Raw genomic sequence first — 115,343 nt, forward strand, 5'->3', positions numbered from 1 at the left:
CTGCGAGCAATGGCAACCTTGTTGCGTCCAATGGCCTGAGTTATGTACGCGCGGTGCAATTTCGTTAACGAGTAACGTGCCATGTACATCAAAAAACTCAATAGCTAACACGCCAACGTAGTTAAGCTCATTTGCTATTTTTGTAAATGCATCGTTTGCTTGCGCTTCAACACTTTGATTATTTTTACCAGCAATAGAAAGCGTTAACACACCATTAGTGTGCTCGTTTTCTGTTAGCGGATATATAGCAACATTACCGTGTTTGTCGCGCGCACCAATGATAGATACTTCACGATCAAACGGGATCATTTTTTCAGCAATAATCGTATGTGGCGCAAGCTCGGTGCCTGATGCAATAAAATCAGCCATTTGTGACCAAATTTCGTCTATTTGATCATCCGATTTTAAACGCCATTGGCCTTTTCCGTCGTAACCCGCTTGGCATGTTTTAATTACAAGAGGTTTACCTAGAGTTTTAACGGCAAGTTCTAAATGCGCTTTTTCAGTAATTAATTGGTACGGCGCACAAGTTACGTTTGTTTTATCAAGCAATGCCTTTTCAAGCGAGCGATCGCCACCGGTTTTAATAGCGGCTTTTCCTGGGTAAAACTTATTACTGTTACAGCAAAGTGTTAGTACGTCATCAGGAATGTGTTCAAACTCGGCAGTAATGGCATCAGCGTTTGATATTGCTTGCTCAAGCGACGTGTTATAAATGTCACCAGTTAGCGGGTGCATAATTTGTTTACTGCCTACATCGTATGCAACAACGTTTAAATTAAGCGGCGCGCCTGCAAGGCTCATCATACGTGCAAGTTGCCCTGCACCTAATATTAAAATATTCATTATTACTCTGCAGGGTTTGGATTAGCTAATATAGTGTCGGTTTGAGCTTTACGAAACGCTTCAATTTTTGCAAAAATTTCTGGATTTTGACATCCTAAAATTTGTGCAGCTAATAAACCCGCGTTTGCTGCGCCCGGCTCACCAATTGCAAGCGTACCTACCGCAACGCCTTTAGGCATTTGGCAAATAGATAAAAGTGAATCAACACCATTTAATGCTTTTGATTTTACAGGTACGCCAAGTACAGGAAGCGACGTAAAAGCAGCTGCCATACCAGGTAAATGCGCTGCGCCGCCAGCACCAGCAATAATAACTTTAATACCACGTTCTGCGGCTGAACTTGCGTAATCAGCAAGTAATTGAGGAGTGCGGTGTGCAGACACGACTTTGGTTTCGTACTTAATGCCAAAATGCTCTAGCATAAGTGCTGCATGTTCCATGGTTGGCCAATCTGATTTAGAACCCATAATAATGCCAACAGTCATAAATACTCCTCAGTAATGTATTTTAAAAATAGCGGACTTATGTCCGGTTTTAGGCGGGTATTATACCCAAACCAAGTTTAATTGCGACTCACAAAAACAAAAAAAGCCATGTTTAAACATGGCTTTTTAGAGTTAACGGGTAAATAGCTAATTAAGCTTCTTTACTCGCTAGGTATTCTGCGTAGTTGCCTCTAAAGTCGATAACTTTACCGTCTTTAATTTCCCAAATTCGGGTTGCAACCGATGATACAAACTGACGGTCGTGGGAAACAAACATCAATGTGCCCTCGTAAGCTTCAAGGGCTAAGTTAAGCGCTTCAATTGATTCCATATCCATGTGGTTAGTTGGCTCATCCATTAACAATATGTTTGGCTTATGCATCATAATTTTACCAAACAACATGCGGCCTTGCTCACCACCTGAAATTACTTTAACTGATTTTTTAATATCGTTTTGAGAGAATAACATACGGCCTAAGAAGCTACGAACCACTTGCTCGTCGTCGCCTTCTTGTTGCCATTGCTCCATCCACTGAAACAAGTTCATGTCGGTTGCAAACTCATCAGCGTGATCTTGCGCGTAGTAACCAATATTCGCGTTTTCTGAGAACTTAAACTCACCAGCTTTAGGGGCTAAGCGCCCTGCTAATGTATTAAGTAATGTTGTTTTACCAACACCATTTTCACCAATAATAGCAATACGTTCGCCAACTTCTACTAAACCTTCAAGTCCAGAAAACAACGTATTGTCGTCAAAACCTTGTGTTAAGTTTGTCATTTCAAGTGCGTTTCTGAATAACTGCTTTTCTTGATCAAAACGGATAAACGGCGTTTGGCGTGAAGATGCTTTAACTTCGTCTAATTGGATTTTGTCGATACGTTTAGCGCGCGATGTTGCTTGCTTAGCTTTAGATGCGTTAGCAGAGAAACGAGATACAAACTGTTGAAGTTCAGCAATTTGGTTTTTCTTTTTCGCATTTTCGTTAAGTAATTGCTCACGTGCTTGCGTTGCTGCAAACATGTATTCGTCATAATTACCTGGGTAAATACGAAGCTCGCCGTAGTCAATGTCGGCCATGTGTGTACACACAGAGTTTAAAAAGTGACGGTCATGCGAGATGATTATCATGGTACAGTCGCGCTGATTTAACACGTCTTCTAACCACTTGATGGTGTAAATATCCAAGTTATTAGTAGGCTCATCAAGTAGCATAATGTCTGGGTCTGAAAACAATACCTGTGCAAGTAGCACGCGCAGCTTAAAACCCGGTGCAATTTCTGACATTGGGCCAAAGTGTTGGTCAGTGCCAATACCTACACCTAATAAAAGCTCACCTGCTTTAGATTCCGCAGAGTAACCATCCATTTCAGCAAATTCAGTTTCAAGATCGGCTACTTTCATACCGTCTTCTTCACTCATTTCAGGTAAAGAGTAAATACGGTCACGTTCTTGTTTGATTTCCCACAGCTCTTTGTGGCCCATAATTACGGTATCGATTACTGAGTATTCTTCGTAGGCAAACTGATCTTGATTAAGTTTAGCAACGCGTTCGTTAGGATCAGTACTTACATTACCTGAAGACGCTTCAAGCTCACCACTTAAAATTTTCATAAATGTTGATTTACCACAACCATTTGCACCGATTAAACCGTAACGGTTACCATCGCCAAATTTTGCTGAGATATTTTCAAATAATGGTTTAGCACCAAATTGCATGGTGACATTAGCTGTACTAATAATAGCGCTACCCTCCAAAGGAGTAATGATGTATTTAAATTGCGCGCAGTTTAAACCAAAATGGCCTGTTTTTCTATGAAAGTTTAAAAGCAAACCACTGCGTTTTAGCCATTTATTATGGCTATGTAGTTAGTAGTAAAAATAACGGATTAGATTTAATGGTTTCGTTAATTTTTATTCAACTTATTCTAATTAAAATCCATAAAGTATGTTTTATAAACAGGCATAAGAGATTAGAAATTACGATACAAATTAGAGTAAAAACACTTTTAACGTGTTTGTGTGTCTACTTAACTCATTTTTGTTCACCCTGTAATAATAAAAAGTTATATTTATAAAAATAAAGTACTTTTAGGGCTTTTACACTAGTTACTACTTTTTAACCAAGATGAAATTAATTCAAATTACAATTTTTATACATCGCTAATTTCTCATCCTATTTACCTATCAAATCATTAAAAACATAAACTTTTGCAACACCTGAAAAACAAAATTAACCTTTAGTGAATATCCGTTAAGTTTAACGGTTAATTTTATTGAGTATTTTTCACTTTTGAGCCGTTTATTGCTTTGTTAGTCTTCGAATCTGAATTTTTACCTACGTAAAAAATTGACCAATTTACACAGGGCAACACACAAGATGAGCAAAAAATTAGCGACGCTTATTAGCGCAAGTATTGTATTCGCACCCGCTGTTTCGGCAGTAGAATTATACAAAGATGACAAAAATACTGTTGAAGTTGGTGGATATCTTGATGTGCGTGTTATTAATACACAAAACGAAACCGAAGTTGTTAATGGTACTTCGCGCATTAACTTTGGATTTACCCGAAAGCTTAAGAAAGACTGGACCGCACTCGCACTCGTAGAATGGGGTGTAAAACCTGTTGGCAGCAGCGATATTATTTATAACAATCGTTTTGAGTCTATCCAGGATGAGTTTTTGTATAACCGTTTAGGTTACGCAGGGCTTTCGCACGAAAAGTACGGGCAACTAACTATTGGTAAACAATGGGGTGCATGGTACGACGTAGTTTACGGCACAAATAATAGCTTTGTATGGGATGGTAATGCGGCTGGTGTTTACACCTATAACAAAGACGATGGCGCTGTTAATGGCACTGGCCGTGGAGATAAATTAGTGCAGTACCGCAATAGCTATAACGATTTTAGTTTTGCAGTACAAGCGCAGCTTAAAAACAGCGAATTTTATACCTGTGACGTCACCGACATTTCAGAAGAAGAATGTGAAGCACTTTGGAACTCTGGCGATAGTGCAGCCCAAGAAGTTGAATTTAATTACACATTTGGGGCGTCTGTAACTTATACCCCAACTGACATGCTAACACTTACAGCAGGTGTTAACCGTGGTGAGTTTGATTTAACGTTTGGCGATGGTTCTACTCGCAATGTTGAAGATTTAATTTATGGTGCAGGTATTATGTGGGGCAACATTGATGAGCCCGGCCTATACGTTGCAGCCAACGTAAATAAAAACAAAAACCACGACACAGATAACATCGGTCGCTTAATTAAAGACGCAATCGGTGTAGAAACATTTGCATCTTACCGCTTTGATAACGATTTTCGCCCTTTTATTGCCTACAACGTGTTTGATGCCGGTGATGATTACGTAATTCAGCCAAACTTTAACGCCGACCCAGACGATATATTTAAACGTCAGTTTGCTGTTATTGGCCTTCACTACTTAATTGACGAAGACACTATTGCCTACGTAGAAGCACGTAAAGACTTTAGCGACTTTGAAAGCGATAACGACGATCAACAAGCACAAATGGAACAGTCGGAAGATGACGGTATAGCATTTGGTTTTAGATATAAGTTTTAAATATAAGTTTATAAAACGACTACAACTTCCCTAAGCACAACCCTTTTAGCCCTTTTAACTTTTTTAACTGGGCTTTTTTTTATTCCGCCATACTTTTTTCAATACTCAATTTTGCATTTAAGGCTATTTCAAAAAAGGCATTAACAGCCGCATTGGTATCTGCTTTTTTAATTTGTAATAGCACCATTCACGATGCCCCTATTTTTTTACGTTTACCGTTTTTCTGCTCATTACAATGAGCGGGGAAAACTTTAATTAAGCACTCATAGTCCACACTCGGCATTTATATTTTTAGTGGATGTAGTTATCGCAGGCTTTATTATTTTGATTACTTTTTTCTAATTTGACTCTATTGCTAAGTTTAGCGTTATAGTAATATTTAGTATGATGTGTTCTTTTGCTGTAAAGCCACCAGCCAATTTATATTAACTGCATTAAGAGTATATAAGATGGTGAAACTATATTGAACTTGCAAAGTACTGACACTGCTTTTTACTGATCACAAAGGCGAAAGGCTGATTAAAAGCAGTAACAAATAGATGTGTATATGCTCATGGGTACTGACGGTATTCTAATTTAATAGTTGTGAACTGTATATAAAAACAGTATGTGTAATTACTGTGCAAAAATAATTTAAACCAACCTTTCTTTGTAAGTCGTTAATAATAAAGCTGATTCGTTGTCATAAATAGATAAAACAACGATAACTGTATATGTATACAGTTATCACTTAAACCTATCTAACCTACTTTTTAATAAACGTACTATAACCAGCTAATGCCTTAGCCACACTAATTGATGGATTATCTGAATGCTCAGCACCTTTGTTTCTAGCACTTTGCCACACAAGGTTATTGTTAGGGTTGGCTGTTAAAGCGGCCTCTAAATTACTAAACGCTTTTAACATTAGCGGATGCTCTGCCCCGCCCACCGAGAGATATAAATAAGTAGACGACTTAACTTTGTTATTTTGAGCACTTAAAAACGCTTCTAAATTATTAACTACGGTCATATCGTCATACCAAGCCGCTGGGCTAAAAGCAAAATAGCCATTAAACAATTCAGGCTTTGTATGCAGTGTATAAAGTACAAAGCTACCACCTGCCGAAAAACCACTTAATACACGGTTATTACTAAGCTTATATTTTACCGATAAATACGGAAGTAACTCAGTTTCAATAAACGCTAAAAACTTGTCGGCTTCACCATTTGGTTCAATAAGTGTTTCATGCTCTGGACGCGCTTGTGTATTTACATCTTGGCGGGCATAAGGAGGTACTAAATCGCGATTACGTGTATCAGTAAAAAATAAATTAGGAATAGACACCAATATAGCCTTATCCCCTTTTTCGCTTTTAGCTTGTTTTGTAAGTGCTTTATCCCATGTATCTAAATTAAAGTTACCATCGGTTTTAATAATTAACGGATACGCTTTTTTAGGATTGTAATTAGTCGGTAATCTTATAAACACTTTGCGCGACTCATTAAGCACGCTTGAGTTAATTGTTACATCTGTATAGGCCGATACATAATGGTTGTAATAACGTATCGCTAAAATACCAATAGCAAAAATGACTACGGCCAAACTTAAATTAATAATATAGTGTTTTGTTATTTTTATTGCCATACGGCATTCCTTTCAATGTTTAGGAGTTATTTAACCAAGCTTAACCCATTGTTTTATTTCAAGTGCGGTCATAATAAGCTCAACCGAAAACGCGGCTAAAATCATCCCCATCACACGCGTTAAAATAGACGCGCCGCCAATACCAATTAACTTAATTATTTTACCCGAAAGCAGCAACAGTATTAATGTAATACCCAACACACCAATTGTAACAAGCGCTGTGCCTATTTGAGTAGTAATTGGGTGTATATGGTTATCGGTAAGTAGTATTACCGCCAAAATAGCGCCAGGAGTCGCCGTTGCAGGTATAGCAAGCGGAAACACGGCTATATCGTGATCGGGGTCTTGTTTGGCTTTATTAGAATCGTTTCCAAAAATCATTTGTAGGCCAAACAAAAACAATATAATTCCGCCCCCTAACTGAAACGATACCAACCTAATTCCCATCTCATTAAGTATTAGTTGCCCTATTAAAATAGACCCTAATAATACGCCCCCAGCATAAAGCACCGTTTTAAATGCAGTTTTACGACGTTGTTGATCAGTTAAATGAGAAGTAAGCGCAGCAAACAGCGCCATTGTGCCTATAGGGTCAATGGTCGCCCAAATTACAAGCGCATCTTGAGAGAGTTTTTCTAGCATATAAAATCCTTGTTAAGCGTAAATGTTTAATAAAACACGGGTAACAAATTCATTTGCTTACGCTTAACTATAATAGAAAGCCGCTATTTTTTGTATTTTATTTACTGAGCTTTAAGGATTGAGGATTGAAAAAAGGTAAGCACTTATAATTGCCGTCTTGAGTTAAAGTGATTTATGCCAAATAGAATTTTCTCTTAAACTAAACCCTAGTTTCATAAGTAAATTATGACAACGTGCATTATGTGCGCTCACCTCAGCCGACAAATGTTTAAGCGCAATATGCTTAACTAGAGTTTCAATAAAACCGGTCACCACTTCAAACATTACGCCCTTATCCCAAAAGTCAGGATGCAGCTCAAATCCTATAAACGCACTACTTTTACACGGGGTTACATTATAAAGCCCACAAGTACCCATTAACTTTCCAGATATATTATGTTCAATTGCAACTCGAATTACTTCACCTTCGTAATATGCACTAATATCATCTTGTATTAATTGCTTGATTTGCGTTTTGCTAAGTGGTGTTTCGTAGTCGTTAAATTCTGACACGTGCGGGTGATTTAAAATATTAAATAAACACGCTGCGTGTTTGTGGGTAACTAAACGCAGCGTAACGCGCTCAAGCTTTGTGGTGTTAAACATTTTATTTAAGTGGTTAGTTAAATTAGCTCTTTATGGGCACGCATTATTAACTTACCATACCCTATTAACAAGCATTATCTTTAAAGCAAAAAGAGTAAGAGAACGTAATGAGTGACGATTTTAAAGTAATACAACCCACTACCACAGTATATTGCCCAAAGCGCGGCGAAGGCTGGACCTTAACAGGCATTACTAATATTAACGAGTTTACCTCAGTAATGTTTGACGGCACACGCTATACGCTTCCAGCACGCGAAATAGTAGAAGAACTTCTTCCTAACCAATTAGCGCGTGAGCAAAATAGCTAACCAAACACATACACAGTAAAAAGGCTGCAATTTTGCAGCCTACTATCTAATTAACGAGTTAAAATGCATCGTCTTCGCTGTAAACATTAACGTTTAGCTCGTCATCATTTTCAAATACCACAAACGAAATAGGCTTACAGCACACTTGGCAGTCTTCTATGTATTGCTCATCAATATCTGCTGCATCAAGTAATACTTCTATACTTTCTCCACAATAAGGGCAGCTTATTGATGTTTCTGTTAACTGGTTCATTTATCACCTGCTAATTTATATCACGGATGTTGTCACTTTAATGAACACGTAAGCATAATTCAACACCCCATTAAATAACGCATACTTGGCTAACCCAATTAAACCGTGCTACTAACTTAAATAGTGATCTTGTTACTAGCCTTATCCCTATAAAACTTGTCAAAGTGCAATATTTTTCACCATAGATAAGTTGGCCAGCCCTCTACAATGAAATTGTATTAGCACTTAGCGGGTCTAACTTTATAAGTATTTATAAACTCACAGTACAGATGGATAATTTTATGAAAAAATCACTTACGCTTGCATTAACATCTGCCGTTATTTTGTTTAGTACATTTTCCCATGCAGCTAAAACCGAAAAAGCCGTTCTAGCTGGAGGTTGTTTTTGGTGTATGGAAAGTGACTTTGAAAAGCTAGAAGGCGTAACCGATGTAATATCGGGCTTTACTGGCGGTAAACTTAAAAACCCGACATACAATGGTAATCATAAAGGCCATTACGAGGCCGTAGAAATCACATACGATCCGTCCATAGTAAGCTATCAGGGCATACTTGATCATTACTGGGTAAATATTGATCCCTTTGATGCAAAAGGCCAATTTTGTGATAAAGGCCCTAGTTACTTAAGCGCTATATTTGTACAAAACGACGAACAACGTAAATTAGCCGAAAAAACAAAAGCTGCAGTCGTTGCCGAGTTCCCTAATCAAACTGTGGTTACACCTATACTAAATGCAAGCACCTTTTACCCTATAAAAGGGAGGGAAAGCTTTCATCAAGATTATTACAAAAACAATCCAATCCGATACAACACCTATCGTTGGCGTTGTGGTCGCGACAGCCGCCTAGAAGAAATTTGGGGCGACAGAGCAACCCATTAATCGCGTTTAATCAGGTAATCCACTGTAAAATATTAAAAGGCTGATTTAATTATCAGCTTTTTAATATTTTAGTTATTGCGAGATTCTTTAATAAATCGATATCTAAATTCAGATAAGTAACCAACAATGCTAACAAGCAAAGCTGAATTAAAATCACCTCTCACAAGCTGTGTCCAAACATTTCCCTCTCCATTAAAGCTAATGTAAATAACCATAATAAAAGCAACAAACGCTGAAACTTGATACATCCAAGAATATTCACCAAAAAATTTCTGTGTCACACTTTTTTCTTTTAATTTATCTTCCACAATTAATCTCCATTTTATATTGCTATTAAATCCTAGCTATAACATAGGCAAAATAAGGAATTTATAATAAAGGTTTATTTATACACCGTCTATTTCATAAAGCCTTTGTTATTAAGCTAAATGCTTGAATAGCAAATAGGATACATGTCACTTCGCTTTAAGTGGACAGCACTGCTTGACTTAAGATACTCAGTTTTAGGATTCATTATCAATAAATAGTATATTCTGTTTCCTAAAGCAGGCTGTTTATCTACTAAATCAAATACAATAAATTGCACTCCTAAATTGATATAAACAAAATTCAACAACTGGAGTTACACAAAATGTTTGCCAACCAATTACAACTAGCGCGTGCTCTAGAGTTACCAACACGACAAGCCATGCTTTACCGTGAACCAGCAGTACAAAACTTTTGGATAAACAACACTGACCTAATTACAAACGCGTGGAGCGAATGGGAAGCAACATCAATAGATAGCTCAACGTTTACGCTAGACGACACACTACTTGATAAAAACCTCCGTGAAGCAGTAAAGCAAGCATGGGAAGATCCATCAAAAGAGCTGGCCGTAAAAGCGTTATTACACGAAGTAGCGCCTGATGTGTTTCAATTTCAATTTTTTGATCCAGAGCGCCTAGCAGTATTACGCGGATATTTAGAACAAGTATGGAATTCGCAAATCCCTATGCGCCCGCCATACGGCATAGTGTTAAATCGCCGTGGTGCCATGCTTGATAGCCGATCAGAAGGTTATTTAGCCGCGCCAAGCTTTCAGGCATTTTATAACGAAATACTAAACACTTATATGCGCCCTATTTCACGTATGCTGTTCCCGGAAGTTATGGGGTTTGAAACACAAACATTTGGCTTTTCAATTTATTATGAGCCAAATACAGATTCGTCAATTCGCCCACATACCGACGCATCAGCTGTAACGCTTAACATTAACATAAATTTACCAGGCGAAGAGTTTACAGGATCACAAGTGGACTTTTATCACCCGTACACAGGTAACATTAAATCACTTACCTTTAAGCCTGGTACTGCCATGTTACATCGAGGCAATATTGCACACGCAGCCAAGCCTATTACCAGTGGCGAGCGAACTAACTTTGTATTGTGGTTGTATGGGGATCGCGGTCGATTACCAGCACAAGGCGCACCACGCATTCCTGTTGATGCTAAACAGCGCTGGACTAACCCAAACAAACCAAATGATGGCTATGCACCATTTTAAATAATCGCTTTAAAGTTTTAAATACATTAAATACAAATGGCTGCCTAATTTAAGCAGCCTTATAAAAATAAAGCTCATCCAGTAACCAACACGTTTTAAGTTTAGTAATATTAAAAAAACCGCCCTATTCATAATCTATATTGTCGCCACTTATAACAATAGATAACACAAATTTTCCGCCTTGCTTTTCTTATGTCCCAGTACTTCGCTTAACAAAGTACAAAATTTAGGGGGATGTCATGTTTTTTTGTATTTAATTGATAAGCCACTGTAATGCTTAAGTTGGTAATTTAATAAATTGTGCTATCTTTTTACTATCTACATTATAAAAATACGAGCTAACATGTTGTTCCGAGGTACAATTGCCATAGCAATATTGGCAATTTCTGCTGCTAGTAAAACCTATGCAAACGACATAGATGTACAATTTAGTGGTTTTGCATCCTTAACACTCAGCTACACGGACGATTCAGATATTGGCTTTGCATCGAGTTATTCCAATGTCAACGAATCTGGTTTTTCAGCAACGCGAGATTCAATTTTAGGTGGGCAGGCTAATATATCACTCTCAAAAAATTGGGACTCTGTGTTTCAAGTAGTTATTCAAGATCATGCCTTTAAAAGCTTTGATAATTTTTTAGAGCTCGCCTTTGTGCGCTATCGCCCTACCCGTCATTGGGCTATTCGTGCAGGCAGGTTAAATAGCGACCTTTACTTACTATCGGAATACCCTTACGTAGGATATGCCTATTTATGGGTGCGCCCGCCTCATTCGTACTACTCGTTTGCAAACATTGCAGGAAATTTCGATGGTGTAGATGTGGAATACAGCAAAGCAATTAACGACGGTTTTTTACGTTTAAAACTTGCTTATGGTAGTACAACAGCCAAGCTACAAGCCTATAATGACGACTTTTTTATTGATTTTGATAACTTAACAACCCTTAGTGCAACCTACTCTTTAGATGCATGGACAATGCGTTTTTCGTTATCAAGGTCAAACTTTGGCGATTATAAACTAACCGCGTTGGACGAATTTATAACCGCACTCGATTTAGTACCACAAAGTGTATGGCCGCAAGCACAAAGTATATCTAACAAATTTAACACCAAAGGCAACAGCATAGAATACGCAGCCTTTGGCGTTACTTACGATAATAATAATTGGCTTATTCAATCTGAGTTAGGTATTTCAGAATCCGATTGGATAATAGCTCCATCTGTATTTAGCACTTATATTAGTGCGGGCTACAGAGTAGATGATGCAATATTTTACACAGGCTTTACGGCAGCTAAAAATCGCCATGATGTAGTTGAAGTAAACAGCCCTATTTTCCCACCAGGTACTCCTGAGCAGTTTTCAGTACCCATACAACAACTCGCGGTTGCCACTCAATCTTCAGTTCAAATTACAAATGTTCACCAGCACTCTATTAACGTAGGCGTAAAATGGCACTTTTCGGATCGTTTAGTATTTAAAGCGCAGTTAGACCGCTTTGATATAAAGCCTCAAGGTGCGGGGCTATGGAGCCTTAGCAATCCTGCTGATGCAAATAAAAGCAACAAAGTACATATACTCAGTTTAAATGCTAGTATGGTGTTTTAGTTATGATAAGCGCTCGTAATCTAGGTCTTAATGTAATGATCCCCTTATGCCTGCTTTTTGTGAGCTTTTATGCTAAATCTACAGAGTTTGTTGTAGTGGTAAATAAAAGCAACGCAGTTAACGCATTATCAAAACGGGAAATAATTGATATTTACATGGGTAGGTATTTAACTTTTCCTGATGGTGAAACGTCAAAGCCACTCGATTTGCCCGCCCAATCAGCATTAAAAAACGATTTTTACTTAAAACTGGTCAATAAAGACGAGCAAAAAATAAATGCGTATTGGGCCAGGTTGTTATTTTCTGGCCGTGCAAAGCCCCCTACACCTTCGGCATCCGTTGAAGATGCAATAAATAAAATTGCAGCATCACAATTTGCTATTGGCTACATTCCGCTATCGCAAGTTACAGATGCAGTAAAAGTGGTATACACATTTGATTAAAATTATTAGCCAAAAACTCTACATACGCGTCGCTATATCAATTGCGTTAGTTGCTATTGTTGTGTCTTTAGTCTCATCTATGCTCTCTTATTACTCAGGCTTTAAAGAGAAAAAAAATACAAATTACCTACTTGTTCAACAGTTAGCGCAAACAATGGAAAAAACAGCCGCTATTGCCGCTTACTTAAATGACAAAGAATTAAGCCAAGAAATTATTAACGGCCTACTCAGTAACGACTTAGTGCAAGGTGCAAGCCTAGAAGGAGAAGTAAACCCTAAAGGAGAGATAGATTTATTTATAGCAAAAGGCTCTACTAACAAAAAAAATGAAGCTGTTTTAATTAAATTAGTTCACCCCTTTATAGAAGACACTTTTATAGGTGTACTTGCCATATACCCTGACGATAACTTTATTGAACAACAAGCACAGTCAGCGCTTATAAAAGAATTTATCTTAATGCTGATTCAATCCATTGTTATCGCATTTTTTGTATCGCTGGTAGTTCAGCGCTGGCTTACACAACCAATTCAAAACCTAACCGACAGCTTTGCTAAAATAAATCCAAGCGAGCCAGAAACCCTTAAAATGCTAACCTTCAAGCAAGGCAAGCGGGACGAAATAAGCCGTTTAACCCAAGGTATAAATGCCTTAATGCACGAGCTACATTTAACTATTAGTAATGAGCAAACACTGCGTAAAAAAACTCAAGAGCTAGAAGCTAAATTTAGACTTATTTTTGAACAAGCCAGCGCAGGTATTTGTTTACTAGATGACAAAAACATTATCACCACCTTTAACCCTGCATTTAAGCATTACTTTACCGTACCCGGCGAAGAAGAATTACCAACCTTGCATTTTCCTGAGTTACTTAGCAATGTAGACGAATTACAAAGCCTACTGGCAGATATTCGCTCTGCTAAAAACCCACCACAAACCACCTTAGATGTAGAGTGTAAAGTTGGCTATAAAACGGTATGGTTTCATTGTTTATTTGTAAGGTTAACAGACCAAAGAGATACCAAACGAAACCCCAAACAAGAGCAGCTAGTAGAAGTAATTTTACACGATGTGACCGAGCGCGCAGAACGCGAACAGCAAACCCGCTTTGAAGCCGATCACGACCCACTCACTGGCTTATTAAACCGACGCGCCGGTGAAAAACGCCTTAAAAAAGCACTACGTGAATGTATTAAACATAATGAACATTTAGTGCTTATGATGATTGATTTAGATAACTTTAAACCCATTAACGACACCTACGGACACGAAGCTGGTGACAAAGTGCTAATTGAAATAGCGCACAGATTTAAAACACTTTTTCACGAAAAAAACGACATGTGTATCCGCCTAGGTGGTGACGAATTTATTGTTGCGCAGCAAATTAAAACCTACGATAAAACGGCAACACAACAAAAAGCAATCGCCTTACTAAATGAGCTACAACAGCAGGTTAGTATTTCAAACACAAAAACATGCGCAGTAGGTGCAAGCATAGGAATTGCAATAGCCCCATATGATGGTAATGAACTACATCAATTAATGCACAACGGTGATAAAACTCTTTATCACGTAAAAGAAACAGGCCGAGGGAAAGTTGCCTTTTATGACGATATAAAAAATTAGATGGCGTGAATTAGTAACTACATAGTAAATGCTATAATGTTTTTATGGCTTTCAAATAGTCTTTATTATAAAAATAAGCCGCTAACCCAAAATAAGAAATAGCACCTAAATAAGCAATTGGAAAGTGTGAATATACACTGAGGTAAATAAGCAATAATATAAAAAACAGACTAATGCTAAAGCAAACCACTGCCAAAAGCCTGCCTAACCAACATATAGATTGGGCTGCAATATTTAAAACAAACAAGGTAATAGCACCAAGTATTACATACACTAAAGTGTTTAAATCTTCCCCATGCGCTAAACCATCTTCGGTATAGTACATCATGTAATGAGCAAGCGGAGTCAGTGCTAATAAAGCCCAGAAACCATAACTGCTCCAAGTTGATGAGACAAAATAGTTACTACCAATGTCAGGCGCAGGAAACGATGCTTTATATCTATTTTGGTTCATGTGGATTCCAGTTAAGCCGTTTTATATAAGTTGATAGCTAGGCTTTTATTTAAAACACAAAAGGCCAATAGACAATAAAAACTGTCCGTATTATTGATTTTTATAAAAAAATTACAACTTGATTGCTCTACTAACCACAAAACAGAATAACAATTGTACTATTAGTAATTAATCAAAGTAATAAAAAATCTAATTAAAAAGAATATTGAACAATAAACTTTTCAATTGATAGAATGCCCTACTTTTTCCCATAAAGAGATACAATGGCAAACTTCAATACTCATCTTAATACTGCCGTAATCATCACAGGCTTAGCCTCAGCCACCTTACTATCTGCAAGCCATATTGATTTAAAGGGCGCACTCTGGCTTTGGTTTTTAGGCTCAATTGGCGGCTTATTGCCCGACATAGATTCAGATAACTCAACATCACTCGATACTATTTTTAACTTATTCGCACTCAGCGCTGTATTACTGGTACTGCATTACATAACCACCGAGCTCATTATTGAAATTAGCTTTATCGAGTTAATCGTAGTGCCGTTATTGGTTTACGGATTTATGAAATACATTATTAGACCCATTTTTGAATGGATCACAGTACACAGAGGTAGTTGCCACTCTTTACTATTTATACTGTTATGCGCGCTATTAACAACTCAATTAACATGGAAACTGAATGACCAATCAACCACACAAGCAGCCGTCTTTGCCTGGTTAACGGGTGGGTTTATTTTACTCGGCGGATTAATTCATTTATTGCTGGATGAAATTTACAGTGTAGATTTAAGTAATGTCACAATTAAACGCTCTTTCGGAACCGCTTTAAAAATAGCTGACTTCGATAATAAACTAATTACGCTAGCTTCAATTATTGCCATTGCAGGTTTAATCTATGTTGCCCCTCCCACAGAACAAACTATTACAGCGTTAAGTGACTGGTCTCATTTTACGTTTTTATCTTAACGCCGTAAGTATTAAGCCGTTTAACCACATACTCAAAATTAATGCCCTCTTGATAATTAAGATAGTTAAACATTGATTTACTAAGAGGGTATGAGGCGCTGCGCTTTTAGAGGGCATAAATGGCTTGAACCTAAACGATTTCCCAATTTAAGTTTTGAATAAAACCAAAATTTGAGCCTATTTGTAATTAATTATTATTTTTATAGGTTTAAGTGAAATAATTAAATAGCTTTACCTGTCTTATAGGCTAAGTGTAAAAGCTAATTAGCTAAAAAGCTCCCTGTTTGACGTATTCAAACCTGTCGAATCTTTTTAAAGCATTAAATATAAAATTATAAGAGGTAAATAATGGAATTTACGAATAAACGCACCACTCTAATTACGGCATCTTTATTGTTGGTATTGGCGTTAACACAGGCTGTTTTTACTGCCCTTTACAGTGCAGAAATTAGTTTTTCAAGGCAGTATGCATGGGGACTAGAAGCCGTAGTTTTCACTCTACTTGTTGCCTTAGCGGGTTCTGCTATGGTGCAAGCACAAAACGCTCAGCTAGGATGGTCGGCTATAACATTTAGCGCAATTCTTAACATAGTACAGGTAAGCATTGGCCTTACTTTGTTTTCAACATTTGGAAAAGTAGCGGGTGCCGTAGAAGGCGCACAACCTTTAATTGGTGGCGTGGTTTCTTTGTCATTCATGATTTACTACGCAGCTAAATTATTATTGGGATTAGCAGCACTTGTTTTTGGCCTGTCTTTTATCGCTAAAGGTGGCAAAGCAATTGGCGGGCTTACTGCCTTAGCAGGCGGAGTTGCAATGCTTGCCAATGCTATATTAATCATCTTTGGCCGTGATGGATTCCTTCCATCAGCTGTTGCTGGCGCTTCAGGCATGATTGCAACGTTAATATTAGCAATATGTTTGATTAGTCTTAACCGTAAAGCAGACTAAGGTTTAATAGCTTACTAGTAATGTGCTTATTTAAATAAGTTATAAACATCGGCGTGTATTAGAGATCTAATTCGCCGATGTTTTACGTTTAAAGTGACGCCCACTTTCAACTTAAAGCGTTCGACTACAGCTTCCCAAGTTAATGCCCTCTTCGTAATCTAAAGGCTAATTCACAAAGAGGATATGAGGCGCTTCGCTTTTAGAGGACAAAATAGCTTAAAACAAAAAGTTTTGCTAATTTAAGTTTTGGTGATTGGAGCCAATAGCTGACTTTATTAGCTAAAAACCCCATCAGCATGTGTTAATCAAAAAAACCGAGTGAGTTTAGTAGTGCGAAAAAAGCCCCGAATAAACCTGAAAGAGTCAATGACCAATAGAAGATACAACCAAGTACCCTATCGAATATTGTTGTATTTTCGTATAAAGCAGAAGAGTTTGCATACATAAATGCAAACTTACTCTTTTCAACCTTGAGCATCCATTTCCTTGGTAGTGAGAATACTTTAGCAACATTTATGATATCCCAGCCACTTATATACTCCATACCAAGAAGCTCTTTGGTATTTGGATTTTTCCTTAATTTGCGTACAGTAACTTGCCCAAAAAAAACATATAAAACTGCACTAAGAAGGCAACCAACTAGAAAAATAACAAATAAGATTTTTTCAATATCCATTAAGAGTCAAACCACTTCATAATTTCGTCGTATAAACTACCGCTATTTTTCTTCGTATAATCATTAATTTCTATTGAGGCGGCCGCCGCAGTTCCTGCTACTGCCAATCCCCCAATAACAAGCCCAACCCAGCCGACGGGAGTTGCTACAACTAAAAAAGTTAGAGCAGCAGCCCCCGCGTTAACAACACCGATACCAGTAGCAGCACTTGCAATAAAACTATTTGATTCTACGAACATTTCGCGCTCCCAATTATCACCAGCTTTGTAGGTGTTATGTATGTTACCCACCCGACTACCAAAATCAATTACAGCTAAACCATTTCCTAAAAACTTAGAATACTTTGTAAATTTAACAACATTATCTGCATGAGTAGGGGTTATTAAGTCCAGCTTAGCAACATTACGGCTGCTCCTAGCTATATTTGCCCCCCTTGAAAAGTTTGTCATAGGTGTACCGCGTTTAGATTGGATTTGGTTTGTAACTGCTTTTACTTCCAATCTAAATTTATTTTGCATTTTATCAAAAGCAAGCTTTGCTTTTTGTTTAGCCGCAGCTTTATATGGTGATTTAGACTTGATGGCTTGACGAAATTCGAGCAGTGATTTCTGATAATCACTTACTGCATCGGCAAAATCACCAACTCTTTTAGAATAGACACTAGTCGAAGTGCCCATCAGCCCTATATTAAATTCATTTAATTTTGCAACCATACCAAACCAAACAGCCACCTTAATTGAACAAGCAGAACTATGCCAAAAAATTCGCTCTTCAGATTAAGAATTTATCTTTTATTGCTGGGTCACTTTTATTTCATCCGTTAAATAAGTCATTAGCCCTATTAAACCTAAATTACACACATGAAAATAACTGCATAATGCAGTTATGATTTATTACTGAATAGCTTTACTGAGTAGCTTAAGTTTTATGCGAGTAACTTTTCGCAATTACTAATATTTGATCGCCGTTTACGCTTTAAATTTTCACAGTAACTTGCTTGTGAATTGGGTCTTCCTACCGCACCATGGAATACGCGTGTAAATTGCGTAGTGAGTTTTAACCAGTTTTCTGGGGATATGTTTAGTCTTTCGAGTAAAGGAAGGGTCATATTATCAATATGCCCGCGTTTATCCTCTCGTATTATTCGCCCTGTTAGCTCAACGAGTTCAAGGTACGATTTAAGCTCAAACGGCAGTCCTTTAGGCATAATCTGACGTGGCATGCCTGCAAAACGTAGTAACTGCTTAGGTTGCTTACCTTCTGCCGCGCATGTTAAGCGATTCTGTACACTGGTATGGTCTGACTCTTCTGGGGTGTTAGCTATTTTAGCTCTAATGGGATTTAAATCAACATAGGCCATACAAGCTGCAAGTGCTGCTTCATCTAATAATGCTTGAGACGTAAAGCGCCCTTCCCAGAACCTCCCTGTGCAGTTATCTTCTTTATTTGCTCTTCGCGCAATGTCTTCATTTAACAACCGCATAAACCAGCTGATACTTGCTAGGCGTTCGCGGTATTGTTTAACCGTTTGATTGAAAAATATGAGCTCAACTTTACTTAACTTTTCACCTCGTACATATTTCTGCGTCAACAATGTTCCTTTACACAGTTTATGCCAGCGAATAACAATCGCTTTATCATTCAACCTATTTGCTCGGTTATCATCTACATACAGGACTAAGTGAGTGTGATTACTCATAACAGCATAAGCACACACATCAATACAAAATACCTTTGCTAATTCAAGCAGCTTATCTTCAACCCACCCTCGTCGATGCTCGTAAGATTGACCAGTAAAACGGTCTTCTCCACATAAAAATGCACGACGAACACAGCGTGAAATACAGTGATAATATTTTTGTATCAACCAAACTTATTTGACGCTTTCTTGCAATTGCCATAAGACACCCTGCTCGTTTTTTGCACTTCCAATTAGAATCTAGGCGTTTAAAGTGCAAAAAATTAAGATGTGTGTCTGCTTAATTGTAAAATTTAGAATGGATGTCACTGTTATCTTGCTAATGGGTGACCCCAACCATCTTCAAAATAGGCCTCTTCTACTAGGTGAATTTTCACCATGGAAGGTTTCAACGCTTATTTTATCGCTTTTTATATCTGGAACATCTATGTTCTCTATAATCACAAACTGAGCCATATGACTAATTTCACTTAAATAATTCAAGAAATAATAACTTAATTTTGTGCTTGCCAGCTCCTGCTCATCTTTTGATAATTCTCCATATTTACTTTCTGTAGGATCTCGATAAGTAACCAAAGGTGAATCTAAAATCAATAATTTAGGATGAAATAAACCTTTACGAGAACAATATAATAGCGTTGCTATCTTAAAAACCGAATGCAGAATTGCTCGAACGCCTTTACCATTAAGGTGTCTTGGATTCCCATCAATTAAAACATCATATTGTTTGAAATCAAAAGTCACTATTTTATTACCTGGGAACTTGATTTCAGTTAAAACATCGGAGTAAATTTCACAGAACTCATCTATTACTTCATTTTTAGGATGAAAATCTGGTGATTTATATTTTTGTGGGGGTTTTTCAGAGTTACATTGTTGAAGTCTTCGTTGCAAGTCTTCAATCATTTCGAGTTGCTTAATGTTTCTCTTATGATTTGAATATTGTTCCGTTAATAATGAATTATCAAAATCATACTTTTGCAAATCTGGTGTTCTAGCTGATATCTTTGCATCTAAGTCTTCAAGGGTTTTATTTAAATCAGATACTGCCAGAATAAGCTCTTTATTTTGTTTTTTAACTGAGTTAATAGTTAAGTCGAGCTCAATTTTGTTTAGTTTTATTTTTTCTATTTCGGCAAGGGAAGCACTTTTCAGTTGTTTTAATTCGGTTAAATCAGAGCATATATTATTAGATTTATTACCGCAGACCCCACAATGTCCATTATGGTTTACTGATAGTAAAAAAGCAGTCTCCTCCTGAGATTCAAGTCTTTTGATATCAGAATTATATATACCGACAAGATATTCAAAATTAACTAAATTGGCTTTTATACTATTAAGCCTTTCATTTTTTTCTATGAGCTCTTCTGAGGTTTGTTTTTTAAGATTTATAATTCCTGAAACATCCAGTTGTGCCTCGATTAGTGATGACTTGTTTTTTGAAATAGACATTTCTAATTTCATTTGATGTTCTTTTAAATTCTTTATGGATTCATTTTCATATTCAACATCAATATCGACTTTCAAATTATCTATTAACTCTATCAATAAGCTCTTTCTGCCTGATTTTTCACTATCAAATACTTCTTTTTTAATTAGCTCTTTAAATGAACTATAATCCACCCCTGTCAGTAAATAATTAAACAAATTACGATTAATTGTTTTTTCAAAGCTATCCCCACTTTCTATTGGTGATTTTTTATTGATAATCCTTTCTTCGTATGAACATATAATTACTGAAAGTAATCTGATTGTTAAACTAACTTTCTCTCCAGATAGATTTTTTGCAAGTTTAATATTGCTTTGTTGCCAAGGAGGGAGGAAAAACTCATTTAAATTCACTTCACCTTTTTTTAAGGTGCCAACTTTATAGTCAAGCAAATGTTGGTCAGATTTTTTATTCTTAATATGCCCATCATAGAGTTCAAGCTTCTGAGAGGGAAAACCTCTAAATAAAGTATATTTTTTTGAATTAACTGATAATTGTAGAGATATCTCCGAATAAGGTTTACTTTGTTCAATTTTATCTATCGATTCTTTGCCAAACATATAATCAATAGAGTCAACCAAAAAAGACTTACCTGTATTAGAAGCTCCATTAATTACTTTAACACGAGTTTTAAAGTCCACTGAAACGGTTTTAGCTGATTCTCCCGTGAATTGGATTGAATGAATTTCCATTTCTAATTTACTATCATCTTTCAAAGTCAAAACGCTACATCCATAAAAATTTTATTAAAATATTGAAAGCCACTATGATTCAACTGTCCTACGCACCACTTGGCATTATTTTTTAATGACATACTATATTCGCTCTTCATAAGCTTAATGAGCGGCTTAGCATCTCCCGTTACAGAGTAATAAATACCTTCTTTCTCACAAAGAACGTTTATCAATCCAAATCTCTTCATTAAGGCTAAACCATCCCTAACTAACTTCCGCCTTACGGCTAATTCACCTTTTCTATTTGGAATACATGGATGAAGACTCTTAGGTCCATTAAAATCTTTTGAGTAGACAAGTACGTAATCCAATTTAACGATTTCTTCGAATCCTATTGGTGTTGGGTAATATTCATTCAATAAAATTACACTTCGTAGACCAGCTTCCAACACAGTATTAAAAACATCTATTGTTTCTACTTGATCCATTTCAATTTACCTCCATTTACAAAATGATGGCAATATCCTTGTTTTACATCAACTTTGGCATGTACAGCTAATTTACCTGAAGGAACTACATTTGCAGCTTGGGACATCACTGAACACATACAGTCATACCCATTTGGGTAAGCTTGCTTAGCTGTATCATAGATCCCATTGAATACCTGTTTTTCTAGGGCACCTAATAAATTTCCAATAGTATTATCCCGATAGAAGCGTTTAAAAGCATCAGCACTAAAATACCTTTCTCTTTGAATTTCTAAATTAATTTCAAAATCACTATGTCCATCTAAATCTTTAAAGTGTGTATATTCAATTTGATCATACTCACTGTAAGCCATTAATATCTGTTGAATATATGTTGATTCTTCATTTTGAATCTCAGTGGGCACAACTCCATCTGGAGCAGGAAGCATCTCACCTCCAAACCACTCCACAAGAATATTTTTAAACTTTTTATCCAACACAATTGTGTCGATGTCTACAATGTATATTGAATTAAAGTCATATGATTGAATAAATTTTAGTAATTTATGGTCTAAGGGAACTAAGGATTTTTTACAATATTTATCCCAGTTTTTAATAAGCTCTTCTTTAAAAGTTTCAGGATTAAAGATATATGCTTCTAAATTACGATTTACTCCTTTGGGAGCAACAAAGTAATAATTTTTAGGTATTGAAAATTTTTTAAGAAAAGAAAAATATAAAATCTTGCCAATTTCTAACATTCCTTGTTCAGTAGGTAAGGCCTTATTATATTGTTTGCATTGGTAATTATCCCAATCCCCCTCGTGTTTCGACTCGGAGTAAAAACCCACCACGTCTCTTCCCATATCTCCTGCACCTGCAAAGCGTTTGGCCAAGTGATACTTTGTTTTTTGTTGTTCAGCCCATTCACGAACTAACTTCTCTAACTTCACATCATCTAAAGCTAGAATTTGCCTCTCATAATCAATCATTAGTTCCATTAGCCTTAAATTGTCCATTTTAAATTTTTAAAGATAAACTTAAATACAAAATTTAGAATGGGTGCCTTGTTAATTTTTGTTTTAACAAAAAACCTGACAGTCGATAACACTCTGATTAAATTTGCTTGTTAAAAATGTTCATGACCATTTACTAAATCAATTAATAATAAATCTAAAAGATTTGATAACCATATTATTTCATTTTCTTCTTTACTCAACGCTGTCAGCCTAAAACTAGAATCTATTTTTTCTGCATGTACAGACTTATTACGAACAAAGTACATGTACTTAATGCATAGCGTAGCGGCTAAATGCGAGTTATTAATTCTCTTTTTGCTAATTATTTCAACTAGGTGAGCTGTTACATCTTCGTAAAATCCTTTCTCTTTAAGAAAGTCTTCTCTGACGGTTAAAGTACTTTGATTAATCTCAGCCAACCGATAATCATCGTTACTTAAGATGAAGTTTTTATAATTATCAGTTTGCTTAATTGTAGAAAAATTGTTGTAAATAAATTTAATCCACCTGACTTTTGACCTGATCGTACCTGTTTTCAACTTGCTAACTTCATTTATTATTAATGGATAATACTCAGGGTTATCAACTAAATCCTTGCGGATAAAGCTAAGTCTTTTAAACTCATTTTCAAGCCCAGATACCTGCCTATAAATTGCATTGAAAGCTTTCCACTTCCTCTCAAACGCGTCATATGGACTTTCTGAACAATGTGATTTAACTAAGTGAGTCAAAGCAATCAAATACGAGTGCCCCTTTACCGTTTCTTCAAAAATAACATTAACGGCGTTATGATTGAGCTTTTTAAGATTAGATAATTGATCCGCTTTACTTACAATCTGGTTTACATGTGTATTTTCTATTTTATGGCTACTCTTAAACTCTAGGTTACGAATGTAATCTATGGATATTTCCGAGATTTGAATCGCCTCCCCTAAATTACAGTAGTAATAAACTAATGCTTTAACTATTTGCGTATAGATAGCACTTGTATAGTTTTCAAATATGCCAGAAATTTCAACTTTATTACTACGTTGAGCAACAATAATAATTTTATTCCCAAATACGCTTACAGTATCTGTATATGATTTAGAAAAAGGGTATGGAACTTCTCCCTTGTAAATTTCATTATTATCTTTCTTTGCGAAGTCGATTGTTATAACGTATTTATGTTTTCTAGTTGATACCACTTAAATCCTCCAAGAATAATTGTAATTTTTAAAAGGTTTTTTCGTGCTAGTTTGGTGGATTATGTTAACCCAAAACGACTTTCAATAATGTTATGGGACAAAACTTACATGGCTATATTTATACACAGCCATTAATTAGTTCTATTTTTACTTAACCTAACCTTTAACTAAACGGTTTATAAAATTACCACTCATTTTCAAACCTTGTATCGTTCTCACATGGGTCACCATCTCTATCGCCATCCATTTTTGTATTAGGGCAGTTGTTAATAAAAAACACCGCCTCAGCACGTGAAGTCATTTGGCTGCAGTGCTGCCTGCCGTCACAGGTAAAATTTTGCGTGCTTTTTGGAATCACGATTTTTGAGTATTGCTCATCAAATGTGGCTAAATCGGCGTTGGTAATAACGGGGGTGTGGTAATTAAATTGCTCGTTACTTTTATAATGGCTGTATTTATTAACTGCGACAAAACCAAGTACAGCGATAATACTAATTGAGGCTACTTTGCCTAAAAAGCTGTCGGTAAAATTAGATTTAGCAACACGATGATGGTTTGATTTTTTAGGCGTTACTTTAAGCGCAGCTACGCCTTCTATCCGGCAATTTACGGCTTTGGTTTTACCGTCGGGCTGTGTTGCCACTTCAAAATAAAGGGTGTCGCCCACTTTTGGCTTGCGGCTCATATGTTTGAGCGCTGAAATGTGTATAAAGGTGTCGTGCTCTAGGGTGTCTGATTTAATAAAACCAAAGCCCTTTTCGTCATTCCACGCTTTTAACAATCCTTTGTTCATGTATTTACCTGTGCTGATTAAGCTGCGATTACGCAAATTCCATTTAAGTTAACACTTGTTAGTATACGTTCCTAAATTGCTACCACGCAACCAAATATTCATATTATGTTAATTTAAATATTCTAATTAGTTGGCAAAACACTTAACCGTATAGGAAAAATATCGAGCTTTGAGCTTTAAAATCAGGAAAAAAAATCGCGTGTTTTATTTTATAAATTACGGCCATTTGTCCTTTATTCTACGACTGCTAACTTTTGCAAAGCGATTAGCTTAACAGCATGTTTACACTCGATTTTGTCATTAATTATTTCTATCTCAATTAACCGTTTTTAGTACGATTTTTCATTCGTTATTTACTTAATTTACCTATACAATCCACACCTTATTTTTACGCACGTATTTTAAGTGATTATCTCATGTTACTAACCGTTGTTTATATTATTGGTATTACCGCAGAAGCCATGACCGGCGCACTTAGCGCAGGACGGATGAAAATGGATTGGTTTGGCGTAGTGCTGGTAGCCAGCGCCACGGCAATTGGTGGTGGTAGCGTTCGAGATATATTACTAGGCAATTACCCGCTTACGTGGGTACAACACCCAGAGTATTTATTAATTACCTGTATTGCCGGCATTGTAACTACATGGCTGGCTAAATGGGTGGTTAAATTTAAAGGTATATTTATGCGCTTGGATGCCCTTGGTTTAGCTGCCTTTAGTATTATTGGCTGCCAAGTGGGACTAAATATGGGATTACATTACGGTATTTGTGTAGTGGCCGCCGTTGTTACTGGCGTATTTGGTGGGTTACTGCGCGATTTAATATGTCGCCAAGCACCGTTAGTATTACACAATGAGCTATATGCAAGCGTATCGCTAATTGTAGCGTGCTTATACTTAGCATTACACCATTACAATATTGACGACAACATAAGCATTATTGTGAGCTTGGTTGCGGGGTACTTAATACGTATGGCATCAATACGCTTTAAATGGCGCTTACCTACCTTTAGTTTATTAGAGCAGCACGCTAAATAAAAATAACCTTCAATACAAAATAAGGCAGGTAGTATACCTGCCTTAGTTAATATAACTATTAGCGTATTAATTTAACGCCCGCTTACATCGCTTAACGCGGTTTTTAACCCGCTGTTATTTTGCTTAAGTACGCTAAAACTGCCATCGGTTTCTAGCACTACGGCGGCTACATCTTCTATGGCTAATATACCAGCGCCACGTATAGCTGCGCGAATTTCTGATTTTGTTACGCGCTGCGATTTAAGTGCAGCCGTGCAGTATTCACCATCACTCATTAAAAGCGTGGGTTCTGCTTTTATAAGCGCTGCAAATTTTGACGAGCGCACACTAAGCCATGTAATAACATATTGCAGCCCAATTAATACTACAAAGGCAAGTATGCCCTCAGCTAAAGGGACACTTTTTGAAATAATAACAGACGCTAATATAGAGCCCAGCGCAATGGTGACTATAAAGTCGAACACATTCCATTTTGAAAGCGTACGTTTACCCGATATACGCAGCCAAAAAACCAGTGCGATATAACCTAGTACGCCAATAATAAGTACGCGTATTAAACCCTGCATATCATCAAAAAACATAGTCACTCCTTTATGTGCGTTATTTTTTATATAAGTAATTGCCCGCAGTAGTTATTTAAACTCTACATGGCACTTAGTTAAATAACGATGAATAAAGTGCCCTATTTTATTTTGTTAAATGTTTTACAAACTTAATTTTGCTTTGCTCTGTACTTTGATTACGTGGTTACCCATGTTTAAAAACGAACATACATCCTACAAATAAACATAAGGGCTAAACGCTATGGCGTTATAAGTTTACTTTTTTATAGGATAGTATGATTATCAATTTAGGTACAAGTTAGCAGTTTTCTTTGCTCAATAACGTTATAAAGGGATTTATCTTGAAATTAATTAAAAAAGCGATAGTTATCGGTGCATTAATACTGGCACAAGGATGTGTTTCTTACGATTTAGTGCACGTTAAAACATATACTTCAGGGCAAAAGCCAGTCAAAGGTACAGCCGTTAAACAAATTAAGTATGGGGATGGCTTTAAATGGGTGGGTGTTATAATTTCGCCAATTATTCCTATTCCTCTTATATTACCTTATGGTCGTGAACGCACCACTACTTGGTTATCTGATAATGGTGCTAGTGTTTACACCGAAATTCAAAAAACAGAAGCCAAAGGTTATGGGTGTCTGTTTATTAGCTCAGAAATAAATGGCTGCAGCGATGAAACGACTTGGGGCGCATTAATGATAAATGATATTAAGCTTCACTAACTATTTTATACCACTCTTTTATGCTCAGGGCAGTTTAAATTTAAACTACGGTTGATTATGATAACTTAAGCATTATATCTCTATTTTCGCTTTTTAATTATTAGAAAGGATCACCATGTCTAGCTATAACGAATCTCCAGAACAAATTGAACAAGCCACACAAGGCTATGTGATGCAGCAAACTATGTTGCGTATTAAAGATCCAAAGCCGTCTTTAGAATTTTATCAAAATGTATTGGGTATGAAGCTTTTAGGTAAGTATGACTTTCCTGGTATGAAATTTACGCTTTACTTTTTAGGCTACGAACAAGAGTTGCCAGAAGGCGATGATAAGGCAAAAGCTGAATGGGTGTTTCGTCGCCCTGCGTTGATTGAGCTTACTCATAATTGGGGCACTGAAAACGACGACAGTTTTGAGGGATACCACAGTGGTAACCAAGAGCCTAAAGGCTTTGGCCATATTGGTATTAGCGTACCGGATGTTTACGAAGCCTGTGAGCGCTTTGCAAAATACGATGTTGAGTTTGTTAAAAAACCAGATGATGGTTCAATGAAAGGCTTAGCCTTTATTAAAGATCCTGACGGCTACTGGATTGAAATACTCTCTGCTGAGGGAATTACCGAGATTATCCTTTCTCAGTAATAATTATTTCTCTATACAAAAAATATTACACATAAAAAGCCTGCATTAGCAGGCTTTTTTATGTGTAATATTTATGCGTTATTTACGTAGTGCGTCGATTCGTGCATCAAGCGGTGGGTGCGATGACAACAGTTCAGCCATCCCTTTGCCACTTGCAATACCAAAGGCCATCATTGAACCTTCTAATTGCGACGGATGATTTTGCTTTAATCGCTCAAGGGCTGATCGCATTTTATCGGCACCAACTAGTTTTGCTGCGCCGCTGTCGGCTGCAAACTCACGTTTACGGCTGTAACTTGCAACCACTATGCTTGCTAGTACACCAAATAATACTTGGAATAACATATCGAATAAAAAGTATGTCCAGCTACTGCCGCCCTCTTCTTCATCGCTATTAATAAAGTTATCTACAATGCCTGCCAGTACTTTTGCGGCAAATATTACAAAGGTATTTACCACGCCTTGTATTAGCGTAAGCGTTACCATGTCGCCGTTAGCCACGTGCGATACTTCGTGGGCAAGTACGGCTTCGGCCTGATCTTTGGTCATGTTGTGCATTAAGCCTGTGCTTACTGCCACTAACGAGTTGTTTTTACTTGGGCCCGTTGCAAACGCGTTCATTTCTGGGCTGTCGTAAATAGCCACTTCTGGCATTTTGATACCTGCTTTTTGTGCTTGCGCAGATACCGTTTGTACAAGCCAATGTTCGGTTTCGTTTCGAGGCTGCGTAATTACGTGCGCGCCTGTTGATTTTTTAGCGATCCATTTCGACATAAATAACGAAATAAACGATCCACCAAAACCAAATACTGTGGCTATAAGTAAAATTCCGCCAAGGCTACGATGGCTTAAGCCCAGCGCACTCATTATTATTGAAAGCACTACACCTAATACCAACATAACCGCTAGGTTAGTTAATAAAAACAAAAATATACGTTTCATATTGTCCTCACAAAAATAGGTTTGATCACCGAACATAAAATTAAATTAGGTTAAAGCAACCACTGCGTTATGACACACTATGTCATAACGTTAGCGCTATTCTGTGACAAACTATGTCATAACACAAGTGTTATTTATGTGTTTATTGATAATTTTTTTGAGAGGCATTTTATAGCAAATTTAAGACTAAAGTTTCTTTATAAGTCAGCTTATTACAAGCTGTTATTAAGCTCTGCCATATCAATTGGAAAACCACGCTCGTGTGCCAATATGCGTGCAACTTCGTCAATTTTGTCGCCGCTATTATGTTTAAGGTACGACCATTGGTGGGTACTGCGGTGATGATTTACAGCAGGATCGCTACTTATTATTCCTAATTTTATAAACTCACCCACTATTTGATCTGCCGCTATTAACGTTGACGATGCTTTAACATTTTCGGCCCGTGCGTAACTAATATGCGAATATAAACTTACATCGGCTACGCGCAAAGTGTCGTCATCCCCTGGGATTTGTTGCCCGCCATACAAGGCATTATTTTGTGTGCTAGCAGTTTTAAATGCAGGTACAAACTCGGCTACATAATCTATTGCTGTTTGGTTACGTGTTTGCAATGCTGTTTTGTCCCACCCATCTTTAATATAGTGCAGGTATTTATCAGGGAGTTTAGGTTGAGCACTCATTGGTGTTGCATCAGCTAAGCCATCATTAAATAGCGTAATGTCGTTGGTCATGCCGTGTATTTGAAAATACCCGTTAGGGTAAGGCGTTAGCTGCGCCATGCCCTCTGGTGTGCCACGGTTACCGTAAATAATAATTTCGGGTATTTGCCCACCAGCACCTTGCCAATGAGTTATATAAGAGGCTTTAAATTCGACCATGCGTTTTACATCTACCCCAACGAGGTCGTCAATAATACCGGTTTGAAAACCACACGCATTAATTAGGTAATCTACCTCAATGGTTTGCGTATCGGCTTGTGTATTGGTTGAAGTATCAGGTTGTTCATCAAGGCTTGGCTCTGATTGGTATTCAATACGCCACTTAAGTGTTTGCTTATCATTATTGGTATTTATAACTGGCGATACATTTTTAACACTGGTGCTTGTTAAAACGTGAGCGTGTTTGTACTGTGCAAGGGCGAGTTGTGCACTGGCCGATAAACGAAAAATATTCCAGCCATATTCTTGTGCAACAATTAGCGGAAACTTTAGCTTATCTAAATCTAAATGCTTAGCCACGGGTATCATCCACTCATCTAACGACGTGGGCTTGGCTACTTGTTTTTGCTTAGCAAGCTTTAGCATTTGCTCATAACTATATAACTGATAATAATGCTCTGGCTCGCCTAACACTTTATTAGCGCTATCTTGCTCTACAAGCTCGCTGTAGGCTTTTACTAATTTATTTAAACGCGGAAATAAGTCCTCCGGTGAGTCGTCATCGCGTTTAGGCACTGCAAATACTGTGGGGCGAACATCGATGGTGTAAGGATAAAGGCGCGCAATATCTATACATTGCTTGAGTAAATCTATGCAGTCTTCGTCGGGTATTTCACGATATAAGTTGCCACCCGCATGCAAATGGCACATTGGAGGGCCATCAATTAACGACTTTTTCTTTTCAAGCACATAAGTTTCTAGCCCTAACGCAGCAAGTCTAATGGCTATAGTGGCGCCAGCTGTGCCTCCACCTATTATACCTACGCGTTTTTTAGGTAAGCCATAGTTTAGTGCCTTTGGCTCAGCGCTTACGTGCGCATCTGGGGCGTAGTTTTCAATAAATGGGTGCGTCATATAGTCGTTATGTCCTTAGTAACATTGTCTTTAAGCAAGCTATGTATTTATAAACGTTTATATGTGTACTAAGGCTGACTATTTCAAGATTTACCTAAAAAAGTAACTTTTTTAAAACCACTTAAGTGTTTATAGATAACGCACTAAGCAAGCTTTTGTATATTTGTAACTTAGGAGTTTGCTCGCTGTATGGGCTTATAGCAAGTATTGGAAACGGTAAACGTGCTTTAAGTGAATCAAGGTTCGCTTGGTATTCGTCCATGTTTTTATCGACTTGGTTTGCAATCCAGCCAACGCAGTTTATACCCATACTTTGCATATGCGCAGCGGTTAGTAACGCATGATTTAAGCAACCTAGCTTCATGCCAACAACAAGTATTACCGGCAGTTGCTCTGCTTTAACCCAGTCGTATAAATAATCGTTTTTATTAATAGGTAATGCCCAACCACCAGCACCTTCTGTAAGTATAATGTCAGCGCCCTGTTGTTTTACGTTTTTATAAGCATCACTAAGTTTATCAACAGTAATACTAACCCCAACTTGCTCCGCTGCTATGTGCGGCGCAATAGGTGGTGCAAACGCAAACGGATTTACTACGTCGTATTTAGCGCTCACTGTTGCGCTTTCCATTAGTATTAGGGCATCGGCGTTTACTAGTTGATCGAACGCCATTTCGCAGCCAGCAGCAAGGGGTTTAAAGCCAATGGCTTGTTTTTTATGTTGGGCAAGTAACTTTAGTAGCAAACTGGTAACGTGGGTTTTTCCGGCATCGGTGTCGGTGCCTGTTATAAAAAATTCTTTCATGCGTTGCCTTTAATGTCTTTGGACTTATTTAGTGTTTTTGTAATGATAACAGCACCACATGATAAGACACACATGCTTTGTTATTTATAAGCGGATACGCACTGCATACTTTTTGTAGCGCCGATTTAGTAAGTAACCCTTGGCGCGTATTGGTATGATTTTGCGTAGTAGCGCCAATAGCCTTAATTGAGGCAATAGCTTTTAAAGGTGTTGTGTATTCATCGGTGTAAATACGTTTTTTAGCGCTATTAATAGTAAACCCTGCATTTTGGACTGATTGGTTTATATGCAGCTCACTATTAAAGGTATTTATATGGCTGTTAGAATCAAGCGCGGCAAAGGCTGTTTTTATTTCGTTTAGTGAACCCTCTACCACAGTGCTTATGTACGCCTGCCCGCCTGGTTTTAATATGCTGTAAAGTGATTGCATTAAAGCCGAAAAATTAGCAGACCACTGCACTGCAAAATTACTGTAAATAACATCAACACTGTTTGCTTGTAGCGGTAAGTTATCCATATCGGCGCATATTTTTGGTGTGGTTAAATCACTACTTTGCAACATGTTTAAGCTCAAATCCATTGCCACAACGCTTGCAAATACGCTTTGTAATGTGTGTGTATTAACAAGCGGGCCTGCGCCTAAATCAACACAAAGCTTATTTTTATTAATGCCTGGTTTTATTAGCGCAAATAGATCGCTCGCAGCATGTTTTTGTACATTTGCATGGGTGTTATAACTCGCCGCCGCCTTTGAAAACTTACTTTGTGTAGACTTTTTAAGCTCCTTGTTTAGCTCTCGATTTGGCTCCTTATTTAATTCTTTATTTGAATCGCTACTCACTAGGCACGGTTTTACAAGTTGTGTTTGCACTAGATCTGTTTTTAATACTGGCTGAGCAGTCATGCTATTGCACCTACTAAATGCTTAACTAAGTGCGTTATGTCTTGCTCGGTATGTGCGGCGGTTAAAGTAATGCGTAAACGTGAGGTGTTATGTGCAACCGTGGGCGGTCTAATTGCAGTGAGCCAAATACCCTGTTGTTTAAGTTTATCTGCCGCTTGTAACGTTTGCTCAGCACAACCTAATACAATGGGCTGTATGGCTGTATTTGATTCCATTACTGCAATATTATGGGTTTTAGTGAGTTGCTTAAATAATGCAATATTGGCATTTAGCTTATCGCGTTTATCATTGGCTGTTTTTATGTTTTTAATACGCGCGAGAGTGTGACTTGCCATAAGCGGCGACATGGCGGTTGAATACGTGTAATCGCGATTAAACTGCAGCATGTAATCAATAAACTGTTTACTTCCTAATACACACGCGCCACTACTAGCCACTGCTTTACCAAAAGTAATGACTAATATATCTGGCAGCGTTTGAGTAATAAACGCTTCGCAACTGCCTAAGCCTGTTTTACCTAATGCACCAAAGCCGTGTGCGTCGTCAATCATTAGCCATGCGTTGTGCTGTTTTGCTAAGACGAGTAATTCTTTAAGAGGCGCGGTATCGCCATCCATCGAAAACACACCTTCGCTTATAATTAGCTTGTTTTGCGCTTTTGATTTTTCGAGCTGTGAACGTAAGTGATTCATGTCGTTGTGATTAAAACGCACTAATGCCGCGTTTGAGTGCATAGCCCCGTCAATCAAACTTGCATGATTTAACTTATCTTGAAAAATAGCGCTGTTTTGTGCAGCCGCTTTATCTTGAAACAGCGCTTTAATTACGCTGCTATTAGCGCTAAACCCTGAGTTAAATAGCATTCCTGCGCCATAACCAAATTGCTCACATAAGTATTGTTCAAGCGCTTTTTGCTGCGCCTGATAACCGGTAACCAATGCAGAGCTGTGACTGCCTAATGCGTAGGAGTCATTAAGGTTTACAGCCTCATCCCCAAAGCCTAAGTAGTCATTACTGGCAAAGTTAAGATAGGTTTTATTATTAACCGTTATGGTGCGCGCTGTAGCGTGCTCTACTACATTGCGTTTACGAAGCAGCGCATCTTGCTGGCGAGCCTCAAGATGCGTATTTATAAAATCAAAAGGCATAGATATAAAAGCCTACGCTTCGTAAAACAATTCAGACGTTGCTTTGTCGGCTACTTGCGATGAAAGCGAGGCTTCTACTGCTTCGTCTGAATAGTCGTGACGTTTTTCTGGGTTCATGCCTAGTTTTTTAATTAGGTTCATATCGGCATCAGCGTCGGGATTCTCGGTGGTAAGTAGTTTATCACCATAAAATATTGAGTTAGCGCCTGCAAAAAAGCACATCGATTGCATTTGCTCGTTCATGGCGTTACGCCCTGCCGATAAACGTACATAGCTGTGTGGCATCATAATGCGCGCTGTTGCTATGGTACGTACAAATTCAAAGTGATCTAAATCGTCTACGTTTTCAAGCGGTGTGCCTTTAACTTTAACCAGCATATTAATAGGCACGCTTTCTGGCTGTTGTGGCAAATTAGCTAGTTGCATAAGTAGTCCAAAGCGGTCGCTTGCTTGCTCGCCCATGCCGACTATTCCGCCCGAGCATACTTTCATACCGGCGTCGCGTACGTGGTCAATGGTATTTAATCTATCTTGAAAAGTACGGGTTGATATAATTTGCTCGTAATACTCAGGTGACGTGTCAAGGTTGTGATTGTAGTAATCAAGCCCTGCGTCTCTAAGTTCATGGGCTTTTTCGTTAGTGAGTTTGCCTAGCGTCATACAGGTTTCTAACCCTAGCTCTTTTACTTCTTTAACCATTTGCGAAATGTATGGCATGTCTCTGTCTTTTGGATCTGACCATGCAGCGCCCATACAAAAACGGGTCGCGCCTTTTTGTTTAGCAAGGCGTGCTTGCTCTACTACTTTTTCTACTTCTATTAAGCGTTCGCGTTCTAAATCAGTTCGGTAATGCCCCGACTGCGGGCAATACTTACAATCTTCTGGGCAAGCGCCTGTTTTAATTGATAACAACGTAGAAATTTGCACTTCATTTGGGTTGAAGTTAGCACGGTGAACCGATGCGGCTTTAAAAAGTAAATCGTTAAATGGCATTTCAAATAATGCTTTAACTTCAGCGTGGGTCCAATCGTGACGAACAGGTGCAAGTTCCATAATACTCTCTTATTTTTTTCTCAGCGGTGATATTGGCTTAGTCTACGAGTTGAAGTACCATTGTCAACGAAGCCCACCAAGTTAAAGTTTACATATGATTAAAAAGAACACTATTGACCTTGATTTTGATCGTGAGCACATTTGGCACCCATATACATCGATGACTAAGCCAATTCCGGTATACCCCGTTACACATGCAAATCACAACATTATTTATCTCGAAACTGGCGAGCAATTAATCGATGGCATGGCCTCGTGGTGGAGCGCAATACATGGCTATAACCACCCTGTTATAAATAACGCCATGATTGAGCAAATTAATAATATGAGCCACATTATGTTTGGCGGTATTACACATAACAGCGCGGTAGAGCTGTGCAAAAAAATAGTAAATATAACGCCGCCTAGTTTAACTAAAGTGTTTTTAGCCGACAGCGGCTCGGTAAGTGTTGAAGTGGCAATAAAAATGGCGCTGCAATATTGGTTAAGCCAAGGTATTACTACAAAACAAAAATTAATGACGCCTTACAAGGGCTACCATGGCGACACGTTTGCAGCCATGAGCGTATGCGACCCCGTTAACTCAATGCATAGTTTATATTCAGGCTTTTTACCTGAACACGTTTTTGTGCCTGCACCGGTTAGTCAATTTGGGTTCGAGTTTAACCAAACTGAAGCCCAAGAGCTTGAAGAATACTTTAAAGCAAACCACAGCCAAGTAGCCGCCTTTATCATTGAGCCTATTGTACAAAACGCAGGTGGCATGAACTTTTATCATCCTGATTATTTAGCCTGCGTCCGTAAATTATGCACCCACTATAACGTACTACTAATTTGCGACGAAATTGCCACAGGCTTTGGCCGTACAGGTAAATTATTTGCTGTAGAGCACGCCAATATAGAGCCCGATATAATGTGTATTGGTAAAGCATTAACTGGCGGCTCAATGACGTTATCGGCCACTATAACTAGCGATAAAATAGCGATTGGCATAAGCGAAGGTGAAGCAGGTGTTTTAATGCACGGCCCTACGTTTATGGGTAACCCACTTGCCTGTGCAGCGGCCTGCGCAAGTATTGATTTATTACTTAAGCAAAACTGGCAACAACGAATAAAGCAAATTAACACCCAACTACAACAACTTCATAAATGCAGTGAACTTAATGCAGTTGCTAATGTGCGTACCTTAGGTGCAATAGGTGTTGTTGAACTAAACGAGGCTGCTGGCAATGTTGATGTTGCTAAAATTCAGGCCTATTTTGTAGAGCAAGGTGTATGGATACGCCCATTCGGTAAACTAATTTACCTTATGCCACCGTATATAAGTGACGACACAAGTATAAAAACACTGTGTGATGCCATTTATAATGCCATTAAAGGCAAGCATTACGCTTAATAGTCGGTCTCAATAACTAATCCTAATACAGGTTATAGCGCTATTTGCTGTAACCTACCGCTACATTTAGTGTTTTTATCTATTAAGCGAGTTTGTAGTTATTGATCTCGTTAACCATTAGCTATATGATAATGTCTATCATTTACAATTACCTTTTTGGACTTCTTTGCTATGAAATTACTATTTAAACCAGCCAAAACTTTAGGTGCAAGCCTTTTACTAGCCTCGGCGTTTATGGCTCAACCAGTATTAGCTAACGGCCCTATTGGCGAGCATGTTAATCATCTTCAAGCTAACCTCAAAAGTTACGCAGAAGAAGTAGAATGGATGGTAGGCAAAGTTGATACCATGGTAAGCGACTACGATACTAAAGGCGCAAAATCTGTAAAAACTGATGATTTAATTGAATATTGGGAATCAGTTAAGTTTCACAGCGCAATAGAAACTAACTTTGTACCAGTATACGCTTCTATTTGGCAGGGTCTTTATGGCGTAAAAATGGCCATTGATAATAAAGAGCCTGCTGAGGAAGTTCGTAAACAGCAAAAAGCGATGAACATAGCCTTGTGGCAAGGCCTTGGGGCTGTTAAGCTTGCTGCAAAATTCCAGCAAAAAGGCTTGTTAGACACTGTAAAAGCAACCGCTACAACTCAAATGACACAAAGTGCCACAATTGATGAAATTAAGCACAAATTAGACCGTGTAGTAGCAAAATTTGCTGAGCGTTTACGAGACGAAGCAACTGAAATTGTTCACGATACTTATCTGCACCTGTTTGAAGGCGTTGAAGGTACACTTATTGAACAAGATGCAAAACTAGTTGAAGTGCTGGAAAAAGACTTTAACGTAACACTGCCACAAGCCATTAAAAACAGCAAAAGCGTAGACGAAGTACGCGACGTGATCAGTGATATGCAAACAAAATTAGACCGCGCTAAGGTTTTAATAGAAAAAGCCGAAAAAGCACGTAAGGATGTATTTTAAGTGAAGCGTAGGACCTTTATTCAAGGCCTAGCTGCGTTAGGGGTGGTTGGCTCATTGCCACTGCCTCTTTCTCGTGCGCTAGCCGCTGATATAGCAAACCCTGTTTCTGTTGACGATTTACCAAAGCTCAAAGGCGAGTTAACGCTTTATTTAGGCCGAGGCGAAGGTGGTTTGTATGAAAACGTATTACAAGCAATCCAGAAAAAAAATCCAGACTTTAAACTCGGTATACGCCGAGGTCCTACTGCTGCTTTAGCAAATACCATTGTTGCAGAAGCTAAAGCTGGCGTTCGCCGCGCTGATTTATTTTGGGCAGTTGATTCAGGCGCAATTGGTTTAGTAACTGATGCTGGCCTTGCACAACCTATCCCAGGTGATTTATCTGCTCAGTTACAACCACAATTTAGATATAAAGAGTGGGCACCTGTAACTGGCCGTATTCGTACATTGCCATATAACACGTCGCGTTTGACTAAAGATCAAATTCCAACAAGTATTATGGAAATTGCCGACAGCGATTTAAGTATTGGCTGGGCGCCCGCCTACGCTTCTTTTCAATCGTTTGTAACCGCAATGCGAATTTTAGAAGGCGATGACAAAACCGCTAAGTGGCTTAAAAAGATTCAAAAACGTGCTAAAACATACGCCGGCGAGCTAGGTGTTGTTATGGGCGTTGAACGCGGTGAAGTTGATATTGGTTTTGCAAATCACTATTACACTTTACGTTTAAAATCAGGTAAGCCTGATGCCAAGCTAGATTTAGCATTTACACAAAATGATGCGGGCTGTTTAGTTAATGCATCGGGTGTATTAGCGCTTAACGACGATCCGCTTGCAACTAACTTTATGCGTTACTTACTAAGTAAAGAAGTACAAGGTTACTTAGCCAGTGAAGCGTACGAAATTCCGTTAGTAAATGGTATTACCCAACCTGAGGGTTTACCGTCACTTGCTAATATTTCTCCACCTAAAGTAGATTTAACACAGCTAGCTGATTTACGTCCTACTATAGATTTGATGCGAAGCAGCGGCGTATTGTAATGAAAATACCTGCCTCTTATCCAATGGCGCTGCTTGCAGCGCTTGTTGCGCTTACCCCTGTTTATGTATTAATTGTGCTTGCAAGCGATGCGAGCTCAGTGTTTGACACCCACAATCTTCAAATTTTAGGTAACACGTTATCGTTAATGGGTTTAACGGTACTTGGATCTATTTTAATTGGTGTGCCACTGGCGTTTATTAGCGCGTATGTGCATTTACCATTTAAAAAGCTCTGGCTGGTTGTATTTGCAGCCCCACTGGCAATTCCCAGTTATATTGGCGCATTTACACTTTATGCTGCTTTTGGCCCCGGTGGCGAAATAAATACCTTAACAGGAATAGAAACACCATCAATGTATGGCCTAACAGGTGCCGCCATTGTAATGACGCTTTATACCTTCCCGTTTGTAATGATGACAACTCGCTCATCCCTACTGAGCCTTGACGCAAGCATGGTTAATGCCGCACGAACGCTGGGCATGTCGATGACGCAAAGTATATTTAAAGTTATATTACCGCGCGTAGTTAACGGTATTGCAGCAGGCTCATTGTTAGTCGCGCTTTATACGTTATCAGACTTTGGCACGCCGGCAATGATGCGCTTAGATACTTTTACCCGCGTAATTTACGTTGAATACAATGCCTTTGCGTTAGGACGCGCTGCAATGCTTTCACTTCAACTGATGGTTATTGTCGGTTTTTTACTTTTAGTTGAATCACAAATAAAAACAGCGCCTGAGCGCCATGGTCGCCCGTTAATTTTATTTCCAAGTAAAGTACAATTAAGTGCCATGTTTGTTACGTTTGCACCTGTTTTACTGCTTGCTATTGGCTTGCCTTTGGCTATATTTTCGCTTTGGTTAGCTCGCGATGGTTTTAGCTCATTTGATTTTAATATTGCATGGAACTCTACGTATGCATCGGGTATTGCGGCAATTGTAGCCGTTATCGTTGCGATCCCCGTTGCACATGCTGCACTGAGTGGAAAAGCGGGTCGTATAATGGAGCGTGTTACTTACTTTGGTTTTGGTATTCCGGGTATAGTAATGGGCACAGCGCTTGTTTACGGTGGTTTGCAGTTGCCGTTTTTATATCAAACACTGGGATTGCTTATTATTGCTTACATGCTGCGATTTTTACCACTTGCTGTAGGCTCTGTTAGAACAAGCACCGAACACTTAGATCCAAGCTTAGTGAAGTCTGCGCGCGTATTAGGTGCAAGCCCACGTGAAGTATTTACTCGCATAACACTGCCTTTAACTATGCGCGGTATTATTGCCGGTGCAGCACTGGTGTTTTTAGAGTCAATGCGTGAACTCGAAGCCACGCTATTACTTGGTCCTACAGGGTTTGAAACCCTCTCTACTTATTTATGGCGTGTATACGAAGCGGGCTATTTTGGTCGCGCCGCGATTCCAGGGTTATTGTTAGTAGTGATATCTGCCTGCGGGTTAGCTATTATGATGTCTGGCGAAAAACGCAACCAGTTTGAACATTAAGGATTTAAGAAACAATGCTATCTGTAAGTCAGTTGTCTATAGATTATGGCAGTAACCGCGTAGTAAGCGATTTAAACTTTTCGCTGGGTGAAAACGAAATCCTTATGCTTGTAGGGCCAACAGGTTGTGGTAAAAGTACAATTTTACAAGCCCTTGCTGGCCTTATACCTATTAGCGAAGGCGAAATAAACACAGGTAAATGGCGCGCTACACCCAAATTAACAATACCTCCTGAAAAACGCAGTGTAGGCATGGTATTTCAAGATTTTGCGTTATTTCCGCACTTAACCGTACAGCAAAACATTTGCTTTAGATTAAAAGATACAGCCCCTGCTGAGTATTGGATAAACCTACTTGGGTTGAGCGATTTTAGAGACAAAAAACCAGCAACGCTTTCTGGCGGACAAAAGCAGCGCGTTGCACTTGCGCGTACCCTTGCCCACCAACCTGACTTTGTATTACTTGATGAGCCGCTTTCAAACTTAGATGCCGCTCTTAAAGACATGCTTCGTTGGGATATTAGAAACGCACTTAAAGCCGCTGGCGTACCGGCGATTTGGGTAACACACGACCAAGAAGAAGCACTCTCCGTTGGCGACCGCGTTGGTGTGCTTAAAGGCGGCGAAATTCAGCAAATCGATACACCCGAGCGCTGTTTTAGTACCCCAAACAATCGCTTTGTGGCACGCTTTTTAGGTGAAGCCAGCTTTATTAGCGGCCAATTTAGCCAAGGACAAGCCACTACCTCAATTGGTAATGCGCCCGCTCATGGCGTTGACTGTGAAAGTGGCGACGTTGATGTACTACTTCGACCAGACGATGTGTTACTTGTACAAAGCAGTGTTGGCAATAACGGCGAAGTAATTTGGGTACGATTTGAAGGTGGCAGCCGCTTGTGCGCTGTAAAACTTGCGTGCTCTACGGTTGTAACTAGCAGAGTAAGCCATGAAGTTGTGGTAAACCCAGGCGACGAAGTGCATGTATCACTAAGTACCTCGCACCCATTAGCGGTTTATAAACAAAAAGCTTAACTACCTTGTAACTTACATAAACCAAAAAAGCCCATATATGGGCTTTTCAATAGGTATTGCTATGTAGGTTACTAACTAAAGTCGAAGCACTACCACTCAAACATGTAGGCCATTTTACTTATTGTTTTTAGCGGCACATTATGTGAGTTTCGTTTAGCGTATAGGTGCTGCATAGCTTTGTCTTTTACTTCACCCACTATCACTTCTTTTACTTGATAACCTAAAGCAACGGCAGCTTGAGAGTAAGCTATAAATTCCCACTTTTTAATATTGGTGTTATCTACAATCACCAATGGAATGCCTTGAGCAAGTGCATTTATAAAGCGCGCCAAATTTAAATTATGAAATTGTGGTAACTTAAATTTATCGAAATGATATTCGCCCTGCTCATTATTAAAGTAATCATCAGTTGAGCAAATTAGATACTGACTTTCGTCGGCTCCACCTAATTCGTCAGCAAGGCTTTGCGCGTAGTAAGACTTACCACTTCCTGGTAGTCCTCGTAAAATAAAAACTTGTTTCATAGCATCGATTTTTTAAGGGTGAATAAATATTAATTTAGTTTGGATGTTAATAATGCCACAAAATCATTAAATTTCAGAGCAACAAATCATAATAGTGGCAATTAAACTCTAAAAACTGTTTAAAAATAAACCGCATGCATAAAAACTTTTAAAGAGTTGCCCACAATAGTTTTTTTATTTAACTTTACTAGGTAAGATACAGGGTTCAAGTGCAGCGCCGTTTATGTGCAATTTATGCCCGAGTGTTGCGCACAGTTAAAATAAAATAGTTAGGCAACTTATATCATTGGAGTGAAGATGAGCCATTTAGCGATTTCAGAGCTATTAAAAGGCAATGTTGCGGTAGACAGCCAAGTAACAATTAAAGGCTGGATCCGTACTCGCCGCGATTCAAAAGCAGGAATTTCATTTTTAGCCGTTCATGACGGTTCGTGTTTTGATCCTATTCAAGCGGTAGTTCCTAATTCACTGAATAATTATGATGAAGTTACTAGCTTAACAGCCGGTTGTTCTGTGTCGGTTACTGGTGTTTTAGTTCAATCTGCTGGCCAAGGTCAATCTTACGAAATTCAAGCTAACTCAGTGACTGTATTAGGTTGGGTAGAGAACCCAGATTCATACCCAATGTCGGCAAAACGCCACAGCATTGAGTACTTACGTGAGCACGCTCACCTTCGCCCTCGTACAAATATGATTGGCGCGGTAACTCGTGTACGTAACTGTTTAGCACAAGCTATTCACCGTTTTTACCACGAGCAAGGCTTTTACTGGATCAGCACGCCAATCATTACGGCAAGTGACTGTGAAGGTGCTGGCGAAATGTTCCGTGTATCAACGCTTGATATGCAAAACTTACCACTTACAGACAAAGGCGAAGTTGATTACAGCGAAGATTTCTTCGGTAAAGAAGCATTCCTTACTGTATCTGGTCAGTTAAATGGCGAAACTTACGCGTCTGCAATGTCAAAAATTTATACATTTGGCCCTACATTCCGCGCAGAGAATTCAAATACATCTCGACACCTTGCAGAATTTTGGATGGTAGAGCCTGAAGTAGCGTTTGCTGATTTAGAAGATATAGCAAAACTTGCTGAAAACATGCTCAAGTATGTGTTTAAAGCCGTACTTGAAGAGCGCCGTGATGACATGGAATTTTTTGCACAACGTGTAGAAAAAACCGCAATTACGCGTTTAGAAGAATTTGTAGATAAAGACTTTGCACAAGTTGACTACACAGACGCTGTAGAAATCCTTAAAAACTGTGGCAAAAAGTTTGAGTACGCTGTTGAATGGGGCGTAGATTTACAGTCTGAGCACGAGCGTTACCTTGCAGAAGAGCACTTTAAAGCACCGGTAGTTATTAAAAACTACCCTCGTGACATTAAAGCATTCTACATGCGCCAAAACGAAGACGGTAAAACCGTTGCCGCAATGGACGTAGTAGCGCCTGGTATTGGCGAGATCATTGGTGGTTCACAACGTGAAGAACGCCTTGATGTGCTTGATGCACGTTTAGAAGAAATGGGCTTAAACAAAGAAGATTACAGCTGGTACCGCGATTTACGTAAATACGGTAGCGTGCCACATTCAGGCTTTGGTTTAGGCTTTGAACGCTTAGTTGCTTATGTAACAGGTATGGGCAACGTACGTGACGTTATTGCCTTCCCTCGTACTAAAGGCAGCGCAACTTACTAATACTAAGTTAGCCGTTTATAAATACTAAAAACCAGCCAATTGGCTGGTTTTTTTGTGTCTTTAATTTACCGAATAAAAAAGCCGCAGCACTCAAAGAGCACCACGGCTTTCAACCAGAATAAGTTTGTTTATTTAAAGGCTATAAAGCACTCTCTAACTGTGGCAGTACTTCAAACAAATCAGCCACTAAACCGTAATCTGCAACTTGAAAAATAGGTGCGTCAGGGTCTTTATTAATCGCGACGATTACTTTTGAGTCTTTCATCCCCGCTAAATGCTGAATAGCACCGCTAATACCTACTGCAATGTATAAATTAGGCGCTACAATTTTACCTGTTTGGCCTACTTGCATGTCGTTAGGTACAAAGCCTGCATCAACTGCTGCACGCGATGCACCAATAGCTGCACCTAGTTTATCGGCAATACCATTAAGTAATGCAAAGTTTTCGCCGTTTTGCATACCGCGACCACCCGATATGACCACACTAGCAGCTGTAAGCTCAGGGCGTTCTGATTCAGTTTGCTCTACACTTACAAAGCTGCTTAATTGCGAATCTGATACTGTATCAATACTTGTTATAGCAACAGCTGATTGCTCACCTTGTAAATCAAAGCTACTGGCACGCACGGTAATTACTTTTTTACTGTCGAGTGATTTAACCGTGGCGATTGCATTACCTGCATAAATCGGACGTTTAAATGTATCGGCGTCCACTACTGCGATAATTTCAGAAATTTGCGCAACATCTAATAGCGCAGCAACACGTGGCATAAAGTTTTTGCCCGTTGTAGTAGCACTTGCAACAATATGGCTGTAGTTGTCGCTAATTGATAAAACTAAATCGCTCATGCTCTCAGCTAACTGATGTTCATAAACGCTATTATCAGCAACTAAAACATTAGCTACGCCATCAATGCTGGCCACTTGTGAGCTCATTGCGCTTAAGTTGTTACCTGCAATTAGTACATCAATAGGAAAACCCATTTTTACTGCGGCGTTAATAGTTTTTGAGGTTTCTGGTTTTAAGGCACCGTTGTCGTGCTCTGCAATTACGAGTGTTTTCATTTAAATCACCTTTGCCTCTGTTTTTAATTTTTCTACAAGCTGCGCTACGTCTTCTACAATAATTCCTGCGGTGCGTTTAGCTGGCTCTTCTACACTTATTAATTGCATACGCGGTGTTAAATCAACACCAAGCGAATCTGCTGCTATTACTTCAAGCGGCTTACGTTTGGCTTTCATAATATTTGGCAGTGATGCATAGCGAGGCTCATTTAAGCGTAAATCAGTTGTAACAACTGCCGGTAAATTAAGTGCTACCGTTTGCAGCCCGCCATCAACTTCGCGTGTTACGTTTACTTTGCCATTTTCAATAACTACTTTTGATGCAAATGTACCCTGCCCGCGATTAGTTAATGCAGCAAGCATTTGACCTGTTTGATTATTATCTGAGTCAATTGACTGCTTACCTAAAATGACAAGTTCAGGCGTTTCTTGCTCTACAATTTTAGCGAGTAGTTTTGCAATATGAAGTGACTCGAGCTTTTCATCGGTTTCGATGTGAATAGCTTTGTCAGCACCCAATGCTAATGCTGTGCGTAATTGTTCTTGTGATGCTTTTGAACCAATAGTTACAGCAACCACTTCAGTGGCGGTACCGGCTTCTTTAAGACGAATTGCTTCTTCTATAGCAATCTCACAAAACGGGTTCATTGCCATTTTAACGTTGTTTAAATCAACGTCGCTGTTATCACTTTTAACGCGTGCTTTTACGTTGTAATCAATCACTCTTTTTATTGGTACGAGAACTTTCATAGGAACTCCATAATTATTTAAACCTACAAGGTAACGTGCACGTCAACCTATTTATTTTATGAAATTAGACTACTTACTGTTGACGTAAACGTCAACCTAAAATAACCTTTAACTATTCACAGTCTGTAACGTTTAATTTGCAAGGTTATAAATAGGCTGTACACCTTATTTAAATGCGTAGTAAACATTCAAATAAGTCCGTCATAGATAAAGAGGTTATTATGGTCGAACGTGAAACCATGGAATTTGATGTAGTAATTGTTGGTGCAGGCCCTGCTGGGCTTTCAAGTGCAATTAAACTCGCGCAATTAGCACAAGAAAAACAACAAGAGTGCATGATTTGCGTAGTCGAAAAAGGTTCTGAAGTAGGAGCACATGTACTCTCTGGTGCTGTTTTTGAAACCAAAGCTTTGGATGAACTACTACCTAATTGGCAAGATCTTGGCGCACCGGTTACAACCAAAGTAACTAATGATGAAATTTATTGGTTTAATAACGAGCAAAAAGCGACATCAATTCCCCACTTTGCTACACCAAAAACATTTCATAATGATGGTAACTACATTGTATCTATGGGCAATGTATGTCGATGGCTTGCAGAGCAAGCTGAGAGCTTAGGCGTAGAGATATTTCCAGGATTTAGCGCACACTCTTTAATAATTGAAGATGAAGCAGTAAAAGGCATTATTACTGGTGATATGGGTGTAGACAAAGATGGTAATGAAAAAGACGGTTACATGCCAGGCATGGAGCTTCGTGCAAAATACACTATTTTTGCTGAAGGTTGCCGTGGTCATTTAGGTAAACAACTAATCAATGAGTTTGCACTTGATGCAGATTCATCACCGCAGCATTATGGTTTAGGCTTTAAAGAAATCTGGCAAATAGATGAAAGTAAACATGAGCTTGGCAAGGTAGTTCATGGTACAGGTTGGCCACTTAGCGGCGATACTAATGGTGGTGCATTTATGTATCACAGTGAAAACAATCAAGTTGTTGTTGGTTTAATTGTTGATTTAAATTACTCAAACCCACATTTGAGCCCGTTTGATGAGTTTCAGCGAATGAAGCACCATCCTGTATTTAAAAACGTACTTGAAGGCGCTGAACGTATTGCTTACGGTGCGCGTGCTATTGCTAAAGGTGGCTTGCACTCATTACCAAAAATGCATTTTGCTGGTGGTTTACTTGTTGGGTGTGATGCAGGCACTCTTAATTTTGCAAAAATTAAAGGTAACCACACCGCAATGAAATCAGGAATGATGGCCGCTGAGGTTATTTTTGAAGCATTGCAAAATGAGTTAGCAAATACCGATTTAACTCATTATCAAACTGCGTTTGAGCAATCGTGGGCATATAAAGAGTTATATCAATCTCGTAACTTTGGCCCTGCTATGCACAAACTCGGTAAATTTTTAGGTGGTGCGTACAATACGCTTGATCAAAACATCTTTAATGGCGCTTTACCCTTTACGTTTAAAGATAATACGCCCGATCACTCTACCCTTGTTGATGCTAGCGCCGCTGACAAAATTGCATACCCAAAACCAGATGGACACCTTAGCTTTGATAAACTCTCAAGTGTGTTTTTATCAAATACTAACCACGAAGAATCACAGCCGTGTCATTTAAAGCTTAAAGATGCGTCAATTCCTATTAACGTAAATTTAGTTAAATTTGATGAACCCGCACAACGTTATTGCCCTGCAGGCGTTTACGAAGTACAAGAAATTGCAAGCAATAAAGAGTTTGTTATTAATGCCCAAAACTGTGTGCACTGTAAAACCTGCGATATTAAAGACCCAAGCCAAAACATTACATGGGTAACACCTGAAGGTGCGGGTGGGCCAAATTATCCTAATATGTAACTAAATTATGCGCTGTATAGCTATATAACTACGTTTTTTACATATAAATTATAAACATATCCTAAATTGCAGGGGCTTCGGCCCCTTTTTTACGTTATGCTAATAGTAGTTTTAATAATAAGAGTGTTATTTATGCCGTCGTCAAAAGTTATTTTTCGTTTTTTAGCAGAGCCTACTGATGTGAATTTTGGTGGTAAAGTTCATGGTGGGGCCGTCATGAAGTGGATTGACCAAGCAGGTTATGCGTGCGCTGCAGGTTGGAGTGGTCATTACTGCGTAACTGTTTCGGTTGCGGGTGTTAAATTTAGACGCCCTATTTTAGTGGGTCAAATAGTCGAAGTAGAAGCTAAAATTGCCCATACGGGTAGAAGTAGCATGCAAATATTTATTCAAGTTAGGTGTGGCGATCCAAAAACGCAAAATATGGTTGAAACAAACCATTGTGTTATCAGCTTTATTGCAATGGATGAAACGGGCTACCCAATAGAAGTGCCTTCGTTTAAAGCAGTGACCGATGAAGACATTAAATTAGAAAATTACGCTATAAAAATGAAAGAAATAGCAATTGAAACAGAAAACTTGCTTCATAAAGTCTAATTAGTAATTTGAATAAAGTAAGGCTATGTAAAAAACTCATTATACTTTGTAAAACATACAACTTATTTTAGAGTACACGATTACACAAAAGTTCACTTTGATTATAAAACACGCTAAACAATGTAAAAACCAATACAAAAGAACTAATTATGGCGTGTTTTTAATCCATTTTAATATTGGCACGCTCGCTGCAAGTAGATAATTGAAGTTTGATTAATGAAATCAAGCATTTGATTATTTTTTGTAAAGGAGCTATTCAATGATTAAAACACTTTCTCTTTCAGCTATTGCACTAGCAACACTGGGTTTTAACTCTGCAGCACACGCTGATATTTCTGATTTCGATTCTCCACGTATTTATACTGGTATCGGTTACGGTCAATATTCTTTTGAATTTGAAGACAGTGACAACGACACTGACTTTGACGACGATGCACAAATGCTTAAAGGCTATATCGGTACTCAGTTTAACGAATACCTAAGCTTAGAACTTGCTTATCAAAACTTTGATGAAGTAAGTGATATTGACAGCAAAGCTGAAATTGATGGCGTATCGCTTGCCGCACGTTTGGGCTACCCAATAACAGAGAGCTTTTCTGTATATGCAAAAGGCGGTTGGCTTGAGTGGGATGCAGATTACACACAAGATTTACCAGTAGGTGGTGTAACAGCGTCTACAGATGGTGGTGATGCATTTTACGGTGCGGGTATTGAATACGCACTTACAACAAATGTACAGTTTCGTTTAGAGTACGAACGCTACAAACTTGATGACGATATTGATCCAGACATGGATGTAGCATCTGTATCATTTCAATACATGTTTTAATTAATCTTTAACATGTTTGAAAGGGTAAGCTTAAGAGCTTGCCCTTTTTTGTTTTAGGTCCTTTTTAAATATATTAATACAAAATATAAACCACTCAGTCTAATAAGTGATTTTAAACCGCTTGGTCTATAAGCAATAAACTTACTTACACTAATGCCATAAATACTAAATGCAGGTAGAATAGCGCTCTATTTTATTTGTACCCGAGTACTATGAGCGATTATACCATTTCGGCTATTGGCCACATTGAATCTCCTTATAAACAAAAGTTTGCTATACCTAGGCAGCCTCGTTTAGTGCCACAAGCCAAGGCAAAACTTATTTTTGCACCTGATTTTAATCGCGAAGAGTTTGTACGTGGTTTAGATGAATTTACTCATATTTGGTTGTTATTTCGTTTTCATGAAACGGCCGATAAAGGTTATTCTGCTATGGTGCGCCCACCTCGTTTAGGTGGGAATGAGCGAAAAGGTGTATTTGCTACCCGCGCTACATTTAGACCAAACGCGATTGGTATGAGCGCAGTAAAACTTGAAGGTATTGAATATAAAAACGGACAACTTAGTTTATTACTCGCTGGCATTGATTTACTTGATGGCACCCCCATTATCGATATTAAACCGTACTTACCCTATTCAGATGCAATGCTTGACGCCAGTGCTGGCTTTGCAGATACACGCCCAGAAACACAAATGACGGTTGAATTTAGCCCTCAGGCAATTGAGTTTGTTAATGCGCAAACACAATACCCAGATTTACATGATTTTATAGCTAATGTTTTAAAACAAGATCCCCGCCCTGCCTATAAAAAACAAAAAGACGGCGAGCAAAGCTATGGTATGACTTTGTACAATTATAATATTCGCTGGCAAGTCAATGGCGAGCATAACGTAGTAACAATCATAGAAAAAAACTAAATAACTCACTTAGCGCTTTAGTGTAAAAGCATCCGCTGTTAAACTTAAGTTCTATTAAAAGAACATAATTACTCTATTTCGGAAAAAACATGCGTACAAGCCAATATATACTCGCAACACTTAAAGAAACGCCATCAGATGCTGAAATCGTATCGCATCAGTTAATGCTTAGAGCCGGTATGATCCGTCGCGTCGCTTCGGGTTTATACACTTGGTTACCCTCTGGTTTACGTGTGCTACGTAAAGTAGAAAACATTGTACGTGAAGAGATGGATAAAGCAGGTGCTATTGAAATGCTAATGCCTGTAATTCAACCCGCTGATTTGTGGGAAGAGTCTGGCCGTTGGAATGAATTTGGTCCTGAGCTTATGCGCTTCACAGACCGTCATAACCGTACGTTTGCACTTGGTCCAACACACGAAGAAGTAATAACTGATTTCGTACGTAAAGAAATAAGCAGCTACAAGCAGTTACCTGTTACTTTATATCAAGTACAAACTAAAGTACGCGACGAACGTCGCCCTCGCTTTGGTGTTATGCGAGCTCGTGAATTTACAATGAAAGATGCCTACTCTTTTCACTTAAGTGAAGAGTGTTTAGATGCGACTTATCAAGCGATGCACAAAGCATACTGTAACATTTTTGAGCGTTTAGGCCTTGATTACCGCCCTGTACTTGCTGATACTGGGTCTATTGGTGGTAGCTTATCGCACGAGTTTCATGTACTTGCTGAGTCGGGCGAAGATGCCATTGCATTTAGTGATGGCAGTGATTACGCAGCTAATATTGAAAAAGCAGAAGCACTAGCGCCAAACGATCCACGCCCAGAAGCAAGTAAAGAGTTAAAAGCATTCCCTACTCCTGACGCTAAAACAATTAATGAGCTTAAAAAGCACTACGGTGTAAAACCTCATCGCGGTGTTAAAACCTTAATTGTTTACGGTGCACCTGATGAAAACGATGTACGTGGTTTAGTGGCGCTTGTACTTCGTGGCGATCATGATTTAAATGAATTGAAAGCTGAAAAGCACCCATTAGTAGACTCTCCGCTTGAAATGGCAACAGAGGCAGATATTGTTGCTGCTATTGGTGCAAAACCTGGCTCATTAGGCCCTGTGGGCTTATCTATGCCTATTATTGTTGATAGAGCCGCTAATATCCTTGCTGATTTTGTTGCCGGTGCTAATAAAGACGACGAGCATTACAGCGGTATTAACTGGGATCGTGACGTAACTGATTACGAAGTTGCTGATATTCGTAATATTGTTGAAGGCGATATGAGTCCATGTGGCCAAGGCGTTTTACAAATAAAACGCGGTATTGAAGTAGGTCATATATTCCAACTTGGCACTAAATACTCAGAAGCAATGAAAGCGGGAGTATTAAACGAAGGTGGTAAAAACCAAACCATGACCATGGGTTGTTACGGTATTGGTGTTTCACGTATTGTTGCTGCTGCTATTGAGCAAAACAACGATCAATACGGGATCATTTGGCCACAATCAATCGCGCCATTCGATTTAGCGATTGTTCCAATGAACATGCACAAATCACATCGTATTCCTGATATTGCAAATAACCTTTACCAGGGTTTAAAAGATGCAGGTCTTGATGTGTTATTTGATGACCGTAAAGAACGCCCTGGTGTTATGTTTAATGACATGGAGCTAATTGGTGTACCTTACACGCTTGTAATTGGTGAGCGTAACCTTGACGAGAATAAAGTTGAGCTTAAAAACCGCCGCACCGGTGAAAAGCTAATGATTGATATTGATACAGCAATTGATGCAATTAAAGCGGCTGTTAAAGGTTAATAACACGCACGCTCAAAATAGACTAAAAGGCCGCATTTAAAATGCGGCCTTTTTTATGCGCGATTAATAGCAATACGTAATAATAGCTGCTCAATGACTCACCTTTCCTAGCTTTGTAGAAATCATTTAATTACGGCCTTGGTATAAATTGTCATGGAGGCTTCGCTAAAGTGTCTCATAAGTGTCATTAGATTTATCTACAGTGTTTAATTATTACACTATGGATGACGGGCATGACAAACAATCAACTGCGTAAAAAACAACATTATCCAGCCATTTGGATATCTGATGTTCATTTAGGTTACAAAGATTGTAAAGCTGATTACTTACTTGATTTTTTAAACTCGGTAGAATCTGACACACTTTATTTAGTGGGTGATATTATTGACTTATGGTCAATGAAGCGACAGTTTTATTGGCACCCTTCTCATTATGAAGTATTAAACTGCATACAAACAAAAGCAGCTAGCGGTACACGTGTCATTTATATTCCCGGTAATCATGATGAAGCGTTTAGAAACTATATAAATCAAACATTATTTGGTGTTGAAATCCACCAGCAGTTTATTCACACCACTAAAGCTAATAAACGGTTTTTACTTATACACGGCGACGACTTTGATTCAGCGACTCGTTATAACAAACTTGTTAGTATTGCGGGGGATGCAGGATACGACTTTTTATTATTTTTAAATCGCTGGACCAATCGTATACGTAAAATATTTGGTGGTAACTACTACTCGCTTGCATCGTGGATAAAAGCTCGGGTACACAAAGCTCGAGAAGCGATTAGTGCCTTTGAAGATGCCGCAGTTCATGAAGCTAAAAAACAAAACGTAGACGGTATTATTTGTGGACACATTCACCATCCCAAAATTAAAGTGGATGACGGTATTATGTACTGTAACGATGGTGATTGGATTGAGAGCTGTACTGCGCTTGTAGAGCAGCAAGATGGAAAGATAGAATTACTACATTGGTCAGATACACAATTTATACTCGATAGCGCAGACATAGCTATTCTTAACACGCCTTTAAATACGTCAACAAATACCAAACCAAAAAAATCAGCTGCTTAGCAGCTGATTTTCAAAACGATTAACTTAACCAAGTAATTAGCTTGTCTTTTAAAGTTTGTGGTTTAATTGGTTTAGTAATGTAGTCGTTCATTCCAGCAGCTAAACAACGCTCTCTATCACCTTCCATCGCACTCGCTGTCATAGCGATAATCGGTATGTGAGTATAATCTACCTCGGCCTTACTATTTCTGATTTCACTTGTTGTATCATAGCCATTTAAATTAGGCATTTGGCAATCCATTAAAATAACATCAAAAGCTTGCTCTTCGTTTTCTCTCAGTGCTTCTAAGGCTTCTATACCGTCTGACGCACAAGTGATTTTTACTTTAGTACGTTTTAATATTGCCTTAGCTACTTCAATGTTTATCATATTATCGTCAACTAATAATACATGATACGCAGATAGGTCAGGCTCTACTTGTTCCTCTTCCAAGCCTTTTGGTGGCGCTATAATGCAATCATTACTGGCACCAAATAAGCTGGCTAACTTATAGCTAAATTGATCTTGGGTAAGCGGTTTATTTAGAATGTGGCTACCCTCAGGTAATATCATTTTAGTCGGTTTATCGGTCACCATGTCGCGTAAAATTAAGACGTACTTTTTATTAAACTGTTTACAATAATCAATAAGGGCATCAATTTGAGGATGCTCATCGTCAATCAATAATAAGTCAGCTTCAAACTCTTTGTGCTCACTAAAGTAGTCAAGTCGTACAATGTTTTCTGCTTTTACTTTGCAGGTTAATAACAATAAGTCGCATACGTTTTTATAAACGTTATCGCGCGCTATTAATGCAGCTACGTTGATACTTGTAGCAAGCTCTATACCTGTGTTTAATTTTTTCTCTTGTGCAACGTGTAGCTCAACCGTTGCGGTAAAGGTACTACCCGCGCCCTTTTTACTTATAACCGTAATATTACCACCCATTAACTGAGCAAGTTTTTTACATATAGATAAGCCTAAGCCTGTACCACCAAAATGACGGGTTGTACTTGAATCTTCTTGTGTAAATACTTCAAATAGTTTGTCTATGTTTTCAGGCGCTATACCAATTCCGGTATCTTTTATTGTAAAGCTCATTAATAATTTTGAGTCAGTTATGTACTTAGAACCGACAGTTAAACTTACTTCACCTCGGTGGGTAAATTTAAATGCATTATTAACTAAGTTAATTAAAATTTGTTTAAGTCGATGGCTGTCGCCAATAACCATTCTGTCTACTACATCTTTAGTATCTAAAAATACTTCAAGACCTTTGCGTTGGCCCTGTAAAGCTAAAGAGCTAATCATATCGCTACATACTGTCACAACATCAAATGTATGGTTATCAATATCAAGCTTACCTGCTTCAATTTTAGAAAAATCAAGAATATCGTTAATCAGATTCATCAATGAATTAGCACTGCTATTTGCTAGTTTTAAATAATGGTATTGTTGATCGGTTAAGCCATCTTCTTTGAGCATTTCAAGCATCCCTAGTACGCCATTCATTGGTGTGCGTATTTCGTGAGAGATATTTGCTACAAAGTCACTTTTTGCTTGGCTTGCTGCTAATGCTTGGTCAATTGCACGTTCTAGTTCAATGGTCCTTTGTGAAACCTTTAGCTCCAGAGTACTGTTTAACGCTTCGAGCTCTGATTGCGTATTTTTTAATGAGCTAATATTTCTTAAAATAGCCGCTACCTGATAACGGTTATTATATACGTCAAAAATACTACTAAGCGTGATAGAAAAGTATTGTTTGTTGCCATAACCATCTGTGTAGATAGCTTCAAACGGCATTTTTGAACCGTTTGTAATAGTCTCTTGTATACAATTAGTGTCTGCGTCGTTTAAATTAAACAGCGAAACAAAATCAGGATTAGTGCCTGAAATTGAACTACCAAAAACCTCTTTAGCGGTATTATTAAAGTGAACAATTTCGCCGTTTTGCTCAATTGTAAAAATAGCATCCAAAGAATTTTCTATTACTTTATTGTTTTGCTCTTTTAGAGAATTAATTAATAGCTTACGGTTTATAAAGCGTTGGTATAAAAAAGCAATAACTAAAAATATGCTAAAAAATACCACTAACATTGCAATAAAGTTTTGACGTCTCTCATTCACCTTTGCAAACAATGTTTTTGTATCAACACTTACACCAAGCTCTAAAGGTAGCATGGCTATATCACCCTCAAACGAAATTCGTTTTTTTAAAGTGTAAGCCACTGGATAATTACTTATTGGTAAAGTGCCTTGCTCTGTCATGGTGGTTGCAGTAGAGAATTCTTCAGACCATGTTTTAGTTTTATTAAATTCAAAACGGAATCGAAGTTGAGGGTTTGGATGATATAAAAATTCACCTTCATTATTCATAAGGTAAATCTGCGTCCCTTGTGGAGATTCAACTGTTAAATCTTCAAGTAATTTATCCGCAAAGTAATTAGTAACTAATATTGCAAATATTTTATTATTTTCATCAAAAACAGGCTTAGCAACACGAAAAGTGCTTATATAAGGTTCTTGTATCTGTCCATTTTCACGGTTGTAGTTAATTGGAGAAATATAGACACTTTTCTTATCAAGCATGCTTGCTTTGATTATGTAATCGCGTTGACCTTTTTTTTGTAATTGCAGACCTTGTAGTCGACTAATCTCTCCAAGTTGATTTCGGTCAACTCTAACAATCTCTTGCCCACCATCTTCGAGCATAATATAGCGAGCTTGCAAAATACTGTCATCGGTCTGCATAAAACCAGTAAAAATACTTGCTAAGCGCTCTTGCCAAACATCTATTGGCGTACCGAGAACAGGATCAATTAGTTTATTTTCTTTAGCGCGGGTAATGCCTTGTATTGGTGGTGTAGCATCTAAAAAACGAATGGCGGTAACACTGTCTTTAAGATGTTTTTTTAATGAATAGCTCTTTGTTTCAAGTTCACGCTTTAATTCTATTTGAGCTGAATTATAAACATCACTTCTTACTTTTTGATCGAACAAATACAGAGATGGTAAAGCTATAAGAACAAATATTATTGTTGCAACAAGCATTAAGTTATTATTTTTTGTCACGTTCAAAAAAATATTCTTTTTTAACATTTACCTTCACCATAAGTTTTTATTGTTATTAGTATAGAGTATTAAAGAGAGAATTGGACCCTCTAACTAATCAGTTATCGTTATAATTTTTATAATAAAAAGACTAAATCATTAGTTTTATTTAGAGCACAACCCTTATGTGAATTTTAAATGAATGGGTTAAAAAATATTGGCTTACAAAATTAATAAATGAGCTATTTTAACTATTAATCGCTTCAAAGTATAAAAGGTAGCAATTGCTACCTTTTATATATTCTTAAAACCCTTTATGTACATTATCTAAATAGCACATCTTCTCTGTTAAACCACTTAACACAAAATGCCAATAGTCCAGCAGCAATGATTGCAGTGGCTAAAAATATTAAGCCTACAAATGTGTAATCAACAGTCCCTTTTACTATTTCTTTAATTGCTAATGCTACGTTTGTAACAGGAATGAATGCTGTTTTAGCAGTTAGTTCCATATTTGGCATTATTGAAATAATAATCGGGAAAAATACGCCCATACTAAGTGGTGCCATATAATTCTGCGCTTCTTTAAACGTGCGAGCATAGATAGATATAGCCAGAGCTAAGGCCGAAAATATAGCTGCAACAGGTAATAATAGTACAAATATCATAAGTAAATCGGTAACTGCTAATGTACTAAACGCGGCTTTAATAAAATCAAGATCGGCAAATGCGAGCGCCAATGCTATCCAACAGCCCATACTTAAGACGGTTATGGTTGTGGAGGCAATGGATGTAGTTAACAAGGTTATAAATTTACCAAGCACCAGCTCTGTACGCGTAATAGGTGTAAGTAGGAGTGTTTCTAGTGTGCCCCGTTCTTTTTCGCCAGCGCCTAAATCAATAGCGGGATAAGTTGCCCCCATCAATACTAATGGAATAAGTAGGTAAGGTAAAAAACCGCCAATTTTTTCGCCAAGGTTTTCACGTTTATCGGCGGTATCTACTTTTATGACTTCAATTGGATTAAGAATAGATTTTTGAACAGACTCTTCAATACCAAAACTGATTAGCTTTTGAGTTTGCAGCACGTCACTGTATTCTTTTGCGAGCTCTTTAACGCGTTCGAATAAAAAGTTGATAGATTTTGAATCGTTAAAAACAACCTGCCACTGGCTTTGTTTTCCATCGTTCAATGTTTGCACAGCATGACTTGGTAAATAAATACCCATATCAATATCGCCAGCGATTACACCTGCTTTAAGCTCATCAATATTGTTAAAGGTTTTATCCCCTTTATAAAGCTCAAAACTTTTGTGATAAAACACTTTATCTGTAAACTCTTGTGCGTATTCACCGTTGATTATCGCGTAAGTATTTACTTTTTGCTCAGCGTCCATTGCAGCTTGCGAGCTTATAAATGCCATTACGGCAAACAATAACGGAAATATAGCAACAGGAAGCGCGACAACAAATAATAGCGTTTTTTTATCGCGTAATAACTCTCTTAATTCCTTTTTAAATACCTCAAACATCATGTTTCTCCGTTAATATATTCATAAACGCTTGATTAAGCTCATCACTATTACCTGCTTGTTTAAACTCTTCTACTGTCCCGTCAAAACAGCTAATTCCTTCGTTAATTACAGCGACACGGTCACATAAAAGGGCTACTTCATCTAGATGATGGGTTGAGAAAATAACAGGCGTCCCTTGCGCCTTTAAACCTTTGATAAATTTAATAACGGTTTGTGTGGTCATAATATCTAGGCCCGTTGTTGGCTCATCAAGTACCACAACTGCTGGCCGATGAACAACTGCACGCGCTATATTTGCTTTTTGCTTCATCCCCGTTGAAAGGTTTTCTGCCCGTTTATCTACAAATTTGTGCATGTCTAGCAATGTAAATAGCTCATCACAACGCGATGCAATATCGCTTTTGTTCATGCCATGAAGCTTTGCAAAATACTCTATGTTTTCTTTTACAGTTAAGCGGCCATACAACCCCGTAGAGCCTGATAAAAATCCAATAGACTTACGGCCCAGTAGCGGTTTTTTTACAATATCGTTTCCGGCAATCGTTATTGAGCCTTCATCGGGCTTTAACGCGGTTGAAATCATTCTCAGTGTCGTCGTTTTACCCGCACCATTTGGGCCGAGCAATCCAAGTACCTCACCTTTAGCGCAACTAAAACTAACGTCTCGTACTGAGTGAAAGTAGTCTTTATCTTCACGAGGATCGATGTCGTCTATTTTATTTTTTTTGTGATCTTTAGTTAGCTTAAATTTCTTTTTAAGCCCAGCAACTTCTATCATGTTCGCATCCTTCGTTTCGCTCTAAAATAATCTGTATTGTTGTAAAAAGAGTCATCTTTGTTTTCGTCATGCCAGCCTGGCACACCTAATAAAGGCAGCGGTGAAAGCTTTTTGTTATCGGCTAAGCAGTTATCTGTATTAATCATCTCATAAAGGGCTTGGTCAAGGTACTGGTATTGAGTTACTAAATCTTTACAAAATATTTCATTCGGTACACAAACAAATAACGCTTTACCCGTTAAACCTATATAAGGCTTTGTTAGCATTTCATAATTAGCATGACCAAACATAAAAGGTTTTATTGTTTTACCCCACTCATGTTTGTGTTCAACGAATGCAGTTTTCCATTGGTGATCGCAAAGCCACTGCTGCCATTTACTCTCACTTATAGCTAATACAACACCACACTCATCAAAAAGCGTTAGTGCATTACGATGCTTAGTACGCTGTTGCAGTCCATGCTCAGCTATATCTTGCACATGTCTATGGTTTATTAACGCTTTGGTTTTTGGAAATAAACACCATATAAACCCACCAAATAAGTCATGCCAATTTTTACTTCGTGTAGGTACAACACCCGTTTCAAAAATTACTTGCTCGTAATACCGCTGGCCAAAGTCTACCTTTGCATCATCTTCAAAAGTAATAGGAATATTATTCTCATTAATAGCAGTTAAAAATGGAGAAAACCACTGCGGCGCCGGCCAATCTGTTAGTTCGTTAACTTTAAATAGCTCACGTAAATGCGCAAATGCACCTGTTTCTAAACTACTGATTTGCCACTGCTCGGGGGGAGTAAAACGCTTCATTTAAACCTTTAACAATTTATGCCTATAATTTACGAGAAGTTTACCGCAAAAACTGGTTCTGCTTAATAGAAGTTAATATACTAATCACAACTTAAAACAAAAAAAGAGCTGACATGAAACATTATTTCTCTCTCACACTCCTCGCTACTGCTGTTTTAGCAGGTTGCGCAACAACAAGTATTACCCCTACTGATGTAACAAATGGTTATAACAGTATTCAAGCTGATGAACTGGCTAAACATGTAAAAGTGCTCGCATCGGATGAGTTTGGTGGCCGTGCTCCTTCATCACCTGGCGAAAAGCTAACGCTTGATTATTTAACTGCGCAGTTTAAAGCCCTAGGTTTAGAGCCAGGTAATGGCGACAGCTACTTACAAGAAGTTCCACTTGTGTCGCTTGAGGCTGATGCAAACATGGTATTAAGTATTGGTGGTAAAGACTATCAATATAAAAAAGATATGGTTATGGGTAGCAGCCGCATTAGCGCACAAGAAGGCATAGAAAATTCTGAACTTGTTTTTGTGGGCTACGGCGTTAATGCACCTGAATACAATTGGAATGACTACGAAGGGTTAGACGTTAAGGGCAAAACGGTTGTAATGCTGGTTAACGATCCGGGCTTTGCAACAAAAGACCCTGCTTTATTTACTGGCGACGCAATGACTTATTACGGTCGTTGGACATACAAATATGAAGAAGCAAGTCGACAAGGTGCAGCTGGCGCAATTATTATTCATGAAACAGCACCTGCGTCATACCCATGGTCAGTAGTTGAAAACTCTTGGAGCGGTGAGCAGTTTGGTTTTCAAAAAGAAAACAACAATATGGACCGCGTAGCCGTTGAAGGCTGGGTTACAACTGACGTAGCAAAAGAGCTTTTTACTAAAGCAGGATTAGATTTCGATACTGCGAAAGAAAACGCAGCTAAAGGTGCTTACCATGTTGATATGGGCGATTTAACTGCTTCTGTTAATGTTAAAAACACGATTAAAAAATCAGTATCGTATAACTTTATCGCTACGTTACCAGGAAGCGAGCAACCAGATGAGCATGTTATTTACTCAGCGCATTGGGATCACTTAGGTACAGATAAAACACGTAAAGGCGATCAAATTTACAACGGTGCTCACGACAACGCAACGGGTACCGCTGGGCTTATTGAAGTAGCTGAAGCCTTTACTAAATTACCAAAGCACCCTAGCCGCTCAATGACATTTTTAGCAGTAACTGCTGAAGAGCAAGGCTTACTAGGTTCTAAATACTATGCAGCTAATCCAGTGATTGCAGCTAATAAAACAGTCGCTAACATAAACATGGATAGCTTAAATTTATTAGGCAAAGTAAAAGACATGAATGTGGTCGGTATTGGTAAGTCACAAATGGATGAGTTTTTAGCAACTGCAGCTAAAGAGCAAGGCAGAACAATATCAGGCGATCCTAAACCATCATCTGGTGGCTATTACCGCTCTGATCACTTTGCATTTGCTAATATGGGGATTCCAGCCATGTACGCAGGTGGCGGCACAGTCGCAGCTGACGAAGAGACAGCTAATTACCGTAAACGCATGAGTTTAGTACTTCGCGGTTGTTATCATCAACCGTGTGATCGTTACCGTGACGAATGGGATTTATCGGGTGCTGTTCAAGACTTACAATTGTTTTATAAAGTAGGTTTTGATATTTCGGAGCAAGAGCAATGGCCAACGTGGAATGCAAGCTCAGAATTTCAACGTAAGTAGCATTGGTTTAACATCGAAAAACTCAAAGAGAGTAATCGATTTAAATAGATGTAAATGATATTGATTATCATTTAATTAAAATATACAGTGTTACTAAGTTTATTTAATTGGTAACACTGTATGATTTTACTCTCTCAAATAGGATTTATTACGCCCGCTTCTAAACGCTTTGTTAGCCAAAATAAACGTTTATTATTACCACTTTTTTTACTGGTATGCTTAGCTGTGCCATCACTTCGTGAAATTACAATAACAGCACTAAGTGATGCTTTTTTTCAAGTTAGCGTATTTGTTGCTGCTACATTATTAATTTATTACTACGCCATAGAGCATTTACCTCAATTAGAGCTTAGTTATTTAAGTGCTAAATCGCCGGTATTAGAAATATTTTTTGCTGCCGTTTTAGGTGCCCTTCCTGGATGTGGTGGTGCAATAATAGTGGTTACCCAGTTTACAAAAGGCCAAGCAAGTTTTGGGGCTATTGTTGCTGTTTTAACAGCTACAATGGGAGATGCCGCATTTTTACTCCTTGCCACTCGCCCTACTGAAGGTTTAACCATAATGGCCATTGGCTTAGTAGTAGGCACGCTTTGTGGTGTTATAGTAAACGCCCTTCATGCAAAAGACTTTTTACGCCCAACAAAGCAAGAACAAAAACACCAAGTTAAAGTATTGCCAACTCGTATAATTAAAATAAGCAAACCCGTTTGGATGTTCGCTATTATTCCAAGCCTCATTATTGCTTTTTTAATTGCATTTAATGTCGACTTTGATCAATTTGGAAAATACACAGGGACAAGTATTAGTATTTTTGGTGCTGCAATGGCGTTATTTACTGTAACTATATGGGCGTATTCTTCTAAAGGTGAAAGCTATAAAGAAGTAACCTCAGAAGACGATGAATGTAATCCACCTTCTAAAATTATTAAAGTACTTCAAGACACACACTTTGTGACCGCATGGGTAGTGGCATCGTTTATGTTGTTTGAGATTTTAGTAAATATTGCAGGGCTTGATTTAAAAAACTGGTTTGCACATTATGCTTATTTAGCGCCACTTATTGCTGTAGTGATTGGTTTTTTACCCGGTTGTGGTCCGCAAATAATTGTTACTACGTTATATATTCAGGGGATCATTCCATTTAGTGCATTAACTGCTAATGCAATATCTAACGATGGTGATGCGTTATTTCCTGCAATTGCAATGGCACCTAAAGCGGCTGTAATTGCGACTGTGTATACATCTATTCCTGCTTTGGCCGTTGGCTATGGCCTTTACTTTTTAAGTTAAAATTGCCATAAACAAAAAAGCTCAGCTATTGCTGAGCTTTTAGGATGTTAACTTATTTTATTTATACGGCTGCTGGCTCTGCAGCTAGTTCTTTTGGATTTGGGCCATAATCGTTCTCACCTTCATGTGAGTTTTGTGCAAGAAAAACAATTAAAACAATCCAACCAATTACTGGCACTAACCAAAGTAACTGCCACCAGCCTGAACGACCAGTATCATGAAGGCGACGTGCACCAGCACTTAAGCCAGGAATTAATAGCGCTAAGCTATAAATAGAGCCAATGAACATTGTACCTAGTACACCATCAATCGCATTACAAACTACCGAAAAAATGAAGTTAAATAATACAAACATCCAATATGCTTTACGACGATTACGGCCTGAAAAATCCGCGTAGCTGCGAAGCGCGTTCATATAATGTTCCATGAAATTTCCTTAGTGTTATTTTTTTATATTCCCTAACGGGGTTAACTTTATTACTTTTTAGTAACACATGTATCTTAAATAAAAACAGACTCATTTAAAACAAAAAACCAGCAAATTGCTGGTTTTTTTATTAGGGCGTGTTGACCTTTGCGGATTGTAATTTGTTCAATCTAGGGGCGATTTAATCGCGGCGCGAGGTTTGTAACCTAGTGGGCTAAGTAAAAACCGAGCAACAAAGAGTTTATCGCCCCTAGGCAGAACCCGAAGGGCAGCGCATGTTTGGCTTTTATGCTGCGTTATCGCCTACTTATGGGGAGTAACCACACTTCATAGGCTCTGCCTTGCCTAAAAACCAAACATACTGCTGCAAATTCAATCATCAAAGATCAACACGCCCTAGGTTTAAACAATTATATTATTAACTCATTGCCATCATCATTGCCGATGGGTTTTCTAAGTACGATTTCCATAGGTTATTAAAGCGTGCAATAGTGCCGCCATCAATAACGCGATGATCGCCAGACCAACTCACTTGCATAATAGCTTTACTCACAACTTGGCCACTTTCATCAAAACGCGGTAAGTGCTGCAGTTTACCCAATGCAACAATAGCCACTTCTGGTTTATTAATGATGGGGGTTGCGATAGTGCCGCCAATTGCACCAATATTAGAGATGCTAATCGTCCCTCCTTTTAAATCATCCGGTGCAACACGCCCTTCTCGCGCAGAATGAGTTAAGCGGGTTAAATCACTTGCCACATCAACAATGCTCTTACTCTGGCACGACTTAATATTAGGCACTAACAAGCCAATTTTTGAATCAACTGCTATACCAATATTATGATCGTTATAATAGGTAAGCTCTGAGCAATCATCATTCACTTTTGAATTAAGTACAGGGTACTCTTTCATTGCTAGCGAGAGTGCTTTTACAAAAAATGGCATCATGGTGAGCTTTACGCCTTGTGCTTTGTACTGCTCTTTTAAGGAGCTGCGCAAAGCTATAAGCTGTGTTAAGTCTATTTCATCACTAAACGTAAAGTGCGGAATAGTTGAAACCGATGCCACCATTTGCTTGGCCATGGCCGCTTTAATGCCTTTAATTTGCTCTACTCGTACGCCACCGCTTTGATTCTGTGTTTGGTTTTGTACTGCACTTTGAGAAGCATCGCTATTAAGCGGTGAAGTATCAATAGTATTTGGCACTTCGCCTTTTACAAACTCTTCAATATCTTGCTTGTAAATACGTCCATTTTTTCCACTACCTGGTACGCACGTTAAATCAACATCTAGCTCACGTGCTTTACGACGAACTGCAGGCGACGCCACCGCTTTTTGATTGATAACCTTTGCAGCTTGCTGCGTTTTAACAGAGGCAACTTTTTCAGCGACGGCATTAGTTTGAGCCTTTACGACCGCTTGGTTTATATCAACATTTGGCTTTACTGCACTGCCTGCAATTGTCATTTGAAACAACGGGCTATGTACTTTTGCTATTTCACCTTTTTGATAATATAGTTTTTTTACTGTGCCTGTATATTTTGCCGGAATTTGTACTAATGCTTTATCGGTCATTACGTCACAAACCGCTTGGTCTTCTTCTATTTCATCGCCTTCTGCGACTAACCAATCAACAATCTCACATTCGACAATACCTTCACCAATATCAGGGAGTATAAAGTCTTCAACTACATCAGATGCATTGTTATTAGTTTGATTTTCAGCTTGAACAGGCTCTTCTACTACTTCATTACTCGTACTATCACCAGTTACATCCATAGCAAATAAAGGAGCATGTACTTTAGCAATTTCACCTTTTTGATAATATAGCTTTGAAATAATGCCATCATGCACTGCTGGAATTTGTACTAATGCTTTGTCTGTCATCACATCACAAATTGGCTGGTCCTCAGATACGGTATCGCCTTCTTGAACTAGCCACTCAACAACTTCGCATTCAACAATGCCTTCACCAATATCGGGTAATATAAAATCTTTCGCCATGGTAACCCCTAAAAATCCATTGATTGTTTAATTGCAGCCAACACTTTTAGTGCGTCCGGTACGTATTCTTTTTCAAGTGCCAACGGGTATGGTGTATCTAGACCACATACACGTAAAATTGGCGACTCTAAATGCAAGAAACACTCTTGTTGTATTGTTGCTGCTATCTCGGCACCAAAGCCATTAGTTATAGGCGCTTCATGGCTCACGATTAAACGGCCGGTTTTAATAACCGATTTAGCAATCGTTTCAACATCCCATGGTAAAATACTACGAAGATCTATTACTTCACAGCTTATACCTTGCTCGCTTGCTTGCTGTGCTGCCTCTTCAATAATCTCCATTTGAGCACCCCACGCTAAAAGCGTAATATCGGTACCCTCTTGTACTACTTCAGCCGTGCCTAATTCAATACTATAATCTTCTTCTGGCACTTCGCCTGTTGATGCACGATATAAACGCTTAGGCTCAAAAAATATGACAGGGTTATCATCTTTAATAGAGGCACGTAATAAGCCCTTAGCTTGATAAGGGTTACGCGGTACAACCACTTTTAAGCCCGGTGTATGTGCAAAATAAGCTTCGGGTGATTGCGAGTGATATAAGCCACCAGCAATACCACCGCCATAAGGCGTACGAATAGTTAAGTTACCAACATTAAATTCATTACCACTGCGATAACGAAATTTAGCGGCTTCATTTACTATTTGATCAAACGCTGGGAATATATAATCAGCAAATTGAATTTCAGCCAATGCAGGCGCACCAAAAGCCGCTAAGCCATTAGCGAAACCTAAAATACCTTGTTCGGTTAAAGGCGTATTAAAAACGCGATGCTTACCGTACTTTTCTTGCAAGCCTGATGTTGCTCTAAATACACCACCGAAGTAACCAACATCTTCGCCAAAAATACAGGCTTGAGGGTGTTCGTTCATCGTAATATCGAGGGCAGAGTTAATTGCGTGGAGCATGTTCATTTTAGCCATTACTTAATTCTCCCTGCAGTTACTGGGTAAGCATCTGGATGCTGTTTTATATGTTCTTTTAATTGCTCGTACTGACGTTGCAATAATGGAATTGGTGTATCGTAAACGTCAGATACCAATTCTTCTAAAGCCGGCTTGGCAACAACTTCAGCACGCTTAAGCGCTGCTAAAATTTCTTCACGAATCGACTCTTTTGCTTTTATGTCGTCTTCTTCGTTTAACCAATCTTGCTTGACCAACCATTTTCTAAATTTATCAATAGGACAGATTTGATTATTTGCCTCTTCATCTTTAGAGCGATAACCACTGGGATCGTCTGAGGTAGAATGCGCGCCTAATCGATAAGCAATCGATTCAATAAGTACAGGCTCACCTTGTGTTGAGGCTATTTCGCGTGCTTTTTTGGTCGCTGCATACACAGCAAGTGCATCTGTGCCATCAACACGAATTGTTTTAATACCATAACCTACACCACGCGACGCAATACCATCGCCTTTAAACTGTTCATCAGCAGGGGTAGATATGGCATAGCCGTTATTACGTGCAAAAAATATAACCGGCGCTTTGTGAACAGCCGCCATATTTAAGCCCGCATGAAAGTCACCTTCTGATGCAGCACCTTCACCAAAGTAACAAATAGTCACGTTATCAATTGTGCTTGCAAGCTCACCTGTTTTAGCGTCGATATGCTTTATTTTTTGACCATATGCATAACCTGTGGCCTGTGGTATTTGCGTACCCAGTGGCGATGAAATCGTCATGTAGTTTAGCGCTTTAGAGCCATAATGGATTGGCATTTGGCGACCTTTACCTAAATCCAATTCATTTGAGAACATTTGGTTCATAAATTGATCAAGCGTAAAACCACGATAATGTAGTGCAGCTTGTTCACGATATTGAGCCATGATCATATCGTCTTGATCAAGTGCAGCAGCAGAGGCTGTAACTGCGGCTTCTTCGCCTAGGCATTGCATATAAAAACTAACACGACCTTGGCGCTGCGCGCCTTGCATACGTTCATCTAACAAACGTATAAAACGCATTGTTTCATATAACTTAATAGCGGTATGTTTTGAAATATCAGGTGCGGTTGCACTAGGATGAATGTCGCCGTCCTCAGTTAAAATACTAAGGGTTGGAATATTAAGTGCTTGGCCATCAATAAATTCAAGCTCGTGGTTAATATTCAGCGATACGTTATTTGGATTACTCATAACCTACCTTCTTTTGTTGTCGGTAAAACAGTGCCCCTTTAAATTATTATTGTGGGTGATTGTTGCTGGTTAAACTTTGCAACATCTGCACTATCTTTAATTAAAGCTGCCAACACTTTACGTTAACGTAAAGTGTTATTCAACACATCTGGGACGAAACAAAAGCAAATACAAGTTAAATAAGTGGCAAGTTAACGATACGGTTACTTTAATTAATAGTAATCATATAGTTAACTTGAAGCTACCAGTGGTCTGATGAGTTTAATTAGACGAAATTGCTATCAATATCCATTGGAATAACAGTAAGCAGTGCTCTTTGACCTAATGCTACGCTCGAATTTGGAAATATAATAGCCTCACCTTCAACGTCAGCGTAAATCGCTGTATCACCGTCGGTTGCAAGTAGTTCACCTTTCGCAAAGCCAGTAAAGTTCTCAGCATCATCAGAAAAAGGGAAACTAAAATCATCCTGCGTTCTATTAATTGTGCGGTGCACTGCAAATAACTCAAACTCACTTGCATTAAAATCAGGGTATTTAACTACATTTTGGCTAATTAATGCAGTTAATGTTTGCTTTGTTTTTTCAAAGCGGGTCATATCATTTTGGCCAAATGGCTTAACCTGACCCAGCTCTACCGTAAACGAGTCTGCACCATGAACAAACGACGAATAATAGCTAAACGTCGTTGCGGGTGATTTCATCATAAGTACGGTATTTACACCACAGCTCAATAAAAATTGTAACTGTGACTTTTTCCATGGCTTACCATGTAAAAATGGATACACAGCAAATTTTTCGTTTTTAGAGCCTCTAATTGCAGTGTGTAAGTCGTAATGACATCGGCTACTGCCTTGCTGGCCACGGGCATAAAAGTCACTTACGTATTGCTCAAGCTTTGCAGCGCGGTTTCGTTCATTATTCATTGGTACACCTTCAACTGTATGGTGACCATTAAATAATCTATTTAAGTTTTCTTCTACAAAACGCAGGCCAATATTAATTGATTGTGGATTACCATAAATAAATAAAACACGCTGTTTAAGGACTAGCTCACCTTTTATAATTTGTTTAATGAGCGCATCACAAATTTCAATTGGCGCAGTTTCGTTACCGTGTACAGCGCTTGAATAAATTACATCTTTGCTTGTTTTAACAGCAGGTTGAAACTCAATTACACCGGTATCGTGTATATTTACACAAATTCCATTATCTAAAACAAATTCACCTGCATCTAAATGCCATTCGTTATTACGGCTAAGCGTTAAAAAATCGCCCGTTTGTTTTAATTCATTTAAGTAAGATGGATTGGCTGACATGTAATAAGCCCTTTAAAAATAATGTGAGAGTAAACTCTTATGCATATATATGCACAAGGTAAAGGTATAGAAACAAAAACGGCTGAATAAATCAGCCGTTTTAAAATAGTTTAAGCAGTGTTAGCTGATCACAGAATCGACTAACTTTTTAGCTTCTTTTTCAAGTAACGCTAAATGCTCTTCACCTTTAAATGATTCAAGGTATATTTTATAAATATCTTCAGTACCTGATGGACGCGCTGCAAACCAGCCATTTTCAGTGACCACTTTTAAACCACCAATTGCCGCATCGTTACCTGGTGCATGAGTCAGTTTTTGCAAAATAGGTTCGCCAGCAAGTGTATCTGCTTTAACATCAGAAGCACTCAATGCTTTTAAACGTGACTTTTGGCCGCTTGAGGCCGGTGCATCAAGGCGTTTATAAATTGGAGAACCAAACTCTTGTTCTAGTTCTTTATAAAGCGCTGATGGAGTTTTACCTGTTACTGCAAGTATTTCTGCAGCGAGTAGTCCCATAATAAAGCCGTCTTTATCTGTACACCATACAGAGCCATCAAAACGTAAGAATGCAGCACCTGCGCTTTCTTCGCCACCAAAAGCAAGCTTGCCTTTGCTTAAGCCTTCAACAAACCATTTAAAGCCTACGGGTACTTCTTTTACTTTACGATTATTGCGCGCTGCTACTTTATCGATCATAGAGCTAGAAACCAGTGTTTTACCAATCTCTACTGTTTCATTCCAATCACGGTGTTTAAGTAAGTAATCAATTGCCACTGCTAAAAAGTGGTTTGGATTCATTAAACCATCTGGCGTTACAATACCGTGACGATCGTAGTCAGGGTCGTTACCAATAGACACATCAAAATCATCTTTTAATGCAATAAGGTTCGCCATTGAATAAGGTGATGAACAATCCATACGAATTTTGCCATCTTTATCAAGTGGCATAAAAGCAAAACGTGGGTCAACAACATCATTAACGACGGTTAAATCTAAATTATATTTTTTAGCAATAACAGGCCAAAAATTAATACCTGAACCACCTAGTGGATCGATACCAATTTTGATACCTACATCGCTAACGGCTTTTAAATTAACGATATTTGCTAAATCATCAATATAAGGAGTCATTAAATCTTCGTAGCGAATAAAGCCTGAACGTGAAGCTTTAGCGAATGGGAATAACTCAACTTCAACCAAGTCTTCTAATAAAAGTTGATTTGCTCTGTCTTCAATCCACTTAGTGACGTCGGTATCAGCAGGTCCGCCATTAGGTGGATTGTATTTAAAGCCACCATCTTCAGGAGGGTTATGTGAAGGCGTAACAACAATCCCGTCTGCAAGCTCATTTGGGTGCAGCTTGTTATGGCTAACTATGGCGTGGCTGATAACTGGCGTTGGTGTAAAGTCACCGTTTTCTTGCGTTATCACTTGCACTTCGTTAGCAACTAAAACTTCAATAGCTGAATTAAATGCAGCCTCACTCAGTGCGTGTGTGTCTTTACCTAAAAATAACGGACCAAAAATATCATTTTGTTTTCTATAATCACAAATAGCCTGAGTAATCGCTAAAATGTGTGACTCGTTAAATTTAACATCGTAAGAACAACCACGGTGGCCTGATGTACCAAAAGCAACACAATGCTCTGGATTTTGTTCAAGATCAGGTTCGTTTAAGTAATACGCAGATACTAATTTAGGTACGTTAACCAGTGCTGATTGTGGAGCAGTTTTGCCTGCGCCTGAGTGAATAGCCATTATATTTCCTTACAGGTAATCGCGAATTTTTTCAGCTTGCTCTGCACTATATCCAAGGCAAAGAGCAACTTCATGAAGCATCATTTTTTTACGCGTTGTATTAGAATTTGTCATAACCCAATATTCACTATCAGTTATGTTTTTAGGGTTCATACTACTACCGCTATTTACTAAGGCTTCTTTACTAGTAGCAAAGTAAACACGGTCACGCCCTTTAATATCTAGTACAGCCGAAAAATCAGATTTATGTGTGCGGTAAAATGCACTTAAAATAAACAAAAAGCGCCCAACAACACCCTTCTGCATTGCCAGCTCTTCTTTATTTAATACATTAAAAACATTATCGCTTTTTTGCTTCACGGGTGCGTGAGCTACAGGCGTTTGTTTTTTTGCAGTCTCAGCAGCAGGTAGCTCTGAGCTTTTTAATGTGGCGGTAGACGTAGTCGCAGTTTGATTATTTTGAGTTAGTTCTACGTTTGCGGTTTGAATTTTTTCGCCGCTCAGATTTAATAAACGACGTAAAATAGTGGATGCACTTTCACCAATACTTTGCGTATTGCTTGCAATATACTGATATAACTCGTCGTCTATGTCGATTTGTTTCATGTTCTTCCTGTCATTACGGGTCACATTTTTTTCTCCCGTGTGATTATACCCAAACCAATCAGAAATGCGAGTTACAACAAGCACTCCCGTAAACATATTAATATTTACTAGATTGTTGTTGATTTAACAAACAAAAGCCCAATTTAATAAATAGTCGCTGTATTTTTTGCTTTTTAGAGCAATGCTCGGCAAACTATGGCGAAATTTTCAGGAGGCGTGTATGCAGTTAAATTACAAGCAACAAGGGCAAGGCCCTAATGTTATTTTGATCCACGGACTTTTTGGATCATTAGAAAACCTAAATGTAATCGCAAAACCATTAAGTGAACACTTTAATGTTATTAACGTTGATTTACGCAACCACGGGCTTTCTCCTCATAGTGATGAAATGAACTACCCTGCAATGGCTCAAGATATTGTCGAGTTATTAGCACATTTAAACATAGATAAAGCTCATTTAGTTGGTCACTCTATGGGTGGGAAAGTCGCAATGGAATTAGCACTAACACACCCTGAACTGGTAAATAAATTGGTTGTACTTGATATCGCACCTGTTAGTTACCCTGCTCGCCACACAAAAATATTACAAGCATTAAAAGCAGTTTCAACGCAGTCAATAGACGATAGAAAGCAAGCTGATGCAATTATGCAGCCTTATATTGAAGAGCTGGGGGTTCGACAGTTTTTACTTAAAAGCCTCGCTAAAAATGAAGAAGGTCATTTTGCATGGCGATTTAACCTAAATGTGCTTGACGAAAAATATTCGACAATTACGTCCAATGTTAATGAAAACAATTCTTGTTTATGCGATACTCTTTTCATCAAAGGTAATGATTCTGACTATATATTGCCCGAGCATCGTACTGCAATTACAGCACGCTTTAAAAACACCAAGGCTAAAATTATTCATGGCGCAGGTCATTGGCTTCATGCTCAAAAGCCTCTTGCTGTTAATAAAGCGATAAATGACTTTTTAACTGCGGTTTAAAGCAATTTTAATCGCGTGTTTTTAATTCAGCGCACTAAATATATGAATATTTATATGCTATAGTACGCGCCGTTTAATTTAAAGGTTATACGTTGATGGTCAGTCAGTTAATTAACGAATTTGATACCCTAGGGTTGTATTTTGGCTTAGCCGGTATTTTCATATTCATCGGCATGGCAATTAAAGACGTACTAAAAAGTGGCAATGTGCCAAAGTTCGGACAATACATTGTTTGGGGCGTGCTCTTTTTAGGTTGTTCAGGCTTTATTGCTAAAGGGCTTATTCAAGTATTTTGGCAAGGCGCAGGTGTAGGTTAAGCATGGCGAAGTCAGAAACAGATAGAACTACACTCGATTTATTTGAATACGAAAAACGCCCAGGCAGACCTAAGACCAATCCCCTTTCTCGGGATATGCAGTTAAAGGTAAATAAACGTAATCAAATAAAAAGAGATAAAGCACGTGGTTTAAAGCGTGTTGAATTTAAAGTTTCATCGCAGTTATATCAAGCATTGAGTGATATGGCAGATGCACAAAATATTAGCCGCAGTGCGCTGATTGAAACGATTTTACAAGAAAGATTGGCTATTGATACATAAAAGGTTTTAAATCCATGGCAAGTGTAGGCATTTTTTTCGGAAGTGACACAGGTAACACAGAACACGTAGCAAAAATGATCCAAAAAGAATTGGGTAAAAAGCTAGTGGCTGTTCATGATATTGCAAAAAGCTCTAAAGAAGAGATTGCTGAATTTGATTTAATCTTATTCGGTATCCCTACTTGGTACTACGGTGAAGCTCAATGTGACTGGGATGACTTTTTTCCAGAACTTGAGGAAGTAGACTTTGAAGGAAAACTTGTTGCTATTTTTGGTTGTGGTGACCAAGAAGATTACGCTGAGTACTTTTTAGATGCAATGGGCATGATCAACGATATTGTTACTGAACGTGGCGCTATTGTTGTGGGCCATTGGCCAAGTGAAAGCTATGACTTTGAAGCCTCTAAAGGAATGGCTGATGATAAGCACTTTGTAGGTTTGGGTATCGACGAAGACCGTCAACCAGAGCTTACAGAACAACGTGTTAAAGCATGGTCTGCTCAAGTATATGAAGAAATGTGTTTAAGTGAATTAGCAGACTAATTTACTGCATATATCGCTAGCTGTTTAAATAATTATCAAACAGTTAGCGTTTTAAGCTTTAGTGGCAATATATATCAATTGTTCTTTGCACTTAACGCTTAGGCACGTTATCCTGTTTGTTGCTAATGTGTCGTGTACATCTTTGCAAGATGTCTAGTATAACCAAATAAAATTGAGACAGATTTAATGACTGATCATAACTTGGAACTTAAAAAAGCCGGTTTAAAAGTAACTTTACCGCGTATTAAAATATTAGAGATTTTACAATCTCCAGATAACCAACACATCAGTGCTGAAGATGTTTACAAAATTCTTTTGGATCTAGGTGAAGAAATTGGTCTTGCAACTGTATACCGCGTACTTAACCAATTTGATGATGCGGGTATCGTAAGCCGTCATCACTTTGAAGGCGGAAAATCAGTATTTGAACTTTCTGGAAGCACTCACCACGATCATTTAGTATGTTTGAAATGTGGCAAAGTGGTAGAGTTTGAAGATGACATGATTGAGCGTCGTCAACTAGAAATTGCTGAAGAAAATGGTATTACTCTTACAAACCATTCTTTGTATTTATACGGTGAGTGTAATGATAAAGCAGCGTGTAAAGAATTTAGCGACGCTAACAGCTAATATCGCTTTTAAAAGCAATAAAAAAACCTGCTAAGTGCAGGTTTTTTTTGTGCCTAAAAGACAATAGTAATAAATATACCCAGTAAATCCTGGGTATATTTTAAGTATTATACCAATCCGCAATAATATTTAATCATTTTGCGGGGCTAAACGTGTCGCTACCTGCGTTAAAAAATGCTCATTTAGAACAACTAAATAGCGAATTTTTTGCCTAGCTATCAACACGTTTTTCCAGCCTCAAAATAGATCACTTAATCAAGCGAATTGGTATTACTTATTGAGTTTTAGACCATGAATCGCGAAGACCCACTGTTTGATTAAATACAACGTTCTCTGATTTAGAATCACGAGAAAAATAACCTGTACGCTCAAACTGAAAGCCCTGCTCTGCTTGTGAATTAGCAAGCGATGGTTCTAATTTAGCATTAGGTAAAACAACCAGTGACTCCGGGTTTAGCGTAGTTTCAAATTCCTCTGCAGCTGCTGGATTTGGTACGCTAAACAAGCGGTCGTATAAACGAACTTCTGCACTAATAGACTCTGGTGCTGAAACCCAATGAATAACACCTTTTACTTTACGACCATCACTTGGGTTTTTACCAAGTGTTTCGCTGTCGTAAGTACAGAAGATAGTTGTGATTTCGCCATTTTCGTCTTTTTCAACACGCTGCGCTTTAATAACATAAGCACCACGTAAGCGTACTTCTTTATCAAGTACTAAACGTTTGAATTTGTTATTCGCTTCTTCTTTAAAGTCTTCTCGTTCAATATAGATTTCACGAGTAAATGGAACATCACGACGCCCCATTTCTTCTTTATTTGGGTGATTAGCCACTGATAAAGTTTCAACTTTATCTGCATCGTAGTTTTCAATAACGATTTTAACAGGATCGAGTACAGCCATTGCACGTGGTGCATTTTCGTTTAAGTCTTCACGGATACAGGCTTCAAGCATGCCCATTTCAACCATATTCTCTTGTTTTGTTACACCAATACGCAAACAAAATTCACGGATTGAACCTGGTGTATAACCACGACGACGTAAACCTGCAATAGTAGGCATACGAGGGTCATCCCACCCTTCTACATAGTTATTTACTACTAGATCATTTAGCTTACGCTTTGACATAATAGTGTATTCAAGATTTAAGCGCGAAAACTCAATTTGCTGTGGGTGACACTCTAAACTAATGTTATCAAGTACCCAGTCGTATAAACGACGGTTATCTTGAAACTCTAATGTACATAATGAATGTGTAATACCTTCAAGCGCATCAGAAATACAATGAGTGAAGTCATACATTGGGTAAATGCACCACTTGTCAGCTGTTTGATGATGATGAGCAAAACGTACACGGTAAATAATTGGATCGCGAAGCACCATAAATGAGCTTGCCATATCTATTTTAGCACGCAGTACACATTCACCTTCTTTGAATTCGCCAGCGCGCATTTTCTCAAATAACGCTAGGTTTTCTTCAACTGAAGTATCTCTATAAGGACTGTTTTTACCTGGCTCTTTTAATGTACCACGGTACTGTCGTGCTTCGTCTGCAGTTAAAAAACAAACGTACGCTAAGCCTTTTTCAATAAGCTCTACTGCGTAACCATATAAAGTATCAAAATAGTTAGAAGAATACTTTATGTCGCCATCCCAATTAAAGCCTAACCACTGTACATCCTCTTTAATAGAGTTAACGTAGTTAATGTCTTCTTTTTCAGGGTTTGTATCGTCAAAACGTAGGTTACATAAACCGTTGTAGTCTTTTGCGATACCAAAATTCAAACAAATTGATTTGGCATGGCCAATATGTAAAAAACCATTTGGTTCAGGTGGAAAACGTGTATGCGTTGTCGCATGTTTGCCACTTGCTAAGTCTTCATCAATTCGGGTTCTAATAAAGTTACTTGGGCGATTCTCAATTTCCGCCATAGGAGTGTGATCCTCTAAATATTACGTAATAACAAAACTAATGCATTATTACAAAAACATACACTAACATACAGCAATAGATTAAGGTTTATTTTAGATATTGATTAACTTTAATCCACTTGTTCAATTGTTTATGAATAAAATTTGTTTTAACGCAACATTTAGGTCATCAAAGCCAATTATAGTAGCTAAATAACCTACTTTATAAGGATTCTAAGATGGCGACACTTAATCAACACCGTGTATATATTCCAACTAATGCACGCGCTAACCACTATTTATTGGCTGAAATAATACCTAATGAAGCATTTTATAATAGCTTTAGCACTATAAACTGTTGCTACGAGCGTATTGCACGTCAATTATTTGCATGTTGTGATGAGTATGAACTGCATAATGTACATTTATTAGCAAACGATAAACTACCGGTTGTACGCTTTCATGATGAGTCATATCAACTAGAAACCGACAAGCAGATGTTGTTTTTTTATAATCCTCGTTATCACGAAGCACATAAAATTTATTACTCATCAGATATAAAAAGTAAGAAAATACGTTTCTTGTTTTTAGCCACGGGTGAAGACTTACGTGCAAACTCAGCTTTGTTTCACAATAGAGTACAAAAAGTATTGACCCTTTTACAAGAACAGTTATTTATAAATCAGCCCCAATTTAAACTTCGCGATCACCAGCATCTAACTTACGATTTATTTGCTAAAGATAAGGGAAATAAAGAGAGTTATGGATATAAACTCAGAAGCCTCTACCCTCGCTATCAATCAAGGCAATGTAATATTCCTAGTGACTATGCTGAAATGACTTACGCAACATTTACCATTGCGGTTTCTCGGGCCATCAAAACACAGTTTCAAACAATGGTGAACAATAACGATGTGGAAAAGTTTTATGATTACTTTGCAGATAGTTTTAAACGCGCATGTGAACAAAACAAATTAACACACGGTGCAATGGTAGCTAATGGCGCAATACCCATTGTCCGAAACAGTAAAATAGATAAAAATGAAGGTAATGCAGAGTTACAAAAGTTGAGCTTTGATGTTGAATCAAATGAAAATCAAATTAAGTATTTTTATGAAGCAACAAAATTAGTAGAAACACTACATTTTGTTATTGTCGCAACGCAGCAGGATAAACATGAAATTGGTTATGGCCGCTTTATGAACCAAGTAGAGAAAACAATTCATGCATTATGTAACGAGCTGGCTATAAATAAACAACGACAGGATTTGTCTGTACGCTTTTTTCAGCATATTAGTTATCCGTTCTAAATTTACCTTAATAACAAAAAGGCCCGCATAAGCGGGCCTTTTCAGAGGAAACAAGCAATTACCAGCCTGTTTTCTCTTTAAGTGCTTTACCGATTTCAGCAAGTGAACGTACAGTTTTTACGCCCGCAGCTTCTAATGCAGCAAATTTCTCATCAGCAGTACCTTTACCGCCTGCGATGATTGCGCCAGCGTGACCCATACGCTTACCTTCTGGTGCAGTAACACCAGCAATGTAAGATACTACAGGTTTAGTTACGTTAGCTTTGATGTACTCTGCAGCTTCTTCTTCTGCAGTACCACCAATTTCACCAATCATTACGATTGCTTCAGTTTGTGGATCTTTTTCGAACATTTCTAAAACGTCGATAAAATTAGTACCTGGGATTGGATCACCACCAATACCAACACACGTAGACTGACCAAAACCAGCATCAGTAGTTTGCTTAACCGCTTCGTACGTTAAAGTACCAGAGCGAGAAACAATACCTACTTTACCAGGTTTGTGGATGTGACCAGGCATGATACCAATCTTAGTCTCACCAGGAGTAATAACACCTGGACAGTTAGGACCGATCATACGAGTACCTGTTTGATCTAGTTTAACTTTAACGTCAACCATATCAAGCGTAGGGATACCTTCAGTGATACAAACAATCAGCTCGATGCCAGCATCGATAGCTTCTAAGATTGCATCTTTACAGAAAGGAGCTGGTACGTAGATAACTGAAGCAGTTGCGCCAGTTTCTTGAACAGCATCACGAACTGTGTTGAATACAGGAAGACCAAGGTGCGTTTGACCGCCTTTACCTGGGCTTACACCACCAACCATTTGTGTGCCGTACTCAAGCGCTTGCTCTGAGTGGAAAGTACCTTGGCCACCAGTGAAACCTTGACAGATAACTTTTGTATCTTTATTGATTAATACAGACATTATTTGCCCTCCGCAGCAGCAACAACTTTCTCAGCAGCGTCTGTTAGTGATTCAGCAGCAATGATATCTAGACCTGAGTTCTTAAGAACTTCACGACCTAATTCAGCATTAGTACCTTCTAAACGTACAACTACAGGTACATTTACGCCAACTTCTTTAACTGCGCCAATGATACCTTCAGCAATCATGTCACAACGTACGATACCGCCAAAGATGTTTACTAAAACAGCTTTAACATTGTCGTCAGAAAGGATGATTTTGAATGCTTCAGAAACACGTTCTTTAGTCGCGCCGCCGCCAACATCTAGGAAGTTAGCCGGTTTGCCGCCGTGTAGGTTTACGATGTCCATAGTACCCATTGCTAGGCCTGCACCGTTAACCATACAACCAACATTGCCATCTAGAGCAACGTAGTTAAGCTCGAAGCTTGCTGCGTGTGCTTCACGTGCATCTTCTTGAGATGGATCGTGGAACTCACGGATTTTAGGTTGACGGTAAAGTGCATTACCATCAATACCGATTTTTCCGTCAAGACAGTGAAGGTTACCTTCGTCTGTAATTACTAACGGGTTGATTTCAAGTAGTGCGAAATCAAAATCAGTAAACATGTTACCAAGACCCATAAAGATCTTAACAAACTGCTTCATTTGTACTGGGTTAAGACCCAATTTGAAGCCTAGTTCACGTGCTTGGTAAGCTTGAGGACCCACTAATGGATCAATTTCAGCTTTGTGGATAAGCTCTGGTGTTTCTTCTGCAACAGTTTCAATTTCAACGCCGCCTTCAGTAGACGCCATGAAAACTACTTTGCGAGATGCACGGTCAACTACTGCACCTAGGTACAATTCGTTAGCAATGTCAGTACAGCTTTCAACTAAAATTTTAGCTACTGGCTGGCCTTTCTCGTCTGTTTGGTAAGTAACTAGGTTTTTACCCAACCAGTTAGCTGCAAACGCTTTTACTTCGTCGATAGTTTTTACTAGCTTTACACCGCCAGCTTTACCACGTCCACCTGCGTGAACCTGAGTTTTAACAACCCACATATCACCGCCGATTTTTTCAGCAGCTGCTGCAGCTTCTTCAGGTGTATCGCAAGCGAAACCCTGAGAAACTGGTAAACCATATTCGGCAAAAAGTTGTTTTGCCTGATACTCATGCAAATTCATGATGCTTTATCCAATTTTTTATACTAAAAGAGCTGAATATTTTTTCAAATAAACAACTATCCCAAATTGCGCACCTAGTATAGATCCCAAGGCTTAACATGAAAACCCCAGTAAGACCAAAGGCGCAAAAAAAAAGCTGTGAATGTTCATTCACAGCTTACATTTCATACAACTAGATTAAACATCTAGCAATAAGCGAGTTGGATCTTCAAGTAACTCTTTAATAGTCACTAAGAAACCAACTGATTCTTTACCATCAATGATACGGTGGTCATAAGAAAGAGCTAAATACATCATAGGAAGTATTTCTACTTTACCATTTACAGCCATCGGACGGTCTTGGATTTTATGCATACCCAAAATTGAAGACTGTGGCAAGTTAATGATAGGTGTAGATAGTAATGAACCAAATACGCCGCCATTAGTAATAGTGAAATTACCACCGGTCATATCTGCAAGCGTTAGCTTACCATCACGACCTTTAAGTGCTAATTCACGAATACCCTTTTCGATTTCAGCAACAGATAGTTTGTCACAATCTTTAAGTACTGGAGTAACTAGACCACGTGGAGTAGATACTGCAATGCTGATATCAAAATAGTTATGGTAAACAATATCGTCACCATCAATTGATGCATTAACATCTGGGAAGCGTTTAAGTGCTTCAGTTACCGCTTTCACGTAGAAAGACATGAAACCTAAACGAATACCATGACGCTTTTCAAATACTTCTTGGTACTGCTTACGAAGGCTCATGATTGGTTCCATGTTCACTTCGTTGAATGTTGTTAACATTGCAGTTGAATTTTTAGCTTCAAGAAGACGTGTAGCAATCGTTTTACGTAGGCGAGTCATAGGAACACGTTTTTGAGTACGATCGCCCATCGGTGCTGCAGGAGCAGAAGCTTCTGCTTTTTTAGCCGCTGGCGCTGGTGCTTTTAAGAACGTATCAACGTCTTCTTTAGTTACACGGCCATTTTTACCCGTGCCGTTAATTTTAGAAGCGTCTAAGCCTTTCTCAGCAATTAAACGACGAACTGATGGTGTTAACACATCTGAACTTTCGCTAGAATCTGCCGCTGGCGTTTCGTCTGCTTTTGCAGCTGGAGCCGCTGGTGCACCGCCTGCTTTAACCGAACCAATTACTTGCTCGCCTAGTACAGTATCGCCTTCGTTGTGAATGATATCACCCATGATGCCATCTTCTTGAGCTACTACTTCAAGAACAACTTTATCTGTTTCAATATCTACCAAGTTTTGGTCGCGTGTTACTGCGTCACCTGGTTGTACATGCCATGTAGCAATTGTTGCGTCTGCAACTGATTCTGGAAGTACAGGTACTTTAATGTCCACTTCTTTACCTTCTGATGCTGGTGCTGATTGCGCCGCTGGCGCGTCATCTGATTTAGCTGGTGCTGATTCTTCTTTAGATGAACCTTCACTTGCTGGCGCTGCATCAGCATCACCAAGTAAACCCATAACTTGATCGCCAAGTACGGTTGCACCTTCTTCTTGTGATATTTCTGTAATTACACCGTCATGCTGTGCAACAACTTCTAAAACCACTTTATCTGTTTCAATGTCTACTAAGTTTTGATCGCGAGTTACTTTGTCGCCAACACTTACATGCCATGTAGCAACGGTAGCATCTGCAACCGACTCAGGAAGAACAGGAACTTTAATTTCTGTGCTCATTGCTTATCCTTTATTTTCTATAGTAAGCGCGTCGGCAACGAGCGCTTGTTGTTCTTTAGTATGTACTGACATGTAACCACACGCTGGTGATGCAGACGCTTTACGTCCTGCATATTTTAATTTAGCACCTTGTGGGATTGCATCAATAAAGTGATGTTGTGAACAGTACCATGCACCTTGGTTTTGTGGCTCTTCTTGACACCATACAAAATCAGTTACGTGTTGGTAACGTTCCATAATTGTTTGCATTTCGTCATGTGGGAACGGATATAACTGCTCAACACGAACAATAGCAATATTATCTTGCTCAAGCTTACGACGCTCTTGTAATAGTTCGTAATAAACTTTACCACTACAAAATACAACGCGTTCGACTTTCTCAGGGTTAATATCATCAACTTCGTCGATCATATTATGGAAAACACCATGCGATAGCTCTTCAAGCGATGAAGTTGCAAGAGGATGACGAAGCAACGACTTAGGCGTCATAACAATCAACGGACGACGTAGTGGTCGAACTGATTGACGACGAAGCATAGCGTAAACTTGTGCAGGAGTAGATGGAACACATACTTGCATGTTGTGATCAGCACATAGTTGTAGGAAACGCTCTAAACGAGCTGAACTATGTTCTGGACCTTGTCCTTCGTAGCCATGTGGTAACAAAATTGTAAGACCACATAAACGGCCCCATTTTTGCTCACCAGAACTTAGGAATTGGTCAAATACAACCTGTGCACCGTTGGCGAAATCACCAAACTGTGCTTCCCAAAGCACTAATGAAGTAGGCTCTGCAGTTGCATAACCGTATTCAAAAGCAACAACAGCTTCTTCAGATAAAACAGAATCAAATACTTCAAAAGTACCTTGATCTTCGCTTAAGTGCTGTAGAGGTGTATAAGTAGCGCCGTCTGATTGACTGTGAACAACAGCATGACGATGGAAGAATGTGCCACGCCCTGAATCCTGACCAGTTAAACGAATGTCAGTGCCTTCAGTTGCGATTGTTGCATAAGCAAGTGTTTCTGCCATACCCCAATCTAGAGGTTTCTCACCAGAAGCCATTAATTTACGATCATCGTAAATCTTTTTAACGCGTGACTGTGCTTTATATTGCTCTGGGTAAGAAGCGATTTTCTCACCGAGTGCTTTGAGCTCTTCAACAGGTACGCTGGCATCGTAATCAACATCCCATTCATGGCCAACATACTTTGCCCAATCTGAAGAATGCGATGTCTCTGGTTGTATTTCTGAAACAACACAGTTGCCTTCGTCTAATGCATTACGGTACTCATCAGCAAGTGCTTTTATTTCTTGTTCAGAAAAAGAGCCTTCAGCTATAAGTTGATCTGCGTAAATTAAACGTGGAACTGGGTGCTTTTTAATTTTTTGGTACATAACAGGCTGAGTTGCATTAGGCTCATCAGCTTCATTGTGACCATGGCGACGGTAACATACTAAATCGATTACTACGTCACGTTTAAACTGGTTTCTGAAATCAAGTGCAATTTGAGTAACAAATGCAACTGCTTCAGGGTCATCAGAGTTAACATGGAAGATAGGTGACTGAACCATTTTAGCAATGTCAGTACAGTAATCTGTAGAGCGTACATCGTCTTGTTTAGATGTAGTAAAACCAACTTGGTTATTTACAACAATACGAATACTACCACCACAACTAAACGCGTTAGTTTGTGATAAGTTAAACGTTTCTTGTACAACACCTTGGCCTGTAACCGCAGAATCACCATGAATTGTAATTGGTAAAGCTTTAATACCAGAACTGTCACCTAAGCGGTCAAGACGAGCACGTACTGAGCCCATAACAACTGGGTTTACAATTTCAAGATGAGACGGGTTAAACGCAAGCGCCATATGAACATTGCCACCTTTAGTAGCAAAGTCAGATGAATAACCCATGTGGTATTTAACATCGCCAGAACTTAATGTTTCTTTATGTTTACCAGCAAACTCATCAAATAACTCTGATGGATTTTTACCAAGTACATTTACAAGAACATTTAAACGACCACGGTGAGCCATACCAATAACAGCTTCTTGTTGGCCGCTTTCACCAGCGCGGTGAATAAGCTCTTTTAACATTGGAACTAACGCATCGCCACCTTCAAGTGAGAAACGCTTAGCACCTGGGAACTTAGCCCCTAAATATTTTTCAAGTCCGTCAGCAGCAGTTAATCCTTTTAGGATACGCAGCTTTTCGTCTTTTTCGAATTTTGGCCTAGACTGGACAGATTCTAAACGCTGTTGTAACCAACGCTTTTCCTCTGTTGATGTGATGTGCATATACTCAGCGCCAATTGAACCACAATATGTAGTTTTTAGTGCTTGGTATAGTTCACCTAAAGGCATAGTATCGCGGCCTACGGCAAACGATCCTACGTTAAACTCGCGGTCAAAATCACTTGAAGATAAGTCGTGGTACTCTAGCTCTAAATCTCGTACACGCTCTCGTTGCCAAATACCTAATGGATCTAGGTTTGCATTTTGGTGTCCACGAAAACGGAAAGCATTAATAAGTTGTAGAACTTTAACCTGTTTAAGGTCACCGCCACTACCCTCTGCTACCACTACTTCTCTATGCTTGTTTTTTGCAAGCTGTGCAAACTGCGTTCGAACTTCTGAATGTTTTACTTCAACATCCACACCATCAACTTTAGGTAATTGTTCGAACACTTCTCGCCATTCATCTGGCACAGAAGTCGCATCGTCTAAATACGCTTCATAAAGCTCTTCTACATAAGCAACGTTGCCGCCGTTTAAATGTGAAGATTCTAGCCATGCCTTCATCACACCTTCGTGCATTTATAAGCCCTTTTCTTTAGCGCAGAAATTAATAGTTATCATAACAAGATGGCTAATAATCTGTATTAGCCATCTTACGTTTACTAAGTAATCAAACCGCTCGGTTTAATAACATAGATTTGATTTGCCCAATTGCTTTAGTCGGGTTAAGACCCTTAGGACAAACGCTAACACAGTTCATGATACTGTGGCAACGGAACACACTGAACGCATCGTCTAAATCCGCTAAACGTTCTTCAGTTGCTGTATCTCGGCTATCAGCTAAGAAACGGTAAGCGTGAAGAAGGCCTGCTGGACCAATGAACTTGTCTGGGTTCCACCAGAACGAAGGACACGATGTCGAACAACATGCACACAAAATACACTCATATAGCCCATCTAATTTATCACGTTCTTCAATAGATTGAAGACGCTCGCCTGCTGCAGGCTGATCATTAATTAAATAAGGTTTAACTTTTTCGTACTGAGTGTAGAACTGACTCATGTCAATAACAAGGTCACGAACCACAGGTAAGCCTGGTAACGGACGTACTACAATTTTACCTTTGCCATTTTTTTGTAGCGTAGATAAAGGAGTAATACATGCTAAACCATTTTTACCATTCATGTTAACACCATCAGACCCACACACACCTTCACGGCATGAACGACGAAAAGATAGTGTAGGATCTTGTTCTTTTAAAAGAATAAGTGCATCTAACACCATCATGTCGTGACCTTCCTCTGTTTGCAAGGTGTATTCTTGCATACGAGGAGCGTTGTCAACATCTGGATTATAACGATAAACTGAAAATTGTACTTGTGCCATCGTCTATCTCCTAGTAAACACGTGCTTTAGGTGGGAAAGCTTCACGCGTTTTAGGCGCATAGTTTACATCACGCTTACTCATTTCATCCGTTACAGGATTGAATACTGAGTGACATAACCAGTTTTCGTCATCACGATCTGGGTAGTCAAAGCGAGAATGTGCACCACGGCTTTCTGTACGGAAGTTTGCAGCTACTGCAGTTGAGTAAGCTGTTTCCATTAAGTTATCTAGTTCAAGACATTCGATACGCTGCGTATTGAAGTCTGATGATTTATCATCAAGACGAGCATGTTGCAGACGTTCACGAATTTCTTTAAGTTCTTTTAGACCTGAAGCCATTGAATCGCCTTCACGGAATACCGAGAAGTTAAGCTGCATACATTGCTGTAGGTCTTTTTTGATTTGAACTGGATCTTCACCTTGGCCAGCCGTTGAATTTTCCCAACGGTTGTAACGTGCAAGAGACGCTTCTAAATCTGACTCTGAAGCCGCTTTTGATACTTCAACATCTTTAAGGTATTTACCTAAGAAGTTACCAGCAGCGCGGCCAAATACAACTAAATCTAGTAATGAGTTACCACCTAGGCGGTTTGCACCGTGTACAGATACACATGCAATCTCACCAACAGCAAATAAACCTTCAACTACTTTTTCGTTGCCTTGAGCATCGATTTGTAGTGCTTGTCCATTTACGTTAGTAGGAACACCACCCATCATATAATGACAAGTAGGAATTACTGGAATTGGCTCTTTAGCTGGATCAACGTGAGCGAAAGTTTTAGCTAGGTCACATACGCCAGGAAGACGTAGGTTAAGCGTTTCTTCACCTAAATGGTCAAGTTTCAGCTTGATATGAGGACCCCAAGGACCATCACAACCACGACCTTCACGGATTTCAGTCATCATTGAACGCGCAACAACATCGCGAGACGCTAAGTCTTTTGCATTTGGTGCGTAACGTTCCATGAAGCGCTCGCCATCTTTATTTAAAAGATAACCGCCTTCACCACGACAACCTTCAGTTACTAGAGTACCAGCACCTGCAATACCCGTTGGGTGGAACTGCCACATTTCCATGTCTTGCATAGAAATACCAGCGCGTGTTGCCATACCAACACCGTCACCGGTGTTAATGTGAGCATTTGTTGTTGATGCGAATATACGACCTGCACCACCAGTGGCTAATACAACTGCTTTAGATTTGAAGAAAGTGATTTCACCTGTTTCAATCTCAATTGCTGTACACCCTACTACATCGCCATTGTCGTTTTTAACTAAGTCAAGTGCATACCACTCAGAGAATACATTTGTTTTGTTTTTAACGTTTTGTTGATATAGAAGATGAAGTAAAGCATGACCAGTACGGTCAGCTGCAGCAGCAGTACGTGCGGCTTGTTCACCACCAAAGTTTTTCGATTGACCACCGAAAGGACGTTGGTAAACACGGCCATTTTCAAAACGAGAAAATGGTAGTCCCATGTTTTCTAATTCAGTAATAGCTTCTGGGCCAGTTTGACACATGTATTCAATAGCGTCTTGGTCACCGATAAAATCGGAACCCTTAACGGTATCGTACATATGCCATTCCCAGTTGTCTTCGTGTGAATTACCAAGCGCTACTGTAATACCACCTTGAGCAGATACAGTGTGTGAGCGCGTTGGAAATACTTTAGATATTAATGCACACGTTTTGCCAGATTCTGTAATTGCTAAAGCAGCGCGCATACCAGCACCACCTGCACCAATTACTACGGCGTCAAATTCACGAACAGAATATTTCACTTAAACACCCCATAATACGATTAGACCAATAGCTACGTAAGCAACGGCCATTAGGTTTAAAACAAAACCTAAAACAGCACGCAACTTCGAACACTTAACATAGTCTGTAAGAACTTGCCAAAGGCCAATGCGGGTATGAACCATAATGCAAATAAGGGTAATTAAAGTAAACCCTTTCATTGCTAGGTTAGAGAAGAGGCCTGTCCAGGCTTCGAAAGTGACTTCTGGCGTCGCTAAAAAATAGCCGATAATAAAAATCGCGTACGCGCTGATTATTAATGCCGTGGTACGTAAAGATACGAAATCTTGTACACCATCACGTTTTAGAGTTGCTTGATTTAAAACCATATCCACACCCCTGCCAATACGGCAAACACAACACCAAGAGCCATTGATACTTTAGCGCTGAGGTTACCTGATTCAAGTTCTTCCCAATGTCCCATATCCATAATCATATGACGGATGCCACCAATAAGGTGATAACCTAATACAGAAACAGTGCCCCAAGCTATAAATTTGGCAATGAATCCGTTAAACAGACCCTTGACGAATTCAAAACCTTCAGCTGAAGAGAGAGACTCAGACCAAGCCCAAATGACAAACGTTAAAGCAAAAAACAATGCAACACCGGTGACGCGGTGAAAAATTGAAGCTTTAGCCGTTGCCGGCATAGATATAGTTGTTAGATCTAGATTTACAGGTCTTTGCTTTTTCACAGTTACTTGCCCATCTTTGCTCACAGTGGAGCTCATCTACTTGTTTTTCTAAAAACCCACCAAATATTACTGATGGAACTATCAGAATAAACGTATCAAAATAGTTAAAGTTCACAAAACAGTAAATTTTAAGCTGTTAAGAATATGTTTACCCAAATACAATACGGTTTAAAACCACCGTTAGTATATATACCCACAGGACTTTTTACAATTCTTGTTTATTTAGAGATGTTTGCGAATTAGCCAATAGTATTATATTTAATTAATACCGAATATTTATTATACATATATGCATAATGTTTATAAAAATTGACTTTAACCCCCTCTTTCACGTTAAAATGCGAAGATGTGCTTAAAACAGATTTCAGAACTTTAAAATCTAAAAATCAGAATAGATATCTTAATAGGAGATACATAGCGATGGCAGATAAAAAAGCCACAGTCCATATTGATGGACTAGATCCAATCGAACTTCCAATTTATCAAGGCACTGCTGGCCAAGATGTAATCGACGTACGTACGTTAGGTTCACATGGTCACTTTACTTATGACCCAGGTTTCATGTCGACTGGTTCTTGTGAATCTGCAATCACCTATATTGATGGTGGTAAAGGTGTACTACTTCACCGTGGTTATCCAATTGAGCAATTAGCTGAAGATTCTAACTATATTGAGCTTTGCTACTTACTTTTAAATGGTGAGTTACCTTCTAAAGAACAATACGAAGTTTTTAAGAATGAAATCACTACAAGCACTATGCTTGACGAGAAAATTGCTAACTTTTTCCAAGGTTTCCGCTTTGACGCTCACCCAATGGCAATGCTTTGTGGCGTAGTGGGTGCATTATCATCTTTTTATCATGAAGACCTTGATATTACTGATGCAGAACAACGTAAAACAAGTGCAGTTAAGCTAGTTGCTAAGTTACCAACTATTGCTGCAATGGCTTATAAAACAAACATCGGCCAACCGTTTGTATACCCACGTAACGATTTAAGCTACGCAGAAAACTTCTTACACATGATGTTCTCTGTACCTGCTGAAGAATATAAAGTTAATCCTGTAACTGCTAAAGCTATGGATAAAATCTTTATGCTTCATGCAGATCATGAGCAAAATGCATCGACTTCAACAGTTCGTCTTGCTGGTTCATCAGGTGCTAACCCGTATGCATGTATTGCAGCTGGTATTGCTTCTTTATGGGGACCTGCTCACGGCGGCGCTAACGAAGCATGTTTAAACATGTTAGAAGAGATTGGCTCTGTGGATCGTATTGATGAATACGTTGCTAAAGCTAAAGACAAAGCTGACCCATTCCGCCTTATGGGCTTTGGTCACCGCGTTTACAAAAACTTCGACCCACGTGCTACAGTAATGCGTCAAACGTGTCATGAAGTTTTAGCTGAGCTTAATATCCAAGATCCACTTCTTGATATTGCTATGAAGCTTGAGCAAATTGCCCTTGAAGACCCGTACTTTGTAGAGAAGAAACTATACCCTAACGTAGATTTCTACTCTGGTATTATCTTAAAAGCGATTGGTATTCCAACAAGCATGTTCACTGTAATTTTTGCAATGGCACGTACTGTTGGTTGGATCACTCACTGGGATGAGATGCTATCTCAACCTGGTCATAAGATCAGCCGTCCTCGCCAAATGTATACTGGTTACACTCAACGTGATTACGTATCAACTGACAAGCGTTAATTGACGCTGGTTAGTTTAAAAGGCCGCATTTTGCGGCCTTTTTTATTAACAGCACTTGAGAATTATCATAAACCGATTACAATCCCTGCCTTAAAAACACTATGTAGATGAGCTATGCCTACTTTAAAGTTTGATATAAATAAAATTAGAAAAGACTTCCCGACATTAAATCAAACAATAAACGGCTGCCCGCTTGTTTATTTAGACTCAGCAGCAACCTCACAAAAGCCTCAATCAGTTATAGATACAATTACTGAGTTTTATACGTCTCAAAATGCAAATGTACACCGTGGACGCCATACACTTAGCGAACAGGCCACTTATTCTTATGAACAAGTCCGGGATAAAACTGCAAGGTTTTTTAATGTCTTAAGTAAAGAGATTGTATGGACTAAAGGTGCTACAGAAGCCATAAATTTGGTCGCTAACGGCTTAAAAAAGCGTTTAGATGAAAGTCATACCATAATAATATCTCCGCTTGAGCATCACGCAAACATAGTGCCTTGGCAACTAGTAAGCCAACAGACGGGAGCTAAATTAGTCTCTCTGCCGCTAAATAATAACGGCACGCTAAACACCCAACAATGCTGTGAATTTATAAAAGAAACAAAACCTGCCTTATTAGCTATTACACAAGCATCGAACACACTGGGTAATATCACTGATTTAAAGCCACTAATTGTAGCTGCAAAAGAGGTGAATTCGCTTGTTTTAGTGGACGGAGCCCAAGGTGCACTGCATTTAAAACCCGATTTACGTGAATTAAACTGTGACTTTTATGTTTGCTCAAGCCATAAAATGCTCGGTCCAACAGGCTTAGGTGTACTTTATGGCCAATATGAAGAGCTAAATACGCTAGATATTTACCAATCCGGCGGTGAAATGATCGATAAAGTTTACTTAACTCATAGCACTTATCGCCCTGCGCCTGCAAAATTTGAAACTGGCACACCAAATATTTCTGGAGTTTTAGGCTTTGGTGCCGCACTAGACTATTTAAAAGAATTAGATCACGTGCAAATACAGCAATATGAACAAGAATTGTTTAGTTACGCGGCACAAAAATTGGTAAAGGTGGATGGCATTACCATATTCAGCAACCTATCTGACAATATTGGTACACTCTGTTTTAATTTTAAAGATGAACATCCATATGATTTGGCAACTTTACTTGACGGATATGGGGTTGCAGTCAGAAGTGGACACCATTGTACGCAACCATTAATGACACATTTAGGGCTTAATGGAACGTTAAGAGCGAGTTTTTCTTTTTATAATACCTACAAAGATGTAGATATATTCATTGATTCACTTAAAAAATGTATCGCTTTATTAGATTGAACGCCAGTTTAATAGAATTAATTAGGATAACTCATGACAAATACGTTTAAAAAAGTCACAGAATCTATAAAAAATGCGACCGCTTGGCAGCAAAAATATCGTGAGATAATGCTTTTAGGAAAAACGTTACCGGCTTTAGCTGATGTTTTGAAAACTGATGATGCACTTGTACCAGGCTGTGAAAGCAAAGTATGGATGTTCGTTGAATTTGACTTAACCGAAAATACACTTGTTGTAATAGGTGACTCTGATACTCGTATAGTAAAAGGATTATTAGCCATTATTTTAGCGCTTTACAACGGGCTTACACCAGAACAGGTAGTGAATAAAAATGCGTATGAAGAATTTGAAAAGCTCGGCCTTATAAGCCACTTAAGCGCATCACGTGGTAATGGTATTAAAGCCATGGTTGATAAGATACAAACCATGGCACAACACAAGCTTAGTTAACGAAAACTAAGCTTGTGAGCGTTGTTTTTTATCTAGATATTTACGCACCGCTTTTGCAGCAACAAAAAAACCAAAGCTTCCTGTGATCATAGTCACAGAGCCAAAACCATTATTACAGTCCATATTCATTGTGCCATCAGCACTTTGCTTAGCATGACATACGCTGCCATCGCTTCCTGGGTAAACCAATTGCTCTGTTGAGTAAACACAATCAATATTAAACTTACGTTTAGGATTATTACTAAAATTATATTGCTTGCGCAAAATATAGCGCACCTTTGCAAGTAATGGGTCTTGCGTAGTTTTAGCTACATCACCAAAAGTTATTTGGCTAGGATCTGTTTGCCCACCAGCACCACCAGTTGTAATTATAGGTAGTTTATTACGTTTACAGTGAGCAATTAATGCTGCTTTTTCTTTAACTGCATCAATACAATCAATTACATAATCAAAACCTTGAATATGCTCTTGAATATTATCAAGCGTAATAAAGTCATCTATTACACTAATTTGGCACTGTGGATTAATGAGCTCGCAGCGCGCTTTCATTGCATCGACTTTAGCTTGACCAATAGTGCCCGTTAACGCATGAATTTGCCTATTTACGTTAGTGGCGCAAATATCATCCAAATCTATAAGTGTTATTTTACCAACACCAGTACGCGCAAGTGCTTCTGCTGTCCAGCTTCCTACACCACCAATACCTACTACACAAAAATGTGCTTCTTGAAGCCAATCAAACTGTTGATGACCATATAAACGTTTAATACCACCAAAACGTATATCTGTAACTTTTTCGCTCATTTACCAATCCAGTTGCCATGGCGATTGCCATGCTTGAAAATCTTGATGTTTAATTAACGCCAAATACTCATCACCACTATCGGGTAATAAAGTTAGCTGTATTTGTTCACCTTGCCATAAAAAGCTTAACGCATATGCATGTAAATAGGTACGATTAGAAGGCGCGCCTGAATACATTGCATCGCCTAAAATAGCTGCGCCCACACTTTTTAGTGCCACTCTTAGTTGATGTGTTTTGCCAGAGTAAGGTTTTAAAATATACCCTCTAAATCCTGGCTTATAACTCAGAGAATAGAATCGGGTGATTGCAGGGTTAAGTGTACTCGTTAGTAACTTAAACGAGCCACGGCGAGACTTAGCCATATCGCCTTTTATCCACCCCTGCTTCTTTTTTGGTTTAGCATCACTAATCGCTAAATAAAATTTAGCAATCGCATGCTCAGTAAACATAACAGTAAAGGCGGCTGCAGCGGCTTTGTTTCTTGCTAAAATAATAAGCCCTGATGTCACTTTATCTAAACGATGAACGGCATAAAGCTTTTGCGATAATTGTTGTTCGGCTAAAACAACAAAGCCGGGTCCCTCTTCAGAATGAAAATTAAGACCCGCTGGCTTTTCTAAAATATAAAAGTCGTTATGTGTATAAACAACTTTTATTATCTTACTTAATTGCTCACTCACACGTTTTTACTTTTAATATGCGCTATCACTTTAGCTAAGTCATCAGGCGTATCTACACCTGCATGAGGGGCTATTTGAGCTTGTTCTATTTTAATTTTATAACCGTGATACAAAACACGTAACTGCTCAAGTGATTCAAGTAATTCTAATGGTGATACACTCAGCTCTATGTATTGTTTAATAAAACCCGCTCTGTACGCATAAATACCTACATGGCGTTGAAATGGTGCTAAATTAAGGGCAGTGCTATCATCCATCATCGTATTTCTATCAAACGGTATACTTGCACGAGAGAAATACAGGGCATTTTTATTTATATCGCTAACCACTTTAACGGCATTAGGATTAAATACTTCATCACGTTCTTCAATAGCAACACTTAACGTTGCCATTAGTGCTGTTGAATCACTTAATAGTGCAGCAACTTGAGATACGTTTTCTGGTGCAAGTAATGGCTCATCGCCTTGTACATTAACCACAATTGTATTGCTATCAAGTTTAAGAAAATCAACCACTTCAGCTAATCGTTCAGTACCCGACTGGTGATCTTCACGCGTCATTACTACATCATTAGTAAACATACTTACTGCATCAAATACTTTTTGATGATCGGTTGCTATAACTACTTTACTAGCACCTGATAAACATGCTTTTTCGTAAACGTGTTGAACCATTGGCTTGCCACAAATATCAGCAAGCGGTTTACCTGGTAGTCGGGTCGATGCAAAACGAGCAGGAATTACAACTACGAATTCCACTTTTCAACCTCTTCTAAAGATAACTCACGTGCTTCATTTTCAAGTAATACTGGAATATCATCTTGAACAGCATAAGCAAGCTTAGCTGCTGTGCTAATTAGTTCGTTGTTTTCTCTATCAAAGCGTAATTTTCCCTTACAAACAGGGCACGCAATTATCTCGAGTAATTTTGTATCAAAGGCCATTGAGTATTCCTTTTTCTTTTAATATTGAATTTAATGTGTTTATTACGCTATCGGTAGGTTGTGCATCTACTGGTAAATAATACCAATTAGGCTTTGCAAAGGACTTACATTTAACGGCATCTTTTTCGGTCATTATAATGCAATCATCACCAAATTGGGCAAAATCATCTACTGTATAAGCATAATGATCTCTAAAATGATGAGTCGATAATAACGTAATATCTTGTGCTTCTAATGAGTTTTCAAACCGTTTAGGGTTCCCAATTGCACTTATTGCATGTGCTTCACTTACGTTACTTTTTGCATAATCGCTTGAATTAACCAAGCGAAGATTACTTACTTGTAATGTGTAGCTATTATTAGCCTCACCACCATTTTCAATTACTATATCGACACTTTGCAAACGTTTAGTTGTTTCACGAAGTGGCCCTGCTGGCATAACAAAGCCATTACCAAAACGACGCTCATTATCAACAATACAACACTCAATGCTACGAGGCATTTTATAATGCTGCATTCCATCATCAGAAATAATAACATCGAGTGTATAATTATTTTCTAATAAATCGATATTGTGTTGTCTATTAGGCCCAACCGCTATTGGGCACTTTAAACGATGGTATAAAAGTACGGGCTCATCTCCAGCCTGCTGAGCATCTACAAGCTCAGTAACTAACAGCGGGTAATTTTTTGATTGCCCACCATATCCTCTACTAATAATTCCCACTGATAAACCTTGCTGTGTTAAATGACCATACAGCCACAAAACAAAAGGCGTTTTACCATTACCGCCAACACTTATATTGCCAACTACAATTACAGGCGTTTTGCACTCAAAAGGTTTAAGTATTTTAGCGCTGTATAAGTATTTTCGAAATGACGATACAACCCAAAACAAAGCACTTAATGGTAATAACAGTAAAGTAATTAGACCAAATGATTTATACCAGCTTTGTTCTATTTTACTCACGCCTGATCACCAAACTGCATTTTGCAAAGGGCTGAATAAGTACCGTCATTTGCTAATAAACTATTGTGATCGCCACTTTCTGTTACACGACCATTATCAATAACATAGATTCGGTCACTGTTTTCGATAGTAGATAAGCGATGCGCAATAACAATTGAGGTTTTATCTTTCATTAGCGTTTCTAATGCTTGCTGAATAAGCTTTTCAGATTCGGTATCAAGTGCTGATGTAGCCTCGTCTAAAATCAAAATAGGTGCGTCTTTTAATATTGCACGTGCTATCGCTATACGCTGGCGTTGACCGCCGGAGAGCATTACACCATTTTCACCTACCATGGTGTTTAATTGCTCTGGCAGGTCTTTAACAAACTCCCAAACATGCGCTTGTTTAGCAACTTGCTCTAATTCTTCCTCAGACACATCATGCTTTATGCCATAACAAATATTGTTAGCAATCGTATCGTTAAATAACACGACCTGCTGAGACACTAAAGCAAATTGGCGACGCAAATCTGTTAATTTATAATCCTGCAGGGCTATACCATCAAGTAATATTTCACTCGGTAACTCTAAGTCATAGTAGCGTGGTAATAAATTAGAAATTGTTGATTTACCCGAGCCTGAGCGCCCAACTAAGGCAATACTTTCACCCGCTTTAATCGTTAGCGACAAATCGTTTAATACGGCTTCATCTTTTGTTGGGTACTTAAAGGTTACATTTTTAACTTCAATTACCCCTTTAACTTTATCGACTGAAACGGTGCCAGTATCTTTTTCCATTTCTTCATCTAAAACTAAAAATATACTTTGAGCTGCAGAGATACCACGCTGCATATCGCTATTAACATTGGCGAGTTGTTTTAGCGGTCGCAATAGCATCATCATTGAGGCAATCAATGCCATGAAGTCACCTGAGGTAATCGTATCAATCATTGATGGAAGAGATACAGCCCATAAAATAACAGCCATAGCACTTGCTGCTAATATTTGAATAATTGATACACTTAAAGCTTTTGTCGCATCCATTTTAATGCGCTGCTGGCGGTTATGATTATTAATCTTTGAGAAATGGTTTATTTCTTGGTCTTGTCCGCCAAATCCATGAATAACTTTATGTCCGCTAAGCATCTGTTCAGAGCTACGTGTAACCTGCCCCATAGCTGATTGGATACTTTTAGAAATATGGCGAAAACGTTTCGATACAACCGCTACAATAATGGCAACGAGAGGGATGATGACTAAAAATATAAGTGAGAGCTTCCAACTGGTATAAAACATTACACCAAGTAAAAAGACAACAAAGGCTCCTTCACGTACAACAATAAGTAACGCTTTAGTAATTGCTTGTTGAACTTGCTCTGTGTCAAAAGTGATTTTTGAAATTAAATCGCCTGTTGAGTTTTTGTCATGAAAAGAAACGGGTAAATGCAATATGTGCTCAAATAACTCTTGGCGTAAAGAGCGTACAACTTGAGAGCCCACATAACTTAAACAGTACGAAGACATAAAGTTAAAAACACCACGCCCTAGTACTAACGCGATAACTACAAAAGGAGCGTACTTTAAAACTTCTGTATTTCGTTGGTTTAAACCTTGATCAATAAACGGCTTCATTAATTGAATGAATAAAGCATCCATTGCTGAATAGCCTATCATCCCAACAATTGCGATAAAAGCGACGCTTTTGTATGCGCCAACATACGAAACAAGACGTTTATAAATTTGTGCAGTACTTTGATCCATAACACTCTCTAAATACAGTAACTCCCTGTATTGTATCCTTCGATGAGATAAAACTAAACGTCAATCTTTGATAAACCAATAACTTTCCTGCCCTCTTGCTGTTTCTATGACCAAATTGTTTGAGTAGAATTTAATACTAATTTGTCCTTCAACGCCTGTTGTAAATTGCTCGGCGCTTATTGCTTTGTAACGCTCGACGACAACGGGCTTGGGAAATTCCCACTGTCCTTTATAAGCACTTGAATGAATCACAACTATAGGAGCTACATCACTAATAAAATTAACACTTGAGGATGTATCACTGCCATGATGCGGGCTTAACATGACTGTACTTTTCAACGATGTATTATTAGCTAATAATGAGGCTTCACGGGATTTTGATATATCACCTGTAAATAACACACTATAAGTATTACTCGATACTCTAACAACGCATGAATCGTCGTTTTCATTTCCATACCCTATAGTGCTAAAGCTTTCTACTCTTAAACCGACAAAATCAACACTTTGGACTTCACACACATTAAGTGTATTTTCAGGATGAAATTGCTTTAATGTTTCCCCAAATCCAGCTTCAATAAAATGCTGTATTCCTCCAGCGTGATCGCTGTCTTCATGACTTAGAATCGCTGTTTTTACTGTGAAATTATTTGCTTTTATATAAGGCAATAAAATACTTCGCGTACGGCTAAAACGATTAAAATAACTTGGACCAAAATCATAGATAAGCACTTGGTTATCTTTTTCAATTAATGCCATGAGACCATGCCCAACATCAAACACATGAAGTTGCCAGTTAGGCTTTTCTTTTAGAAGATTATTCAATAAAAGTACTGTTAAAGGAATGAAAGAGAACAATTTATAGGGGAGGAAGTAAATCATCAACATAGTAATATAGGTAAAAATGACGAATATTAACTCGATTCTTCCTGTTGTCAGCCATCTTAACGACTCGGGTATTTCATAAAGTAATTTAAATAACGCATATAACCCTGTATCAAACAAATGTATTAAATTACCTATATCTAAAAAAGTACTCAGTAATGTAAAAACAATCAAAAATGGCAAAATAATGATGGAAAGAAACGGTATCGCAATTAAGTTAATGACTAGGCCCGCAATACTTACGCCATTAAAAAAATAAAGTGAAAGTGGTAATAAACCGATAAACAATGCTACTTGAATAACAAATAACGCAATAATTTTGTTTTTGATTCGTGTATTTAATATTGGTAATTTATTAATAACAGTAAAAATTATAGCGACCGCTAAAAATGAAAAATACAGACCTGGATTAAGTAAATTAAATGGGTTAACAGCAAGCACTATTACCAAGGCAAATAAAATACTCCGCCATCGCAGCGGCTGCTTAGCAAGAAAATAAAGTAACAAATAACAACCCAGCATAATTAGTGCTCGCGTTGCTGATACTAAAAAGTCACTTAAATATACGTAAACTAATGCAGCTATAAAACCGAACGAACTGTAGTAAAGTGTAAGGTTAAATGATTGACCAATTGAAAAGTTTATTTTCGTACAGATAAATCGAATGAATAAATAACCAAAGCTAAAAATCAAACCAATATGTAAACCCGATATAGCCAGTAAATGACTTAACCCAAGTGATTGCATTAATTGTTTATCTGTATAGCTCATTAACGATTTATCACCACTGAGTAATGCATAATAGAGCCACTGCAATCTTGTATTTGTATAGGTATTTTTAATGAAGTTTTGATAATCTAGTACGATGCTTTGTTTATCGCTGTGTATTATATTAAGCTCTTTATTGAGAACTTTGCCTTTAAATAATATTCTATTTATAAATGCATAACGTTCAGTATCAAACACATTAAAATTTTTATTACTGCGAAAATATTTTAAATGGATTAATGCAGAGAATTCATCCCCGACTGTAAAAGGCTGTGCAGAATTAACACTGAGCATTGCTTTGGGTGCTCTAAAATTCGAAAAGCTACTCCCGTCTAATGCCACTATTTTGGCTTTGATATACTGAGGTTTTTTATCAGAAATAACCTCTTCAACAACTAATGTAGAATCAAGTGCATACTTTTCGTTCGATTTTGGTATTTCAAAACTATAAAAAAGGTAGAAATGCATACCAACAAAGCAAATTGCACAAATAAAGCCTAACAATACGTTTAAAAACGGCTTAAAATAAGCGCTCACTATTACAATGAAAATTGTGAAGACTGTAAATTCGAGAGTTTGATAATAAAACACGGTTGCTACACAGCCAATTACAAACCCAAGACTTATCCACACTGATGTAAATGGTTGCTTTAAATGGCTAAAAAAACGATCCAAAGATTTTTACCTGATCCAAATAAAATTAGACATCATAAATCACTAAAAATATTTGGACGACTTTTGCAAGACGCAAATCTTTGGCATTTAAATAGACGTTCAGCTCGAGGGGCCTTCGCGGTCGGGTTATTTTTTGCTTTCATCCCTGTTCCTTTTCAAATGGTTTTAGCCGCAGCAGGTGCTATATTATTTAGGGTTAATTTACCCATATCAGTTGCTTTAGTATGGCTTACGAATCCATTAACCATGCCACCTATCTTTTATGGCTCATACTTAGTGGGTACGTTAATACTTAATCAGCCAGAACAACACTTTGTATTTGAAGCAAGTTGGTCTTGGTTTTTAGAAAGTATAGAAACAATTGGTCCTGCATTTTTATTAGGTTCATTAGTATGTGCTTCTATTGCATCAATTATAGGATATTTTGGTATCGATATTATTTGGCGCCGCTCTGTGAAAAAAGCATGGTTATCACGAAATAATTAGTGGCGTTAAAGCTAAATAATCGCTGCAATCCTAATCTAATAAAATATTATAGACGAAAAAAAACCAACTTTATCAAGTTGGTTTTTTTATAATCAATAAACTTTAAAAGCGAAATACACGCCTTAAGCCAACCAGTGGTAATAACAATAATGTATACCAAGGGAAGCTAGCAGAGTTACGCTCATAAACTTCAGCTTCTACTGGAGCACAGCTTTCTACTTCACCATTTGCAATTGGCGTTAGTTTAACTGCTATTGCAATACTCTCATATTCAATTTCACCATTAATATCAGTTACTACACCGCCTAATGAATCTAGCTTTTCAACTGTTTTAGTCGCAGTACCAAATATTTCATTATTTTCGTTGATAGCAGTCGCTTCAACCATAGTATAAGCGTAATCAGTTTCACCGTCGGTGTCATAACAAGGCAGTAAATCGTTTAGATTAGTGATTTTGTCTTCACCAATTTTGTAAATAAAGGCCTCTTTGAGTCGCGAGCTATCAGAAACACCCACTTCCCCTTCACCTACAATATAACCTTGGTTGTTTATATCGTTACCGTAAGAACTTGAGCTTGAAAAGTAATCAGTAGGGAAAACCGTACTACCCGTTGCTATATCATGGTAAAAGAATTTATTACGAAGAGTGCCTTCAATACGCTTAGTTGCATAACCTGTAATTACATCGTTATCATTAATAGCAATTGATTTACCAGACTGCCAGTCATCTTCTTGATTAATAAAATCAACAACCGCACCGTCTTTAAAATAAACTGGCATTGTAAGAATTGTATCGTCATTTTTGTAATAACGTGTATTCGATGATCCTACAATTGTCCCGTTGTTGTTCACTGCTAAAGCAGTACTTGTAAATGCATCATCTTCCGCTTCACCTTCATCAGGTGTCAGTGCCATACCAAGCTCTTCAACAGACGTGATATTAAGTGATTCATCAAGTTCCCATTTAACAGCGCGCTTATTAAATAAGCCTCGTGTAATATTTGTATTTAACAAGTTGATACATACTGACGTAGGTTCGTCTTCATTATCACAGTTATCATCAATATTATCTTGTCTGTCATCTGGAATGCTTGTAGACATATTACCTACAACGGTATAACCACTGTTAGTTTTAATAATATCGTTGGCACGACTTGTACCACCGTATTCATTAAACTCAGGCTCTAACTCAACACTTACACTGCCATCAGCGCTTATTACAATCCCACGCTCTATAAATTCATGAGTAAACCATGTTTCTGCATCATCTTCACCATCAGGTGTAAAAGATACTTTATCGTATGGGGCACTACCCCAACCAACTGTAACGCCATCTTCACTTACTGCATTTAAAAGATTGACAGTAGAACGAGTTAATCCATCATAATCAACAGAAGCTATATCAAAAATCGGTTGTTCAGTAATCTCTGATTCGTTAAATTTAATCCCAACTAAAGAACTCATTTTTTGATATTCAAAGTTAGACGGAATTCCTAAATTCGAATTTGCCAAAAAACTAACCATAAAAGCATGAGCATCAGGATTAGTGCTTACGGCATCATTATTTTCAATGTCATCAAGTGTGAAAGTAATTTCTTTATCACTTAATTCATATGCTGCTTCTGTGCTGTCGTAAGCACTTTCAATAACATTTTCAGTAAAGTCTATATAGCTGGTATCAATAGGTAAATTGTATAAACCATTTGCGAAACCAATAATATGCCCGCTTTCGCTTACATCTGTTACATAAGAATATTTAGCGTCTTCAAGAGTCCCTAATTCACTTAACTGGTACGTCGCACTTGTGGCTGAAGTGCTTAATGTCGCTAAAATACTGGCAGCGAGTAATTTATATTTCATTTTAGTCCTTACTACTGATTCTGTAATTCTTCAAGTTCTTCCCAGCGCTCAAGGGCAGCTTCAAGGTCAGACTCAAGTTGTGCTAAATGGTTCAATGCTTTAGTTGTTACATCACTCTCTTGTTTAAAAAAGTTTGCGTCACTCACTACAGCTTGTTGAGCTTCAATTTCAGCTTCTAGTTTTTCCATTTTATTCGGTAGTTGCTCTAATTCAAGTTTTAATTTGTAAGAGAGTTTATTTGTCTTAGCTGCTGGTTTTGCAGCTGGAGCGGCTACTTTTTCAACTTTTTTTACTGGTTGTTGCTGAATTTTTTTTTCTTGTTCAGCTAAGTAACCTACATAAGCTTCATAGTCGCTATAACCACCGACGATATCTGTTACTTTACCATTGCCTTCAAATGCCCATACACTAGAACATGTATTATCAATAAATTCTCGGTCATGGCTTACAATCAGCACTGTACCTTGATATTGATTAATAATGTCCTCTAGTAACTCTAACGTTTCAATGTCCAAGTCATTCGTTGGCTCATCGAGAACAAGTATATTAGATGGTTTTAAAAACAGTTTAGCTAATAGCAGTCTATTTTTTTCACCACCAGAGAGTGCTTTAACCGGGGTTCGAGCGCGTGCTGGAGGGAATAAAAAGTCTTGCAGGTAACCTAAAACATGGCGTGAACGACCGCCCATCATCACTTCTTGTTTACCTTCGGCAACGTTATCTTGAACAGTTGCTTCTTCGTCAAGTTTTTCACGGTATTGGTCAAAGTAAGCAAACTCTAAATTAACACCTTGCTTAGTAATACCACTATCAGGTTTTAAATCACCAAACATTAGTTTTAATAGTGTTGTTTTACCAATACCATTTGGGCCTACTAGGCCAATTCTGTCGCCACGCATTACAAGTGTCGAAAAATCATCAGCAATAACTTTGTCTTTAAATGCATGGCAAAGGTTCTTAGCTTCAAATACCAACTTACCTGAGCGATCAGCTGTTTCAATATTAAAGTCAGTTTTTCCAACTTGATCAACACGTTGCTTGCGCTCATTACGTAGCTGTTTTAGCTCTCGAACGCGCCCTTCGTTACGCGTTCTTCGCGCTTTAACACCTTGGCGAATCCACGTTTCTTCTTCAGCTAAACGCTTATCAAACAATGCATTTTGCGCTTCTTCTACTTTTAAATCATGCGCTTTTTGCTCTAGATAAGTCGCGTAATCACCTGGGTACGAAATAAGTTTACCGCGATCTAAATCTAAAATACGCGTAGCAACAGCGCGAATAAACGCACGGTCATGCGATATAAATACAATGCCGCCTTTAAATTCTTTTAAAAACTGTTCAAGCCACATTACACTAGCCATATCTAAATGGTTTGTTGGCTCATCTAGTAATAATAAGTCAGGCTCACTTACAAGTGCACGCGCAAGTGCTACTTTACGTAACCAGCCACCAGAAAGGGACTCAAGTTTAGCCTCTGGTGTTAATTCTAATTGTGTCAAAACTAATTGAATTCGGCTATCAAAACGCCAACCATCAGCGGCTTCAAGTTGGTTTGATAAACGTTCAAGTTTATTTAATAACTTATCAGTACATTGTGTTTGCAGTTCGTTGCTAACATGATGAAAATCAATGAGTAGGTTAGCGATTTCCGGCATACCCTGCGCAACGTAATCAAATACTGTTCCGCTTGCACCTTTTGGTGGATCTTGCTCTAAACGAGAAATTCGAATGCCACCAAGCTGATTTATTTCACCGTCATCTAAAACAACTTGTCCATCAAGTACTTTTAATAACGTTGACTTACCCGCGCCATTTCGACCAACTACACACACTCTTTCGCCACTTTCTATAACGGCGTCTGCTTTGTTAAGCAAAGCATGTGTACCAAAAGCAAGTTGTGCTTTTAAAATTCTTATTAAATCCATAGTTCTTATTTGCTCTTATTCTGCTTGTGCTAAAAATTCGCGCACAGAGTGTAAAGTAAAAGGCCAATATAATTTCTCGCCTTTTTCACTTTTTAATACAGGAATAGTAATTTGATACTCAGCAATAAGCTGCTCATCAGTCATAATATCGATTAGTAATAACTCACTGTTGTCATTTAGTACATCAGTGATAAGTTGCTCAGCCTGTTCGCACAAGTGGCAACCATCAGTATGATATAAAATCCATTTAGCCATGCGTAATTAGCCAGCTATTATGGATTTTTTTATTACGTTTGAAGTCTGGTGATAGCGTTTTATCTGAGATATTAACGGCTTTTAAACCTAAACCAATCAGGCCAACTTCATCCATTACAAAACCACGTTTGTTATTAGAGAAAATCAAAGTACCTGATGGACTTAAGATCTTTTTAACCCACGTTAATAATTTAATGTGATCACTTTGCACATCAAACGCGTCTTTCATACGTTTTGAGTTTGAGAACGTTGGAGGGTCTAAAAATATCAAATCATATTGTGCTGTCGCATGCTCTAACCACTTTAAACAATCTGCTTGTTCAAAACGGTAACGTGTATTACTGATATTGTTTAAATCGAAGTTATCTTGGCCCCATTTTAAATAGGTTTTAGATAAATCAACTGTTGTAATTGCTTTAGCGCCACCAAGTGCAGCATGCACAGAGGCTGTACCTGTGTATGCAAACAAGTTTAAAAAGCGCTTATCTTTCGCATTTTCTTGAATATAACGACGCATTAAACGGTGATCTAAAAACAAACCTGTGTCTAAGTAGTCAAATAAATTAACTTTAAACTTAGCACCAAACTCTTCAACTACCATAGTGCGGTTTTGTTTAGACATGGCCGTATACTGCTCTTCGCCCTTTTGCTTTTTACGCACTTTTACAGCAATATTTTCAGGTGAGATATCAAGTTGTTGCGAAGTCAATGTTATTACGTCTTGCAGGCGTTTTTCTGATGTTTTTTCATCAATTTCTTTAGGCGCTGCATATTCAAAAATAACCGCAGAGTCACCGTAAATATCTACAGCAACATTGTACTCAGGGATATCCGCTTCATAAACTCGATAAGCGTCTACTTTATTTTGTTTAAGCCAGTTTTTTAAGCCTTGCTTATTCTTTTTCAATCTATTTGCGAATGACGTAGAGCATTCAAAATTAAGCGCTTTTTTATCATCGGTGGTCAAACTTACTTGCTTATCATCTAATTGATATAAGTTAAGTTCAACATCAAGTGGGCCATTTTTAAACTTATAACGCTTAAGACGCACAAGTTTTAAAAGTTTAAATAAGCTCTCGTCCATACCTAGTAAGGCAAGTTTCCAATGATTAAAGTGCTTTTTAAAGCCAACACCTAAATTACGGTGTAAATCAACAAGCTCAGCCATAGAACCAATACGCTCACCATAAGGTAAGTTTGAAATTACAACACCCGGTAATTTTGCAACAGCAGTAAGTTTAGTTGCATCACTTTGCTTAAACTTAATAACATCATCAAGCTCAGCACGTTTGGCATTATCAATCGCTTTATTTAAAACTTGTTCATCGTAATCGTGGCCAATTAACCACAATTTAGGATCGGTAATGTTAGCAAGTAACTCTTCTTTAAGTTCTTTAAACTTAGCGGCTCTAAAACTGGGTAAACGCTCAAAAGCAAAGCCTTCACGAAATAATCCCGGTGCTTCGTTTCGTGCCATGCCAGCCGCTTCGATTAAAATAGTACCCGCACCACAACATGGATCGAATAAAGGTTGTTTTACATTATCAAGCCAACCACTTCGTTTAATTAATGCAGCAGCTAAATGTTCTTTAATTGGTGCTTTACCTTGACCTTGACGGTAACCACGTTCAGACAAACGAGGGCCCGAATAATCAATATACATAGAAACGCCGTAACGATTTAATCGTGCAACAACACGCACATTTGCATCTTGCTTATCAACGTTAGGACGCTGCTCGTATAAATCATTAAAGTAGTCAACAATCGCATCTTTTATTACAAGACCCGAAAATTGTGTGTTTTTTAATGAGTCATTGGTACCGTTGAAGTCGACAGCGAATGTTTGAGTTGGTCCAAACCACTCTTGCCAAGGTTGCGAGCGAGCAAAATTATACAGGCTATTCTTATCATCTACGCCTTCTTTTTCTTCAATAAGCATAAGCACACGCGTTGCAAAACGACTTGATAAACAAACCTTTTGCGCCAGTAATGAGTCAGCCTCAAAACGAACAGAACCAACAGTTTGCTTAGACACAGTTGCGCCAAGTTCTGTTAGTTCATCAACCAATAAATTTTCGATTCCGATAGAAGTAAGTGCGATAAATTGCAAAGTAATAACCCTTAATAGCTAATTGCGCAGGATTATAACATAGGTTGGGCGACAAACACGCCATAAAGACACGCTTAAGACTTAAATTTGGTTAGGCGGTTTGACTTTGATATTGCTGATTTAGGATGGGGTGTACTCGATTATTCAAAATACGGATTACTTCAAATTGCGCTAAAGATAAATTTTCGTCTAATTTAAAGGTTTCGCTTAAATTTAAGCAAATAGATGCATCAGGGCAATGCTCTACAATTAAAAAATCGCCAGTCTGCGCTTTAGATATTAATTTAACTATTGCTTCTACACTTGGCTCTGTTCCAGTGTATTCTTCAAAAAACCAGCTTTTTGATAAAACGGGTTTTAAGTGATACTTAACAGCGGTTGCATTTAGCGATATTTGACAAATTTGAGCAGCAGACCACAATTCAAACCCATCTAAATAGTTATAAACTTGTTCATAAAATGCAGCATCTTCTAAACTAAAACGTGGATTTTTAAAAACAGAATCGGTGAGTTGTCTTAACTTATAGGGCGTACATAATTGCATGTCGTCATTTAAATCAAGTAATAAACGATTTTTATTAGGACAAGTAATCCACTGCCATTGCTTTGATGCTTGTAACATTTACTCCTCCTTGGGTATGTTGAATAATTATTGCTCACAGTATAACCGCTTTTGACCACTTTTAAAATGCTTGCTTAGAACATTTATCGAACGATCAAAAGCTTAGATAACTGATCCTTATAAGCCGTTAACGATCGACTTTACCAATTGTGGACCTTTGTAGATGAACCCAGTATAAACCTGGACTAAATTTGCGCCTGCATCGAACTTTTCTTTTGCAGATTGCGCATCATCTATTCCGCCAACTCCGATGATTGGTAATTTACCTTGTGTTAAGCGTTTCAATTCACTCACAACCTCTGTAGAACGCATTCTAACAGGGTGACCTGATAAACCGCCGGCTTCTTCTGCATATTGCTGGCCCATAACTGCAGCTCGCTCAAGCGTGGTGTTGGTGGCAATTACACCATCGATTTTATTATTTAAAAGTGATTCACTTACTTGTTGAATTTGAATTTGATCTAGATCCGGTGCAATTTTTACAAGCATAGGCACTTGTTTATTGTGCTTTGCAACTAAATCTAACTGTTCGTTTTTAAGACTCTGCAGTAAATCATCAAGTGCAGCGCCATATTGCAAATCACGCAAGCCAGGTGTATTTGGTGATGAAATATTTACCGTAATGTATGAGGCATGCTCAAACACTTTACGCATACAATGAATATAGTCATCTTTACCTTGTTCATTTGGCGTATCTTTATTTTTACCAATATTAATACCGAGTATGCCGCTGTATTTTGCTGCTTTTACATTTGAAACTAAGTTATCAACGCCTTTATTATTAAAACCCATACGGTTAATAATAGCGTTTGATTCTGGCAACCTAAAAATACGAGGTTTATCATTACCCGCTTGAGCACGCGGCGTAATAGTGCCAACTTCAATAAAACCAAAGCCCATTTGGCTGAATGCATCAATACATTCCGCATTTTTATCAAGGCCAGCTGCTAGCCCTACAGGGTTTTTAAATTTCAGACCCAAAAAATCGACTGGCTTATCAGAAATATTTTGCGACCAAGCTAAATTTAAAGGGGTATTGGTAAAACGACGAAGATTATTAAGTGCAAACTCATGCGCCCACTCCGCATCACGGGTAAACATAAAACGGCGAGCTAAATCATAAAACATCAATATAATCCTCTTTTTAAATTTTAGACAAAAAAATACCTCAGACAAGGCTGAGGTATTGTATAACAATTTTAACAATCAGTTATTTATTTACTAAACAATTAACTGATTAAAGCTAAATTATTTTCCCGATGTATCACAATTGTGGCTTAACAACATAAGTTCACGAAGTGCAACCGAGAACTTAGCAAAGTCGTGACTTTGTGATGTTTTAAACTCAGCCAGCATTTGTTTCCAGCGTTGCAGTAATAAATCTTGGCTATCCATCCACTCGTCTATTTGACTATCAACATCGCTCTCATCACCTTCAAAGCTATTTAATACAACTTCAGATAACGTACGTTGCTGCCAATCAAGCTCTTCTCGATAAGACGAGCGAGCAAGTGCTTGCCAATGATTTGCTACTGGTTGCTTAGTTATTTGCTCTAAGAACCAATGCAGACCCATTCTTGCACCTAGTTTAAAGTAAGTATTGGACACCATCGAAATACTCTTACCTGAACTATTCGCAACTTCTGCTAAATCCATCACAGAGAATAAGCTTGATAAAGAAACAATACGATTAGCTATATCTGTTGGAACGCCCGCGTCAATTAACTTATTGGCCTCAATTACAATACGATCATTTTCTTTTTCAATCATATACGTATTTAAGTTATCGCTTAAATCTTTAAAGGTTGGCGCAAAGAATTCAATTCCTTGTTCAATCGTTTGTGACTTATTACGATGACGTAAGAACCAACGCGTTGCTCGGCGCACAGTACGACGAAGTTGGTAAAGCATTTCAGTTTGAACTGCTGCTGGTATTTTATTATCAAGTGCACTAATAGAAGACCATGTTTCACGCATTTCAAATATTTCGCTAGCAATTGAGTAACACATTGCTATCTCAGCTTCATTAGCACCGGTTTCTTCATGCATACGTACCATGAAGTTTAAACCCATATCGTTAACGATACTGTTAGCAAGTTTAGTTGCAATAATTTCTTTACGAAGTGGGTGGTTGTTCATCGCATCGTTAAACTTCTCACGCAATGGACGTGGGAATGACTTAACAAGCAATTGGCGATAGTAAGGGTTTTCAGTAATTTCATCACTTACTAAAGACTCTTTTAATACCATTTTTGCGTAAGACACTAGCACTGAAAGCTCAGGACGAGTTAAGTCTTTACCTGCAGCGGCGCGTTCTGCCAATTCTTCATCACTTGGAATAAATTCGATAGCACGGTTTAACTTGCCTTCTTTTTCAAGCGCATGAATAAAGCGAATCTTTTCTTTGAGCGTTGAAGTTCCTTTAGACTGCGTAATTGAAATAGTATGTGTTTGACGGTAACAGTCTTTTAATACTAATTCAGAAACTTCATCTGTCATTGAGTAAAGTAGCTCATCACGTTGTTTACGTGTTAGGTCACCTTCAGCGACTAAGCCATTAAGTAAAATCTTAATGTTAACTTCGTTATCTGAACAGGCAACACCCCCTACGTTATCAATGAAGTCAGTATTAACACGACCACCTTTAGCTGCAAATTCAACACGACCTAATTGCGTTGCACCTAAGTTACCGCCCTCACCTATTATTTTAGCGCCTAAATCTCTACCATTGATACGTAGTGCATCGTTTGCACGATCCCCTACATCGGCATCAGTTTCTTTAGAGTGTTTAATGTATGTACCAATACCGCCATTCCACAGTAAATCAAACTCCATCATTAATGAGGCTTTCATTAACTCATTTGGTGTCATACTAGCTTTTTTAGTGCCCAACATTTTTTTCATTTCTGGGCTAAGCGTAATTGATTTAGCTGCACGAGAGAACACACCGCCACCGGCAGAAATTAGCTCTTTATTGTAATCTTCCCAAGAAGAACGCGGCATATTAAATAAACGTTCGCGCTCAGGGTAAGATGTAGCAGCATCTGGATTAGGGTCAACAAAAATGTGCATATGGTTAAAGGCGACTTGTAGACGAATATGCTTAGATAACAGCATACCATTACCAAATACATCGCCTGCCATATCGCCAATTGCTACTACTGTAAAGTCGGTAGTTTGACAATCAATATCCATTTCACGGAAATGTCGTTTAACTGACTCCCATGCGCCTTTTGCTGTGATACCCATTTTCTTATGGTCATAACCAACCGAGCCACCAGATGCAAATGCATCACCTAGCCAGAAATTGTATTCGTTAGCAATGCCATTTGCGATATCAGAGAAAGTAGCAGTTCCTTTATCCGCTGCAACTACTAGGTAAGCATCATCTTCATCGTGACGAACAACATCGCGCGCTGGTACTATTTCACCACGCTCAATATTATCAGTAATATCTAAAAGACCACGGATAAAGATTTTATAACACTCTTGGCCTTCTTTAATAAACGCTTCACGCTCAGTCGGTAGTTGTTTACATACAAAGCCACCTTTAGAACCTACAGGTACGATTACAGTATTTTTAACTTGTTGTGCTTTAACTAAGCCAAGTACTTCAGTACGGAAGTCTTCACGACGATCTGACCAACGCAGACCACCACGTGCTACTTTGCCGTAACGTAAATGCACACCTTCTACGCGCGGAGAATAAACAAAAATTTCAAACGCAGGTAAAGGAAGTGGTACATCAGGAATTAAGCTAGGTTGTATTTTAAACGACACATAAGACTTAAACTGTCCGGCATCGTCTTTTTGGAAATAGTTAGTACGCAGCGTCGCAACAATCATATCAACGTATAAACGTATAATACGGTCATCATCAAGGTTTGCTACATTTTCAAGCTCTAAATAAATTTGCGTGCTTAGCTTTTCAAGTGTTTTAGCACTTGCAGGGCTTTTAACTGAGAACTTTTTAGCAAACAAGTTAACAATTTGCGCTGCGATATTTGGATAATTTGCAAATGTACTTTCTATGTAACTTTGTGAGAACGTTACACCAATTTGACGCATGTATTTAGCGTACGCACGTAAAATAGAGGCTTCGCGGCCTGTTAGACCACCCATTAACACTAAACGGTTAAAACCATCGTTTTCAAGGCGGTTGCCCCAAACATTTGTTAATGCAGCACGAAAACGTGCTGAAATTTTATCAAAATCCGCCATCCCTTTGCTGTCAATAAGCATCGAGAAGTCCATGATCCAGTTGATACGACCATCGCTAGTTTTAACTGAGTATGGTGTTTCACCAACAACGCGAAGGCCAAAGTTTTCAAGCATTGGCATAACATCAGATAAGTGAATCGGCTCATCTTTATGGAATAAGCTTAATCGTACAATATTGCTGTTTGCTTCTTCTTGAGGACGGTAAAACAACATTTCTAGTTTGTTTTCATCGCTAAGTAGTTCTAACTTTTCAATATCAACAACCGCAGCACTTGGAAGCACTTCATCTTTGTATGAGCGTGCAAACGCATTACAGTATTTACGATTTAAATCGTTACCACGAGCTTCACCCGCAGACTCTAAAAGTGCAGATTGAAGTTTATCTTCCCACGTACGTGCAGCTTCTACTAAATTGTTTTCGATGTCTTTCACGTTATATTCGATCTTGTTGTCGGTCACACGAACGGTGTAATGAGTACGCGCCAGTGTTGACTCAGAGAAATAAGTAGTAAATTCAACTTTATCGTCAGAATTAAATGCATTAGCTAATATATCTTGCGTTTCACGACGAAGAGCCGTGTTATAACGCTCGCGAGGTACATAAACCATACAAGATAAAAAACGACCATACGCATCTTTACGTACAAACAAGCGACACATATCGCGCTCTTGTACTTGTAACACACCCATAGCAACTTCAAGTAGCTCACCTTCGCGCGCTTGAACTAGCTCATCACGTGGGTAGGTTTCTAAAATATTTAAAACAGCTTTGTAAGCGTGAGTACCTTTAGCAAAATCACACATTTCCATAATGCGATTAATTTTACTTTTTAACACAGGTACATCAGTAGCACTGTTATTGTAAAAGCTTGATGAAAATAAACCGATAAAGCGGTCTTCACCAATTACATTGCCTTCATCGTCAAAACGCTTAATGCCTACATAATCGATGTAAGCTGGACGATGAACACGAGAAACAGAGTTAGTTTTTGTTAAAATCAGTAGGTTGCTGCTACGAGCTTCTTGACGTGCAACTTCAGGTAATTCTGATAATAAGCGAGTGTGTTCTTCAGTCGAGTTTTTCATCAAGCCTAGGCTTGTATCCATTTTACCTTTTAGTTGGTAATCACCTTGAACTGGGCTTAACTCATATTCACGGTAACCCATTAGAGTAAAATTATCTTTAGCTAACCAATCTAAAAACTCAGTTGTTTCTGAAACTTCATCTTTACTTTTATTATGATGACGTTTAGGTAACTCTTTAGTCACTGCAATCAATTTTTTACGGATTGGTTGCCAATCATCAACAGCAACTGATACATCAACAAGCACAGACTCTAATTCTTTTTTGAAAGACTCAATCACAGAAGAATCTGTTTGACGGTCAATTTCAATAAAAAATACTGTTTTAGTAGATGAAGATTCTTGCTCTGCTTTTAAATTTGATAATCCAGAAATTTTAGCGTTTTCATCACGCTTAATTTTTAATGGGCAGTGAAGTAATAAGTGAGAGGCGATATTTTCACGAGTCATGGCCATACGAACAGAATCAACTAAGAACGGCATATCTTTAGTGATAATTTCAACGATTGTATGTGATGACTGCCAGCCATCTTTTGCCACTTCTGGATTGAAAACGCGGATAACAGCGTCGTCAGTAGTATTTTTTTCTAGCGAGTTCCAAAGGCTTAATGCTGCGCCATATAGGTCACTATCGTTGCGGTTTGCCAAATCCTCTTTAGACATATTGCTGTACAAGGCTTTGGCGAATTTCTCAACGAGTAACACATTATCAGCGCGAACTTTTTTCTGGATCAGCTTACAGACATTATCTAGGATAACCGAGGCTTGGCCTTCATTTCGTGTCATTGTATGTTCCTTAATCTATTACTGCTAAAAGCAGAATATTTGTACAGCGTATTATTAGCGTGGAGTCAGTTAAATTCTAACCCTTTTACAGCTAATAAACAGCCTTTTCGATGAAAACATTTTAAGCATTTCAGCTATTTGGTCATCTATTCACAAAATATAGATATAAATGGCCATTACTGGCCATTTAGGAGCAAAAGTATTCACATTATTTTTTCTGGTCAGTCCAGAGAAGGCTACCAATTGCGGGTAATAACAACACTGCACCTAACATATTCACTAAAAACATGAAGGTTAATAGTATACCCATATCAACTTGGAATTTAAGATCTGAGAATATCCAAGTGCTCACACCAATAGCTAATGTAATACCAGTAAATAGAACCGCGCTGCCACGCTCAACAAGCGCATTTCGATAAGCAACACTAAGCGGTACGTTTTGCTTAAGCTGCCCCATCATCGACGACAGTATATAAATACCGTAATCAACACCAATACCTACACCTAATGCAATTACAGGTAAAGTAGAAACTGTTAAGCCTATTTCCAGCTGTACCATAAGTGCTTGGGCAAGGGTTGATACAATATAAAGCGGTAATACCACGGCTACTGTTGCTTTTACGCTTCTAAAGCTCATTAAACATAAAATAATAACGGCACCATAAACGTAAAGCATCATGGGTATTTGTGCTTCTGATACAGACTCATTAGTAGCTGCCATTACGCCCACAGGTCCTGACGCTAATTTAAATGCTAGTTTTTCAGTGCCCTCTTCTTGGGCAAATTGCTTAACACTCTTAATTACGGTATCGATAGTTTGTGCTTTATGATCATCTAAGAATATAATCACTGGCATAACTGAACAATCACCGTTAAGTAAGCCTGTACTAGTTTCAACTCGAGACGTTGACTGTACTAAGCTTGCTGAATTTCGTGGCAAACTCTGCCATTTTAAATTGCCTTCGTTGTAGCCCGCGTTAACCGATTGAGCTACAGAGCTCAAACTTACAGCAGACTGCACACCGGCCACATTCTCAACTTTGTATTGAAAACGGCTTATACGCTCCATCACATCATGCTCAGTACATGCTGCAGGATACGCCTCTACAATTACTTTTAAAATATCAGACGAGATAGTGTACTTATCCGAAATTAAAAACGTGTCTTGGTTATAACGGGCATCTTGATGCAGAGATGGCGCGCCTGCGTGTAAGTCACCTATACGCATTTTATCTGCTTGCCAGTATCCTAGAGCAAATAAAACAAGGGTAAAACCGATAATCATTTTAGCGATTTTAGGATCGGTTGCTTTTACTAAAATGTCTCTGATCTTATCAAGTATATTAGGCTTCTCAGCATCACCAGATTGAATATGTACACTGTTTTCAAAGTTCATGTACGACGCCCAAACTGGCAGCAAAATTAAATTTGTAAATATAATTACTGCTACACCTAAACTCGCTGTAATAGCAAGTTCGCGAATAATACCAATATCAATAGTAAGTAATGTTAAAAAGCCTACGGTATCTGAAAGCAGTGCAATACCACCAGGTATTAATAAAGCCCTGAAACTTGACTGACAACAAATTCGCGTACTTTTTCCTTCACCTACTGTTTTGCCAATAGCATTAATCATCTGCACACCATGGCTTACACCTATAGCAAAGACTAAAAACGGCACCAAAATAGACATAGGGTCTAGTCCAAACCCTAAACTTGAAAGCAGGCCTAATTGCCAAATAACGGCAATAATAGAACACGCGATAGGCAAAATAGTTAGCTTTAAACTGCCACAAAATAGCCAAACCATAATAAAGGTAAAGGCGATAGCAATGGCAAAAAATACGACTACCCCTTTTGCGCCTTCAGCTATATCACCAGCCATTTTTGCAAAGCCAATAATATGAATACTTACTTTGTCTGTACTTAAAGGCTCTCTTAAATCACTTTCTAGTTTTTGTGCAAAAGCTAATGTGTCTAATTTTTGTTGTGTTTGGGGATCTGTTTCTAAAAGTTGAGCCGTTACCATTGCACACGAGTAATCGCTGGCAATCATACGCCCTACAACTTTTGCTTTTTCAATGTTTTCCTTTACTACACCTAATCCACGCGTATCAGCTTTAAAGTTTGCAGGAATAATTGGACCACCGGCAAAGCCATCTTCTACTACTTCTACAAAGCGAGCACTAGGTGAAAATATAGAATTCACTAAAGGACGATTTACACCAGGAATAAAATAAAGCTGATCGTGAACCGCTTTTAATTGAGTAAAAAATTCTGGATTAAATATATCTCCGCTGTCGTCACATACTGAAATTAAAATACTGTTTGCACCACCAAACTGTTTTTCATGTTTAGTGTATACCTTCATGTAATCGTGATTTAACGGGATATTTTTATTAAACGATGCATCAAGTTGAATTTGAGTCGCTTTAAATACAAGTAAACAGGTTATAAGTGCAAAACTTATAAGCATAATTAAGCGATGTCTAAAAATCGCCTTTTCAATAAAATCGAGTAACTTATGCATTAAGGGGTTAACTCCTTCACTTTAATGCCATCTTCTGTAGCCATGATCAATCTGTTATCTAAAATTACACCATCAAGAATCGCTTTACCGTCAGCAAGCTGCTCATGGGTGAGTAACCCATCTTGAAGATGAAAAATAACGCCACTATTAGCGAGCATGAGCCATTGTTTGTTATTATAATTAATGATGTTGTTAATCGTCGCTGTTTTAACATTTTCAAAATGCTGCCACTGCTTTTCGCCACTTTGCTTTGCAAAAACATTACCTCGTAGCCCCGCCACAATTTCTTGAATGCTATCAGAGGCAACTGCAAAGAATGAACCGGGATAAACTTCTTCTATTCTTTGCCAAGTTTGACCATCGTCAATGCTTCTGGCCATTAAACCCATTTCACCAACGAGCATTAATCCATTGTCTGTTTTTTCTATACGATTAAAGTGCGGTAAAATAGAAGCAGTTTCCGCTTCATATCCTTGTGGGTCATTTTCTTTTAAATCGTTTAAGTAATCACGATCATCACTAAAAAGTAGCGAATCTAAAAAGCGTTTTTGCCAATGTTGACCACCGTCTGCAGTTTGATAAAACATGCCATATGCGCCCACTGCAAAACCTTTTAAGTCATCTTCAAATAAAATATCTAAACATGGTTTGTCTAATTCAGGTAATGCTTGTTGTAGCTGCCAATTAACGCCACCGTCAGTAGTATTTATGATTGTTGCATCGTGGCCACACGCCCATCCATTATTTTCGTTACTAAAATCAACGGCAGTTAAGAGCACTTGAGTTGGAACTAGCTCAGCTTGTTGCCATGAATCACCCGATGTACTTTTAATAACAGTACCGTGTTTACCAACAGCAATTAAGCCATTACCCGTGTTAGTTATATCGGTGAGTAAGGTTTTAGCTGCATTTGTTGCACTGATTGCATAGTTAGGGGCTTCTTGTGCAACACTCGCACCGCTTATTATCAGGCTGGCATATACCAAATACTTCATAAATTTTAATCGCCTTGTACGAGAGAGTTGTTTGTCTTTTTACTAGGGATTGCGTTGCGCGCTGTAAGACAAACGCGATGAGAAAGGAAAAGGCACTTAACATATTGTTAAGTGCCTAGTTTAATACTATCTACCTGCGCGACGTAAAGCGCTTGAAGTAAATTCGTTATCGTTAAACGACTGTGAAAAATCGTACATTTTTTCTTGGTTATCTAAACCAATTGCTAAATAACGACGAGAATTCAAATCATGATAAACCTCAAGGGTACTCCACTGTGTAGGAACTTCGTAATAGTTAAGGCCATAAGCCATGGCTACACGGTAAAGTTGGTCGCGGTTATCATAAATATCAGTTACCTGTACTTGCCAGCTATCTTCATCAATGTAAAACACACGCTTTTTATAGATATGGCGTGTATCATCTTTTAAGTTAGCTTCAACAACCCAAACACGATGTTTTTCGTAACGTGTATGTTCTGGGTTAATATGGCCAGGCATTAAAATATCATCGTACTCTAGCTTGTCGCTATGAAGTTTATAGCTGTTGTAAGGTATGTATAACTCTTGCTTACCTTTTAGCGTCCAGTTGTAACGATTTGGTGAGCCATTAAACATATCAAAATCATCGGTAGTGCGCAGGCTATCTGCAGCTGTGCCTGGTGCATCATATGCAACATTAGGTGCACGACGAACACGACGTTGCCCCGAGTTATAAGTCCATGCTTGGCGCGGCGTTAATATTTGGTCCATTGTTTCATGAACTAATAATGCAGTACCCGCTAAACGTGCAGGCTCTGTAACGCTTTGTTTAAACTTAAACAAAATGTTTGAGTCTTGTAGCTCTGCTGGTGTAGCGCTTGGATCTGAGTATTTAACTAATAGCTGCTCATCAAAACCAACATAGTTGTAAGAGCCAGATGCAGTCGGTGCAGCTTGACCACCAAAGCGCTCAATAGACTGGCCACGGTAACGTAATAAGTGATTCCAAATTGCCTCTAAACCTGTTTTAGGAATAGGGAAAGGAATACCTATCGCGGTATTTTTAATACCGTTACCGCCTTCGATTAATTCAGCAGTCGGTGCAAACTTTTTAGTCGCGTCATAAACAAACTGAGGGTACGAAGCTGAGCGGCGTGTTTCATACACTGGCATTTTAAATGTGTCTGGGTATGCTTCAAATAAAGCAATTTGACCCGGACTTAAATTGGCTTTGTACTTTTCAATATTACTTTTATCGATAGTGAAAAGCACTTTATCAGCTGTAAATGGGTCAAGATGATGCATACCAGCTTCATAACCTGCAGGCGCTGTTGTAATTCCATTATTCCACGCTGGAATAGAACCATCAGCATTCGCAGCTTTTTCTGCACCCATTGGCGTTAAGTTTTGACCTAATTGAGCAACTTCATCAGCGTTTAATTTAGCCAAGGCTGCGCTGCTTGCAAACAAACTACAAAATGCTGTAGCGATGAGGGTAGGTTTTTTAATCATAGTAATGTTACCCCTAAATAGAATATTTTAAGTTAAAAGAAACGTAATCGCGGTCTGAGAATGTATTAACACCGCCACCGCCCCAAAACGAGTTATAGCTCACATCAAGTGACCACGCATTTTGGTAGTTAAAGTTCATCGTAGCACCTAAAGATTTACGATCTTCGATAAATAAGAACATAGGATCTGGTGTATTACCGTTTACGTCATGAGAAAATACAAAACGTGGTGAAAAGTTAATACCTTTGTAAAAGTTGAAGTAATCGCCTTTCGCAATTAGGCGGTAACCCCAAGACGATGCTGTAGCGAATGATTTCTCTTCAGCGCCATTTGAAAGACCAAGTTGCAATGTTGAATAATCAGTAGTACCTGGGCCTGTTATTGTGCCACTACGGCCAGTGCCTGATACATTTAAACGCATTTCGTCATAGCCAGGCATATCGTGAATTTTAACTACACCCACTTCACCAACTACAGCCCAGCTATCAGCACCTAATGAAGGACCAAATAAATGTGTTGCTGTAAATTGAATTTGTGATGTATCACGTTCAATGTAGCCTTTGGCAACTTCACCTGCACCAACTGAGCTTACCGCATCGCCTATACTCATTTGCGAAATACCCGCAAAATCAGGACGAATACCAGCAACCGCCAATTGCTCAGGCATAGCTGTGTAAAGTAACTCTACGTCATCAATTTGTAGCGGTTCATCTTGGCGAAAAGCAAATTCACCCGCGAAGGCTGTTTCGCCAATAGTCGTATTAAAACTTAAACCATATAACTTAATATCTTCAGGGTATTCGTTTTCAGCTTTAGAAAAAGCAGTTAAATCAGCAACATTATCTGACGTGATTTCTGTTGTCATGATCATCGCTAAATCTTGGGCAATTGCAGCTTGTGAAAAGTTTGATACGCGACCAGATATAAGCGGACGACGGCTATGATAATTCACGTGATAGAGTGCAATTTCAGTATCATTAAATTCAGGTAAAAATACACCTAAACGTAAACCATACTGACCGCCATCTTCAGGCTCTGTTTT

100 protein-coding genes and 1 pseudogene (2 of these 101 only partly in view) are annotated in these 115,343 nt (G+C 38.4%); 36 read left to right on the plus strand and 65 right to left on the minus strand.

The features are described from left to right. The 3 genes from GQR47_RS02210 to GQR47_RS02220 all read right to left on the minus strand — a co-directional run. On the minus strand, positions 1-846 hold the 5' portion of the coding sequence (locus GQR47_RS02210) for a 5-(carboxyamino)imidazole ribonucleotide synthase (RefSeq protein ID WP_024595103.1). It extends 306 nt beyond the left edge of the window; 846 of the gene's 1,152 nt are visible here — the first part of the coding sequence; its start codon is at positions 844-846; its stop codon lies off the left edge, out of view. 2 nt (positions 847-848) lie between these two features. Continuing rightward, positions 849-1,331, minus strand: coding sequence for a 5-(carboxyamino)imidazole ribonucleotide mutase (gene purE, locus GQR47_RS02215; protein WP_002962540.1), 483 nt, complete (start codon positions 1,329-1,331; stop codon positions 849-851). Positions 1,332-1,482: 151 nt separating this feature from the next. Further along, positions 1,483-3,072: an ABC-F family ATPase gene (locus tag GQR47_RS02220; protein ID WP_076914937.1), complete on the minus strand. Its 1,590-nt coding sequence runs from the start codon at positions 3,070-3,072 to the stop codon at positions 1,483-1,485. Between the two features lie 637 nt (positions 3,073-3,709). On the opposite strand from GQR47_RS02220, the gene GQR47_RS02225 reads away from it, so the two are divergent. Then, positions 3,710-4,918: a porin gene (locus tag GQR47_RS02225; protein ID WP_024595101.1), complete on the plus strand. Its 1,209-nt coding sequence runs from the start codon at positions 3,710-3,712 to the stop codon at positions 4,916-4,918. A 745-nt stretch (positions 4,919-5,663) separates the two neighbouring features. Here GQR47_RS02225 and GQR47_RS02235 read toward each other — a convergent pair. From GQR47_RS02235 to GQR47_RS02245, 3 genes are all read right to left on the minus strand, one after another. Next, positions 5,664-6,545, minus strand: a complete 882-nt coding sequence (locus GQR47_RS02235) for an alpha/beta hydrolase-fold protein (RefSeq protein ID WP_024603556.1) — start codon at positions 6,543-6,545, stop codon at positions 5,664-5,666. Between the two features lie 30 nt (positions 6,546-6,575). Beyond that, positions 6,576-7,187, minus strand: coding sequence for a MarC family protein (locus tag GQR47_RS02240; protein ID WP_024596818.1), 612 nt, complete (start codon positions 7,185-7,187; stop codon positions 6,576-6,578). A gap of 162 nt (positions 7,188-7,349) precedes the next feature. Continuing rightward, positions 7,350-7,832 carry a GNAT family N-acetyltransferase gene (locus tag GQR47_RS02245; protein ID WP_024596819.1) on the minus strand — a complete coding sequence of 161 codons (483 nt, stop codon included), beginning with the start codon at positions 7,830-7,832 and terminating at the stop codon, positions 7,350-7,352. A 107-nt stretch (positions 7,833-7,939) separates the two neighbouring features. Between GQR47_RS02245 and GQR47_RS02250 the strand changes: the two genes are divergently transcribed. Beyond that, positions 7,940-8,140: a hypothetical protein gene (locus tag GQR47_RS02250; protein WP_002962626.1), complete on the plus strand. Its 201-nt coding sequence runs from the start codon at positions 7,940-7,942 to the stop codon at positions 8,138-8,140. 58 nt (positions 8,141-8,198) lie between these two features. Here GQR47_RS02250 and GQR47_RS02255 read toward each other — a convergent pair whose 3' ends face one another. After that, positions 8,199-8,393: a CPXCG motif-containing cysteine-rich protein gene (locus tag GQR47_RS02255; RefSeq protein ID WP_002962627.1), complete on the minus strand. Its 195-nt coding sequence runs from the start codon at positions 8,391-8,393 to the stop codon at positions 8,199-8,201. A 281-nt stretch (positions 8,394-8,674) separates the two neighbouring features. Between GQR47_RS02255 and msrA the strand changes: the two genes are divergently transcribed. Next, positions 8,675-9,274, plus strand: coding sequence for a peptide-methionine (S)-S-oxide reductase MsrA (gene msrA, locus GQR47_RS02260; protein ID WP_154903088.1), 600 nt, complete (start codon positions 8,675-8,677; stop codon positions 9,272-9,274). Between the two features lie 68 nt (positions 9,275-9,342). Here msrA and GQR47_RS02265 read toward each other — a convergent pair whose 3' ends face one another. Then, positions 9,343-9,582, minus strand: coding sequence for a hypothetical protein (locus GQR47_RS02265; RefSeq protein ID WP_002962631.1), 240 nt, complete (start codon positions 9,580-9,582; stop codon positions 9,343-9,345). 323 nt (positions 9,583-9,905) lie between these two features. Between GQR47_RS02265 and GQR47_RS02270 the strand changes: the two genes are divergently transcribed. From GQR47_RS02270 to GQR47_RS02285, 4 genes are all read left to right on the plus strand, one after another. Continuing rightward, positions 9,906-10,820 carry a 2OG-Fe(II) oxygenase family protein gene (locus GQR47_RS02270; RefSeq protein WP_154903087.1) on the plus strand — a complete coding sequence of 305 codons (915 nt, stop codon included), beginning with the start codon at positions 9,906-9,908 and terminating at the stop codon, positions 10,818-10,820. Positions 10,821-11,163: 343 nt separating this feature from the next. Continuing rightward, entirely contained in the window at positions 11,164-12,426 is a 1,263-nt protein-coding gene (locus GQR47_RS02275; protein ID WP_029753094.1) for a hypothetical protein, read from the plus strand. A gap of 2 nt (positions 12,427-12,428) precedes the next feature. After that, positions 12,429-12,869: a hypothetical protein gene (locus GQR47_RS02280; protein WP_154903086.1), complete on the plus strand. Its 441-nt coding sequence runs from the start codon at positions 12,429-12,431 to the stop codon at positions 12,867-12,869. Continuing rightward, a complete protein-coding gene (locus GQR47_RS02285; protein WP_154903085.1) occupies positions 12,862-14,493 on the plus strand; it encodes a sensor domain-containing diguanylate cyclase in 1,632 nt (543 codons plus the stop codon). Before GQR47_RS02280 ends, GQR47_RS02285 begins: the two co-directional genes overlap by 8 nt. A gap of 31 nt (positions 14,494-14,524) precedes the next feature. On the opposite strand, the gene GQR47_RS02290 is transcribed toward GQR47_RS02285, so the two are convergent. Continuing rightward, a complete protein-coding gene (locus GQR47_RS02290; RefSeq protein ID WP_024594971.1) occupies positions 14,525-14,947 on the minus strand; it encodes a hypothetical protein in 423 nt (140 codons plus the stop codon). A 263-nt stretch (positions 14,948-15,210) separates the two neighbouring features. Here GQR47_RS02290 and GQR47_RS02295 point away from each other — a divergent pair, with 263 nt between their 5' ends. Next, positions 15,211-15,912, plus strand: a complete 702-nt coding sequence (locus GQR47_RS02295; protein ID WP_024603213.1) for a metal-dependent hydrolase — start codon at positions 15,211-15,213, stop codon at positions 15,910-15,912. Between the two features lie 348 nt (positions 15,913-16,260). Next, positions 16,261-16,863, plus strand: coding sequence for a hypothetical protein (locus GQR47_RS02300; RefSeq protein WP_024594624.1), 603 nt, complete (start codon positions 16,261-16,263; stop codon positions 16,861-16,863). Positions 16,864-17,164: 301 nt separating this feature from the next. Here the strand turns inward: GQR47_RS02300 and GQR47_RS02305 are convergent, their stop codons facing one another. The 8 genes and pseudogenes from GQR47_RS02305 to GQR47_RS02340 all read right to left on the minus strand — a co-directional run bounded on the left by GQR47_RS02305 (position 17,165) and on the right by GQR47_RS02340 (position 24,867). Beyond that, positions 17,165-17,539 (minus strand): hypothetical protein, encoded by a 375-nt coding sequence (locus tag GQR47_RS02305; protein ID WP_024594623.1) that lies wholly within the window; start codon positions 17,537-17,539, stop codon positions 17,165-17,167. Further along, on the minus strand, positions 17,539-18,252 hold the full coding sequence (locus GQR47_RS02310) for a hypothetical protein (protein WP_240915847.1): 714 nt from the start codon (positions 18,250-18,252) through the stop codon (positions 17,539-17,541). The genes GQR47_RS02305 and GQR47_RS02310 overlap by 1 nt, the downstream gene beginning before the upstream one ends. A gap of 212 nt (positions 18,253-18,464) precedes the next feature. Next, positions 18,465-19,440: pseudogene (locus GQR47_RS02315) on the minus strand (transposase). A gap of 140 nt (positions 19,441-19,580) precedes the next feature. Beyond that, positions 19,581-21,449 (minus strand): hypothetical protein, encoded by a 1,869-nt coding sequence (locus tag GQR47_RS02320; RefSeq protein WP_024596055.1) that lies wholly within the window; start codon positions 21,447-21,449, stop codon positions 19,581-19,583. Further along, the gene (locus tag GQR47_RS02325) at positions 21,446-21,889 is read right to left on the minus strand and encodes an ABC-three component system middle component 2 (protein ID WP_024596054.1); all 444 of its coding nucleotides are present in this window, start codon (positions 21,887-21,889) and stop codon (positions 21,446-21,448) included. The genes GQR47_RS02320 and GQR47_RS02325 overlap by 4 nt, the downstream gene beginning before the upstream one ends. After that, positions 21,877-22,860, minus strand: coding sequence for an ABC-three component system protein (locus GQR47_RS02330; protein WP_154903084.1), 984 nt, complete (start codon positions 22,858-22,860; stop codon positions 21,877-21,879). Before GQR47_RS02330 ends, GQR47_RS02325 begins: the two co-directional genes overlap by 13 nt. 137 nt (positions 22,861-22,997) lie before the next feature. After that, positions 22,998-24,074 (minus strand): hypothetical protein, encoded by a 1,077-nt coding sequence (locus tag GQR47_RS02335; protein ID WP_154903083.1) that lies wholly within the window; start codon positions 24,072-24,074, stop codon positions 22,998-23,000. Between the two features lie 184 nt (positions 24,075-24,258). Further along, complete coding sequence (locus GQR47_RS02340; protein WP_024597201.1) at positions 24,259-24,867, minus strand: cold shock domain-containing protein; 609 nt, start codon at positions 24,865-24,867, stop codon at positions 24,259-24,261. Between the two features lie 416 nt (positions 24,868-25,283). On the opposite strand from GQR47_RS02340, the gene GQR47_RS02345 reads away from it, so the two are divergent. After that, complete coding sequence (locus GQR47_RS02345; protein WP_154903082.1) at positions 25,284-25,904, plus strand: trimeric intracellular cation channel family protein; 621 nt, start codon at positions 25,284-25,286, stop codon at positions 25,902-25,904. A gap of 71 nt (positions 25,905-25,975) precedes the next feature. Here the strand turns inward: GQR47_RS02345 and GQR47_RS02350 are convergent, their stop codons facing one another. Next, positions 25,976-26,485: a YetF domain-containing protein gene (locus GQR47_RS02350; protein WP_154903081.1), complete on the minus strand. Its 510-nt coding sequence runs from the start codon at positions 26,483-26,485 to the stop codon at positions 25,976-25,978. Positions 26,486-26,808: 323 nt separating this feature from the next. On the opposite strand from GQR47_RS02350, the gene GQR47_RS02355 reads away from it, so the two are divergent. Then, entirely contained in the window at positions 26,809-27,192 is a 384-nt protein-coding gene (locus tag GQR47_RS02355; RefSeq protein WP_024594922.1) for a hypothetical protein, read from the plus strand. Positions 27,193-27,307: 115 nt separating this feature from the next. Then, entirely contained in the window at positions 27,308-27,835 is a 528-nt protein-coding gene (gene gloA, locus GQR47_RS02360; RefSeq protein WP_024594923.1) for a lactoylglutathione lyase, read from the plus strand. 78 nt (positions 27,836-27,913) lie between these two features. Here the strand turns inward: gloA and htpX are convergent, their stop codons facing one another. The 6 genes from htpX to bioB form a co-directional block, all read right to left on the minus strand. Next, on the minus strand, positions 27,914-28,777 hold the full coding sequence (gene htpX / locus GQR47_RS02365; protein ID WP_154903080.1) for a protease HtpX: 864 nt from the start codon (positions 28,775-28,777) through the stop codon (positions 27,914-27,916). A 212-nt stretch (positions 28,778-28,989) separates the two neighbouring features. Next, positions 28,990-30,573 carry an FAD-dependent oxidoreductase gene (locus GQR47_RS02370; protein WP_024603155.1) on the minus strand — a complete coding sequence of 528 codons (1,584 nt, stop codon included), beginning with the start codon at positions 30,571-30,573 and terminating at the stop codon, positions 28,990-28,992. 121 nt (positions 30,574-30,694) lie between these two features. Next, the gene (gene bioD, locus GQR47_RS02375) at positions 30,695-31,378 is read right to left on the minus strand and encodes a dethiobiotin synthase (protein ID WP_154903079.1); all 684 of its coding nucleotides are present in this window, start codon (positions 31,376-31,378) and stop codon (positions 30,695-30,697) included. A gap of 28 nt (positions 31,379-31,406) precedes the next feature. Then, entirely contained in the window at positions 31,407-32,282 is an 876-nt protein-coding gene (locus tag GQR47_RS02380; RefSeq protein ID WP_024594989.1) for a methyltransferase domain-containing protein, read from the minus strand. Next, positions 32,279-33,430, minus strand: a complete 1,152-nt coding sequence (locus GQR47_RS02385) for an 8-amino-7-oxononanoate synthase (protein WP_024594990.1) — start codon at positions 33,428-33,430, stop codon at positions 32,279-32,281. Before GQR47_RS02385 ends, GQR47_RS02380 begins: the two co-directional genes overlap by 4 nt. A gap of 12 nt (positions 33,431-33,442) precedes the next feature. Continuing rightward, positions 33,443-34,483, minus strand: a complete 1,041-nt coding sequence (bioB, locus tag GQR47_RS02390) for a biotin synthase BioB (RefSeq protein ID WP_024594991.1) — start codon at positions 34,481-34,483, stop codon at positions 33,443-33,445. A 94-nt stretch (positions 34,484-34,577) separates the two neighbouring features. On the opposite strand from bioB, the gene bioA reads away from it, so the two are divergent. The 5 genes from bioA to GQR47_RS02415 all read left to right on the plus strand — a co-directional run bounded on the left by bioA (position 34,578) and on the right by GQR47_RS02415 (position 40,434). Then, positions 34,578-35,879: an adenosylmethionine--8-amino-7-oxononanoate transaminase gene (bioA, locus tag GQR47_RS02395; protein ID WP_024594992.1), complete on the plus strand. Its 1,302-nt coding sequence runs from the start codon at positions 34,578-34,580 to the stop codon at positions 35,877-35,879. Positions 35,880-36,050: 171 nt separating this feature from the next. After that, complete coding sequence (locus GQR47_RS02400) at positions 36,051-36,863, plus strand: hypothetical protein (RefSeq protein WP_002961238.1); 813 nt, start codon at positions 36,051-36,053, stop codon at positions 36,861-36,863. Then, a complete protein-coding gene (locus GQR47_RS02405) occupies positions 36,864-37,904 on the plus strand; it encodes an extracellular solute-binding protein (protein WP_096793161.1) in 1,041 nt (346 codons plus the stop codon). Beyond that, positions 37,904-39,403, plus strand: a complete 1,500-nt coding sequence (locus GQR47_RS02410) for an iron ABC transporter permease (RefSeq protein WP_024597048.1) — start codon at positions 37,904-37,906, stop codon at positions 39,401-39,403. The genes GQR47_RS02405 and GQR47_RS02410 overlap by 1 nt, the downstream gene beginning before the upstream one ends. 14 nt (positions 39,404-39,417) lie before the next feature. After that, entirely contained in the window at positions 39,418-40,434 is a 1,017-nt protein-coding gene (locus GQR47_RS02415) for an ABC transporter ATP-binding protein (RefSeq protein ID WP_165723470.1), read from the plus strand. An 89-nt stretch (positions 40,435-40,523) separates the two neighbouring features. Here the strand turns inward: GQR47_RS02415 and GQR47_RS02420 are convergent, their stop codons facing one another. Next, a complete protein-coding gene (locus tag GQR47_RS02420) occupies positions 40,524-40,958 on the minus strand; it encodes an ATP-binding protein (RefSeq protein ID WP_002961231.1) in 435 nt (144 codons plus the stop codon). 297 nt (positions 40,959-41,255) lie between these two features. Here GQR47_RS02420 and asnS point away from each other — a divergent pair, with 297 nt between their 5' ends. After that, complete coding sequence (asnS, locus tag GQR47_RS02425; RefSeq protein ID WP_024596826.1) at positions 41,256-42,653, plus strand: asparagine--tRNA ligase; 1,398 nt, start codon at positions 41,256-41,258, stop codon at positions 42,651-42,653. A gap of 139 nt (positions 42,654-42,792) precedes the next feature. Here the strand turns inward: asnS and GQR47_RS02430 are convergent, their stop codons facing one another. Both GQR47_RS02430 and GQR47_RS02435 read right to left on the minus strand, forming a co-directional pair. Then, positions 42,793-43,719 (minus strand): FAD-binding protein, encoded by a 927-nt coding sequence (locus GQR47_RS02430; protein ID WP_024596825.1) that lies wholly within the window; start codon positions 43,717-43,719, stop codon positions 42,793-42,795. Continuing rightward, on the minus strand, positions 43,720-44,469 hold the full coding sequence (locus GQR47_RS02435; RefSeq protein WP_024603308.1) for an electron transfer flavoprotein subunit beta/FixA family protein: 750 nt from the start codon (positions 44,467-44,469) through the stop codon (positions 43,720-43,722). Between the two features lie 221 nt (positions 44,470-44,690). Here GQR47_RS02435 and GQR47_RS02440 point away from each other — a divergent pair, with 221 nt between their 5' ends. The 6 genes from GQR47_RS02440 to GQR47_RS02465 all read left to right on the plus strand — a co-directional run bounded on the left by GQR47_RS02440 (position 44,691) and on the right by GQR47_RS02465 (position 51,573). Then, a complete protein-coding gene (locus GQR47_RS02440) occupies positions 44,691-46,337 on the plus strand; it encodes an electron transfer flavoprotein-ubiquinone oxidoreductase (protein WP_024596823.1) in 1,647 nt (548 codons plus the stop codon). A 132-nt stretch (positions 46,338-46,469) separates the two neighbouring features. Continuing rightward, positions 46,470-46,934, plus strand: a complete 465-nt coding sequence (locus tag GQR47_RS02445; RefSeq protein WP_024596822.1) for an acyl-CoA thioesterase — start codon at positions 46,470-46,472, stop codon at positions 46,932-46,934. A gap of 259 nt (positions 46,935-47,193) precedes the next feature. Beyond that, positions 47,194-47,763, plus strand: coding sequence for an outer membrane beta-barrel protein (locus tag GQR47_RS02450; RefSeq protein WP_165723471.1), 570 nt, complete (start codon positions 47,194-47,196; stop codon positions 47,761-47,763). Between the two features lie 212 nt (positions 47,764-47,975). Next, on the plus strand, positions 47,976-48,680 hold the full coding sequence (gene tsaA, locus GQR47_RS02455; RefSeq protein WP_024596821.1) for a tRNA (N6-threonylcarbamoyladenosine(37)-N6)-methyltransferase TrmO: 705 nt from the start codon (positions 47,976-47,978) through the stop codon (positions 48,678-48,680). Positions 48,681-48,769: 89 nt separating this feature from the next. Next, positions 48,770-50,494 (plus strand): proline--tRNA ligase, encoded by a 1,725-nt coding sequence (locus GQR47_RS02460; RefSeq protein ID WP_165723472.1) that lies wholly within the window; start codon positions 48,770-48,772, stop codon positions 50,492-50,494. Positions 50,495-50,727: 233 nt separating this feature from the next. Continuing rightward, positions 50,728-51,573, plus strand: coding sequence for a UDP-2,3-diacylglucosamine diphosphatase (locus GQR47_RS02465; protein ID WP_024596856.1), 846 nt, complete (start codon positions 50,728-50,730; stop codon positions 51,571-51,573). A gap of 19 nt (positions 51,574-51,592) precedes the next feature. Here the strand turns inward: GQR47_RS02465 and GQR47_RS02470 are convergent, their stop codons facing one another. The 4 genes from GQR47_RS02470 to GQR47_RS02485 form a co-directional block, all read right to left on the minus strand. After that, positions 51,593-54,652, minus strand: coding sequence for an ATP-binding protein (locus GQR47_RS02470; protein ID WP_024596857.1), 3,060 nt, complete (start codon positions 54,650-54,652; stop codon positions 51,593-51,595). Positions 54,653-54,927: 275 nt separating this feature from the next. Continuing rightward, entirely contained in the window at positions 54,928-56,136 is a 1,209-nt protein-coding gene (locus GQR47_RS02475) for an ABC transporter permease (RefSeq protein ID WP_165723504.1), read from the minus strand. Continuing rightward, the gene (locus GQR47_RS02480) at positions 56,129-56,917 is read right to left on the minus strand and encodes an ATP-binding cassette domain-containing protein (protein ID WP_024596859.1); all 789 of its coding nucleotides are present in this window, start codon (positions 56,915-56,917) and stop codon (positions 56,129-56,131) included. The genes GQR47_RS02475 and GQR47_RS02480 overlap by 8 nt, the downstream gene beginning before the upstream one ends. Further along, entirely contained in the window at positions 56,914-57,726 is an 813-nt protein-coding gene (locus GQR47_RS02485) for a DUF3025 domain-containing protein (RefSeq protein ID WP_024596860.1), read from the minus strand. The genes GQR47_RS02480 and GQR47_RS02485 overlap by 4 nt, the downstream gene beginning before the upstream one ends. A gap of 113 nt (positions 57,727-57,839) precedes the next feature. On the opposite strand from GQR47_RS02485, the gene GQR47_RS02490 reads away from it, so the two are divergent. Both GQR47_RS02490 and GQR47_RS02495 read left to right on the plus strand, forming a co-directional pair. Next, positions 57,840-59,465, plus strand: a complete 1,626-nt coding sequence (locus GQR47_RS02490) for a M28 family metallopeptidase (protein ID WP_024596861.1) — start codon at positions 57,840-57,842, stop codon at positions 59,463-59,465. Between the two features lie 120 nt (positions 59,466-59,585). Further along, entirely contained in the window at positions 59,586-60,755 is a 1,170-nt protein-coding gene (locus GQR47_RS02495) for a putative manganese transporter (protein ID WP_138489105.1), read from the plus strand. A 61-nt stretch (positions 60,756-60,816) separates the two neighbouring features. Here GQR47_RS02495 and GQR47_RS02500 read toward each other — a convergent pair whose 3' ends face one another. The 7 genes from GQR47_RS02500 to seqA form a co-directional block, all read right to left on the minus strand. Continuing rightward, positions 60,817-61,182, minus strand: a complete 366-nt coding sequence (locus GQR47_RS02500) for a DUF805 domain-containing protein (RefSeq protein ID WP_165723473.1) — start codon at positions 61,180-61,182, stop codon at positions 60,817-60,819. A 418-nt stretch (positions 61,183-61,600) separates the two neighbouring features. After that, positions 61,601-63,187, minus strand: a complete 1,587-nt coding sequence (locus GQR47_RS02505; protein WP_165723474.1) for a dihydrolipoyllysine-residue acetyltransferase — start codon at positions 63,185-63,187, stop codon at positions 61,601-61,603. Positions 63,188-63,195: 8 nt separating this feature from the next. Continuing rightward, positions 63,196-64,173, minus strand: a complete 978-nt coding sequence (locus tag GQR47_RS02510; protein WP_165723475.1) for an alpha-ketoacid dehydrogenase subunit beta — start codon at positions 64,171-64,173, stop codon at positions 63,196-63,198. Further along, complete coding sequence (locus GQR47_RS02515; protein WP_002962935.1) at positions 64,173-65,387, minus strand: thiamine pyrophosphate-dependent dehydrogenase E1 component subunit alpha; 1,215 nt, start codon at positions 65,385-65,387, stop codon at positions 64,173-64,175. Before GQR47_RS02515 ends, GQR47_RS02510 begins: the two co-directional genes overlap by 1 nt. A 265-nt stretch (positions 65,388-65,652) precedes the next feature. Next, positions 65,653-66,705: a succinylglutamate desuccinylase gene (astE, locus tag GQR47_RS02520; RefSeq protein WP_165723476.1), complete on the minus strand. Its 1,053-nt coding sequence runs from the start codon at positions 66,703-66,705 to the stop codon at positions 65,653-65,655. Between the two features lie 120 nt (positions 66,706-66,825). Further along, entirely contained in the window at positions 66,826-68,463 is a 1,638-nt protein-coding gene (gene pgm, locus GQR47_RS02525) for a phosphoglucomutase (alpha-D-glucose-1,6-bisphosphate-dependent) (RefSeq protein WP_165723477.1), read from the minus strand. Between the two features lie 9 nt (positions 68,464-68,472). After that, positions 68,473-69,069: a replication initiation negative regulator SeqA gene (gene seqA / locus GQR47_RS02530; RefSeq protein ID WP_024596869.1), complete on the minus strand. Its 597-nt coding sequence runs from the start codon at positions 69,067-69,069 to the stop codon at positions 68,473-68,475. Between the two features lie 220 nt (positions 69,070-69,289). Here seqA and GQR47_RS02535 point away from each other — a divergent pair, with 220 nt between their 5' ends. The 5 genes from GQR47_RS02535 to fur all read left to right on the plus strand — a co-directional run bounded on the left by GQR47_RS02535 (position 69,290) and on the right by fur (position 71,827). After that, positions 69,290-70,057, plus strand: a complete 768-nt coding sequence (locus GQR47_RS02535) for an alpha/beta fold hydrolase (protein ID WP_002962931.1) — start codon at positions 69,290-69,292, stop codon at positions 70,055-70,057. A gap of 95 nt (positions 70,058-70,152) precedes the next feature. Further along, positions 70,153-70,374, plus strand: coding sequence for a DUF2788 domain-containing protein (locus GQR47_RS02540; RefSeq protein WP_002962930.1), 222 nt, complete (start codon positions 70,153-70,155; stop codon positions 70,372-70,374). Between the two features lie 2 nt (positions 70,375-70,376). After that, positions 70,377-70,655, plus strand: coding sequence for a LexA regulated protein (ybfE, locus tag GQR47_RS02545; protein ID WP_002962928.1), 279 nt, complete (start codon positions 70,377-70,379; stop codon positions 70,653-70,655). Positions 70,656-70,669: 14 nt separating this feature from the next. Beyond that, positions 70,670-71,197, plus strand: a complete 528-nt coding sequence (fldA, locus tag GQR47_RS02550; RefSeq protein ID WP_007586856.1) for a flavodoxin FldA — start codon at positions 70,670-70,672, stop codon at positions 71,195-71,197. 186 nt (positions 71,198-71,383) lie between these two features. Then, entirely contained in the window at positions 71,384-71,827 is a 444-nt protein-coding gene (gene fur, locus GQR47_RS02555; RefSeq protein ID WP_002962922.1) for a ferric iron uptake transcriptional regulator, read from the plus strand. Positions 71,828-72,101: 274 nt separating this feature from the next. On the opposite strand, the gene glnS is transcribed toward fur, so the two are convergent. Beyond that, positions 72,102-73,760 (minus strand): glutamine--tRNA ligase, encoded by a 1,659-nt coding sequence (gene glnS / locus GQR47_RS02560; RefSeq protein WP_024596870.1) that lies wholly within the window; start codon positions 73,758-73,760, stop codon positions 72,102-72,104. Positions 73,761-73,978: 218 nt separating this feature from the next. Between glnS and GQR47_RS02565 the strand changes: the two genes are divergently transcribed. Further along, positions 73,979-75,049: a DUF3083 family protein gene (locus GQR47_RS02565; protein ID WP_024596871.1), complete on the plus strand. Its 1,071-nt coding sequence runs from the start codon at positions 73,979-73,981 to the stop codon at positions 75,047-75,049. Between the two features lie 58 nt (positions 75,050-75,107). On the opposite strand, the gene sucD is transcribed toward GQR47_RS02565, so the two are convergent. From sucD to sdhC, 8 genes are all read right to left on the minus strand, one after another. Further along, on the minus strand, positions 75,108-75,980 hold the full coding sequence (gene sucD, locus GQR47_RS02570) for a succinate--CoA ligase subunit alpha (protein ID WP_002961811.1): 873 nt from the start codon (positions 75,978-75,980) through the stop codon (positions 75,108-75,110). Then, positions 75,980-77,146 carry an ADP-forming succinate--CoA ligase subunit beta gene (gene sucC / locus GQR47_RS02575; protein ID WP_002961809.1) on the minus strand — a complete coding sequence of 389 codons (1,167 nt, stop codon included), beginning with the start codon at positions 77,144-77,146 and terminating at the stop codon, positions 75,980-75,982. The genes sucD and sucC overlap by 1 nt, the downstream gene beginning before the upstream one ends. Before the next feature lie 177 nt (positions 77,147-77,323). Further along, positions 77,324-78,841, minus strand: a complete 1,518-nt coding sequence (gene odhB, locus GQR47_RS02580; protein ID WP_165723478.1) for a 2-oxoglutarate dehydrogenase complex dihydrolipoyllysine-residue succinyltransferase — start codon at positions 78,839-78,841, stop codon at positions 77,324-77,326. Positions 78,842-78,844: 3 nt separating this feature from the next. Continuing rightward, positions 78,845-81,664, minus strand: a complete 2,820-nt coding sequence (sucA, locus tag GQR47_RS02585) for a 2-oxoglutarate dehydrogenase E1 component (protein WP_033021680.1) — start codon at positions 81,662-81,664, stop codon at positions 78,845-78,847. A 91-nt stretch (positions 81,665-81,755) separates the two neighbouring features. Then, the gene (locus GQR47_RS02590) at positions 81,756-82,472 is read right to left on the minus strand and encodes a succinate dehydrogenase iron-sulfur subunit (protein ID WP_002961804.1); all 717 of its coding nucleotides are present in this window, start codon (positions 82,470-82,472) and stop codon (positions 81,756-81,758) included. Between the two features lie 10 nt (positions 82,473-82,482). Next, positions 82,483-84,255, minus strand: coding sequence for a succinate dehydrogenase flavoprotein subunit (gene sdhA / locus GQR47_RS02595; RefSeq protein ID WP_165723479.1), 1,773 nt, complete (start codon positions 84,253-84,255; stop codon positions 82,483-82,485). Continuing rightward, a complete protein-coding gene (gene sdhD / locus GQR47_RS02600; RefSeq protein WP_002961798.1) occupies positions 84,256-84,603 on the minus strand; it encodes a succinate dehydrogenase, hydrophobic membrane anchor protein in 348 nt (115 codons plus the stop codon). Continuing rightward, positions 84,594-84,971, minus strand: a complete 378-nt coding sequence (gene sdhC / locus GQR47_RS02605) for a succinate dehydrogenase, cytochrome b556 subunit (protein WP_122975019.1) — start codon at positions 84,969-84,971, stop codon at positions 84,594-84,596. The genes sdhD and sdhC overlap by 10 nt, the downstream gene beginning before the upstream one ends. A 420-nt stretch (positions 84,972-85,391) precedes the next feature. Between sdhC and GQR47_RS02610 the strand changes: the two genes are divergently transcribed. The 3 genes from GQR47_RS02610 to GQR47_RS02620 all read left to right on the plus strand — a co-directional run bounded on the left by GQR47_RS02610 (position 85,392) and on the right by GQR47_RS02620 (position 88,469). After that, a complete protein-coding gene (locus tag GQR47_RS02610; RefSeq protein ID WP_002961796.1) occupies positions 85,392-86,678 on the plus strand; it encodes a citrate synthase in 1,287 nt (428 codons plus the stop codon). A 114-nt stretch (positions 86,679-86,792) separates the two neighbouring features. Further along, complete coding sequence (locus GQR47_RS02615; RefSeq protein ID WP_165723480.1) at positions 86,793-88,019, plus strand: SufS family cysteine desulfurase; 1,227 nt, start codon at positions 86,793-86,795, stop codon at positions 88,017-88,019. Positions 88,020-88,052: 33 nt separating this feature from the next. Continuing rightward, complete coding sequence (locus GQR47_RS02620) at positions 88,053-88,469, plus strand: SufE family protein (RefSeq protein WP_165723481.1); 417 nt, start codon at positions 88,053-88,055, stop codon at positions 88,467-88,469. A 6-nt stretch (positions 88,470-88,475) separates the two neighbouring features. Here the strand turns inward: GQR47_RS02620 and tcdA are convergent, their stop codons facing one another. The 7 genes from tcdA to GQR47_RS02655 are packed head-to-tail and all read right to left on the minus strand — an operon-like array spanning position 88,476 to position 95,937. Further along, the gene (gene tcdA, locus GQR47_RS02625) at positions 88,476-89,273 is read right to left on the minus strand and encodes a tRNA cyclic N6-threonylcarbamoyladenosine(37) synthase TcdA (RefSeq protein ID WP_138489117.1); all 798 of its coding nucleotides are present in this window, start codon (positions 89,271-89,273) and stop codon (positions 88,476-88,478) included. After that, the gene (locus tag GQR47_RS02630) at positions 89,274-89,954 is read right to left on the minus strand and encodes a TIGR01621 family pseudouridine synthase (protein ID WP_165723482.1); all 681 of its coding nucleotides are present in this window, start codon (positions 89,952-89,954) and stop codon (positions 89,274-89,276) included. It lies immediately after the preceding gene. Next, positions 89,951-90,712: a 3-deoxy-manno-octulosonate cytidylyltransferase gene (gene kdsB, locus GQR47_RS02635; RefSeq protein WP_165723483.1), complete on the minus strand. Its 762-nt coding sequence runs from the start codon at positions 90,710-90,712 to the stop codon at positions 89,951-89,953. Before kdsB ends, GQR47_RS02630 begins: the two co-directional genes overlap by 4 nt. Then, positions 90,700-90,897 carry a Trm112 family protein gene (locus GQR47_RS02640; RefSeq protein ID WP_165723484.1) on the minus strand — a complete coding sequence of 66 codons (198 nt, stop codon included), beginning with the start codon at positions 90,895-90,897 and terminating at the stop codon, positions 90,700-90,702. The genes kdsB and GQR47_RS02640 overlap by 13 nt, the downstream gene beginning before the upstream one ends. Then, positions 90,887-91,867 (minus strand): tetraacyldisaccharide 4'-kinase, encoded by a 981-nt coding sequence (lpxK, locus tag GQR47_RS02645; protein WP_165723485.1) that lies wholly within the window; start codon positions 91,865-91,867, stop codon positions 90,887-90,889. The genes GQR47_RS02640 and lpxK overlap by 11 nt, the downstream gene beginning before the upstream one ends. Beyond that, positions 91,864-93,609, minus strand: coding sequence for a lipid A export permease/ATP-binding protein MsbA (msbA, locus tag GQR47_RS02650; RefSeq protein ID WP_165723486.1), 1,746 nt, complete (start codon positions 93,607-93,609; stop codon positions 91,864-91,866). The genes lpxK and msbA overlap by 4 nt, the downstream gene beginning before the upstream one ends. 60 nt (positions 93,610-93,669) lie before the next feature. Next, a complete protein-coding gene (locus GQR47_RS02655; RefSeq protein ID WP_024595570.1) occupies positions 93,670-95,937 on the minus strand; it encodes a DNA internalization-related competence protein ComEC/Rec2 in 2,268 nt (755 codons plus the stop codon). Between GQR47_RS02655 and GQR47_RS02660 the strand changes: the two genes are divergently transcribed. Then, positions 95,917-96,423, plus strand: coding sequence for a DUF2062 domain-containing protein (locus GQR47_RS02660; protein WP_024595571.1), 507 nt, complete (start codon positions 95,917-95,919; stop codon positions 96,421-96,423). The genes GQR47_RS02655 and GQR47_RS02660 overlap by 21 nt on opposite strands. Before the next feature lie 102 nt (positions 96,424-96,525). On the opposite strand, the gene GQR47_RS02665 is transcribed toward GQR47_RS02660, so the two are convergent. From GQR47_RS02665 to GQR47_RS02715, 11 genes are all read right to left on the minus strand, one after another. Beyond that, a complete protein-coding gene (locus GQR47_RS02665; RefSeq protein ID WP_024595572.1) occupies positions 96,526-98,283 on the minus strand; it encodes a DUF3466 family protein in 1,758 nt (585 codons plus the stop codon). Positions 98,284-98,294: 11 nt separating this feature from the next. Continuing rightward, on the minus strand, positions 98,295-100,208 hold the full coding sequence (locus GQR47_RS02670) for an ABC transporter ATP-binding protein (protein ID WP_024595573.1): 1,914 nt from the start codon (positions 100,206-100,208) through the stop codon (positions 98,295-98,297). A 15-nt stretch (positions 100,209-100,223) separates the two neighbouring features. Further along, positions 100,224-100,463: a glutaredoxin family protein gene (locus GQR47_RS02675; protein ID WP_002961779.1), complete on the minus strand. Its 240-nt coding sequence runs from the start codon at positions 100,461-100,463 to the stop codon at positions 100,224-100,226. Continuing rightward, on the minus strand, positions 100,456-102,573 hold the full coding sequence (gene rlmKL, locus GQR47_RS02680; protein WP_024595574.1) for a bifunctional 23S rRNA (guanine(2069)-N(7))-methyltransferase RlmK/23S rRNA (guanine(2445)-N(2))-methyltransferase RlmL: 2,118 nt from the start codon (positions 102,571-102,573) through the stop codon (positions 100,456-100,458). The genes GQR47_RS02675 and rlmKL overlap by 8 nt, the downstream gene beginning before the upstream one ends. A 91-nt stretch (positions 102,574-102,664) precedes the next feature. Beyond that, entirely contained in the window at positions 102,665-103,195 is a 531-nt protein-coding gene (locus GQR47_RS02685; RefSeq protein ID WP_002961896.1) for a cell division protein ZapC, read from the minus strand. 117 nt (positions 103,196-103,312) lie between these two features. Then, positions 103,313-104,323, minus strand: coding sequence for a quinone-dependent dihydroorotate dehydrogenase (gene pyrD / locus GQR47_RS02690; protein WP_024595575.1), 1,011 nt, complete (start codon positions 104,321-104,323; stop codon positions 103,313-103,315). A 120-nt stretch (positions 104,324-104,443) separates the two neighbouring features. After that, positions 104,444-109,285, minus strand: coding sequence for an NAD-glutamate dehydrogenase (locus GQR47_RS02695; protein WP_002961899.1), 4,842 nt, complete (start codon positions 109,283-109,285; stop codon positions 104,444-104,446). A gap of 208 nt (positions 109,286-109,493) precedes the next feature. After that, complete coding sequence (locus tag GQR47_RS02700) at positions 109,494-111,815, minus strand: MMPL family transporter (RefSeq protein WP_165723487.1); 2,322 nt, start codon at positions 111,813-111,815, stop codon at positions 109,494-109,496. Further along, complete coding sequence (locus GQR47_RS02705; protein WP_165723488.1) at positions 111,815-112,810, minus strand: YCF48-related protein; 996 nt, start codon at positions 112,808-112,810, stop codon at positions 111,815-111,817. Before GQR47_RS02705 ends, GQR47_RS02700 begins: the two co-directional genes overlap by 1 nt. Positions 112,811-112,936: 126 nt before the next feature. Further along, positions 112,937-114,301 carry a DUF1329 domain-containing protein gene (locus tag GQR47_RS02710; RefSeq protein ID WP_165721954.1) on the minus strand — a complete coding sequence of 455 codons (1,365 nt, stop codon included), beginning with the start codon at positions 114,299-114,301 and terminating at the stop codon, positions 112,937-112,939. Positions 114,302-114,314: 13 nt separating this feature from the next. Further along, positions 114,315-115,343, minus strand: partial view of a DUF1302 domain-containing protein gene (locus GQR47_RS02715; RefSeq protein ID WP_154903039.1) — the 3' portion only. It continues 1,071 nt past the right edge of the window; 1,029 of the gene's 2,100 nt are visible here — the last part of the coding sequence; the start codon falls outside the window, past its right edge — the gene reads right to left on this strand; its stop codon occupies positions 114,315-114,317.

Source organism: Pseudoalteromonas sp. Z1A2 (assembly GCF_011378755.1).
Taxonomy (GTDB): Bacteria; Pseudomonadota; Gammaproteobacteria; order Enterobacterales; family Alteromonadaceae; genus Pseudoalteromonas; species Pseudoalteromonas distincta.

What these genes read in the sequence shown, in the direction of transcription:
- purE (WP_002962540.1), bottom strand. Translation starts at nt 1,331, where the DNA reads ATGACTGTTGGCATTATTATGGGTTCTAAATCAGATTGGCCAACCATG.
- GQR47_RS02225 (WP_024595101.1), top strand. Translation starts at nt 3,710, where the DNA reads ATGAGCAAAAAATTAGCGACGCTTATTAGCGCAAGTATTGTATTCGCA.
- GQR47_RS02235 (WP_024603556.1), bottom strand. Translation starts at nt 6,545, where the DNA reads ATGGCAATAAAAATAACAAAACACTATATTATTAATTTAAGTTTGGCC.
- GQR47_RS02240 (WP_024596818.1), bottom strand. Translation starts at nt 7,187, where the DNA reads ATGCTAGAAAAACTCTCTCAAGATGCGCTTGTAATTTGGGCGACCATT.
- GQR47_RS02245 (WP_024596819.1), bottom strand. Translation starts at nt 7,832, where the DNA reads ATGTTTAACACCACAAAGCTTGAGCGCGTTACGCTGCGTTTAGTTACC.
- GQR47_RS02250 (WP_002962626.1), top strand. Translation starts at nt 7,940, where the DNA reads ATGAGTGACGATTTTAAAGTAATACAACCCACTACCACAGTATATTGC.
- GQR47_RS02255 (WP_002962627.1), bottom strand. Translation starts at nt 8,393, where the DNA reads ATGAACCAGTTAACAGAAACATCAATAAGCTGCCCTTATTGTGGAGAA.
- msrA (WP_154903088.1), top strand. Translation starts at nt 8,675, where the DNA reads ATGAAAAAATCACTTACGCTTGCATTAACATCTGCCGTTATTTTGTTT.
- GQR47_RS02270 (WP_154903087.1), top strand. Translation starts at nt 9,906, where the DNA reads ATGTTTGCCAACCAATTACAACTAGCGCGTGCTCTAGAGTTACCAACA.
- GQR47_RS02275 (WP_029753094.1), top strand. Translation starts at nt 11,164, where the DNA reads ATGTTGTTCCGAGGTACAATTGCCATAGCAATATTGGCAATTTCTGCT.
- GQR47_RS02280 (WP_154903086.1), top strand. Translation starts at nt 12,429, where the DNA reads ATGATAAGCGCTCGTAATCTAGGTCTTAATGTAATGATCCCCTTATGC.
- GQR47_RS02290 (WP_024594971.1), bottom strand. Translation starts at nt 14,947, where the DNA reads ATGAACCAAAATAGATATAAAGCATCGTTTCCTGCGCCTGACATTGGT.
- GQR47_RS02295 (WP_024603213.1), top strand. Translation starts at nt 15,211, where the DNA reads ATGGCAAACTTCAATACTCATCTTAATACTGCCGTAATCATCACAGGC.
- GQR47_RS02300 (WP_024594624.1), top strand. Translation starts at nt 16,261, where the DNA reads ATGGAATTTACGAATAAACGCACCACTCTAATTACGGCATCTTTATTG.
- GQR47_RS02305 (WP_024594623.1), bottom strand. Translation starts at nt 17,539, where the DNA reads ATGGATATTGAAAAAATCTTATTTGTTATTTTTCTAGTTGGTTGCCTT.
- GQR47_RS02310 (WP_240915847.1), bottom strand. Translation starts at nt 18,252, where the DNA reads ATGGTTGCAAAATTAAATGAATTTAATATAGGGCTGATGGGCACTTCG.
- GQR47_RS02325 (WP_024596054.1), bottom strand. Translation starts at nt 21,889, where the DNA reads ATGGATCAAGTAGAAACAATAGATGTTTTTAATACTGTGTTGGAAGCT.
- GQR47_RS02330 (WP_154903084.1), bottom strand. Translation starts at nt 22,860, where the DNA reads ATGATTGATTATGAGAGGCAAATTCTAGCTTTAGATGATGTGAAGTTA.
- GQR47_RS02340 (WP_024597201.1), bottom strand. Translation starts at nt 24,867, where the DNA reads ATGAACAAAGGATTGTTAAAAGCGTGGAATGACGAAAAGGGCTTTGGT.
- GQR47_RS02345 (WP_154903082.1), top strand. Translation starts at nt 25,284, where the DNA reads ATGTTACTAACCGTTGTTTATATTATTGGTATTACCGCAGAAGCCATG.
- GQR47_RS02350 (WP_154903081.1), bottom strand. Translation starts at nt 26,485, where the DNA reads ATGTTTTTTGATGATATGCAGGGTTTAATACGCGTACTTATTATTGGC.
- gloA (WP_024594923.1), top strand. Translation starts at nt 27,308, where the DNA reads ATGTCTAGCTATAACGAATCTCCAGAACAAATTGAACAAGCCACACAA.
- htpX (WP_154903080.1), bottom strand. Translation starts at nt 28,777, where the DNA reads ATGAAACGTATATTTTTGTTTTTATTAACTAACCTAGCGGTTATGTTG.
- GQR47_RS02370 (WP_024603155.1), bottom strand. Translation starts at nt 30,573, where the DNA reads ATGACGCACCCATTTATTGAAAACTACGCCCCAGATGCGCACGTAAGC.
- bioD (WP_154903079.1), bottom strand. Translation starts at nt 31,378, where the DNA reads ATGAAAGAATTTTTTATAACAGGCACCGACACCGATGCCGGAAAAACC.
- GQR47_RS02380 (WP_024594989.1), bottom strand. Translation starts at nt 32,282, where the DNA reads ATGACTGCTCAGCCAGTATTAAAAACAGATCTAGTGCAAACACAACTT.
- GQR47_RS02385 (WP_024594990.1), bottom strand. Translation starts at nt 33,430, where the DNA reads ATGCCTTTTGATTTTATAAATACGCATCTTGAGGCTCGCCAGCAAGAT.
- bioB (WP_024594991.1), bottom strand. Translation starts at nt 34,483, where the DNA reads ATGGAACTTGCACCTGTTCGTCACGATTGGACCCACGCTGAAGTTAAA.
- bioA (WP_024594992.1), top strand. Translation starts at nt 34,578, where the DNA reads ATGATTAAAAAGAACACTATTGACCTTGATTTTGATCGTGAGCACATT.
- GQR47_RS02400 (WP_002961238.1), top strand. Translation starts at nt 36,051, where the DNA reads ATGAAATTACTATTTAAACCAGCCAAAACTTTAGGTGCAAGCCTTTTA.
- GQR47_RS02410 (WP_024597048.1), top strand. Translation starts at nt 37,904, where the DNA reads ATGAAAATACCTGCCTCTTATCCAATGGCGCTGCTTGCAGCGCTTGTT.
- GQR47_RS02415 (WP_165723470.1), top strand. Translation starts at nt 39,418, where the DNA reads ATGCTATCTGTAAGTCAGTTGTCTATAGATTATGGCAGTAACCGCGTA.
- GQR47_RS02420 (WP_002961231.1), bottom strand. Translation starts at nt 40,958, where the DNA reads ATGAAACAAGTTTTTATTTTACGAGGACTACCAGGAAGTGGTAAGTCT.
- asnS (WP_024596826.1), top strand. Translation starts at nt 41,256, where the DNA reads ATGAGCCATTTAGCGATTTCAGAGCTATTAAAAGGCAATGTTGCGGTA.
- GQR47_RS02430 (WP_024596825.1), bottom strand. Translation starts at nt 43,719, where the DNA reads ATGAAAACACTCGTAATTGCAGAGCACGACAACGGTGCCTTAAAACCA.
- GQR47_RS02435 (WP_024603308.1), bottom strand. Translation starts at nt 44,469, where the DNA reads ATGAAAGTTCTCGTACCAATAAAAAGAGTGATTGATTACAACGTAAAA.
- GQR47_RS02440 (WP_024596823.1), top strand. Translation starts at nt 44,691, where the DNA reads ATGGTCGAACGTGAAACCATGGAATTTGATGTAGTAATTGTTGGTGCA.
- GQR47_RS02445 (WP_024596822.1), top strand. Translation starts at nt 46,470, where the DNA reads ATGCCGTCGTCAAAAGTTATTTTTCGTTTTTTAGCAGAGCCTACTGAT.
- GQR47_RS02450 (WP_165723471.1), top strand. Translation starts at nt 47,194, where the DNA reads ATGATTAAAACACTTTCTCTTTCAGCTATTGCACTAGCAACACTGGGT.
- tsaA (WP_024596821.1), top strand. Translation starts at nt 47,976, where the DNA reads ATGAGCGATTATACCATTTCGGCTATTGGCCACATTGAATCTCCTTAT.
- GQR47_RS02460 (WP_165723472.1), top strand. Translation starts at nt 48,770, where the DNA reads ATGCGTACAAGCCAATATATACTCGCAACACTTAAAGAAACGCCATCA.
- GQR47_RS02465 (WP_024596856.1), top strand. Translation starts at nt 50,728, where the DNA reads ATGACAAACAATCAACTGCGTAAAAAACAACATTATCCAGCCATTTGG.
- GQR47_RS02470 (WP_024596857.1), bottom strand. Translation starts at nt 54,652, where the DNA reads ATGTTAAAAAAGAATATTTTTTTGAACGTGACAAAAAATAATAACTTA.
- GQR47_RS02475 (WP_165723504.1), bottom strand. Translation starts at nt 56,136, where the DNA reads ATGTTTGAGGTATTTAAAAAGGAATTAAGAGAGTTATTACGCGATAAA.
- GQR47_RS02480 (WP_024596859.1), bottom strand. Translation starts at nt 56,917, where the DNA reads ATGATAGAAGTTGCTGGGCTTAAAAAGAAATTTAAGCTAACTAAAGAT.
- GQR47_RS02485 (WP_024596860.1), bottom strand. Translation starts at nt 57,726, where the DNA reads ATGAAGCGTTTTACTCCCCCCGAGCAGTGGCAAATCAGTAGTTTAGAA.
- GQR47_RS02490 (WP_024596861.1), top strand. Translation starts at nt 57,840, where the DNA reads ATGAAACATTATTTCTCTCTCACACTCCTCGCTACTGCTGTTTTAGCA.
- GQR47_RS02495 (WP_138489105.1), top strand. Translation starts at nt 59,586, where the DNA reads ATGATTTTACTCTCTCAAATAGGATTTATTACGCCCGCTTCTAAACGC.
- GQR47_RS02500 (WP_165723473.1), bottom strand. Translation starts at nt 61,182, where the DNA reads ATGGAACATTATATGAACGCGCTTCGCAGCTACGCGGATTTTTCAGGC.
- GQR47_RS02505 (WP_165723474.1), bottom strand. Translation starts at nt 63,187, where the DNA reads ATGGCGAAAGATTTTATATTACCCGATATTGGTGAAGGCATTGTTGAA.
- GQR47_RS02510 (WP_165723475.1), bottom strand. Translation starts at nt 64,173, where the DNA reads ATGGCTAAAATGAACATGCTCCACGCAATTAACTCTGCCCTCGATATT.
- GQR47_RS02515 (WP_002962935.1), bottom strand. Translation starts at nt 65,387, where the DNA reads ATGAGTAATCCAAATAACGTATCGCTGAATATTAACCACGAGCTTGAA.
- astE (WP_165723476.1), bottom strand. Translation starts at nt 66,705, where the DNA reads ATGTCAGCCAATCCATCTTACTTAAATGAATTAAAACAAACGGGCGAT.
- pgm (WP_165723477.1), bottom strand. Translation starts at nt 68,463, where the DNA reads ATGGCTATTCACTCAGGCGCAGGCAAAACTGCTCCACAATCAGCACTG.
- seqA (WP_024596869.1), bottom strand. Translation starts at nt 69,069, where the DNA reads ATGAAACAAATCGACATAGACGACGAGTTATATCAGTATATTGCAAGC.
- GQR47_RS02535 (WP_002962931.1), top strand. Translation starts at nt 69,290, where the DNA reads ATGCAGTTAAATTACAAGCAACAAGGGCAAGGCCCTAATGTTATTTTG.
- GQR47_RS02540 (WP_002962930.1), top strand. Translation starts at nt 70,153, where the DNA reads ATGGTCAGTCAGTTAATTAACGAATTTGATACCCTAGGGTTGTATTTT.
- ybfE (WP_002962928.1), top strand. Translation starts at nt 70,377, where the DNA reads ATGGCGAAGTCAGAAACAGATAGAACTACACTCGATTTATTTGAATAC.
- fldA (WP_007586856.1), top strand. Translation starts at nt 70,670, where the DNA reads ATGGCAAGTGTAGGCATTTTTTTCGGAAGTGACACAGGTAACACAGAA.
- fur (WP_002962922.1), top strand. Translation starts at nt 71,384, where the DNA reads ATGACTGATCATAACTTGGAACTTAAAAAAGCCGGTTTAAAAGTAACT.
- glnS (WP_024596870.1), bottom strand. Translation starts at nt 73,760, where the DNA reads ATGGCGGAAATTGAGAATCGCCCAAGTAACTTTATTAGAACCCGAATT.
- GQR47_RS02565 (WP_024596871.1), top strand. Translation starts at nt 73,979, where the DNA reads ATGGCGACACTTAATCAACACCGTGTATATATTCCAACTAATGCACGC.
- sucD (WP_002961811.1), bottom strand. Translation starts at nt 75,980, where the DNA reads ATGTCTGTATTAATCAATAAAGATACAAAAGTTATCTGTCAAGGTTTC.
- sucC (WP_002961809.1), bottom strand. Translation starts at nt 77,146, where the DNA reads ATGAATTTGCATGAGTATCAGGCAAAACAACTTTTTGCCGAATATGGT.
- odhB (WP_165723478.1), bottom strand. Translation starts at nt 78,841, where the DNA reads ATGAGCACAGAAATTAAAGTTCCTGTTCTTCCTGAGTCGGTTGCAGAT.
- sucA (WP_033021680.1), bottom strand. Translation starts at nt 81,664, where the DNA reads ATGCACGAAGGTGTGATGAAGGCATGGCTAGAATCTTCACATTTAAAC.
- GQR47_RS02590 (WP_002961804.1), bottom strand. Translation starts at nt 82,472, where the DNA reads ATGGCACAAGTACAATTTTCAGTTTATCGTTATAATCCAGATGTTGAC.
- sdhD (WP_002961798.1), bottom strand. Translation starts at nt 84,603, where the DNA reads ATGGTTTTAAATCAAGCAACTCTAAAACGTGATGGTGTACAAGATTTC.
- GQR47_RS02610 (WP_002961796.1), top strand. Translation starts at nt 85,392, where the DNA reads ATGGCAGATAAAAAAGCCACAGTCCATATTGATGGACTAGATCCAATC.
- GQR47_RS02615 (WP_165723480.1), top strand. Translation starts at nt 86,793, where the DNA reads ATGCCTACTTTAAAGTTTGATATAAATAAAATTAGAAAAGACTTCCCG.
- GQR47_RS02620 (WP_165723481.1), top strand. Translation starts at nt 88,053, where the DNA reads ATGACAAATACGTTTAAAAAAGTCACAGAATCTATAAAAAATGCGACC.
- tcdA (WP_138489117.1), bottom strand. Translation starts at nt 89,273, where the DNA reads ATGAGCGAAAAAGTTACAGATATACGTTTTGGTGGTATTAAACGTTTA.
- GQR47_RS02640 (WP_165723484.1), bottom strand. Translation starts at nt 90,897, where the DNA reads ATGGCCTTTGATACAAAATTACTCGAGATAATTGCGTGCCCTGTTTGT.
- msbA (WP_165723486.1), bottom strand. Translation starts at nt 93,609, where the DNA reads ATGGATCAAAGTACTGCACAAATTTATAAACGTCTTGTTTCGTATGTT.
- GQR47_RS02660 (WP_024595571.1), top strand. Translation starts at nt 95,917, where the DNA reads ATGGCTAAAAAAACGATCCAAAGATTTTTACCTGATCCAAATAAAATT.
- GQR47_RS02665 (WP_024595572.1), bottom strand. Translation starts at nt 98,283, where the DNA reads ATGAAATATAAATTACTCGCTGCCAGTATTTTAGCGACATTAAGCACT.
- GQR47_RS02670 (WP_024595573.1), bottom strand. Translation starts at nt 100,208, where the DNA reads ATGGATTTAATAAGAATTTTAAAAGCACAACTTGCTTTTGGTACACAT.
- GQR47_RS02675 (WP_002961779.1), bottom strand. Translation starts at nt 100,463, where the DNA reads ATGGCTAAATGGATTTTATATCATACTGATGGTTGCCACTTGTGCGAA.
- GQR47_RS02685 (WP_002961896.1), bottom strand. Translation starts at nt 103,195, where the DNA reads ATGTTACAAGCATCAAAGCAATGGCAGTGGATTACTTGTCCTAATAAA.
- pyrD (WP_024595575.1), bottom strand. Translation starts at nt 104,323, where the DNA reads ATGTTTTATGATTTAGCTCGCCGTTTTATGTTTACCCGTGATGCGGAG.
- GQR47_RS02695 (WP_002961899.1), bottom strand. Translation starts at nt 109,285, where the DNA reads ATGACACGAAATGAAGGCCAAGCCTCGGTTATCCTAGATAATGTCTGT.
- GQR47_RS02700 (WP_165723487.1), bottom strand. Translation starts at nt 111,815, where the DNA reads ATGCATAAGTTACTCGATTTTATTGAAAAGGCGATTTTTAGACATCGC.
- GQR47_RS02705 (WP_165723488.1), bottom strand. Translation starts at nt 112,810, where the DNA reads ATGAAGTATTTGGTATATGCCAGCCTGATAATAAGCGGTGCGAGTGTT.
- GQR47_RS02710 (WP_165721954.1), bottom strand. Translation starts at nt 114,301, where the DNA reads ATGATTAAAAAACCTACCCTCATCGCTACAGCATTTTGTAGTTTGTTT.